The 111,386-nt window shown below is 70.8% G+C and carries 100 protein-coding genes, 5 pseudogenes and 1 riboswitch (1 of these 106 running past the window's edge); of the genes and pseudogenes, 52 read left to right on the forward strand and 53 right to left on the reverse strand.

Going from position 1 to position 111,386, the window contains the following annotated elements:
- Positions 1-62: 62 nt before the first annotated feature.
- The 7 genes from ACZ7M2_RS13280 (at position 63) to ACZ7M2_RS13310 (ending at position 10,995) form a co-directional block, all read left to right on the forward strand.
- On the forward strand, positions 63-1,100 hold the full coding sequence (locus tag ACZ7M2_RS13280) for a carbohydrate kinase family protein (RefSeq protein WP_471595322.1): 1,038 nt from the start codon (positions 63-65) through the stop codon (positions 1,098-1,100).
- A 148-nt stretch (positions 1,101-1,248) separates the two neighbouring features.
- Positions 1,249-2,535: an ABC transporter substrate-binding protein gene (locus ACZ7M2_RS13285; protein WP_471595323.1), complete on the forward strand. Its 1,287-nt coding sequence runs from the start codon at positions 1,249-1,251 to the stop codon at positions 2,533-2,535.
- Positions 2,535-3,497 carry a carbohydrate ABC transporter permease gene (locus ACZ7M2_RS13290; protein WP_471595324.1) on the forward strand — a complete coding sequence of 321 codons (963 nt, stop codon included), beginning with the start codon at positions 2,535-2,537 and terminating at the stop codon, positions 3,495-3,497. Before ACZ7M2_RS13285 ends, ACZ7M2_RS13290 begins: the two co-directional genes overlap by 1 nt.
- A 12-nt stretch (positions 3,498-3,509) precedes the next feature.
- On the forward strand, positions 3,510-4,394 hold the full coding sequence (locus ACZ7M2_RS13295; protein WP_471595325.1) for a carbohydrate ABC transporter permease: 885 nt from the start codon (positions 3,510-3,512) through the stop codon (positions 4,392-4,394).
- Positions 4,394-7,312, forward strand: a complete 2,919-nt coding sequence (locus ACZ7M2_RS13300) for a glycoside hydrolase family 2 TIM barrel-domain containing protein (RefSeq protein ID WP_471595326.1) — start codon at positions 4,394-4,396, stop codon at positions 7,310-7,312. The genes ACZ7M2_RS13295 and ACZ7M2_RS13300 overlap by 1 nt, the downstream gene beginning before the upstream one ends.
- A 109-nt stretch (positions 7,313-7,421) precedes the next feature.
- Positions 7,422-9,266: a LamG-like jellyroll fold domain-containing protein gene (locus ACZ7M2_RS13305; RefSeq protein WP_471595327.1), complete on the forward strand. Its 1,845-nt coding sequence runs from the start codon at positions 7,422-7,424 to the stop codon at positions 9,264-9,266.
- A gap of 58 nt (positions 9,267-9,324) precedes the next feature.
- A complete protein-coding gene (locus ACZ7M2_RS13310; protein ID WP_471595328.1) occupies positions 9,325-10,995 on the forward strand; it encodes a histidinol-phosphatase in 1,671 nt (556 codons plus the stop codon).
- 26 nt (positions 10,996-11,021) lie between these two features.
- Here the strand turns inward: ACZ7M2_RS13310 and ACZ7M2_RS13315 are convergent, their stop codons facing one another.
- The 4 genes from ACZ7M2_RS13315 to ACZ7M2_RS13330 are packed head-to-tail and all read right to left on the reverse strand — an operon-like array spanning position 11,022 to position 14,800.
- Positions 11,022-11,477 (reverse strand): MaoC family dehydratase, encoded by a 456-nt coding sequence (locus ACZ7M2_RS13315; RefSeq protein WP_471595329.1) that lies wholly within the window; start codon positions 11,475-11,477, stop codon positions 11,022-11,024.
- Positions 11,478-11,491: 14 nt separating this feature from the next.
- On the reverse strand, positions 11,492-13,000 hold the full coding sequence (gene menE / locus ACZ7M2_RS13320) for an o-succinylbenzoate--CoA ligase (protein ID WP_471595330.1): 1,509 nt from the start codon (positions 12,998-13,000) through the stop codon (positions 11,492-11,494).
- A 10-nt stretch (positions 13,001-13,010) separates the two neighbouring features.
- Positions 13,011-13,883: an amidohydrolase family protein gene (locus ACZ7M2_RS13325; protein WP_403691168.1), complete on the reverse strand. Its 873-nt coding sequence runs from the start codon at positions 13,881-13,883 to the stop codon at positions 13,011-13,013.
- Positions 13,883-14,800 (reverse strand): SDR family NAD(P)-dependent oxidoreductase, encoded by a 918-nt coding sequence (locus ACZ7M2_RS13330; protein WP_471595331.1) that lies wholly within the window; start codon positions 14,798-14,800, stop codon positions 13,883-13,885. Before ACZ7M2_RS13330 ends, ACZ7M2_RS13325 begins: the two co-directional genes overlap by 1 nt.
- A gap of 293 nt (positions 14,801-15,093) precedes the next feature.
- Between ACZ7M2_RS13330 and ACZ7M2_RS13335 the strand changes: the two genes are divergently transcribed.
- The 4 genes from ACZ7M2_RS13335 to ACZ7M2_RS13350 all read left to right on the forward strand — a co-directional run bounded on the left by ACZ7M2_RS13335 (position 15,094) and on the right by ACZ7M2_RS13350 (position 19,297).
- Positions 15,094-15,522, forward strand: a complete 429-nt coding sequence (locus ACZ7M2_RS13335) for a MarR family winged helix-turn-helix transcriptional regulator (protein WP_067361645.1) — start codon at positions 15,094-15,096, stop codon at positions 15,520-15,522.
- Positions 15,519-16,286: an IclR family transcriptional regulator gene (locus tag ACZ7M2_RS13340; protein WP_471595332.1), complete on the forward strand. Its 768-nt coding sequence runs from the start codon at positions 15,519-15,521 to the stop codon at positions 16,284-16,286. Before ACZ7M2_RS13335 ends, ACZ7M2_RS13340 begins: the two co-directional genes overlap by 4 nt.
- 193 nt (positions 16,287-16,479) lie before the next feature.
- A complete protein-coding gene (locus ACZ7M2_RS13345) occupies positions 16,480-17,739 on the forward strand; it encodes a L,D-transpeptidase (RefSeq protein WP_471596002.1) in 1,260 nt (419 codons plus the stop codon).
- Positions 17,740-17,911: 172 nt separating this feature from the next.
- Positions 17,912-19,297, forward strand: coding sequence for a glycoside hydrolase family 16 protein (locus ACZ7M2_RS13350; protein ID WP_471595333.1), 1,386 nt, complete (start codon positions 17,912-17,914; stop codon positions 19,295-19,297).
- A gap of 77 nt (positions 19,298-19,374) precedes the next feature.
- Here ACZ7M2_RS13350 and ACZ7M2_RS13355 read toward each other — a convergent pair whose 3' ends face one another.
- Positions 19,375-20,286, reverse strand: coding sequence for a helix-turn-helix domain-containing protein (locus ACZ7M2_RS13355; protein WP_471595334.1), 912 nt, complete (start codon positions 20,284-20,286; stop codon positions 19,375-19,377).
- Between the two features lie 146 nt (positions 20,287-20,432).
- On the opposite strand from ACZ7M2_RS13355, the gene tkt reads away from it, so the two are divergent.
- From tkt to ACZ7M2_RS13395, 8 genes are all read left to right on the forward strand, one after another.
- Positions 20,433-22,526 (forward strand): transketolase, encoded by a 2,094-nt coding sequence (tkt, locus tag ACZ7M2_RS13360; protein WP_471595335.1) that lies wholly within the window; start codon positions 20,433-20,435, stop codon positions 22,524-22,526.
- Between the two features lie 19 nt (positions 22,527-22,545).
- Entirely contained in the window at positions 22,546-23,691 is a 1,146-nt protein-coding gene (gene tal, locus ACZ7M2_RS13365) for a transaldolase (RefSeq protein WP_471595336.1), read from the forward strand.
- On the forward strand, positions 23,688-25,466 hold the full coding sequence (gene zwf / locus ACZ7M2_RS13370; protein ID WP_471595337.1) for a glucose-6-phosphate dehydrogenase: 1,779 nt from the start codon (positions 23,688-23,690) through the stop codon (positions 25,464-25,466). Before tal ends, zwf begins: the two co-directional genes overlap by 4 nt.
- On the forward strand, positions 25,463-26,401 hold the full coding sequence (gene opcA / locus ACZ7M2_RS13375) for a glucose-6-phosphate dehydrogenase assembly protein OpcA (protein ID WP_471595338.1): 939 nt from the start codon (positions 25,463-25,465) through the stop codon (positions 26,399-26,401). The genes zwf and opcA overlap by 4 nt, the downstream gene beginning before the upstream one ends.
- A complete protein-coding gene (gene pgi, locus ACZ7M2_RS13380; protein WP_471595339.1) occupies positions 26,394-28,043 on the forward strand; it encodes a glucose-6-phosphate isomerase in 1,650 nt (549 codons plus the stop codon). The genes opcA and pgi overlap by 8 nt, the downstream gene beginning before the upstream one ends.
- A gap of 5 nt (positions 28,044-28,048) precedes the next feature.
- On the forward strand, positions 28,049-28,927 hold the full coding sequence (gnd, locus tag ACZ7M2_RS13385; protein ID WP_248003255.1) for a phosphogluconate dehydrogenase (NAD(+)-dependent, decarboxylating): 879 nt from the start codon (positions 28,049-28,051) through the stop codon (positions 28,925-28,927).
- A gap of 5 nt (positions 28,928-28,932) precedes the next feature.
- Complete coding sequence (locus tag ACZ7M2_RS13390; RefSeq protein ID WP_471595340.1) at positions 28,933-29,538, forward strand: histidine phosphatase family protein; 606 nt, start codon at positions 28,933-28,935, stop codon at positions 29,536-29,538.
- Between the two features lie 82 nt (positions 29,539-29,620).
- Positions 29,621-30,076, forward strand: a complete 456-nt coding sequence (locus ACZ7M2_RS13395) for a tellurite resistance TerB family protein (protein WP_054234523.1) — start codon at positions 29,621-29,623, stop codon at positions 30,074-30,076.
- 53 nt (positions 30,077-30,129) lie between these two features.
- Here the strand turns inward: ACZ7M2_RS13395 and ACZ7M2_RS13400 are convergent, their stop codons facing one another.
- The 3 genes from ACZ7M2_RS13400 to ACZ7M2_RS13410 all read right to left on the reverse strand — a co-directional run bounded on the left by ACZ7M2_RS13400 (position 30,130) and on the right by ACZ7M2_RS13410 (position 34,175).
- The gene (locus ACZ7M2_RS13400; RefSeq protein ID WP_471595341.1) at positions 30,130-31,092 is read right to left on the reverse strand and encodes a hypothetical protein; all 963 of its coding nucleotides are present in this window, start codon (positions 31,090-31,092) and stop codon (positions 30,130-30,132) included.
- A 213-nt stretch (positions 31,093-31,305) separates the two neighbouring features.
- A complete protein-coding gene (locus ACZ7M2_RS13405) occupies positions 31,306-33,108 on the reverse strand; it encodes a bifunctional sugar phosphate isomerase/epimerase/4-hydroxyphenylpyruvate dioxygenase family protein (protein WP_471595342.1) in 1,803 nt (600 codons plus the stop codon).
- A 191-nt stretch (positions 33,109-33,299) separates the two neighbouring features.
- Positions 33,300-34,175 carry a shikimate dehydrogenase gene (locus tag ACZ7M2_RS13410; protein WP_471596003.1) on the reverse strand — a complete coding sequence of 292 codons (876 nt, stop codon included), beginning with the start codon at positions 34,173-34,175 and terminating at the stop codon, positions 33,300-33,302.
- Between the two features lie 162 nt (positions 34,176-34,337).
- Between ACZ7M2_RS13410 and ACZ7M2_RS13415 the strand changes: the two genes are divergently transcribed.
- Together ACZ7M2_RS13415 and ACZ7M2_RS13420 are read left to right on the forward strand one after the other, a co-directional pair.
- Positions 34,338-35,003: a TetR/AcrR family transcriptional regulator gene (locus tag ACZ7M2_RS13415; RefSeq protein ID WP_352047618.1), complete on the forward strand. Its 666-nt coding sequence runs from the start codon at positions 34,338-34,340 to the stop codon at positions 35,001-35,003.
- Between the two features lie 296 nt (positions 35,004-35,299).
- Positions 35,300-36,652, forward strand: coding sequence for an MFS transporter (locus tag ACZ7M2_RS13420; RefSeq protein ID WP_471595343.1), 1,353 nt, complete (start codon positions 35,300-35,302; stop codon positions 36,650-36,652).
- A gap of 159 nt (positions 36,653-36,811) precedes the next feature.
- Here ACZ7M2_RS13420 and ACZ7M2_RS13425 read toward each other — a convergent pair whose 3' ends face one another.
- Positions 36,812-37,252 carry a PPOX class F420-dependent oxidoreductase gene (locus ACZ7M2_RS13425; protein WP_351432063.1) on the reverse strand — a complete coding sequence of 147 codons (441 nt, stop codon included), beginning with the start codon at positions 37,250-37,252 and terminating at the stop codon, positions 36,812-36,814.
- A gap of 99 nt (positions 37,253-37,351) precedes the next feature.
- Here ACZ7M2_RS13425 and ACZ7M2_RS13430 point away from each other — a divergent pair, with 99 nt between their 5' ends.
- From ACZ7M2_RS13430 to ACZ7M2_RS13440, 3 genes are read left to right on the forward strand one after another with little or no spacing between them, the layout of a single operon-like run.
- Positions 37,352-37,930 (forward strand): TetR/AcrR family transcriptional regulator, encoded by a 579-nt coding sequence (locus ACZ7M2_RS13430; RefSeq protein ID WP_471595344.1) that lies wholly within the window; start codon positions 37,352-37,354, stop codon positions 37,928-37,930.
- A complete protein-coding gene (locus ACZ7M2_RS13435) occupies positions 37,927-39,339 on the forward strand; it encodes an MFS transporter (RefSeq protein WP_471595345.1) in 1,413 nt (470 codons plus the stop codon). Before ACZ7M2_RS13430 ends, ACZ7M2_RS13435 begins: the two co-directional genes overlap by 4 nt.
- Before the next feature lie 57 nt (positions 39,340-39,396).
- Entirely contained in the window at positions 39,397-40,623 is a 1,227-nt protein-coding gene (locus ACZ7M2_RS13440; protein ID WP_471595346.1) for a serine hydrolase domain-containing protein, read from the forward strand.
- A 6-nt stretch (positions 40,624-40,629) separates the two neighbouring features.
- Here the strand turns inward: ACZ7M2_RS13440 and ACZ7M2_RS13445 are convergent, their stop codons facing one another.
- The 5 genes from ACZ7M2_RS13445 to ribA form a co-directional block, all read right to left on the reverse strand.
- Positions 40,630-41,781 carry a saccharopine dehydrogenase family protein gene (locus ACZ7M2_RS13445; protein ID WP_471595347.1) on the reverse strand — a complete coding sequence of 384 codons (1,152 nt, stop codon included), beginning with the start codon at positions 41,779-41,781 and terminating at the stop codon, positions 40,630-40,632.
- Positions 41,774-42,856: a saccharopine dehydrogenase gene (locus tag ACZ7M2_RS13450; RefSeq protein ID WP_471595348.1), complete on the reverse strand. Its 1,083-nt coding sequence runs from the start codon at positions 42,854-42,856 to the stop codon at positions 41,774-41,776. The genes ACZ7M2_RS13445 and ACZ7M2_RS13450 overlap by 8 nt, the downstream gene beginning before the upstream one ends.
- On the reverse strand, positions 42,853-43,998 hold the full coding sequence (locus ACZ7M2_RS13455; RefSeq protein ID WP_471595349.1) for an NAD(P)/FAD-dependent oxidoreductase: 1,146 nt from the start codon (positions 43,996-43,998) through the stop codon (positions 42,853-42,855). Before ACZ7M2_RS13455 ends, ACZ7M2_RS13450 begins: the two co-directional genes overlap by 4 nt.
- Complete coding sequence (locus tag ACZ7M2_RS13460) at positions 43,995-44,972, reverse strand: ornithine cyclodeaminase family protein (RefSeq protein ID WP_471595350.1); 978 nt, start codon at positions 44,970-44,972, stop codon at positions 43,995-43,997. Before ACZ7M2_RS13460 ends, ACZ7M2_RS13455 begins: the two co-directional genes overlap by 4 nt.
- A gap of 75 nt (positions 44,973-45,047) precedes the next feature.
- Positions 45,048-45,737, reverse strand: coding sequence for a GTP cyclohydrolase II (ribA, locus tag ACZ7M2_RS13465; RefSeq protein WP_471595351.1), 690 nt, complete (start codon positions 45,735-45,737; stop codon positions 45,048-45,050).
- Between the two features lie 49 nt (positions 45,738-45,786).
- On the opposite strand from ribA, the gene ACZ7M2_RS13470 reads away from it, so the two are divergent.
- Positions 45,787-46,590, forward strand: a complete 804-nt coding sequence (locus ACZ7M2_RS13470) for a creatininase family protein (RefSeq protein WP_471595352.1) — start codon at positions 45,787-45,789, stop codon at positions 46,588-46,590.
- Between the two features lie 173 nt (positions 46,591-46,763).
- Here ACZ7M2_RS13470 and ACZ7M2_RS13475 read toward each other — a convergent pair.
- From ACZ7M2_RS13475 to ACZ7M2_RS13495, 5 genes and pseudogenes are all read right to left on the reverse strand, one after another.
- Positions 46,764-47,780: pseudogene (locus ACZ7M2_RS13475) on the reverse strand (lysylphosphatidylglycerol synthase transmembrane domain-containing protein); the annotation flags it as partial.
- Positions 47,777-48,721, reverse strand: a complete 945-nt coding sequence (locus ACZ7M2_RS13480) for a class I SAM-dependent methyltransferase (RefSeq protein WP_471595353.1) — start codon at positions 48,719-48,721, stop codon at positions 47,777-47,779. The gene ACZ7M2_RS13480 and the pseudogene ACZ7M2_RS13475, both read right to left, overlap by 4 nt.
- The gene (locus ACZ7M2_RS13485) at positions 48,718-49,983 is read right to left on the reverse strand and encodes a glycosyltransferase family 4 protein (protein ID WP_471595354.1); all 1,266 of its coding nucleotides are present in this window, start codon (positions 49,981-49,983) and stop codon (positions 48,718-48,720) included. The genes ACZ7M2_RS13480 and ACZ7M2_RS13485 overlap by 4 nt, the downstream gene beginning before the upstream one ends.
- The gene (locus ACZ7M2_RS13490) at positions 49,980-50,378 is read right to left on the reverse strand and encodes a 6-pyruvoyl trahydropterin synthase family protein (RefSeq protein WP_060900963.1); all 399 of its coding nucleotides are present in this window, start codon (positions 50,376-50,378) and stop codon (positions 49,980-49,982) included. The genes ACZ7M2_RS13485 and ACZ7M2_RS13490 overlap by 4 nt, the downstream gene beginning before the upstream one ends.
- A gap of 137 nt (positions 50,379-50,515) precedes the next feature.
- Complete coding sequence (locus ACZ7M2_RS13495) at positions 50,516-51,496, reverse strand: zinc-dependent alcohol dehydrogenase (protein ID WP_471595355.1); 981 nt, start codon at positions 51,494-51,496, stop codon at positions 50,516-50,518.
- Between the two features lie 106 nt (positions 51,497-51,602).
- Between ACZ7M2_RS13495 and ACZ7M2_RS13500 the strand changes: the two genes are divergently transcribed.
- From ACZ7M2_RS13500 to ACZ7M2_RS13510, 3 genes and pseudogenes are all read left to right on the forward strand, one after another.
- Positions 51,603-52,475, forward strand: coding sequence for a CDP-alcohol phosphatidyltransferase family protein (locus ACZ7M2_RS13500; protein ID WP_471595356.1), 873 nt, complete (start codon positions 51,603-51,605; stop codon positions 52,473-52,475).
- Positions 52,476-52,568: 93 nt separating this feature from the next.
- Entirely contained in the window at positions 52,569-55,406 is a 2,838-nt protein-coding gene (uvrA, locus tag ACZ7M2_RS13505; protein ID WP_471595357.1) for an excinuclease ABC subunit UvrA, read from the forward strand.
- Positions 55,391-56,428: pseudogene (locus ACZ7M2_RS13510) on the forward strand (RNA polymerase sigma factor); the annotation flags it as partial. The gene uvrA and the pseudogene ACZ7M2_RS13510, both read left to right, overlap by 16 nt.
- A gap of 156 nt (positions 56,429-56,584) precedes the next feature.
- On the opposite strand, the gene ACZ7M2_RS13515 reads toward ACZ7M2_RS13510, so the two are convergent.
- Complete coding sequence (locus tag ACZ7M2_RS13515; RefSeq protein ID WP_471595358.1) at positions 56,585-56,953, reverse strand: hypothetical protein; 369 nt, start codon at positions 56,951-56,953, stop codon at positions 56,585-56,587.
- A 298-nt stretch (positions 56,954-57,251) separates the two neighbouring features.
- Between ACZ7M2_RS13515 and ACZ7M2_RS13520 the strand changes: the two genes are divergently transcribed.
- On the forward strand, positions 57,252-58,079 hold the full coding sequence (locus ACZ7M2_RS13520; protein WP_471595359.1) for an alpha/beta fold hydrolase: 828 nt from the start codon (positions 57,252-57,254) through the stop codon (positions 58,077-58,079).
- A 147-nt stretch (positions 58,080-58,226) separates the two neighbouring features.
- Here the strand turns inward: ACZ7M2_RS13520 and ACZ7M2_RS13525 are convergent, their stop codons facing one another.
- Positions 58,227-58,526, reverse strand: coding sequence for a hypothetical protein (locus ACZ7M2_RS13525; RefSeq protein WP_352044848.1), 300 nt, complete (start codon positions 58,524-58,526; stop codon positions 58,227-58,229).
- A 504-nt stretch (positions 58,527-59,030) separates the two neighbouring features.
- On the opposite strand from ACZ7M2_RS13525, the gene ACZ7M2_RS13530 reads away from it, so the two are divergent.
- Complete coding sequence (locus tag ACZ7M2_RS13530; RefSeq protein WP_471595360.1) at positions 59,031-59,846, forward strand: DUF899 domain-containing protein; 816 nt, start codon at positions 59,031-59,033, stop codon at positions 59,844-59,846.
- 66 nt (positions 59,847-59,912) lie between these two features.
- Here the strand turns inward: ACZ7M2_RS13530 and ACZ7M2_RS13535 are convergent, their stop codons facing one another.
- The 8 genes from ACZ7M2_RS13535 to ACZ7M2_RS13570 all read right to left on the reverse strand — a co-directional run bounded on the left by ACZ7M2_RS13535 (position 59,913) and on the right by ACZ7M2_RS13570 (position 68,037).
- Positions 59,913-61,040 (reverse strand): LLM class flavin-dependent oxidoreductase, encoded by a 1,128-nt coding sequence (locus ACZ7M2_RS13535; RefSeq protein WP_471595361.1) that lies wholly within the window; start codon positions 61,038-61,040, stop codon positions 59,913-59,915.
- Between the two features lie 13 nt (positions 61,041-61,053).
- On the reverse strand, positions 61,054-62,181 hold the full coding sequence (locus ACZ7M2_RS13540; RefSeq protein ID WP_471595362.1) for an LLM class flavin-dependent oxidoreductase: 1,128 nt from the start codon (positions 62,179-62,181) through the stop codon (positions 61,054-61,056).
- Positions 62,178-63,566: an NtaA/DmoA family FMN-dependent monooxygenase gene (locus tag ACZ7M2_RS13545; protein WP_471595363.1), complete on the reverse strand. Its 1,389-nt coding sequence runs from the start codon at positions 63,564-63,566 to the stop codon at positions 62,178-62,180. The genes ACZ7M2_RS13540 and ACZ7M2_RS13545 overlap by 4 nt, the downstream gene beginning before the upstream one ends.
- 17 nt (positions 63,567-63,583) lie before the next feature.
- Positions 63,584-64,819: an LLM class flavin-dependent oxidoreductase gene (locus ACZ7M2_RS13550; RefSeq protein ID WP_471595364.1), complete on the reverse strand. Its 1,236-nt coding sequence runs from the start codon at positions 64,817-64,819 to the stop codon at positions 63,584-63,586.
- Between the two features lie 74 nt (positions 64,820-64,893).
- Positions 64,894-65,061, reverse strand: a complete 168-nt coding sequence (locus ACZ7M2_RS13555; protein WP_471595365.1) for a putative leader peptide — start codon at positions 65,059-65,061, stop codon at positions 64,894-64,896.
- Positions 65,062-65,144: 83 nt separating this feature from the next.
- Entirely contained in the window at positions 65,145-66,170 is a 1,026-nt protein-coding gene (locus ACZ7M2_RS13560; protein WP_471595366.1) for an ABC transporter substrate-binding protein, read from the reverse strand.
- A gap of 80 nt (positions 66,171-66,250) precedes the next feature.
- A complete protein-coding gene (locus tag ACZ7M2_RS13565) occupies positions 66,251-67,075 on the reverse strand; it encodes an amino acid ABC transporter ATP-binding protein (RefSeq protein ID WP_471595367.1) in 825 nt (274 codons plus the stop codon).
- Complete coding sequence (locus ACZ7M2_RS13570) at positions 67,072-68,037, reverse strand: amino acid ABC transporter permease (protein WP_471595368.1); 966 nt, start codon at positions 68,035-68,037, stop codon at positions 67,072-67,074. The genes ACZ7M2_RS13565 and ACZ7M2_RS13570 overlap by 4 nt, the downstream gene beginning before the upstream one ends.
- 468 nt (positions 68,038-68,505) lie before the next feature.
- Positions 68,506-68,652, forward strand: a riboswitch (SAM riboswitch).
- A gap of 36 nt (positions 68,653-68,688) precedes the next feature.
- Between ACZ7M2_RS13570 and ACZ7M2_RS13575 the strand changes: the two genes are divergently transcribed.
- Complete coding sequence (locus tag ACZ7M2_RS13575) at positions 68,689-68,763, forward strand: putative leader peptide (protein WP_351299548.1); 75 nt, start codon at positions 68,689-68,691, stop codon at positions 68,761-68,763.
- Positions 68,764-69,000: 237 nt separating this feature from the next.
- A complete protein-coding gene (locus ACZ7M2_RS13580; RefSeq protein WP_471595369.1) occupies positions 69,001-69,690 on the forward strand; it encodes a glutathione S-transferase C-terminal domain-containing protein in 690 nt (229 codons plus the stop codon).
- A 65-nt stretch (positions 69,691-69,755) separates the two neighbouring features.
- Here the strand turns inward: ACZ7M2_RS13580 and ACZ7M2_RS13585 are convergent, their stop codons facing one another.
- Positions 69,756-70,271, reverse strand: a complete 516-nt coding sequence (locus ACZ7M2_RS13585) for a YceI family protein (protein WP_471595370.1) — start codon at positions 70,269-70,271, stop codon at positions 69,756-69,758.
- Between the two features lie 156 nt (positions 70,272-70,427).
- Between ACZ7M2_RS13585 and ACZ7M2_RS13590 the strand changes: the two genes are divergently transcribed.
- Complete coding sequence (locus ACZ7M2_RS13590) at positions 70,428-70,973, forward strand: MarR family winged helix-turn-helix transcriptional regulator (protein ID WP_471595371.1); 546 nt, start codon at positions 70,428-70,430, stop codon at positions 70,971-70,973.
- A gap of 24 nt (positions 70,974-70,997) precedes the next feature.
- Here ACZ7M2_RS13590 and ACZ7M2_RS13595 read toward each other — a convergent pair whose 3' ends face one another.
- Both ACZ7M2_RS13595 and ACZ7M2_RS13600 read right to left on the reverse strand, forming a co-directional pair.
- Positions 70,998-71,792 (reverse strand): maleylpyruvate isomerase family mycothiol-dependent enzyme, encoded by a 795-nt coding sequence (locus tag ACZ7M2_RS13595; protein ID WP_471595372.1) that lies wholly within the window; start codon positions 71,790-71,792, stop codon positions 70,998-71,000.
- A 55-nt stretch (positions 71,793-71,847) separates the two neighbouring features.
- On the reverse strand, positions 71,848-72,732 hold the full coding sequence (locus ACZ7M2_RS13600; RefSeq protein ID WP_471595373.1) for a dioxygenase family protein: 885 nt from the start codon (positions 72,730-72,732) through the stop codon (positions 71,848-71,850).
- Between the two features lie 320 nt (positions 72,733-73,052).
- Between ACZ7M2_RS13600 and ACZ7M2_RS13605 the strand changes: the two genes are divergently transcribed.
- Positions 73,053-73,526, forward strand: a complete 474-nt coding sequence (locus ACZ7M2_RS13605; protein WP_143687743.1) for a hypothetical protein — start codon at positions 73,053-73,055, stop codon at positions 73,524-73,526.
- Between the two features lie 76 nt (positions 73,527-73,602).
- Here the strand turns inward: ACZ7M2_RS13605 and ACZ7M2_RS13610 are convergent, their stop codons facing one another.
- Positions 73,603-74,229 carry a MerR family transcriptional regulator gene (locus tag ACZ7M2_RS13610; protein WP_471596004.1) on the reverse strand — a complete coding sequence of 209 codons (627 nt, stop codon included), beginning with the start codon at positions 74,227-74,229 and terminating at the stop codon, positions 73,603-73,605.
- 148 nt (positions 74,230-74,377) lie between these two features.
- Here ACZ7M2_RS13610 and ACZ7M2_RS13615 point away from each other — a divergent pair, with 148 nt between their 5' ends.
- The 3 genes from ACZ7M2_RS13615 (at position 74,378) to ACZ7M2_RS13625 (ending at position 77,803) form a co-directional block, all read left to right on the forward strand.
- Positions 74,378-74,821: a DUF3291 domain-containing protein gene (locus tag ACZ7M2_RS13615; RefSeq protein WP_471595374.1), complete on the forward strand. Its 444-nt coding sequence runs from the start codon at positions 74,378-74,380 to the stop codon at positions 74,819-74,821.
- A gap of 86 nt (positions 74,822-74,907) precedes the next feature.
- Positions 74,908-76,350, forward strand: coding sequence for an MFS transporter (locus ACZ7M2_RS13620; RefSeq protein ID WP_471595375.1), 1,443 nt, complete (start codon positions 74,908-74,910; stop codon positions 76,348-76,350).
- 160 nt (positions 76,351-76,510) lie between these two features.
- A complete protein-coding gene (locus ACZ7M2_RS13625) occupies positions 76,511-77,803 on the forward strand; it encodes a YhgE/Pip domain-containing protein (protein WP_471595376.1) in 1,293 nt (430 codons plus the stop codon).
- Between the two features lie 140 nt (positions 77,804-77,943).
- Here ACZ7M2_RS13625 and ACZ7M2_RS13630 read toward each other — a convergent pair whose 3' ends face one another.
- Together ACZ7M2_RS13630 and ACZ7M2_RS13635 are read right to left on the reverse strand one after the other, a co-directional pair.
- On the reverse strand, positions 77,944-78,627 hold the full coding sequence (locus tag ACZ7M2_RS13630) for a TetR/AcrR family transcriptional regulator (protein WP_471595377.1): 684 nt from the start codon (positions 78,625-78,627) through the stop codon (positions 77,944-77,946).
- 6 nt (positions 78,628-78,633) lie between these two features.
- The gene (locus ACZ7M2_RS13635) at positions 78,634-79,854 is read right to left on the reverse strand and encodes a cytochrome P450 (RefSeq protein WP_471595378.1); all 1,221 of its coding nucleotides are present in this window, start codon (positions 79,852-79,854) and stop codon (positions 78,634-78,636) included.
- A gap of 141 nt (positions 79,855-79,995) precedes the next feature.
- Here ACZ7M2_RS13635 and ACZ7M2_RS13640 point away from each other — a divergent pair, with 141 nt between their 5' ends.
- Positions 79,996-81,513 carry an MFS transporter gene (locus tag ACZ7M2_RS13640; RefSeq protein WP_471595379.1) on the forward strand — a complete coding sequence of 506 codons (1,518 nt, stop codon included), beginning with the start codon at positions 79,996-79,998 and terminating at the stop codon, positions 81,511-81,513.
- Positions 81,514-81,528: 15 nt separating this feature from the next.
- On the opposite strand, the gene ACZ7M2_RS13645 is transcribed toward ACZ7M2_RS13640, so the two are convergent.
- The 3 genes from ACZ7M2_RS13645 to ACZ7M2_RS13655 all read right to left on the reverse strand — a co-directional run bounded on the left by ACZ7M2_RS13645 (position 81,529) and on the right by ACZ7M2_RS13655 (position 84,932).
- Positions 81,529-82,791 (reverse strand): NAD(P)/FAD-dependent oxidoreductase, encoded by a 1,263-nt coding sequence (locus tag ACZ7M2_RS13645; RefSeq protein WP_471595380.1) that lies wholly within the window; start codon positions 82,789-82,791, stop codon positions 81,529-81,531.
- Positions 82,792-82,969: 178 nt separating this feature from the next.
- Positions 82,970-83,686 (reverse strand): response regulator transcription factor, encoded by a 717-nt coding sequence (locus ACZ7M2_RS13650; protein WP_471595381.1) that lies wholly within the window; start codon positions 83,684-83,686, stop codon positions 82,970-82,972.
- Between the two features lie 721 nt (positions 83,687-84,407).
- Entirely contained in the window at positions 84,408-84,932 is a 525-nt protein-coding gene (locus ACZ7M2_RS13655; RefSeq protein WP_471595382.1) for a MarR family winged helix-turn-helix transcriptional regulator, read from the reverse strand.
- A 348-nt stretch (positions 84,933-85,280) separates the two neighbouring features.
- Between ACZ7M2_RS13655 and ACZ7M2_RS13660 the strand changes: the two are divergent.
- Together ACZ7M2_RS13660 and ACZ7M2_RS13665 are read left to right on the forward strand one after the other, a co-directional pair.
- Positions 85,281-85,418, forward strand: a pseudogene (locus ACZ7M2_RS13660) (SDR family NAD(P)-dependent oxidoreductase); the annotation flags it as partial.
- A gap of 141 nt (positions 85,419-85,559) precedes the next feature.
- Positions 85,560-86,603: a zinc-dependent alcohol dehydrogenase gene (locus ACZ7M2_RS13665; RefSeq protein ID WP_471595383.1), complete on the forward strand. Its 1,044-nt coding sequence runs from the start codon at positions 85,560-85,562 to the stop codon at positions 86,601-86,603.
- A 28-nt stretch (positions 86,604-86,631) separates the two neighbouring features.
- Here ACZ7M2_RS13665 and ACZ7M2_RS13670 read toward each other — a convergent pair whose 3' ends face one another.
- The 5 genes from ACZ7M2_RS13670 to ACZ7M2_RS13690 form a co-directional block, all read right to left on the reverse strand.
- On the reverse strand, positions 86,632-87,636 hold the full coding sequence (locus ACZ7M2_RS13670) for an SMP-30/gluconolactonase/LRE family protein (RefSeq protein ID WP_471595384.1): 1,005 nt from the start codon (positions 87,634-87,636) through the stop codon (positions 86,632-86,634).
- Positions 87,633-88,535, reverse strand: coding sequence for a helix-turn-helix domain-containing protein (locus tag ACZ7M2_RS13675; protein WP_471595385.1), 903 nt, complete (start codon positions 88,533-88,535; stop codon positions 87,633-87,635). Before ACZ7M2_RS13675 ends, ACZ7M2_RS13670 begins: the two co-directional genes overlap by 4 nt.
- A 61-nt stretch (positions 88,536-88,596) precedes the next feature.
- The gene (locus ACZ7M2_RS13680; RefSeq protein WP_471595386.1) at positions 88,597-89,475 is read right to left on the reverse strand and encodes an HTD2 family dehydratase; all 879 of its coding nucleotides are present in this window, start codon (positions 89,473-89,475) and stop codon (positions 88,597-88,599) included.
- 114 nt (positions 89,476-89,589) lie between these two features.
- A complete protein-coding gene (locus ACZ7M2_RS13685) occupies positions 89,590-89,898 on the reverse strand; it encodes a LysR substrate-binding domain-containing protein (protein ID WP_471595387.1) in 309 nt (102 codons plus the stop codon).
- Positions 89,790-90,170, reverse strand: a complete 381-nt coding sequence (locus ACZ7M2_RS13690) for a LysR family transcriptional regulator (protein ID WP_471595388.1) — start codon at positions 90,168-90,170, stop codon at positions 89,790-89,792. Before ACZ7M2_RS13690 ends, ACZ7M2_RS13685 begins: the two co-directional genes overlap by 109 nt.
- A gap of 96 nt (positions 90,171-90,266) precedes the next feature.
- Here ACZ7M2_RS13690 and ACZ7M2_RS13695 point away from each other — a divergent pair, with 96 nt between their 5' ends.
- Both ACZ7M2_RS13695 and ACZ7M2_RS13700 read left to right on the forward strand, forming a co-directional pair.
- Positions 90,267-91,469, forward strand: a complete 1,203-nt coding sequence (locus ACZ7M2_RS13695) for a CaiB/BaiF CoA transferase family protein (RefSeq protein ID WP_471595389.1) — start codon at positions 90,267-90,269, stop codon at positions 91,467-91,469.
- A gap of 63 nt (positions 91,470-91,532) precedes the next feature.
- Positions 91,533-92,699 carry an acyl-CoA dehydrogenase family protein gene (locus tag ACZ7M2_RS13700; RefSeq protein WP_471595390.1) on the forward strand — a complete coding sequence of 389 codons (1,167 nt, stop codon included), beginning with the start codon at positions 91,533-91,535 and terminating at the stop codon, positions 92,697-92,699.
- A 27-nt stretch (positions 92,700-92,726) separates the two neighbouring features.
- Here ACZ7M2_RS13700 and ACZ7M2_RS13705 read toward each other — a convergent pair whose 3' ends face one another.
- Together ACZ7M2_RS13705 and ACZ7M2_RS13710 are read right to left on the reverse strand one after the other, a co-directional pair.
- Positions 92,727-93,533 carry a DinB family protein gene (locus ACZ7M2_RS13705; protein WP_471595391.1) on the reverse strand — a complete coding sequence of 269 codons (807 nt, stop codon included), beginning with the start codon at positions 93,531-93,533 and terminating at the stop codon, positions 92,727-92,729.
- A 10-nt stretch (positions 93,534-93,543) separates the two neighbouring features.
- A complete protein-coding gene (locus ACZ7M2_RS13710) occupies positions 93,544-94,125 on the reverse strand; it encodes a dienelactone hydrolase family protein (RefSeq protein ID WP_471595392.1) in 582 nt (193 codons plus the stop codon).
- A 308-nt stretch (positions 94,126-94,433) separates the two neighbouring features.
- On the opposite strand from ACZ7M2_RS13710, the gene ACZ7M2_RS13715 reads away from it, so the two are divergent.
- Positions 94,434-95,516, forward strand: a complete 1,083-nt coding sequence (locus tag ACZ7M2_RS13715; protein ID WP_471595393.1) for a beta-ketoacyl-ACP synthase III — start codon at positions 94,434-94,436, stop codon at positions 95,514-95,516.
- A gap of 154 nt (positions 95,517-95,670) precedes the next feature.
- Positions 95,671-96,024, forward strand: a pseudogene (locus tag ACZ7M2_RS13720) (SCO4225 family membrane protein).
- A 9-nt stretch (positions 96,025-96,033) separates the two neighbouring features.
- On the opposite strand, the gene ACZ7M2_RS13725 reads toward ACZ7M2_RS13720, so the two are convergent.
- Entirely contained in the window at positions 96,034-96,603 is a 570-nt protein-coding gene (locus tag ACZ7M2_RS13725) for a TetR/AcrR family transcriptional regulator (protein WP_471595394.1), read from the reverse strand.
- A 158-nt stretch (positions 96,604-96,761) separates the two neighbouring features.
- Between ACZ7M2_RS13725 and ACZ7M2_RS13730 the strand changes: the two genes are divergently transcribed.
- Entirely contained in the window at positions 96,762-97,619 is an 858-nt protein-coding gene (locus ACZ7M2_RS13730; RefSeq protein WP_352044880.1) for an AAA family ATPase, read from the forward strand.
- Positions 97,616-98,998 carry a vWA domain-containing protein gene (locus ACZ7M2_RS13735; protein ID WP_471595395.1) on the forward strand — a complete coding sequence of 461 codons (1,383 nt, stop codon included), beginning with the start codon at positions 97,616-97,618 and terminating at the stop codon, positions 98,996-98,998. The genes ACZ7M2_RS13730 and ACZ7M2_RS13735 overlap by 4 nt, the downstream gene beginning before the upstream one ends.
- A gap of 46 nt (positions 98,999-99,044) precedes the next feature.
- On the opposite strand, the gene ACZ7M2_RS13740 is transcribed toward ACZ7M2_RS13735, so the two are convergent.
- A complete protein-coding gene (locus tag ACZ7M2_RS13740; RefSeq protein WP_471595396.1) occupies positions 99,045-99,746 on the reverse strand; it encodes an SDR family oxidoreductase in 702 nt (233 codons plus the stop codon).
- Positions 99,747-99,924: 178 nt separating this feature from the next.
- Complete coding sequence (locus ACZ7M2_RS13745; RefSeq protein WP_471595397.1) at positions 99,925-101,457, reverse strand: MFS transporter; 1,533 nt, start codon at positions 101,455-101,457, stop codon at positions 99,925-99,927.
- A gap of 164 nt (positions 101,458-101,621) precedes the next feature.
- On the opposite strand from ACZ7M2_RS13745, the gene ACZ7M2_RS13750 reads away from it, so the two are divergent.
- A complete protein-coding gene (locus ACZ7M2_RS13750; RefSeq protein ID WP_403691076.1) occupies positions 101,622-102,104 on the forward strand; it encodes a MarR family winged helix-turn-helix transcriptional regulator in 483 nt (160 codons plus the stop codon).
- Between the two features lie 209 nt (positions 102,105-102,313).
- The gene (locus ACZ7M2_RS13755; protein ID WP_471596005.1) at positions 102,314-102,754 is read left to right on the forward strand and encodes a Pvc16 family protein; all 441 of its coding nucleotides are present in this window, start codon (positions 102,314-102,316) and stop codon (positions 102,752-102,754) included.
- Here the strand turns inward: ACZ7M2_RS13755 and ACZ7M2_RS13760 are convergent.
- Positions 102,687-102,884, reverse strand: a pseudogene (locus ACZ7M2_RS13760) (AAA family ATPase); the annotation flags it as partial. The gene ACZ7M2_RS13755 and the pseudogene ACZ7M2_RS13760 sit on opposite strands and share 68 nt — an antisense overlap.
- A gap of 455 nt (positions 102,885-103,339) precedes the next feature.
- On the opposite strand from ACZ7M2_RS13760, the gene ACZ7M2_RS13765 reads away from it, so the two are divergent.
- Complete coding sequence (locus tag ACZ7M2_RS13765) at positions 103,340-104,521, forward strand: glycosyltransferase (RefSeq protein ID WP_471596006.1); 1,182 nt, start codon at positions 103,340-103,342, stop codon at positions 104,519-104,521.
- A gap of 62 nt (positions 104,522-104,583) precedes the next feature.
- Here the strand turns inward: ACZ7M2_RS13765 and ACZ7M2_RS13770 are convergent, their stop codons facing one another.
- On the reverse strand, positions 104,584-104,790 hold the full coding sequence (locus tag ACZ7M2_RS13770) for an antitoxin (RefSeq protein ID WP_471595398.1): 207 nt from the start codon (positions 104,788-104,790) through the stop codon (positions 104,584-104,586).
- A gap of 313 nt (positions 104,791-105,103) precedes the next feature.
- On the opposite strand from ACZ7M2_RS13770, the gene ACZ7M2_RS13775 reads away from it, so the two are divergent.
- On the forward strand, positions 105,104-107,749 hold the full coding sequence (locus ACZ7M2_RS13775) for a beta propeller repeat protein (protein ID WP_471595399.1): 2,646 nt from the start codon (positions 105,104-105,106) through the stop codon (positions 107,747-107,749).
- Between the two features lie 47 nt (positions 107,750-107,796).
- Here ACZ7M2_RS13775 and ACZ7M2_RS13780 read toward each other — a convergent pair whose 3' ends face one another.
- From ACZ7M2_RS13780 to ACZ7M2_RS13790, 3 genes are all read right to left on the reverse strand, one after another.
- On the reverse strand, positions 107,797-108,141 hold the full coding sequence (locus ACZ7M2_RS13780; protein ID WP_471595400.1) for an acetyl-CoA synthetase: 345 nt from the start codon (positions 108,139-108,141) through the stop codon (positions 107,797-107,799).
- A 363-nt stretch (positions 108,142-108,504) separates the two neighbouring features.
- On the reverse strand, positions 108,505-108,645 hold the full coding sequence (locus tag ACZ7M2_RS13785) for a hypothetical protein (protein WP_177324367.1): 141 nt from the start codon (positions 108,643-108,645) through the stop codon (positions 108,505-108,507).
- Positions 108,642-109,883, reverse strand: a complete 1,242-nt coding sequence (locus ACZ7M2_RS13790; protein ID WP_471595401.1) for a DUF418 domain-containing protein — start codon at positions 109,881-109,883, stop codon at positions 108,642-108,644. The genes ACZ7M2_RS13785 and ACZ7M2_RS13790 overlap by 4 nt, the downstream gene beginning before the upstream one ends.
- 202 nt (positions 109,884-110,085) lie before the next feature.
- Here ACZ7M2_RS13790 and ACZ7M2_RS13795 point away from each other — a divergent pair, with 202 nt between their 5' ends.
- Together ACZ7M2_RS13795 and ACZ7M2_RS13800 are read left to right on the forward strand one after the other, a co-directional pair.
- Entirely contained in the window at positions 110,086-110,757 is a 672-nt protein-coding gene (locus ACZ7M2_RS13795) for a response regulator (protein ID WP_403691068.1), read from the forward strand.
- A protein-coding gene (locus tag ACZ7M2_RS13800; RefSeq protein WP_471595402.1) for a sensor histidine kinase crosses the window boundary here: on the forward strand, positions 110,754-111,386 show its 5' portion. It continues 486 nt past the right edge of the window; only the first 633 of its 1,119 coding nucleotides appear in the window; its start codon is at positions 110,754-110,756; the stop codon falls past the right edge of the window. The genes ACZ7M2_RS13795 and ACZ7M2_RS13800 overlap by 4 nt, the downstream gene beginning before the upstream one ends.

The following is a 111,386-nucleotide window of genomic DNA, read 5'->3' on the forward strand; positions in this document are numbered from 1 at the left end:
TTGGCGAGAGACGCGCACGATCCTGTGCACCGCTTGCAGACTTTTGACGAGAGGATGTGCTCGTGGGTGACGAACGGCCCGATGTGATGCTGACCGGGCTGCTCTTCTACGACCTCGTTCTCACCGGACTGGGGAAGCCGCCGACGGCCGGCGAGGAGATCTGGACCGAGGGAATGGGCGTCAGCCCCGGCGGCATCGCCAACCTGGCGGTCGCGGCCTCCCGGTTCGGCCTGCGCACCTCCCTGGCCACGGTCTTCGGCGACGACTACTACGGCGCGTACTGCCGTGAGGTCCTCGCCGACCAGGAGGGCATCGACCTCTCCCTGTCCCGCACCGCGGACGGCTGGCACACTCCCGTCACCGTCTCGCTGGCCCACGGCAACGACCGGGCCCTGGTCACCCACGGCCAGGAACCGCCGTACTCGCAGGACGAGCTGATGGGCGACCCGCCCGAGGCGCGCACCGCCCTCGTGCACATCGAGGCCGAACCGCGCGCCTGGCTCGCCAAGGCCGCCGCGGCCGGCACGCAGATCTACGCGGATGTCGGCTGGGACCCCACACAACAGTGGTCCCGGGACCTCCTCGACCAGCTCTCCCTGTGCCACGCCTTCCTCCCGAACGAGACGGAGGCGATGGCGTACACGCGCACCGAGAGCGCGGTCGCGGCGCTCGGCACGCTGACCGAGCTGGTGCCGGTCGCCGTGGTCACCCGGGGCGGCGACGGCGCGGTCGCGGTGGACCAGACGACGGGCGAGTACGCGGAGGTGCCCGCCCTCCCCGTCGACGTCCTGGACGCGACGGGTGCCGGAGACGTCTTCGGCGCGAGCTTCGTCACCGCCTCGCTCGGCGGCTGGCCGCTGGAGGAACGGCTGCGCTTCGCGGTGCTGGCCGCGGGCCTGTCCGTACAGCGGCACGGCGGTGCGCTGGCCGCGCCCGGCTGGTACGGCGTCCACCGCTGGTGGCAGACGCTCGAAGACCGTGAACTGCGACGTGCGTACGGCTTCCTGGCCGACCGCGTCCCGGCGGACCCGGGCCCTCCCGTCCGTCCCGCCCCCGTGGCCCCGCCCGACGCCACGCGTCGGCCGGGCGCACCCCGATGACCCCACACGCAACACCCCGTAAGACCCCCCGCATGACACGCACGACGCGCATGACCCCACGCATCGCAAAGCGAAACACCCCACGCACGACCCCCTGCAAGACCCCACGTACGCGAAGACCGAAAAGATCCGAAAGGCGGTGGGAGCTGTGCGGCTCTCACGAAGGGGCCTGCTGCGCGCCGGCCTGGCCGGTACGGCCGCCACGGCGCTGGGCGGCCTGGCGACCGGCTGCGGCGTTCCGACCGGCTCGACCGGCCGCAACATGGTCCTGTGGTACTGGAGCGGCGGGCTGAGCCCGAAGGTCGTCCAGGACGCCAAGGCCCGCTACGACAGCGCGGTGAATCTGCAGGCCATCCAGATCGGCGGCTACTACCGCTCGAAGCTGATGACCACGATGACCGGACGCGCCCACATCCCGGACATCGCCGGGCTCAAGGGCGAGGACATGGCCTCGTATCTGCCCAACTCCGACCAGTTCGTGGACCTGCGCACGCTCGGTGCCGAGAAACTGAAGGACCAGTACCTGCCCTGGAAGTGGGATCAGGGCATCGCCCCGGACGGTTCGATGGTGGGCTTCCCGATCGACTGCGGTCCGGTCGCGCACTACTACCAGCCCGCCGTCTTCCAGAAGGCCGGGCTGGCCTACGAGCCCGAGGACGTCTCCAAGGAGCTGGCCACCTGGGACCAGTTCTTCGCGGCCGGCGAGCAGCTGAAGAAGCGCCTCCCGGGCACGTTCATCCTGACCGACGCGCTGAGCGTCTTCGGCATCTCGGTCAACCAGACGACGAAGCGGTTCGTCGACAAGGACCGGCACTTCATCGGCGACCAGGAGCATGTGCGCACCGCCTGGGACCGTTCCGTCGAGGCCACCCGTCGCGGACTGGTCTCGAAGATCATCAACGGTACGGCCGACAACACCTCGGCCACCGAGCGGGGTCTGCTGCCCAGCCAGCTGAACGCCTCCTGGGCGGCCGGCGACATCAAGCTCAACGTGCCGAAGACCAAGGGCAAGTGGCGGGTGGCCGCGTGTCCGGGCGGTCCCTCGAACATCGGCGGCTCGTTCCTCGCGATCACCAAGGCGTGCCGGGAGCCCGAGAAGGCCTTCGAGATGATCACCTGGATGCTCGACGCGAGCAACCAGGCCCAGGGCTTCGTCGACTCGGTGCTCTTCCCCTCGACCCCGGCGTCCTACGCGATGAAGAAACTGCGCGAACCCGACGCCTTCTTCGGCGACCAGATCACCATGGACGTCTTCGGTCCGGCGGCGCAGAACATCCCGGTCGCCTTCAACAGCCCGTACGACGTCGCGCTGAGCACCCCGATCAACGACGAGCTGCGGAACTTCTCCGTCCTCGGCAAGGACCCGGACAAGGCCTGGAGGGACGCCATGAGCAAGTGCCGGCGCATCGCGGACCACCTGGGGGTGAGTTACTGATGGCTACCGCACCCGTGGTCGACACGCCCCCCGCGGCCCTCGCCGAGACCCCCGTCACCCACCCCAGGAAGGGCATCCTCAGCTACTGGCGGCTGTACGCCGCGATCTCCCCCTTCTATCTGCTGTTCCTCGCCTTCGGTCTGATCCCGGTCGGCTTCTCGCTCTATCTGTCGTTCCACCGCTGGGACGGCCTCGGCTCGATGGAGTTCGCGGGGCTCTCGCAGTACCGCTATCTGCTGTCGGACACCCAGTTCTGGACCTCGATCGGGAACACGATCATCATCTGGGCGCTGGCCACCTTCCCGATGATCTTCCTGGCGATGGTCACGGCCGTGATGCTCAACTCGGCCGTCCGCTTCAAGAACCTCTACCGGTTCGCCTACTTCCTGCCGAACGTCACCTCGATCGTCGCGGTCGCGATCATCTTCGGATCGGTCTTCTCCACCAACTTCGGTCTGGCCAACGCCCTGCTCCAGGCGGTCGGCCTCGACCAGGTGGCATGGCTGAACACTCCGTGGGGCATCAAGGTCGCCATCGCCACGCTGATGACCTGGCAGTGGACCGGCTACAACGCGATCATCTTCCTCGCGGGGCTCCAGACGATCCCGGGCGAGCTGTACGAGGCGGCGCGGGTGGACGGCGCCGGACCCATCCAGACCTTCTTCCGGATCACGCTGCCGCTGATGCGTCCGGTGCTGCTGTTCGTGCTCATCATCTCGACGGTCACGGGCCTGCAGACCTTCTCCGAACCGCAGGTGCTGCTGCAGACCACGGACAACAACTCGTCGTTCGCGGGCGGCCCCGGCCACTCCGGCCAGACCATGGTCCTCTACTTCTTCCAGCAGACCTTCGACAACAACGACTTCGGTTACGGCGCCGCCGTGGCCTGGGGCATCTTCCTCGTCGTCATCATCTTCTCGATCATCAACTGGCGCCTGGTGCAGCGCCGGGGCGAAGACTAGGGAGGCCCCACCATGGCAATCCTCAAGGGTTCATCGGCCTCCGTGCAGGGGGCGGGGCGCACGTCGACCATCAAGGGGTCACGGCGCCGGGGCATCGGCCTCCACCTCTCCCTGATCATCGGTCTGCTGCTCTCGGTCTTCCCGTTCTACTGGGCCGTGATCATGTCGACGCACTCGTCGACGGAGATCTTCTCCTACCCGCCGAAGCTGCTGCCCGGCTCGCACTTCCTCGAGAACGTCCGCAACCTCTTCGACAACGTCGACTTCTTCGGGTCGATGTTCAACTCGCTGCTGGTCGCGTGCTCGGTGACCGTCCTGGTCCTGTTCTTCGACTCGCTGGCCGCGTTCGTGTTCGCCAAGTTCCAGTTCCCGGGCCGCCGGGTGCTGTTCGCGCTGATGATGGTCATCTTCATGGTCCCGGCGCAGCTCCAGGCGATCCCCCAGTTCGTGATCATGGCGAAGCTGGGCTGGATCGGCTCGATGACCGCCCTGATCGTCCCGGCGGCGGCCAACGCCTTCGGCATCTTCTGGATGCGCCAGTACATGAAGAGCGCGATCCACGACGAGCTGATCGACGCCTCCAAGCTGGACGGGGCGGGCTTCCTGCGCCAGTACTGGCACGTGGCGCTCCCGGTGGTCCGGCCGGGCCTCGCCTTCCTCGGCATCTTCACCTTCATGGGCCAGTGGAACGACTACGCCTGGCCGCTGATCGCCCTCACCAACCCGGACAACGTGACCCTTCAGGTCGCGCTCTCCCAGCTGAACGGTGTCCACGGCACCACCGACTACGGAATGGTCATGACCGGCGCGCTTCTCGCCCTCGTCCCCCTGCTGATCGTCTTCGCGATCGGCGCCAAGCAGATCATCGCGGACCTCGGCAAGGGGGCCATCCGCTGATGAAGGACCCGCTGCTCGCGCTCCGCCCCTGGGAGTCACCTGAGGTGACCTCCTGGGGGCGGTTGCCCATGAACGCCGTCGACCGCCGGGCCGGTGCCCTGTCACTGGACGGCGCCTGGCGCTTCCAACTGCTTCCCACGCCCACCTCGGACCCCGGTCTCGCCTGGTCCTCGCTCCAGGTGCCCGGCTCCTGGACCACCCAGGACACGGACGACCTGCCGCAGTACACCAACTTCCGGATGCCCTGGGGCGAGTTCCCGCCCACCTCGCCGGACGCGAATCCGACGGGCGTGTACGAGCGTGAGGTGGACGTCCCCGCCGCGTGGGCCGGCCGCCGGATCGTGCTCCAGGTCGGCGCCGCCGAGAGCGTGCTGCTGGTCCATGTGGACGGGCGGCCCGTCGGCGTGTCCAAGGACTCGCACCTCGCTGCCGAGTTCGACCTCTCCGACGTCGTACGACCCGGAGAGCGCGCCTCGCTGCGGCTCACCGTCGTCAAGTGGTCGGACGCCTCGCACCTCGAGGACCAGGACCAGTGGTGGCACGCCGGGATCACCCGCTCGGTGCTGCTGTACGCCACCGATCCGCTGCGACTGGCCGACGTGACCGTACGGACGCGGTGCGACGGCGGCCTGCGGGTCGACTGCCAGGTGCGGGACGCCGGGGGCGCGCTGCCGGAGGGCTGGTACGTCACCGGGGAGCTGGACGGCCAGGTGCTCACCCAGGACGCCGCGTACGAGCGGTTCAAGGAGGAGGACGGCCGGGTCTCCGACTTCCTCGGCGAGCCCCGTCTCACCACGGTCGTCCAGGGCGTCCGCGCCTGGACCGCCGAGACGCCCGAGCTGTACGACCTGACCGTACGGCTGCACCGCGCCGACGGCTCGGTCGCCGACACCTCGCACCACCGCGTGGGCTTCCGCGAGGTCGAGATCCGCGGCCGGGACCTGCTCATCAACGGCGAGCGGGTCTACATCCGGGGCGTCAACCGGCACGACTTCCACCCGCTGACGGGCCGGACGGTGTCGTACGACGACATGCGCGCCGATCTGGTGACGCTGAAGCGCTTCGGCTTCAACGCGATCCGCACCGCCCACTATCCGAACGACCCGGCCCTGCTCGACCTCGCGGACGAGCTCGGCTTCTACGTCGTGGACGAGGCGAACATCGAGGCTCACGACCACGCGCACGAGATCGCCGACGACCCCCGCTACCTCGGCGCCTTCGTGGACCGCGTCTCCCGTATGGTCCTGCGCGACAAGAACCACCCCTCGGTGATCATCTGGTCGCTCGGCAACGAGTCCGACTACGGCGCCAACCACGACGCCGCCGCGGGCTGGCTGCGCCGCCACGACCCGTCCCGGCCCCTCCAGTACGAGGGCGCGGCGAAGCTCGGCTGGGCCGACCCGAAGGTCGCCTCCGACATCGCCTGCCCCATGTACGCCTCGCTCGAGGACTGTGTCGCGCACGCCCTCTCCGGGGAGCAGACCAAGCCCCTCATCCAGTGCGAGTACTCGCACGCCATGGGCAACAGCAACGGCACGCTGGCCGACCACTGGGCCGCCATCGAGTCAACCCCAGGGCTTCAGGGCGGTTTCATCTGGGAGTTCTGGGACCACGGCATCCTTCAACGCGTGAACGACGGAAGACCGGCCGGACGCGGTGGCGCCGGGCTGTATGACAACGGTGTCGCCGCGCCGGGCCACCGCTGGGCCTACGGCGGCGACTTCGGCGAGACGATCCACGACGGCGCCTTCGTGGCCGACGGGGTCGTCTTCCCCGACCGCACGCCCAAGCCGGTGATGTACGAGCACCGGGAGATCGCGGCGCCGGTGCGCCTCGCGTACGTCGGGGGCGAGCTGCGGCTCACCAACCACCAGCACTTCCGGGGCCTCGAGTGGCTGACCGCCGAGTGGGAGCTGTCCCTCGCGGAGGGCGGCACGCTGACGGCCGCGGCCGAGCTGCCCGACGTACGGGCGGGCGAATCGGTGGCCGTGCCGATGCCGTTCACGCTGCCGGAGGACGGCGGCGAGGCCTGGCTGACGCTGCGGGTGACCACGGCGCACGAGGAGGCGTGGGCACCGCGCGGCACGGAGGTGTGTGTGCCTCAGGTGCGGCTCAGGGCGGCCACCCCCGTGGGCTCTGCCGCCACTCCGGACCCCGCTGTCGAGGTCGGCGAGGACGGGCTGCTCGTCCATCCGCTGCTCACCGCGGCCCCCGTGCTGTCGCTGTGGCGGACACCGACCGACAACGACGAGCTCGGCGGCATGGCGGTGCGCTGGCGGGCCTGGGGGCTCGACGCGCTGGAGCGCAAGCTCGTCGACGTGCGCCGCGAGGACGCGAGCGTCACCGTGGTCACGGAGTACGCGACCCTGGCGGGCGCCGTACGTCACGAGCAGGTGTTCACCCGTGTCGAGGGCGGGGTGCGGATCGAGGAGACCGCACAGTTGCCGGCCGCGCTCGACGACGTACCGCGGGTGGGCTCGGTCTTCGAGACGGTCGCCGGGCTCGATGTCCTGGAGTGGTTCGGGCAGGGCCCCTGGGAGTCCTACCCGGACCGGAGCACCGGCGCGCCGGTGGGCCACCACTCCCTCCCCGTGGACGAGTTGTTCACCCCCTATCTGCGTCCGCAGGAGAGCGGCGGACGGCACGGTGTACGCCGCTTCACGCTCTCGGCGCCGGACGCCACGGGCTTCGCGGTCGCGCTCGACGAGCCGCGCCAGGTGACCGTGACCCGCTACCGGGCCGCGGATCTGGCGGCCGCCGCCCATCACGACGAGCTGGTGCCGCGGCCCGGCTGCGTAGTGCACCTCGACGCCGTGCACCGGGGGGTGGGCACGGCCTCGTGCGGACCCGACACCTCGCCCGGCTACCTCGTCCCGGCCGGCACCCACCGCTGGTCCTGGACGCTGCGCGTGCTCTGACACGCGCGCGGCGCGCGGCCCCTCCCACCGGCTCGACCCGTTCGACGTGACTCGACGCCCGACCTGACTCGAACTCTCACTGACCTTTTCGCACCTTCATGGAGCAGACGTGTGTACTTCGCATGACCAGGCGACGGAGGCCGAGCAGGCCGGCGCCGGCAGACGCAACTTCCTGCGGGCCACGGCCCTGATCGGCGCGGCGGCCACCACCTCGGTCGCCCTGCCCGCGGTGACGGCACAGGCGGCGACGCGTGAGGCGGACTGGCGGCCCGACGCCGACAGCCGCCGCTTCACGCTCGCCGTCATGCCCGACACGCAGTACCTCTTCGACGGGCCGAGCATCAACCCCGCGCCGATCGAGGCCTCGCTGCGCTATCTCCTGGAGCACGGCAAGGACGAGAACATCGTCTTCCTCTCGCACCTGGGCGACCTCACCCAGAACGGGGCGCAGCCCGAATTCGCCGCCGCGGGCAAGGCGTTCGAGCTGCTGGACCGGCGCGGCGTCGGCTACAGCGTGCTCGCGGGCAACCACGACATCAGGTCGTCCACGGACGACCAGCGGGGCGCGACCCCCTATCTGGACGTCTTCGGCCCGCAGCGCTTCCGGAGCAAGCGCACCTTCGGCGGCGCCTCGCCGGACGGCTACAACACCTTCCACCTGTTCCGGGCGGCGGGCATGGAGTGGCTCGTCCTCGCCCTGGACTGGCGGCTGTCGGCGCAGGGCTACGCGTGGGCGAAGGACGTCATCGCCCGGCACCCCAGGACGCCGGTCATCCTCACCACGCACGAGCTGGTCGTGGACGACGACACCCTGTCCTCGTACGGGCAGCAGCTCTGGGACCAGCTGATCCACGACCACGACCAGATCTTCCTGACCCTGAACGGGCACTACTGGCCCGCCGCCCGTGCCACCCGCACCAACGCCGCCGGACACGACGTCCACCTGCACCTGACGAACTATCAGAACCGCTACTACGGCGGCGCGGCGATGATCCGCCTCTACCGCTTCGACCTCGACCGCAACACCATCGACGTCGAGACCATCTCGCCGTGGATCCTGGGCCGGGCGGCCAAGGGCCTCAACGAGCTGGAGCGGCAGGAGATCGAACTCAGCGGCGACGCGGACCGGTTCTCGGTCGCCGTCGACTTCGAGGACCGCTTCGCGGGATTCGCGCCGGTGCCCGCCCGCTCGGCGCGCCCGGTGTCCGAGATGCTGGTCCGGGGCACTCTCGCGTACTGGCGCTTCGACGGGCACGCGGACGGTACGGCGGCCGAGGGCACGGTGCGCGACCGGTCCGGGCACGGCAACGACCTGACCGTGGTCAAGGTCGGCGACAGTGCCCTCACCTGGTCCTCCGCCCACCACCCCGACCAGCCGGGTCACGGCAGCCTCTTCTTCCAGGGCGGCAAGCCCCCGCTGAAGGGCGCGTATCTGCGCACGGTCGACGGGGCGCCCCTCAACTCGGCCACCTTCAAGCGTGGTTACACCATCGAGGCCTTCTACCAGCTCCCCGCCGACTGGGACGCCTCGCACCACGCCTGGGCCTCGCTGGTCAGCCGTACCGGCACGGGCGGTGGCGCGGGCAAGACCGCCGACGATCCGGACGAGCCGCTCGCCACGCTCTCCCTCTCCGACGGGCCCGGCCCGCAGTGGGCCGTCCGGCCGCTCAACCAGCAGGGCATCGTCACCAACTGGGGCGACGAGACAGCCCGCGAGCAGTGGTGGCACGTCGCCGTCGTCAACGACGGCTCGCACACCACGATGTACGTCCAGGGCTGCCCGGTCGCCCGCAACCCGCACACCGTCGCGGTCGGTCTCACCTCGCTCGGGCTGCCCTGGCTGCTCGGCGGCTACGAGTACGCGGGCAAGATCGACCAGATCCTGCACGGACGGCTCGGCGACGTACGGGTCGTCGAACGGGCGCTGCCCGTCGCGCAGTTCATGAACCACTGAGCCGTCTCGGCCACCGGTGACCCGAAGATCTTCCGACTCCCCGAGGGAGAAGTTCCGCATGTCCGAGCAGCAACTGCCCGCCTGGGCCGATCCATCCGTCTCCCCCGCCGCGCTGGACCCGCAGGGCGTGTCACGGCGCGGGCTGCTGCGCAGCGCCGGCCTGTTCGGGGCTGCCTTCGCGGTGGGCGCGCTCGCCACCCCCGCGGCGGCCGACTCCCGGCGCCTCGGCGGCGACGACCCGCGCCTCGCCTATCTCGTCGGCGACCACCACATCCACTCCGTGTACAGCCACGACGCGAAGTACACGTTCTCCCAGCTCGCCCAGGCGAGCGCCACGTACGGCCTGGACTGGATGGTCTTCAACGAGCACGCCAACTTCGGGCACGCCGCCTTCGGCGCCCAGTTGGAGCACCAGGAGATCCTGAAGGCGCGCGCCGAGAACCCGCGTCAGCTGATCTTCCAGGGTCTGGAGTGGTACATACCGGGCGCCGAGCACGCCACGGTCTTCGCGGCGCCCGGCCGGCACGAGGTGGATCTCCTCACGAAGTTCGAACTCGCCTACGACGGCAAGCTGCTGGGCTACACGGCGGGCTCGCCGACCAGCCCCGACACGGCCCGCAACGAGGCCCACGCGGTCAAGGCCATCAAGTGGCTCGCGGAGCAGCGCCGCACCGGTTACGTCGACGACGTGCTCGTCCTCGCCAACCACCCCACGCGCCTGGGCATCGACTCCCCGCACGAGATGCGGAACTGGCGGGACGCGGCGCCCGAGATCATGATCGGCATGGAGGGAGCGCCCGGCGCCCAGGGCGGCGGCATCCCCGGCTGGGTCGGCTCGGGCCAGCAGCGCGGCGAGTACACCAACAAGCCGTCCGCGGACTCCTTCGCCGGGTACCCGGAGAACGCGTACGTGCTGTACGGCGGCTTCGACTGGATGACGGCGACCGTCGGCGGCATGTGGGACGCGATGCTCGCCGAGGGCAGGCTGTTCACCATCACCACCAACTCCGACGTACACCGCGTCGTCTTCGACACCTGGAAGAACGGCGACTGGGCACCCGGGCAGAACTTCGACAACACCGGGCACGTTCCCGACCCGGTGAGCACCGACTCGCAGCAGCCGGGCGGCGACTTCTGGCCCGGCCAGTTCAGCCGCACCCACGTGGGCGTGACCCGCTACGGCTACCGCGCCGTGATGGCGGGCCTGCGCGCGGGCCGCGTCTGGCTCGACCACGGGCACCTGCTCGACGGGCTCGACGTCCGGGTGAAGCGGGACTGCGACCACGGTCCGGGTGTGACCATGGGCGGCCGGATCCGCGTCCGCAAGGGCGAGAAGCTCACCCTGTCGGTCACCGTGACGACCGCCTCGCGCGCCAACCCCCACGGAATCCTGCCGGAGTTGGCGCACGTCGACGTGATCCGTGGCGCGGTGCGCGGCCCGGCCGCCGACCGCGACGACTGGCGCGCGCCCGACACCAAGGTCGTCCGCACGGTGGACGTGAGTGGCCGCAAGGGCACGTACACCCTGCGCATCCCGCTGGTCGCCGGCGACGAGTCCTTCTACGTCCGGCTGCGCGGCAGCGACGGCAACCGCAACGGTACGGGCTACCTGGGCGCCTCGATCGACCCGCACGGCCCGATTCCGCACGTGCCCGGAAACGGTGACCCGTGGGTCGACACGTGGTTCTACGCGAACCCCGTGTTCGTCGACGTGGTGAGCGGCCGGTAGGGAGAGCGGCCGTCCGGCGTGGACCGTCAGGCGTAGAAGCGCGACAGGCTCTGGAGGACGGCGGCGGGCTTCTGGCCGCCGTCGATCTCTATCGTCCCGTCGACGGCGATCTGCACCCCGCCCGGCACGTCCTCGACCGAGGCGAGCCTCGCGACCAGCCGGATGCGCGAGCCGGCCTTCACCGGGGCGGGGAAACGCACCTTGTTCAGACCGTAGTTGACCTTCGTCGACACGCCTTCGACCTCCAGCAGCCCGGTGAAGAGCGGGATGAAGAGGGAGAGGGTCAGATAGCCGTGCGCGATGGGAGCGCCGAAGGGGCCCCCGGCCGCCTTCTCCGGGTCGACGTGGATCCACTGGTGGTCGCCGGTGGCGTCGGCGAAGGTGTTGATCCGCTCCTGGGTGACCTCGATCCACTCGCTGGTGCCGAGGTCCCTGCCGGCGAGCTTCTTGAGCTCGTCGAGACCGTTCACGGTGATGCTCATGTGTACTTTCCTGCCTATGAGTTGGTGGTGCCGTACCGCGTACGGACACGGGCCTTGAGGAGCTTTCCGGAGGCGGTGCGCGGGAGTTCGTCCACGACGACCACCGACTTCGGGATCTTGTACTTGGCGAGGTGTCCGGCGAGCGAGGCGAGGACCTCGTCCGGGTCGAGTTCGACGCCCTCGCGGGGGACGACGACCGCGCGCGGCACCTCGCCCCACTTGTCGTCAGCCACACCGATGACGGCGCACTCGACGATGCCGGGGTGGCCGAGGAGCAGGTCCTCGATCTCGGCGGGGTAGATGTTCTCGCCACCCGAGATGATCATGTCCTTGATGCGGTCGACGATGAAGACATAGCCGTCCTCGTCGACCCGGGCGGCGTCCCCGCTGCGGAACCAGCCGTCGGCGAACACCGCGGCCGTCTCGTCGGGCAGCCCCCAGTAGCCGGGCATGACGTGCGGCCCGCGGACGACCACCTCACCCGTCTCCCCGATGTCGACCGGCGTGAAGTCGGGCCGTACGACCCGCACATCGCTGAAGAAGTGCGGCACGCCCGCCGAGCCCGCCTTGCCGACCGCGTGTTCCGCGTCCAGGAAGAGGGTGCCGGGCGACGCCTCGGTCATGCCGTAGCCCTGGAGGAAAGTGAGCCCGTGCTCCTGGTAGGCGGCGATGAGCGGGGTCGGTACGGGTGAGCCGCCGCAGGTGAGGATGCGCAACGAGGACAGGTCGGCGTCGGCCCACCGGGGATGCCGGGCCACCTGGTCGAACATCGTCGGCACCCCGAACATGAAGGTGATCCGGTGCCGTTCGATCAGGTCGAGGGTGGCCGCCGGGTCGAAGGACTCGACCAGGACACAGGTGCCGCCCTTGAGCAGCACCGGCAGGGTCAGCATGTTCAGCCCGGCCGTGTGGAACAACGGGGCCGAGACCAGGGCGCGTTCGTCGGCGATCAGGTCGTGGTCGACGAGGACGTTGACCGCGTTCCAGGTCAGATTGCCGTGGGTGAGCATCGCGCCCTTGGGGCGGCCCGTCGTGCCCGAGGTGTACATGATGATGCACATGTCCTCGGCGGTGACGGGCTGGTCGATCGGTTCCTCGGCGGCCTGGTCGATCAGCTCCTCGTACCCGGAGCCGACTTCGACGAACGTCCGGACGTGCGCGTTGCCCGGCAGCCCCGCGACGAGTCCGGCCAGCGAGGGCGCGTACACCAGGGCCTTGGCGCCCGAGTCGCTGAGCTGGTAGGCGATCTCGGGGCCGGCGAGTCGGGGGTTGAGCGGCACGAAGACCACGCCGAGCGTGCCCGCCGCGAAGAGGGTTTCGAGGTAGGAGGGGTGGTTGGGGCCGAGATAGGCGATGCGGTCGCCGCGGCGCAGGCCGAGCGCGCGCAGTGCGTGGGCCAGGCGGGTGGTGCGGGCGTACAGCTCGGCATAGCTGACGGTGGTGTCGCCGTGGATCAGGGCGGTGCGGTGCGGGGTCTTGCGGGCCCGGCGTGCGGGCCACGACCCCAGTCCCTCATTGCGCATCTGTGGCCCCTTACGGTGTCAGCCCGAGCAGCCGGGCGGCGTTCTCCTTGAGGATCTTCGGCTTGACCTCGTCCTTGATCGTCAGCTTGTCGAAGTCGGCGAGCCAGCGGTCGGGGGTGAGGACGGGGTAGTCGGAGCCGAAGAGCACCTTGTCCTTGAGCAGTGTGTTGGCGTACTGCACGAGCTGCGGCGGGAAGTACTTGGGCGACCAGCCGGACAGGTCGATGTGCACACCCGGCTTGTGGGTGGCGACAGCCAGCGCCTCGTCCTGCCAGGGGAAGGAGGGGTGCGCCAGGATGATCTTGAGGTGCGGGAAGTCAGCGGCCACGTCGTCCACGTGCAGGGGGTTGGAGTACTTCAGCCGGATGCCGCCGCCTCCCGGTACCCCGGCCCCGATCCCCGTCTGCCCGGTGTGGAAGAGGGCGATGGTGCCGGTCTCCTCGATCACCTCGTACAGGTCGTACGCCACCGACCTGTCGTTGGGGAAGAAGCCCTGGATGCTGGGGTGGAACTTGAAGCCCTTGACCCCGTACTCCTCGACGAGCCGGCGGGCCTGCTTGACGCCTGCCCTGCCGCGGAAGGGGTCGATGGAGGCGAAGGGGATCAGCACGTCAGGATGCGCGGCGGCGGCCTCGGCGACCTCCTCGTTCGGGACGGGCGCGGTGCCGGTGGCGGACTCGGCGTCCACCGTGAAGATCACGGCGGCCATCTTCCGCTCGCGGTAGTAGGCGGCCGTCTCCTCCAGGGTGGGCTTCCGCTTGCCCTCGACCTTGAAGTACGCGCTGGAGGCTTCGTGCAGATCGTCGTCGAGCGAGGCGTGGCCCTTCGAGGACACCTCCGCGTGGGTGTGGACGTCGATCGCGACGAGTTCGTTCAGGTCCATCACGCCTCCGGAAGCTTCGGCGCGGGGATCCCGACGGTCTGCGGCTCGGCGCCGACCGACGTGGCCCAGGCGTCGGCCAGGGTGTCGGGGGTCCAGCCGCCGTCCGCGTACGCCGCCCTGACCTCCTGCGGGTGCGACCAGAGTGCCACCTTGTCACCGCCGATGCCGATGGCCTGGCCGGTGACACCGCGGGCGGCGTCGGAGGCGAGGAACGGGACGAGGGCGGCGCAGTCCTCGGGGGTGCCGAAGCCCTCGCCCTTGCGGAGGAAGTCGGGCAGCGGCTCGCCGTTCCTCATGGCCTCGACGTACGGGGCGAACGCGGGGATGGTCTCGGTCATGGCGGTGGCGGCGACCGGCACGATCGCGTTGACGGTGATGCCCGCGCGGCCCAGCTCCATCGACCAGGTACGGGCCATGGCGGCGATGCCCGCCTTCGCGGCGGCGTAGTTCGTCTGACCGAAGTTCCCGCGCTGCCCGGCCGGCGAGCCGACCAGGATCAGCGAGCCGCCCTCGCCCTGCTCGCGCATGCGCACGGCGGCGGCGCGGGCGCAGGTGAAGGTGCCCTTCAGATGCGTGGTGATCACCGCGTCGAAGTCGTCGTCGGTCATCTTCCACAGCACCTTGTCGCGCAGGATGCCCGCGTTGGTGACCAGGATGTCGAGCCGTCCGAACTCCTGCACCGCACGGGCGACGAGCCGGTCGGCCGCCTCGGTGGTGCCGACCGGGACCACCTCGGCCACGGCCTTGCCGCCCGCGGCGGTGATGGACTTCACGGCCTGCTCGGCCACGGCCTCGTCGACGTCGTTGACGACGACGCAGGCGCCGACGGCCGCCAGGGCGTGTGCGTAGGCCAGGCCCAGGCCACGGCCGCTGCCGGTGACGACGGCCACCTTGCCGGTGAGATCGATGCTGGGCACGAGGGAGTCCCTTCGACGCTGAGGGTCCAGAGCGCGGCGTTGCGATGCCGAGCTGCGGCTACGAGATCGAAGCTAAGGACAATAATTGTTGACGTCAATAGTTGTTGCCGACTCATCCGTGCGGCATGCTGTGCGGAGTAGGGCGCGATGCTGTACGCAGTACGGCATGCCGTACCCGGCACGAATGAACCGCCCCGCCCGGGGCCCGGCCCAGGGAGCCCGTCATCGCAGGCCAGCAGCACGCCACCAGCCCGGCCACCGGCCCCGTCCCCATCGACGCCCAGGAGCCGTGGATGCGCGGACTGCACGCCGACACCGGCTATCTGCTGTACCGGCTGGGCCTTCGCTCGGGGCAGCTGTTCAACACCTTCCTCCAGGAGTCGGGGCTGCGGCTGCGCCACTACGCGCTGCTGCGCTTCCTGGCCACCTCCGAAGGTGCGCTCCAGCGGGAGCTGAGCTCGCGGCTCGGCTACGACCCGAGCGCGATCGTCGGACTCGTCGACGACCTCGAGAAGCTCGGTTTCGCCGAGCGCCGCCCTTCACCGGACGACCGCCGCAGCCGGATCGTCGTGCTCACGGACGACGGCCGGGCGTTCCTGCGCGACACGGACGAGGCGGGCCTGCGCGTCACGAACGACCTGCTCCAGCCGCTCGCCCCCGCCGAGCGGGACGCCCTGCACACGCTCCTGCAACGGGTCGCGGAAGCCGAACTGAACTCATGACCACGCTGTCCGCGCCCGACCGTCTGCTCGCCGTGCTCGCCGCCTTCGACCACCAGCACCCGGCGCTCTCCCTGACGGGAATCAGCCGCCGGGCCGGACTGACCCTCACCACCGCGCACCGGCTGGTCGGCGCCCTCACCGACTGGGGCGCGCTGGAGCGGGACGCGGACGGCGTCTACCACGTGGGCCTGCGCCTCTGGGAGATCGCGGCCCTCGCTCCCCGTGGCCTCGCCCTCCGCCAGATCGCGCTGCCGTACCTGGAGGACCTGTACGAGGCCACGCACGAGAACGTGCAGATGGCGGTCCGCGACGGCGCCGAGGTCGTCTACATCGAGTGGATCTCCGGACGCTCCGCGGTCGGTGTACGCATCCAGGTCGGCGCCCGCTGGCCACTGCACGCGACGGGCGTGGGCCTCGCGCTGCTGGCCCACGGCGACTCGACGTCCCAAGAGGCCTACTGCTCAGGGCCGTTGGCCGCGTTCACCCCGCACACCCTCACCGACGGGGCCCGCCTGCGCCGCACGCTCGCCGAAGTCCGTCGCACCGGCGTCGCGGTGAGCAGCCGTCAGGTCACCGACGACGCCCTGTCGGTCGCCGCTCCGGTGCGCGGCGCGGGCGGCGCGGTGGTCGCGGCGGTCTCCGTCGTGGTCCCCGAACACGGCGCCCAGGTACCGGGGTTGATTCCTGCGGTACGGCTGGCGGCGCGGGGGATCTCGCGCGCCCTGGGGTGGCAGCCGCAGACACGACCTGAGCCGGGCACCTGAGGCTCCCGGGAGTACTGCAAGGGCGAGCATTTCCCTCCTGGCCGGCCGCGCGTACGCCGTTCCTTCAGGACGATTCTCAGGTCCTCTTCACGTAAATCTCAGGCGGCGGCCCCGGGTTTCAAAGAATCGCCCCAGGAACGCGGCGCAGGATGCACCAGCAGTCGTGGTGGTGGTCATCCAGGAAAGGCGTGCCGTGGGCTTCGCGAAGAATTCGAACCGGTCCGAGCGGTGGACGGCGAACCGGTCCGAGCGGCAGGCCTGGTCGCGGCGTGGGGTGCTGGCCGCCCTCGGCGCCGTGCCGGCCCTGGGCGTCCTCACGGGCTGCAGCGGCTCGGCGGACGCCACGGAGGGAACGGACGCGAAGGCGGGCGCGAGCACGAAGTCCGAGGTCAAGACCCCGAGCGTGACCGTCACCCCGGCCGACGGCACGAAGAAGGCCGGTTTCACGACCCCGGTCGAGGTCACCGTCAGCGACGGCACGCTCGCGAGCGTCGAGGTCAGCGGAAACGACGGCTCCACCCTGGCCGGATCCTTCAATGACGCCCGTACGAAATGGACGTCCACGAAAAACCCCTACTCGGGCACCAAATACACGGTCACGGTCACACCGAAGGGCGCCGCCGCGCGGAGCGCGAGCTTCGTCACGAAGCAGCCCTCGGAAACGTTCGTGGGTTATTTCACGCCCGAGGCGAATTCGACCTCCGGTGTCGGCATGCCCGTGTCGATCAACTTCACCGAGGCCGTGAAGGACCGGGCCGCCGTGGAAAAGGCGATCACGGTGACGGCGGAGCCCGCGGTCGAGGTGGTCGGCCACTGGTTCAGCGACACTCGCCTCGACTTCCGGCCCGAGGAGTACTGGGCCGCGGGCACGAAGATCACGCTGAGCCTGCGTCTGAAGGACGTCGAGGGCACGACCGGCGTCTACGGCACCCAGTCCAAGGACGTCACCTTCCACATCGGCCGCCGTCAGATCAGCACGGTCGACCTGGCGAAGAAGACCATGACCGTCGAGCGCGACGGCTCCACCCTCGCCACCTACCCGGTGAGCGGCGGCGACGCCGACCACACCACCTGGTCCGGGATCATGGTGATCAGCGAGCGGTTCAAGCAGACCCGGATGGAGTCCTCGACCGTCGGGCTCGGCGACGAGTACGACATCTCGGACGTCCCGCACGCCCAGCGCCTGACCACCTCCGGCACCTTCATCCACGGCAACTACTGGGCCTCGACCTCGGTCTTCGGCTCCACCAACACCAGCCACGGTTGTGTCGGCCTGCACGACGCCAAGGGCGCGAACGACAGCTCCGTGCCGGGCTACAAGTTCTACGCCGGTTCGATGCTCGGGGATGTCGTCGTCGTCAGGAACTCGGGCGAGAAGACCGTCGAGGCGTCCAACGGCCTCAACGGCTGGAACCTGTCCTGGTCGGACTGGAAGGCGGGGAGCGCCCGCTAGGCACGGCCCCGCACATCCCACTCTTCAATGCCTGAACTCCCGCACAGGGAAAGGAGTTTCTCGGCTTTACCTCTTGACGGTCGGAGTGACAGAGAGCACATTAGCCGCGCACCTTGCTGAGAGCGCTCTCAGCAGCACCCGCGCACCCCCACTCCGTACCGAAGAGGCATTCATGAGTGAACCCTCCGGCACACCTGTCAGACGCGGCCCCCTGCGGCGCGTCGTGCTGGCCGCGGTCGGCACCCTGACCCTGGCCGTGGCCGCGGTCCTCCCCGCGAACGCGTCCGCGCCCACTCCCCCGGCCGGCTGGTCCCAGGTCTTCGTCGACGACTTCAACGGGGCGGCCGGCTCCGGCGTCAACACCTCCAACTGGCAGTACGACACCGGCACCAGTTACCCGGGCGGCGCCGCCAACTGGGGCACCGGCGAGGTCGAGACGATGACCTCCAGCACCAACAACGTGGCGCTCGACGGCAACGGCAACCTGCTGATCACCCCGCGCCGGGACGCCTCCGGCAACTGGACCTCGGGCCGTATCGAGACCACCCGCACCGACTTCCAGCCACCCGCGGGCGGCAAACTCCGCGTCGAGGCACGCCTCCAGATGCCGAACGTGACCGGCGCCGCCGCCAAGGGCTACTGGCCGGCCTTCTGGACACTGGGCGCACCCTACCGCGGCAACTACCAGAACTGGCCGAGCGTCGGCGAGCTGGACATCATGGAGAACGTCCAGGGCCTCAACACCGAGTGGGCCACCATGCACTGCGGCACCAACCCGGGCGGCCCGTGCAACGAGACCAGCGGCATCGGCGGCAACACCCCGTGCGCCGGCACCACGTGTCAGGCCGGCTTCCACACGTACGCCATGGAGTGGGACCGCTCGACGAGCCCCGAGGAGATCCGCTTCTACCTCGACGGCGTCAACTTCCACACGGTCAAGGCGAACCAGGTCGACGCCACCACCTGGGCGAACGCCACCAACCACGGCTACTTCGTCATCCTGAACGTGGCGATGGGCGGCGGCTTCCCCGACGCGTTCGGCGGCGGTCCGGACAGCGGCACCGAGCCCGGCCACCCGCTGGTCGTGGACTACGTCCAGGTACTGCAGGCCAGTGGGAGCGATACCACACCGCCTCCGACCGGCAACCGTGACGCCTACAGCGCCATCCAGGCCGAGTCGTACGACAGCCAGTCGGGCACCAGCACCGAGACCACCACGGACACCGGCGGCGGCCAGGACATCGGCTCGCTCGCGAACGGCGACTACGCGCTCTACAAGGGCGTCGACTTCGGCTCCACGGCGGCCACGCAGTTCTACGGGCGGGTCGCGAGCGGTGCGGCGAGCGGGGTCAGCGGTCTGGTCGAGGTGCGCCTCGACAGCCGTACGAGCACCCCCATCGGCAGTTTCGCGGTGGGCAACACCGGCGGCTGGCAGAGCTGGCGGACCGTCCCGGCCAACATCACCGGCGTCACCGGCACCCATGACGTCTATCTGACCTTCACCAGCGGCCAGTCGGCCGACTTCGTGAACGTCAACTGGTTCGACTTCGGCCACTGACGAGGAGGTCCCTCGACGAGCGGCACGAGGAGTGAGGGGGCGGGCCCACGGGCCCGCCCCTTTTCCTGGGCGCGGTCTCAGCGCAGCTCCGCCCGGAACACCACGGGACTCGTGCCCGTGTGCTGGTGGAAGAACTTGGAGAAGTTCGCCGAGTCGGGGAAGCCCACGGCGACACCGATGCGGCCGATGGGCATCTCCGTGTGGGCCAGCAGCCGCTTGGCCTCCAGGACCACCCGCTTGTCGATGAATCCCTTCGGGGTCTCACCGGTGGCCGCGCGCACCGCGCGGACCAGGGTGCGGCGGGAGTAGCCGAGAGCGTCGGCGTACGCGCTGACGCTGTGGTTGGTGGCGAAGTCCTTCTCGACCGCGTCCCGGAAGCGCGTGAAGGTGGTGTCGCTCTGTTCGCGGGCCGCTTCGGCGGAGCTGGCCGCGAGATGGGCGAGGCGCAGCAGGAACGCGGTGAGGGAGTGCCGCAGCACCGAGGTGTGCAGGCTGAGCGGCAGCGTGGTGGTGTCGACGTACTCGCGTTCCAGCTGGGTGAGCGATTGCTCCAGGGCGGCCAGTTGGTCGGCGCCGGGGCGCAGCAGCGGCGGCTGGTCATAGCGGTAGAGACCGGTCGCCTCGACGGTCGCACGCGGCAGGAAACCGGGCTGCATGATCAGGACGGTGCCGCGGTAGCGGTCGGTGCGGGAGAAGCGGTGCACCTGACCGGGGCGGATCCACAGGATGTCGCCCGGGGACGCCTCGTACTCGGCGAAGTCGATCATGTGTCTGACCGGGCCCTCGCGAAAGAGCATCACGACGTGGAAGTCGATGCGGTGCACGCGCTCCAGCGGGGCGTCCGCGTGCCAGACGCGCCCGCTCCCCATCGCGCCGACCTGCATACCGACGCCGGACAGGCTCAGATCGACCGGGAAGGGGAAGGTCCTGATCCCGTCCCGGGTCTCCCCTTCGCCCCCTGCACCGCCTTGGGTGGTTCTGTCTGCCATGTCCCTCTCGCGTCGGCTCGCTCCGGCACTCCGTGTCCCACTTTCACCGAAGGCTGACACACGGGCACCTTCCCCGGCAAAAGTCAGACTTTTAGTTTTGAAGGCGTTCCACCAGTGGTTCCCGATCCAGTGAGGACTTCTTGAAGATGAGTACGCAGAGCCCCGACGGCTTCGAATGGACCGAGCTGGATCGTCGGGCGGTCGACACCGCGCGCATCCTGGCCGCTGACGCCGTTCAGAAGGTCGGAAACGGCCACCCGGGTACAGCGATGAGCCTGGCCCCGGCCGCGTACACGATCTTTCAGAAGGTGATGCGACACGACCCCGCCGACCCGGAGTGGACCGGCCGCGACCGGTTCGTCCTGTCCCCCGGTCACACCTCGCTGACCCTTTACACGCAGCTCTTCCTCTCCGGGTACGAACTCGGCCTTGATGACCTGAAGGCGTTCCGCACGCACGGTTCGAAGACGCCGGGTCATCCCGAGTACGGGCACACCGCGGGCGTGGAGACCACCACAGGGCCGCTGGGGCAGGGTGTCGCGAACGCGGTGGGCATGGCGATGGCCGCCCGCTACGAGCGCGGTCTGTTCGACCCCGAGACGCCGGAGGGCGAGTCGCCCTTCGACCACACCATCTGGGGCATCGTCTCGGACGGCGACCTGGAGGAGGGCATCTCCGCCGAGGCCTCCTCCCTCGCGGGCCACCAGAAGCTGGGCAACCTGGTCTTCGTCTACGACGACAACCACATCTCCATCGAGGGCGACACCGCCACCGCCTTCTCCGAGGACGTGCTGAAGCGCTACGAGGCCTACGGCTGGCATGTGCAGCGCATCGAGCCCTCGGCCGACGGCGACATCGACGTCCGCGCGCTGTACACGGCGCTGAAGGCGGCGCAGGACGAGACCGGACGGCCCTCGATCATCGCGATGCGCACGATCATCGCCTGGCCCGCGCCGAACGCCCGGAACACCGAGGCCTCGCACGGCTCCGCGCTGGGCGCGGACGAGGTCGCCGCCACCAAGCGTCTCCTGGGCTTCGACCCGGAGAAGTCCTTCGAGGTCGCCGACGAGGTCCTCGCCCACGCCCGCCAGGCCCTGGACCGGGGTGCCGAGGCACACGCCGCCTGGGACAAGCGGATCGCCGAGTGGCGCACCGCGCAGCCCGAGCGGGCCAGGCTGTTCGACCGGATCGTCGCCGGCCAGCTTCCCGAGGGCTGGCAGGACAAGCTCCCCGCGTTCGAGGCGGGTACGTCCGTCGCCACCCGCGCCGCCTCCGGCAAGGTCCTGCAAGCGCTCGGCTCGGTGATCCCCGAACTGTGGGGCGGCTCCGCCGACCTGGCCGGCTCGAACAACACCACCATCGACAAGACGTCCTCCTTCCTGCCGAAGGGCAACCCGCTGCCGGAGGCCGACCCGTACGGCCGTACCGTCCACTTCGGCATCCGCGAGCACTCCATGGCCGCGGAGATGAACGGCATCGCGCTGCACGGCAACACCCGCATCTACGGCGGCACCTTCCTGGTCTTCTCCGACTACATGCGCAACGCCGTACGTCTGTCCGCGCTGATGCAGCTCCCCGTCACCTACGTGTGGACGCACGACTCGATCGGCCTGGGCGAGGACGGCCCCACCCACCAGCCGGTCGAACACCTGGCCTCGCTGCGCGCCATCCCGGGCCTGAACATCGTCCGCCCCGCCGACGCCAACGAGACCGCGATCGCCTGGGCCGAGATCCTCAAGCGGCACGCCACCCGCCGCGCCCCGCACGGCCTGGCCCTGACCCGCCAGGGCGTGCCCACCTACGAGGCCAACTCCGAGGCCGCCAAGGGTGGTTACGTGCTGCGTGACTCCTCCACCGGGACGCCCGAGCTGGTTCTGATCGCCACCGGCTCCGAGGTGCACCTCGCTGTCGAGGCGCGTGAGCTGCTGGAGGCCGAGGGAATCGGCACCCGGGTCGTGTCGATGCCGTCCGTGGAGTGGTTCGAGGAGCAGTCCCCGGAGTACCGCGCGAGCGTCCTGCCGCCGTCCGTGAAGGCCCGCGTGGCGGTCGAGGCGGGCATCGGGCTGACCTGGTACCGGTACGTCGGTGACCACGGACGCATTGTCTCGCTCGAGCACTTCGGAGCCTCCGCCGACGCCAAGACCCTGTTCGCCGAGTTCGGTTTCACCGCCGAGAACGTCGCCGCCGCCGCCCGGGCCGTGCTCAATTCAACGACTGGCCTCGCCGCCACCCGCGGTTGATCCGACCGCACGAAGGAAGATGATCACTGTGACCGAAGCAACCGCGACCGCGGTAACCCTGAAGCGCCTCTCCGACGAAGGCGTCTCCATCTGGCTGGACGACCTCTCCCGGAGGCGCATCTCCTCTGGCAACCTCGCCGAACTCGTAGCGACCAGGCACGTGGTGGGCGTCACCACCAACCCCTCCATCTTCCAGGCCGCCATCGGCTCCGGTGAGGGGTACGAGGAGCAGCTCGGCGACCTGGCCGAGCGCGGCGTGACGGTCGACGAGGCCGTCCGGATGATGACGACGGCCGACGTCCGCGCCGCCGCCGACATCCTGCGCCCGGTGTACGAGGCGACCGCCGGACGTGACGGCCGGGTCTCCATCGAGGTCGACCCGCGCCTCGCCCACAACACCGGGGCGACCGTCGCCGAGGCCAAGCAGCTCTCCTGGCTCGTCGACCGCCCGAACGTGATGATCAAGATCCCGGCGACGAAGGCCGGCCTCCCGGCGATCACCGAGGTCATCGGCCTCGGCATCAGCGTCAACGTCACGCTGATCTTCTCCCTGGAGCGCTACCGCGAGGTGATGGACGCCTACCTGGCGGGCCTGGAGAAGGCCAAGGCGGCGGGCATCGACCTCGCCACCATCCACTCCGTCGCCTCCTTCTTCGTCTCCCGCGTCGACAGCGAGATCGACAAGCGGCTGACGAAGGTCGGGACCGACGAGGCCCTCGCCCTCAAGGGCAGGGCGGCGCTCGCCAACGCGCGGCTCGCCTACGAGGCGTACGAAGAGGTGTTCGCGTCCGCCCGCTGGACCGCGCTCGCCCCGGCCGGCGCCAACAAGCAGCGCCCGCTGTGGGCCTCGACGGGTGTCAAGGACCCCTCGTACAAGGACACGCTGTACGTCGACGAGCTGGTCGCGCCGGGTACGGTCAACACCATGCCGGAGGCGACGCTCAACGCCACGGCCGACCACGGTGACATCCACGGCGACGCGGTGACCGGCGGCTACGCCCAGGCGCGCGCCGACCTGGCCGCCGTGGAAGGGCTCGGGATCTCCTACGACGAGGTGGTCGACCAGCTGGAGGACGAGGGCGTCTCGAAGTTCGAGGCGGCCTGGGAGGATCTGCTCGACGCGGTCGCGACCTCGCTGAGCAGCAAGGGAGTTGAGGGGGAATGACGAAGCGTACTGTGCCTACCCGGGGGGCAACCCCCGCACCCCCGGCCGGAAAAGCAGGTCCGGCGAGTCAGCCGGAGCGTGCTCGTGAGGTGGACTCCAGTGAAGCGCTTCCCGACGGTACCCCGCAGGATGCGGCCACCACGCCGGAGGGATCTGGTGACACGACCGTGGAACCGGACGGTGTGAAGGCGGTCGACGTGACGGCGGTCGAGGTGAAGGCGGAGGCCAAGAGCTCGGGCCCCGTTCCGGTGGCGGAATGGGAGAACCCGCTCCGCGACCCCCGTGACCGCCGCCTCCCCCGTATCGCGGGCCCCTCGGGCCTCGTCATCTTCGGTGTCACCGGCGACCTGTCCCGCAAGAAGCTGATGCCGGCCGTCTACGACCTCGCCAACCGCGGTCTGCTGCCGCCGGGCTTCTCGCTCGTCGGGTTCGCCCGCCGCGACTGGGAGGACGAGGACTTCGCGCAGATCGTGCACGACTCGGTGAAGGAACACGCGCGCACCCCGTTCCGGGAGGAGGTCTGGCAGCAGCTCGCCGAAGGCATGCGGTTCATCCCGGGCACCTTCGACGACGACACCGCGTTCAAGCAACTGCGCTCCGCCATCGAGGAGCTGGACGCGGCCCGGGGCACCAGCGGCAACTACGCGTTCTACCTCTCCGTGCCCCCGAAGTTCTTCCCGAAGGTCGTCAAGCAGCTCAAGAAGCACGGGCTCGCGACCCCGCCGGAGGGTTCCTGGCGGCGCGCGGTCATCGAGAAGCCGTTCGGCCACGACCTCGAGAGCGCGCGCGAGCTGAACGCGCTCGTGCACGACGTGTTCGACCCGGAGCAGGTCTTCCGCATCGACCACTACCTCGGCAAGGAGACCGTCCAGAACATCCTGGCGCTCCGCTTCGCCAACCAGATGTACGAGCCGATCTGGAACCGGTCGTACGTCGACCACGTGCAGATCACCATGGCGGAGGACATCGGCATCGGCGGCCGGGCGGGCTACTACGACGGCATCGGTTCGGCCCGTGACGTGATCCAGAACCACCTGCTCCAGCTGATGGCGCTGACCGCCATGGAGGAGCCGATCGCCTTCGACGCCGAGTCGCTGCTGACCGAGAAGCTCAAGGTCCTCAAGTCGGTGAAGCTGCCGGAGACCCTGGGCGAACACACCGTGCGCGGCCAGTACGCGGCGGCCTGGCAGGGCGGCGAGAAGGTGCGCGGCTATCTGCAGGAGGACGGCATCGACCCCGAGTCGACGACCGACACCTACGCGGCCGTCAAGCTGGAGGTCGACAACCGCCGCTGGGCGGGCGTCCCCTTCTACCTGCGCACCGGCAAGCGCCTCGGCCGGCGGGTGACGGAGATCGCGGTGGTCTTCCAGCGCGCCCCGCACTCACCGTTCGACTCGACCGCCACCGAGGAGCTCGGCCAGAACGCGATCGTCATCCGCGTCCAGCCCGACGAGGGCATGACGGTGCGCTTCGGATCGAAGGTCCCGGGTACGTCGATGGAGATCCGGGACGTCACGATGGACTTCGCCTACGGCGAGTCGTTCACCGAGTCCAGCCCGGAGGCGTACGAACGGCTGATTCTGGATGTCCTGCTCGGCGACGCCAATCTCTTCCCCCGTCATCAGGAGGTGGAAGAGTCCTGGAAGGTCCTCGACCCGATCGAGGAGTACTGGGAGACCCATGGCAGGCCCGCGCAGTACCCCTCGGGCAGCTGGGGTCCGAAGGAAGCCGACGAGATGCTCGCACGAGACGGACGGAGCTGGCGCAGGCCATGAAGATCGACCTGACCGACACCACGGCAAGCAAGATCAACAAGGCGCTCGTGCAGGGGCGCCGCGCCATCGGCACCCCCGCCGTGGGCATGGTCCTGACGATGGTCATCGTCACCGACGAGGAGAACGCGTACGACTCGATCAAGGCGGCCGAGGAGGCCTCGCGCGAGCACCCCTCGCGCACCCTGGTCGTCATCAAGCGACACGCCCGCACCCCGCGCGACCGCACCAACTCGCGTCTCGACGCCGAGGTCCGGGTGGGCGCCGACTCCGGTGCCGGTGAGACCGTCGTGCTGCGGACCTACGGCGAGGTGTCCGACCACGCCGACTCCGTGGTCCTGCCGCTGCTGCTGCCGGACGCGCCCGTCGTCGTCTGGTGGCCGGTGGACGCCCCCGAGGTGCCCGCCAAGGACCCGCTGGGCGCCCTCGCGCAGCGCAGGATCACCGACATGTACGCCGTCGAGGCGCCGCTCACGGCCCTGGAGGCCCGCGTCAACTCGTACGCACCGGGCGACACCGACCTGGCGTGGACCCGGCTGACGCCCTGGCGCTCGATGCTGGCCGCCGCGCTCGACCAGGCCCGTACGAAGGTGATCTCGGCCGCCGTCGAGAGCGAGGCCGACAACCCGAGCGCCGAGCTGCTCGCCCGCTGGCTGGGCGCCCGGCTCGACGTGCCGGTCGAGCGGGTCGTCACCGCCGGTCCGGTGGTGACCGCGGTGCGGCTCGGCACGGAGAACGGCGAGATCGTGATCGACCGGCCCGAGGGACCGCTGGCCACGCTGTCGCTGCCCGGGCAGCCCTCCCGCACCCTCGCGCTGAAGGTGCGCAGCACTTCCGAGCTGATCGCCGAGGAGCTGCGCCGGCTCGACGCGGACGAGATGTACGCCGTCGCCCTGCGGGGCGAGAACGGCACCAAGGAGACCCCCCGTCATGTCTGACTCCCCCAAGCTCACGCGGCGTCCGCAGTGGGTGGCCCTGGAGGACCACCGCGCGGACGGTCTGCTCCACCCGCGGCTGCGTGAGCTGTTCGCCGCCGATCCCGCCCGCGCCGAGCGCTATGTCGTGCGGGTCGGCGATCTGCGGATCGACTACTCCAAGCACCTGATCACGGACGAGACCCTCGCCCTCCTCCAGGAACTGGCCACCGCCACGGACGTGTTCGGGCTGCGGGACGCGATGTTCCGCGGCGAGAGGATCAACGTCACCGAGGACAGGGCGGTGCTGCACACCGCCCTGCGGGCCCCCCGGAACGCGGTGATCGAGGTCGACGGGGAGAACGTCGTGCCTGGCGTGCACGCCGTGCTCGACAAGATGGCCGGCTTCGCCGAGCGGGTCCGCGCCGGCGAGTGGACCGGTCACACGGGCAAGCGCATCAAGAACATCGTCAACATCGGTATCGGCGGCTCCGACCTCGGTCCGGCGATGGCGTACGAGGCGCTGCGGGCCTTCACCGACCGCTCGCTGACCGTGCGGTTCGTGTCGAACGTGGACGGCGCCGACCTGCACGAGGCCGTGCGCGATCTCGACCCGGCCGAGACGCTGTTCATCATCGCGTCGAAGACGTTCACCACGATCGAGACCATCACCAACGCCACCTCGGCACGGACCTGGCTGCTCGCCGCGCTGAACAGTGACGAGAAGGCGGTCGCCAAGCACTTCGTGGCGCTGTCGACGAACGCCGGGAAGGTGTCGGACTTCGGTATCGACACGGCCAACATGTTCGGGTTCTGGGACTGGGTCGGCGGACGCTACTCCTTCGACTCGGCGATCGGCCTGTCGTTGATGATCGCGATCGGCCCGGACCGGTTCCGGGAGCTGCTCGACGGGTTCAGGCTCGTCGACGAGCACTTCCGTACGGCTCCCGCCGAGGCCAACGCGCCTTTGCTGCTCGGCCTGTTGGGTGTCTGGTACGGCAACTTCTTCGACGCCCAGTCGCACGCCGTGCTGCCGTACTCGCACTACCTGTCCAAGTTCACGGCGTATCTGCAGCAGTTGGACATGGAGTCCAACGGCAAGTCGGTGGACCGCGACGGTGACCCGGTGGAGTGGCAGACCGGTCCGGTGGTGTGGGGCACGCCCGGCACCAACGGGCAGCACGCCTACTACCAGCTCATCCATCAGGGCACGAAGCTGATCCCGGCCGACTTCATCGGCTTCGCCAACCCGGTGGACGAGCTGGAGCCCGAAATCGCCGCCCAGCACGACCTGTTGATGGCGAACTTCTTCGCGCAGACCCAGGCCCTCGCCTTCGGCAAGACGCCCGACGAGGTGCGCGCCGAGGGCGTGCCCGAGGAACTGGTCCCGCACAAGACGTTCAAGGGCAACCACCCGACGACGACGATCCTCGCGAGCGAGCTGACGCCGTCGGTCCTCGGCCAGCTCATCGCCCTCTACGAGCACAAGGTGTTCGTCCAGGGCGCGATCTGGAACATCGACTCCTTCGACCAGTGGGGCGTCGAGCTCGGCAAGGTCCTCGCCAAGCGCGTCGAACCCGCGCTCACCGAAGGCGCCGACGTGCCCGGCCTCGACCCCTCCACCGCCGCCCTCGTGGCCGCGTACCGCACCCTCCGAAAGAAGTGACTGTCATGCAGCTCGGACTCATCGGCCTCGGCAAGATGGGCGGCAACATGCGCGAGCGGATCCGCCGCGCGGGCCACACGGTCGTCGGCTACGACCGCAACCCCGAGGTCTCGGACGTGAGCAGCCTCACCGAACTCGTGAGCGCGCTCGAAGGACCGCGCGTGGTCTGGGTGATGGTCCCCGCCGGCGCCGCGACGCAGTCCACCATCGACCAGCTCGGCGAGCTCCTGGAGCCCGGTGACACGGTCGTCGACGGCGGCAACTCCCGCTGGACGGACGACGAGAAGCACGCGGAGGAGCTGGCCGCCAAGGGCATCGGGTTCGTCGACGCGGGCGTCTCCGGCGGCGTCTGGGGTCTCAAGAACGGCTACGCGCTGATGGTCGGCGGCGACGCCGAGCACATCGCCAAGGTGCAGCCGGTCTTCGACGCCCTCAAGCCCGAGGGCGACGCCGGCTTCGTGCACGCCGGCAAGGTCGGCGCGGGCCACTTCTCCAAGATGGTCCACAACGGCATCGAGTACGCCATGATGCAGGCCTACGCCGAGGGCTGGGAGCTCCTGGAGAAGGTCCACTCCGTCACCGACGTGCGCGAGGTCTTCCGCTCCTGGCAGGAAGGCACCGTGATCCGCTCCTGGCTGCTCGACCTCGCCGTCAACGCGCTGGACGACGACGAGCACCTGGAGAAGCTGCGCGGCTACGCGGACGACTCCGGCGAGGGCCGCTGGACCGTCGAGGCGGCCATCGACAACGCCGTCCCGCTGCCCGCCATCACCGCCTCCCTCTTCGCCCGGTTCGCCTCCCGCCAGGACGACTCCCCGCAGATGAAGATGATCGCGGCACTGCGCAACCAGTTCGGCGGCCACGCCGTCGAGTCGGCGAAGTAACGGTCATGGGCGACCTCCTGCTGGTCCGCCACGGTGAGACCGAGTGGAGCGTGTCGGGCCAGCACACCAGCTGGACCGACCTGCCCCTCACCCAGCACGGCGAGGAACAGGCCAAGTCCCTCGCCCCGCTGCTCGCCGGCCGGACCTTCGCCCTGGCCCTGACCAGCCCGCTCCGCCGCGCGGTGCGCACGGCGGAACTCGCGGGCCTGTACGGGGCCGAGGCCGATCCTGATCTGCACGAGTGGGACTACGGCGCGTACGAAGGCATCAGGACCGTCGAGATACATCGCACCCGGCCCGACTGGTTCCTGTGGAACGACGGCGTGCCGCCCGGCCCCGACGGCCATCCCGGCGAGTCACCGGCGGAGGTGGGAGAGCGCGCCGACCGCGTGCTGTCCCGCGTCGGGCCGGCGCTCGCCGACGACGACGTGCTCCTCGTGGCACACGGCCACTTCCTGCGCGTGCTGACGGCCCGTCGTCTCGGGCTGTCCCCCGCGGACGGGCGGCTGTTCCAGCTCGCGACGGGCACCGTCAGCCGGCTGTCCACCGAGCACGGGCATCCTGTGATCGCCGAGTGGAACGCCACCGGAACTTCTGCGGCGGTTCGCTAGTTTCTACATTGCTGTAGAAATCGATGAGGTCACGGTCCGCCCTCCGGAGCGGGCCGGGCCTCTCCCAACGTATGGAGCTCTCATGGCCCTGTGGGACCGCATCAAGGAGTCCGCGTCGACGATGCAGACCCAGCTCGTGGCGAAGAAGAACGATCTGAAGAGCGGTGCCTTCCGCGACGCGAGCATGGCGATGTGCGCACTCGTCGCCGCGGCGGACGGGACGGTCGATCCCTCCGAGCGCCAGCGCGTCGCCCAACTCATCGCCACGAACGAGGTGTTGCAGAACTTCGACGCCGACGACCTGCGCCGCCGCTTCGACGACAACCTGAACAAGCTGACCGCCGACTTCGCCTTCGGCAAGGTCAGCGTCCTCCAGGAGATCGCCAAGGCGAAGAAGAAGCCGGCCGAGGCGCGCGCCGTCATCCAGATCGGCATCGTCATCGGCGGCGCCGACGGCGACTTCGACAAGACCGAGCAGGCCGTCGTGCGCGAGGCGTGCTTCACGCTCGACCTGCCGCCGCACGAGTTCGACCTCTAGTACCCCACCGGTCCCGGCCGTGTCACCTCGACGGCCGGGACACGTGAGGTGGCTCAGGCGCCGCGCGAGGCGCGCCTGCGCCACTTCACGAACTCCGCCTCCGGGTCGCCGGTGCGGGACCAGGGCATCCGGCTGGCGCGCACTCCCAGGGTCCGGAAGAGCGGGGCCGCGAGGTCCGGCAGGCCCGCGTAGCTGGCGGCGTGCGCCAGGTAGTTGAGGTCGCGCACCTCCTCCGGAGCGGGCTGGCCGTCCGGGCGCGCGGTGATCCAGCGCTGCCAGGTTCGCCGTACGTCGTCGACGGCTCCCTCGTTGTTCCAGTGCCCGTCGAGGTCGACGGGCACGTCCGGCCGCCCGTTCGCCTCCTCCCGGAGAAAGCGGTACTCCTCCACGCGGGCGAACTGCACCAGGACCGGCAGCGCGCAGCCCGGCGGGGCGACGGCCGCCGCGTCGCGGGCGAAGTCGTACATCAGGCCGTGGGTGCCGTGCCAGCGCGCCGAGTAGTAGCGCAGCACATGGAGGTGCCCCTCGATCGTGTAGGGGTCGCGGGCGTGCAACTCGTCCCACCAGCGGCCGAGTTCCTGGCGGCGTACCCCGGCGGCGTAGAGCCGGGCGACGGAGATGAGGCAGATCCAGGGTGTGGGGTCATCGGGGCAGGCCTCGGCGCCCTGCAGACAGGCCATCACCGCCCGGTCGACGCGCCGCTGCTCGACGGGTACCTGCCCGCCCGGGGCGGTGGCGAGAGTGAAGGCCCTGGCCACCTCGGTCGCGGCCCGCAGTACCAGGGCGTCGGCGCTGCGCGGCTCCGCGGCGAGCCAGGACTCGACCGCCGAGTTGCCCGCGCACGCAGGCGCGAGCAGCCGGATCCGGTGGGCGCGCACGGACCACGCGGGGCCGGTCACCCGCAGCAGATCCCGCAGACCCTGCCAGCGCCCGTTGGCGATGTCCTTGCGTGCGGTGGTGAGGGGCGCGTCCCCGTAGTCGGGGTCGAAGTCGGGGGTGAAGCGGTCTCCCGGCATGGGCTCCCTCTCAAAACGTGAAGCACTGAAACCGGCCTCGGAGCCGGAGGCCGATTGCTCCACGTCCTGGGCAGCAGACTGGGGGCGATACCGTGCTGCCGCTGTCATCGGCCGACGGTCGCTCCGCAGAGGTGTTCCGCGGGTGGTGTGATGATAGCGGTGGTCATTGGTGTTTCAATGTCAACTGGCGGGTAATATGCGCCGCCTGAGGCGTCAGCGCCCCGGTCGGTGCGGCAGGTGCTGTGCGGCCAGCCGTACAGGGGCGTTCTGCGCTCCGTAGCCCCGGTAGCCGCCGTCACGCTGGACGAGTTCGAAGAAGACACGGCCGACCGTCTCCGTGTAGCAGTGCCGGAACTCACCCTCCGCGTCACGGTCGTAGAGGATGCCGAGTTCGCGGTACGTCTCCGGCTCGCCGTCGGCGAACTCATACCGTGCGGCGAGGTCGTCGTAGTAGTTCGCGGGCATCGCCAGCAGTCGGCCGCCGGCCTCGCGGAAGCGGCGGGCCGCGGTGACCACGTCGTCCGTGGCGAGGGCGATGTGCTGGGCGCGGGCGCCCTCGTCAGTGGGGGCGGGCCCGACGCCGAGGGCGATACGGACGCTGCCGTCGGCGTTGGTGACCGCGCGGCTGCGGTGCAGTCCGTACGGGTCGGCGACATCGACGCTGTCCTGTGCGCTCAGCCCGAGCACACTGCGGTGGAAGAGGGCCGCCTCGTCGAACTGGTGCCAGGGCTGGGTGAGGGCCAGGTGGTCGATGCGGGCCACGTGCTGCGGGAGTCCTTCGTGCGGGACCGGCACGAAGTCGCCCGTCCACCCGGCGGGTTCGGGATGCCCGCAGCGATCCGTGACACAGAAGAAGAGTTCGGTGCCGTCGGGGGCGGCCACCGCGTCCAGCGGCGCGTCCTCGGGGGCGCGGCGGCGGGGCAGGACCGGGGCGAGGAGGGATTCGGCGCGCCGGGCCGCGGCTGCCGGGTCCGGGGACTCCAGGCCCACGGCGGCGAGGGAGGTGCCGTCGCGCCGGGCGGCCGGTCCGGTGTTCACGAGGACACGGGCCTCGCCCTGCTGCCAGAGATCGACGGGCTTGCTACGGTGCCTGGCCCTGCGGGTGAAGCCGAGGGCGCCGAGGAGCGCCGTGACGGGTTCGGCGTCGGGGGTGACGAGCTCGGCGAACGCGACACCGGTCGGCACCACGGGCGCGGGCGGGGCCGCGAGTCCCGTGGCCTCCTGGAGGACGAGGAGGGAGCGACGCGCGTCCACGGCGGTCGGCCCGGCCTCGGCCTGCCGGAAGACGTCGTTGAAGACCTCGAGGGAGAGCGGTCCCCGGTATCCGGCCCGCAGGACGTGCCCGAGGAACCCCGCGATGTCGAAGCCGCCCTGGCCCGGGAAGCAGCGGTAGTGGCGGCTCCACTGCAGGACGTCCATCGCCATGAGGGGGGCGTCGGCCAGTTGCAGGAAGAAGATCTTCTCGCCGGGGATGTCCTCGATGCCCTTGGGGTCGCCGCCGCGGGCGAGGATGTGGAAGCTGTCCAGGCAGGTGCCGAGGGCGGGGTGGTCCGCGGCTTCGACGATGCTCCACGCGTGGTCGTACGTACTCACATGGCGGCCCCACGCGAGCGCCTCGTAGGCGACGCGCATGCCGAAGTCCTGTGCGAGGTCCGCGAGCCGGCGCAGCTGGTCGGCCGCGAGCGCGTCGTCGTCCACGGCGAGCGGGGAGACGCTGGAGCAGACCAGGACCGTGTCGGTGCCGAGGCGGCGCATGAGTTCGAACTTGTGCCGGGCGCGGCGCAGATTGCGGGCGAACTCCTCCTCGGGCACCGCTTCGATGTCCCGCATCGGCTGGTACAGGTCGATGCTCAGACCGAGGTCCGCGGTGCGGGCCCGGATCTCCTCGGGTGTGAGGGGACTCGCGAGCAGATCGTTCTCGAAGATCTCCACCCCGTCGAACCCCGCCCGCCCCGCGGCCGTGAGCTTCTCGGTCAGGGACCCACTGAGCGAGACAGTGGCAATGGATGTACGCACGTCGATACTCCTTGGCTGTCGCTCCACATCAGCTGTCGCTCCACATCGGGGCACGGCGAGAGCCGCCGGCTCGGGCGGGCCCCGCATGGGGCGCGGGCTGTGACATGGGCGGCTCCGCCGCCTGGGCGCGACCGGCACCCACCACCCCGCACCCGCCGCACAGCCGGAACCACCCCACCCACAAGGCGCCCTCAGCCACCGACACCCGCACCTGGCACACCCGCCAGCTCAGAAATGTCCGCCAGCATTCGAACGGCATCCGGCTCCCGCCCCGTGAACAGCCGAAACGCGTCCGCCGCCTGGAACACAGCCATGCCCCCGCCGTCCAGCGTCGCGCACCCCACCGCCCGGGCCGTGCGCAGCAACTCGGTCTCCAGCGGCCGGTACACCACCTCGGCGACCCACAGACCGGGATGCAGCAGCTCGGCCGGGAACGGCAGCCCGGGATGGGCCGCCATCCCGGTGGGCGTCGCGTGCACCACCCCGTCGGCACGGCCGAGCAGCCCGCCGAGCGCGTCCGGCGTCGCGGCCGCCGCCCGCCCCGCACCGAAGTGCCGGTTCAGCCCGGCGGCGAGATCCGCCGCCCGGTCCGGCATCGCGTCCACGACGGTGACGTGCCCCGCGCCCAGCGTCAGCACGGCGTGGGAGACGGCCGCCCCCGCCCCGCCCGCCCCCAGCTGCACGACCCGCTCCAGCGGGACATCGGGCAGCCCGCGTGCGAAGGACGCCGCGAACCCGGTGACATCGGTGTTGTGCCCGACCGCGCGGCCCCCCTCGAAGACGACGGTGTTGACCGCGCCGAGGGCCGCCGCCTGCGGAGCGAGCTCGTCGAGGTGGTCGAGGACCAGCTGCTTGCAGGGGTGCGTGATGTTCAGCCCGTCGAAGCCGAGGTCCCGCGCGGCCCGTACGAGATCGCCCACCACCTCCGGCCCGACGCCGAGCACGTCGATGTCGATCAGCCGGTACAGATAGCGCAGTCCCTGCCGGTCGGCCTCCCGCTCGTGCAGCGCGGGGCTGAGCGAGGGACCGATGCCGGAACCGATGAGGCCGACGAGATACGTGTCCATGGTCACGGCGGACCTCCTGAGCGTTCACTAATGTACGAACTAGTACGTTAGCTATATCAGCATCCCGAGCTCACGGAAAGGCCCGCCCCGGAACTCGGGACCACGGCGGCAGACCCTGCTTCTACAATCGCGGACACTGACCCCCTCGCCCGAAGGAAGCCGATGACCAGCGTCGAAGAACCTGCACGGCCCGTCGGGCGCATCCGCGACGCCGCCCGGACCAAGGCCGAGATTCTCGACGTGGCGACCCAGGAGTTCTCGCGCGCCGGCTTCGCCGGTGCCCGCGTCGACGAGATCGCCGCCCGCACCCGCACCACCAAGCGGATGATCTATTACTACTTCGGCGGCAAGGAGCAGCTGTTCACAGCCGTGCTGGAGCGCGCGTACTCCGTGATCCGGATGGCCGAACAGGAGCTGGACGTCGAGCACTTGGACCCCGTCGCGGCCATCCGCAGGCTCGCCGAGCTGACCTTCGACCACCATGAGGCGCATCCGGACTTCATCCGGCTGGTCAGCATCGAGAACATCCACGAGGCGGAGCACATAGCCGCGTCCGAGGAACTCGGGAAGATCGGTTCGCCCGCGCTGGAGGTGATCCGCCGGATCCTGGAGACCGGCCGGGAGTCGGGGCTGTTCACAGCCGACGTCGACGCCGTGGACCTGCACGCGATGATCAGCTCGTTCTGCTTCTTCCGGGTCTCCAACCGGCATACCTTCGGCGCTCTCTTCGGCCGTGACCTGGTCGCCCCCGACCAGCGGGAGCACTACCGGACCATGCTCGGCGACATGGTCATCGCCTATCTGACGGCGGACCGCACGGAGGACTGAGAACGGCAGGAGCGTCACCCCTTCCCGTGCCCCGCTCCGGGGCCGGGGCGGGGCACGGCCGGGAGAGATCCTTCAGTACGACCTCTTGACACCCGGGAAACGTGGGCGCAACATCCGTAGCCATCCGCTACTAACTATCCAGTGGGTTAATTAGCCGGACGCGCAACGTTGAGCAGACCTCCCACCGTCAAGCAGACTCGTCGCATCCGGCACGGCCGACCCGTACACCCCCAGGGCCCCGGCACCTCACCCCCTCCGCCACTCCTGTCCCCGGAGTTCCCTCGAAGGAGCACGCCGTGTCTGTCCCCGCCGTCCCGCTCGACGCACCACCCGGCCAGCCCCGGAAGGCCGCCATGGCCGCCTGGATCGGCAGCGCCCTGGAGTACTACGACTTCTTCATCTACGGCAGCGCCGCGGCCCTGATCTTCCCGAAGGTCTTCTTCGACGAGTCGGACCCGGCCACCGCGACCCTCCTCTCGCTGGCCACGTTCGGCGTCGCGTACGCGGCCCGCCCGGTCGGCGCGCTCTTCCTCGGCCACTTCGGCGACCGGGTCGGCCGCAAGAAGATCATGGTCTTCACACTGATCCTGATGGGCCTGTCGACGTTCCTCATCGGCTGTCTGCCCACCCGCGCCCAGGTCGGCGGCCTCGCCCCGGTCCTGCTGGTGCTCTGCCGCGTCCTCCAGGGCATCTCCGCGGCCGGTGAACAGGCGAGCGCCAACTCCATGACGCTGGAACACGCGCCGCCCCACCGCCGGGGCTTCTTCACCAGTTTCACCCTCAGCGGCACCCAGGGCGGCCAGCTCCTGGCGACCCTGGTGTTCCTGCCGGTCGCCGCGCTGCCCGAGGACCAACTGCTCTCCTGGGGCTGGCGCGTACCGTTCTGGGCGAGCGTCGCGGTCGCCGTGGTCGGCTATGTCATCCGTCGCACCCTCCAGGAGACGCCGGCCTTCACCCAGCAGGCCGCGAGCGAGGGCGTTCCCGCACTGCCGCTCCTCGTACTCCTCCGCGAGCACTGGGCGGACGTCCTGCGGGTCGTCGCGGGCGCCCTGATCGCCTCGGTCAGCACGATCTTCACGGTCTGGGCGCTGGCGTACGGCACGAGCGACTCCGTCGGGCTGTCGCGCACGCAGATGCTGTGGGTGGGTGCGCTCGCCAACATCGTCGCCCTCGGCGCGATCCCCGCCTGGGCCACGCTCTCCGACCGCATCGGCCGCCGTCCGGTCTTTCTGATCGGCGCCGCGGGCAGCGCCGTGCTGATGTTCGGCTACCTGTGGGCCATATCCACCGGCTCGTACCCCCTCGTCCTGCTCTTCGGCATCCTCACCTTCGGTGTCGTGTACAGCGCGGCCAACGGTGTCTGGCCGTCCTTCTACGGCGAGATGTTCTCCACCCGCGTCCGGCTCTCCGGTATGGCGATCGGCACGCAGATCGGCTTCGCCGTCGCCGGATTCGCGGTCACCTTCGCCGCGCAGATCGCGGGCCCGGGCGGCGACGACTGGTCGTCCGTGGCACTGTTCACCGCGGCCCTGTGCGTCCCGCCGGTGCTCGCCGCACTCACCGCCCGCGAGACGCACACGGTGCCGACGGAGGAGCTGGGCGAGCGGGCGCCCCAGGACGCCGCGAAGCGCGAGGCCGTGACCGCCTGACCGCCCGGCGGGGAGGCACGGTTGACAGCCGGCGTTTTCGGCAAGAACATCGCCCGGAACGAGCGGACAGAAACAGCGCGGTCACACAGTGCCACTCCGCGCACCCCGGCCGGGTTCAGGGGCGGCCGGTGTGCGCGGAGATCCCATCGCCCCCTCGGCTCAGCGTCCGCGGGGGATGCCGTACGCGCGCTCCACGTGGAGCCGTAGGACGAGCCGGCCGTCGCTGACCATGGCGGCCCGGTAGTCGTCCCAGTCGGGGTGCTCGCCCCGGACGGCCCGGTAGAGCCGCACCAGCTCCTCGACGGTCTCGTCGTGGGGGTCCCGGGCGACGGGAGTGAGCTCGGCGGTGCCCTCGGCGACCGTGTACGCCCAACGATCCTCGGCCGTCACGTGATAGGAGGCCCGCGGGTCCCGGCGCAGATTGCGGGTCTTGGCGCGGTCGTCCGTGACCGAGACCCGGACGATCCGCTCGTCGGGATCGTAGGTGTGGTTCACGTTGGACAGCTGGGGCCGGCCGTCCTTCTTGAGGGTGACCAGCACTCCCCCGTCGTACTCGGAGAGCAGCTTGAGCAGTGTGTCCTGCGTCGCGTCCTGAGTCATGTATCGCTCAACCCCGGGGAACGCATGGCCATTCCCGTCACGTAGACACCGTCTACCAGCCTAGTAGACAGCGTCTACGAGGGCTGGTAGACAGTGTCTATGAATGAAGCGGACACGGGCCTGCGGGCCCGGTTGATCGAGGTGGGCGTGGACCTGGTGACCACGCAGGGCGCGCAGGTTCTGACCCTGCGGGAGATCGCCCGTCGCGCAGGCGTCTCCCACGGCGCCCCGCGCCGCTACTTCCCGACCCATCTGGAACTGCTCTCCGCCATCGCACGCCGGGGCTTCGCCGACCTGGGTGCCCGGGCGACGGAGGCGCTGGGCGACGGAGGGACGAGTCCCCGTGCCCAGCTCACGACGCTGGGGAGGGTCTATCTCGACTTCGCCTTCGCTCAGCCCGGAATGTACGAGCTGATGTTCCGTCATGATCTCTTGGAGAGTGGGAAGTTGGGGCTCCGGGAGACCAGCCTGCCGCTGTTCGGCGTCCTGGTGGACCTGGTCGGCCGGGCACGCCCCGAGGCCGACGCCGCGCTCGTCGCGGGCGCCCTCTGGGCGAACCTGCACGGGATCGCCCAGCTGTGGGGCTGGGGCAGCCTCCAGCTCGCCACGGGAGTCACCGACTTCGTACCCCTGCTGGATGCCGCGCTGGACGCTCACCTCGGGCCGGAGGAGCGGTGAGCCCCTCGGCGCGGCGCCGTCTCACGCTCGCCAACAGCGTCGTCGGGGCCGTCATCGTCGCGCTGGACGGAACCGTCCTCACCGTCGCTCAGCCCACGCTGCGGCACGACCTGGACGCGTCGTTCGCGCAGGTGCAGTGGACCAGTACCGGTTATCTCATCGCGGTGGCCAGTCTGTTGGTGTTCGCGGGGCGGCTCGGGGACCGGTACGGCCACCAACTGGTGTTCGCCGTGGGGACGGTGGGGTTCGGGGCGGCGTCGGCGGGGATCGGTCTGGCGCCCGGCATCGGCTGGGTGATCGGACTACGGGTCGCCCAGGGGGTCTTCGGCGCGCTGTCGCAACCCGCCACGCTCGGGATGCTGCGCGCGGCCTACCCGCCCGACCGGCTCGGCATGCCCATCGCGCTGCGCACCAGCGCCATCGGTCTCGCCGCGGCCGCGGGTCCCCTCATCGGCGGGGCACTGGTCACCCAGCTGGGCTGGCGGGCCGTCTTCTTCCTGAACGTCATCCCCGCGCTCGTCATGGCCACCCTGGCCCTGACCGTCCGAGACGCCCCCCGGGCCGCCGGCCCGGCGGCCGGACTCGACCTGCCCGGCGCGGCGCTGCTCGCGGTGGCCCTGGTCGCCCTGGTGCGCACGCTCGTCGTGCTGCCGGAGACCGGCCGGCTCACGGAGACCGTGCTCGGGCCGGTCGTAGCGACGGTCGCGGCAGCCGCGTTCGTACGGCACGAACGGCGCGCGGCGAGCCCGCTGGTGCCGCCCGGCCTGCTCGGCTCCCCCGCGGTCGGCGCGGCGCTCGGCACTCTCGTGTGCGCCTCCGCGGCGCTGTTCGGCACGCTCTTCGTCAGCACCTACTACCTTCAGGACGTGCTCGGCCTCGACCCGTTCCAGAGCAGTCTGCGCGCGCTCCCGCTGGCCGTGATGATGGTGCTGGGCGCGCCGGTCTCCGCCGTACTGCTGCGCCGCCACGGCCCGCGCCGCACGACCGGGACCGCGATGCTGCTGCTCCTGCTCGGCGTCCTGCTGCTGTCCAGGCTCGACCGCGCCTCGACGGACCTGGCGATCGGCGCCGGATTCCTGCTCATGGGCGCGGGGTTCGTCGCGGTGATGGTGAGCGCGACGGCTGTCGTCGTGCGCGGCGCGTCCACCGGGTCGGCCGGGGTGGCGGGCGGGCTCCAGCAGACCGCGATGAACATCGGACCGGCGGTGGGGGTGGCCGTCGCGACCACGCTGGTCGGCCTGACCGGCGTCGATCTGGGCCCCGCGCTGACCGTCCTCGCGGCCCTCACGGCCGTCGGCGCGCTGTCGGCGCTGCGGCTCCCGGGCCGCGCCGACGCACCGGTCGCCGAGCGGCGACCCGCCGGTCACCCACCCAGCGACGCCGCTCGCGAAGTCCGTACGAGACGATGAGGACGAGCGGGACGATGAGGACGAGCGAGTCCGAGAGCCGCAGTCCGGAGGAGAACCATGGGACATCTGCGACAAGAGGTCGAGCCGAGCGAGGCCGGCCTCGACCCGAAGGCACTGGCCCGCCTGGACCAGCACTTCTCCCACCTGGTCGACGACCTCCGGCTGCCCGGCTACCTCGTGTCCGTGTCCCGGCACGGCCGGGTCGCGCACCTCACCACGTACGGCCACCGCGACCGCGAGGCCCGACTCCCCGTCGAGACCGACACCTTGTGGCGGATCTACTCGATGACGAAGCCCGTCACGTCGGTCGCCGCGCTGATGCTCCTGGAGGAGGGACGCTTCCGGCTCGACGACCCCGTCGCCCGTTTCCTCCCCGCCTTCGCCGACCCCCGGGTGTACGTCAGCGGGTCGGGCGCCGACATGAAGACCCGCCCGGCCGAGCAACCCCTCCTGATCCGGCACCTGTTGACCCACACCTCGGGTCTGACCTTCGGCTTCTACCACTCCCACCCCGTCGACGCGCTCTACCGCGACGCAGGTCTGGAGTCGTCGGTGGCGCCGGGCGCGGACCTGGCCGGGACCTGCGACGTGTACGCGGGCCTGCCCCTGCAGTTCGAGCCGGGCACCGAGTGGAACTACTCGGTCTCCACCAATGTGCTGGGCCGCCTGATCGAGGTGGTCTCGGGGCAGGACCTCGACGCGTTCCTCGCCGAGCGGATCTTCGGGCCGCTGGGGATGACGGACGCCGGGTTCTGCGTCACCGACCAGCAGGCCGGACGGCTCGCCGAGCTCTACGGGGAGGACGCCGAGGGCCGCATCACCCCGATCGCCGGGCTCCCTCTGCACGGCCGCCCGCGCTTCCTCTCCGGCAGCGGCGGCATGGTGGCCTCCGCGTACGACTACCACCGCTTCATGGAGATGCTCCGCCGTCGCGGCGAACTCGACGGGGCCCGGCTGCTGAAGCCGGAGACCGTGGACACGATGGCCGCCAACCACCTCCCGGGCGGCGCCGACCGCCGCGCCTTCGGCAGCGCGCTGCACCGCGAACCCGGCAACGCGGGGCTCGGCTTCGGGCTCGGGGTCTCCGTCGTGGTGGACCCCGAGATCACCCGGTCGCCGTCCAGCGAGGGCGCGTTCGGCTGGAGCGGGGTCGCCAGTACGACCTTCTGGGTCGACCCACGCCACGACCTGACCGTGCAGTTCTACACCCAGGTCCGCCCGACCTCGTCCCACTCGGTCTATCCCGAGCTCAAGCGGCTCGTGCACGAGGCGGTGCTCGGCTGAGCCCGGCTACCCCGCGCGCAGAGTGAACGGCACTCCCTCCCGGGCGAGTTCGGCCAGCCACTGCTCGGAGCGCTGCGCCGTCTCCGCGGCGCGGCCGAGGCCCGGCGGGAGCGAACCGTCCAGGATGTGGCGGACCCCGAGGGCGAGCGTGCGGGAGACACAGCGGGCCATGGCGCTCTCCTCGGCGGTGCCCACGAGGTCGAGGAGGTAGCGCCCCGACCAGGTAGCGCCGGAGCCTCCGCGCACGTCGAGGGAGACGGCGAGGACGACCCGGTCACGGTCCGCGTCCGTGGTCGGATAGGTCTTCGCCAGCTCCTGGGCCAGGGCGGTGATCCGCCGGTCGTCGCCCGCCTTCAACTCCTCGAAGACCGCGTCCCAGGCCCGCAGCCAGCCGTCGAGGCGGAGGGTGCCGCGCACGAAGGTCTCCGGCTTCCAGGTGCCGGGAAGCCCGTACTGCTCGACGAAGGGCACGCTGTCGCGGTTGGGGTAGACCTCGAAGGCCTCGCCGTCGATCAGGTGCGGGCGGGTGGCCTCCCAGGGGCGGTCGGCGGTGGTCTCGGTGCCGTCCTCGACATATCGGGCGGGCGAGCGCAGCGCGTTGAGCACGCCCGCGGGTGCCCAGCTGAAGCGGTACTTGAAGTCGTTGGGCACGGCGGGGATGCCGCCGCAGTACGAGGTGAGGCGGTACGCGGCGGCCGACCCGGCGCCGATCTCGGCCTCGGCGCGGGCGATCAGACTGTGCGCGAAGAGGTGGTCGATGCCCGGGTCGAGCCCGCACTCGGTCAGCACCACCACTCCCGCCGCCTCGGCCGCGGGCACCTGGTCGAGGACCCCGTCCGACACATAGCTGGAGCAGGCGAAGTGGGCGCCACGCTCGACGCAGACGGCGAGCAGCGGGGCGTGTTCGGGTGCGGGCAGCATGGAGACGACGACGTCTCCGGGGGCGAGCTCGGCGGCGAGCGCCTCCTGTGTGTACGCACGGGGCTCGGCCCGCCCGGTCAGGCCCAGCGCCTCCAGGCTGCGCGCGGCACGCTCCTCGGTGCGGTGCCACAGGCGTACGCGGTCGGCGGCGTCGCAGGTCGCGGCGAGACCGCTGCCGGTGGACAGGCCCGCGCCGATCCAGTGGACGGTGCCGCTCACGGCCGTCACCTCAGACATCACGCGACTCCCCTTCCTCGGCTTCCTCGGCTTCCTCGGCTTCCTCGGCTTCGAGGGTGCGGCACGCCTCGTGGAAGCGGTCCAGGCAACGCCCCCACGGGCCGCCGACCCCGAAATCCAGCAGCTGGGGCAGCAGCGCCGCCGAGAAGTCGACGCTCGCCTCCAGCGGCAGCAGCGACGGCAGATTGTCGATGGCGATCAGGTCGAGAGCGGGCCGCTCACGGATGCGGCGGGCGGGGTGCGTCCAGTCCGTCGTGGTGTCGTAGACCGGCAGCACGTTCAGGGGGGAGCCGACGTCGCAGGTGACGTCGCACAGGGTGCGCAGCCGGCGGCCGGGCTCGTCGAGGTCCTTGTCCGTGAGGAAGGGCGGGATCGGCCGGGTGGTGAGCACGGTGTTGACCATCAACTCGTGTGCCAGCAACGCCGATCGGTCCAGCTCACGGGTCTCGGCGAGGTCCCAGCAGGTGGGCTCGACCCCGGCCACGCCCAGCGCCACGCGGGCACCCCGGCCGCTGCGACCGAGCGCGCCGACGACGAGGGCGCTCAACTCCCCTTGTTCTGAGGCCAGTTCGGCGTCGAGCTCCTCCTTGGAGGTGGGCCGCAACGGGGCCTTGAGGCTGCCCCGGTGGTGCAGCACCGCCAGGGCGGCGCCCAGGTACCCGGCCCAGTAGCCGAACGCGGCGAGTCTGCGCCCGTCGTCGTGCACCAGGTACTCGATGTCCAGCAGGGCCCCGCCCCCGGCGAGGAACCTGCGCAGCAGCGCCGCCGCCCCCGGCTGCCGCTTGTAGGCATGCCCGAAGAAGACATGGCGGTGTGTCAGTTCGGGAGGTCCGTCCGGGAGTTCTTTCAGTCCCACGACGACCGTGTCCGGCGGCGCCGACACCCAGGAGCCTGCTTTCGCGACCCGGCAGCCGGCGTCCTCGTACGCCTCGACGGGAAAGACCCGCTGCGGCGACTCCTCGACCGTGAGCGTCACGCCGCTCTCGATGAGCCGTCGGGCGTCCGAGGGCACGATCGGGGTACGCCGTTCGGTCGTACGGGTCTCGTGGCGCAGCCACAAGTGGAGTTCGGTCATACGAGGTTGACCTCCGGGCGCGGGGCGTCGGCGGTGAAGCGTTCGACGCTCAGGGGGCTGATGTCGACGAAGGGTACGCGGCCCAGGTACAGATCACGGATCACCTCGCCGACCGCCGGTCCCTGGAGGAAGCCGTGGCCCGAGAACCCCGTCGCGTACAGGAAGCGAGCGCACGAACGCGCCTCGCCGATCAGGGCGTTGTGGTCCGGAGTGATCTCGTACAGGCCCGCCCAGCCGCCCGTCCGGCGCAGGTCGAGCAGGGCCGGGGCGCGGCGCTCCATCGCCTCGGACAGGCGGGGGATCCAGCGGTCGTGGGTGCTGGTGGCGAAGCCGGGGATCTCGTCGGGGTCGGACATGCCGAGGAGGAGGCCGGGGCCCTCGGTGTGGAAGTAGAGGCTGGTAGTGAAGTCGATGGTCATGGGGAGGTCGGGCGGCAGGCCCGGGACGGCTTCGGTGACGGCGATCTGGCGGCGCAGCGGTTCCACCGGCAGGTCCACGCCCACCATCGCGCCGACCGCCCGCGACCAGGCACCGGCCGCGCAGACGACCGATTCGGTGGCGATCCGCCCCTGGCTGGTGACGACCGCGGTGATCTCGTCGCCGCGGGTCTCGATGCCGGTGACCTCGCGGTGTCGCAGCACGGTCGCGCCATACCGGCGGGCCCCGGCCGCGTAGCCCTGCACGACGGATTCGGGCGTGCAGTGCCCGTCGTCCGGGGAGAACGCCGCCGCCAGCAACCCGTCGGTGGTGATCAGCGGGGACAGCCGCCGCGCCTCGGCCGGGTCGATCAGCCGGCTGGGCACTCCGAGCGCGTTCTGCCGCCGTACGCCGTCCTCGAAGGCGGCGACCTCCTCGGGTGTGGACAGCAGGAACAGATAGCCGACCCGGCGCAGCCCGATGTCCTGGCCCGGTTCCTCACCGAAACGGGCGAACGCCTCCAGGCTCCGGGCACCCAGCTGGATGTTCAGCTCGTCGGAGAACTGCGCCCGGACCCCGCCCGCGGCCCGCGAGGTGGACCCGGAGGCGAGTTCGTCGCGCTCGACGAGCACCACGTCCGGTACACCGGCACGGGCCAGGTGGTAGGCGATGCTCGTGCCCATCACCCCGCCGCCGATGACGACGACCCGCGCGCTCCCGGTCATCGGCGCGCCTCCCGGGCACGAGCGGCCGCGATCACGGCCCAGGCAGCGGCGGCGTCCTGGATGCCGAGCCCGACGCTGTTGTAGAAGACGATGTCGTCGGGGTGGGTGCGGGCCGGGTGGCTACCGGTGAGGACACCGCCGAGCGGGATCAGGTCGGCGCGGGTGAGTACTCCCTCCCGCAGCGCGTCCACGATCGGTCCCGCGTGCTCCGCCGCCGTCTCCGGGTCGTCGACCACGACCGCCGCGGCCCGTCGTACGACCTCCGTGTCGACCTCGCTGCGGGTGGGCTCGAAGGAGCCGACACTGACGACCGCGCACCCGGGCGTCAGCCACGCGCCCCGGACGACGGGTGTGCTGCTGAGCGTGCAGGCGGCGATCATGGGCAGGCCCGCGACGGCTTCCTCCGCCGTGTCGACGGCCTTGGTCGCGACGCCGAGTTCCGTCGCGAGGCGCCGCGCCGCCCGCGCCCGTCGGGCCGGGTCCGGGCTCCACACCCGTACGGACCTGAGGTCGCGCACCCGGGCGACGGCCCGCGCGTGGGCGAGGGCCTGGGTGCCGGAGCCGAGAAGGCCCAGCTCCGCACTGTCGGCGGTGGCCAGCACGTCGAGGGCGACGGCGCTCGCCGCGGCGGTGCGCAGGGTCGTGACCGCCGTGCCGTCCATGACGGCGGCGAGTTGCCCGGTCACCGGATCGAGCGCGTTGATCACGGCGTGCACCGTCGGCAGCCCGGCCGCCGTGTTGGCCGGGTTGACACTGCCGAACTTGGCGACGGCCCCGGTGTCGGCGGACAGCCGGGCGAGGTAGGCGAAGACGACGCTGTCGTCGAATCGGCTGGGGTGCATGATCTTGCCGGGGAGCTCGGCGGTGCCGTCACCGAGCGCGGTGAACGCCGCGCGCTGCGAGGCGATCGCCGCATCGGTGTCCAACAGCTCCGTCACCCGGTCCCGGGAGAGGTACAGGACGTCGTCGGTCATTCCTTGTACCTTTCCCCGCGCGCGCCTCTCTCACCACAGCCGACGCCTCCGGGTGACGCCCTCGGGCGCCCGCGCTCAGGAGGAGTGGGAGACCACCACGTCCAGGTGCGGCAAGAAGTGGTCGAGGCGCTCCCGCTTGGTGCGCAGATAGGTGATGTTCTGCGGGCACGGCGGTATGAGCAGCGGGACCTGCTCGACGACCTTGATGCCGTTGCGCTGGAGCGACTCCCGCTTGCGCGGATTGTTCGAGAGCAGGCGTACGGAGCGGACGCCGAGGTCGTGCAGGATGTCCGCCGCGACGCGGTAGTCACGGGCGTCGACCGGGAGGCCGAGGGCGACGTTCGCCTCGACGGTGTCGAGGCCCTCCGACTGGAGCTTCATCGCCTGGAGCTTCGCGAGCAGGCCGATGCCGCGGCCCTCGTGGCCGCGGAGGTAGACGAGGACGCCACGACCCTCCGCGACGATGGCGCGCAGCGCGGCGGCCAGCTGGTCACCGCACTCGCAGTGGGTGGAGCCGAAGGCGTCCCCGGTGAGGCACTCCGAATGAAGCCGGGTGAGGACGCCTTCCTTCGTGGCGCCTTCCCCGCTCTTGCTGAGGTCGCCGACCTCGCCGTAAACCAGGGCCACTTGCTCCTCTCCGCGATCGTGATCCAGGAAGCCGACCGCCTGGAAGTCGCCGTACACGGTGGGCAAAGGGGCATTCACGACTCGTTCGACACCTGTGAGGCGTGCGGTCCCGGCGAGTACTCCAAAGTTATCTGTCATGATCTGGTTCCTAAGCAGAGTCGAAAGCAGCGTCGAAAGGCCGTGAAACATGAGTGGTTCGGGAACGCGCTCGGCGGTATCCGGTCTGTTGCCGGCGGACACCACGGAGGATGTACGGGAGCGGGGGGCCGGTGTCGCCCGTGAGGTCGCCGTGCTTCCCGTCGGGAGTTTCGAACAGCACGGTGCCTACCTTCCGTTGGCGACGGACACCCTGGTCGCGTGCGCCGTCGCGGAACGGATCGCCGCCGCTCATCCGGTCCATCTCCTTCCTCCGGTGACGATCTCCTGCTCGCACGAGCACGCGGCCTGGCTGGGTACCGTCAGCATTTCCGCCGTCACGCTGCACGCGGTGGTGCGGGACATAGCCGCATCGCTGCGCCACTCCGGCGTCGACACCCTGGTGCTGGTGAACGGGCACGGCGGGAATTACGTGCTCGGCAATGTGGTTCAGGAATCCGTCGGCACCGGTACGCGTATGGCGCTTTTCCCGGCCATGGAGGACTGGGAAGCCGCGCTGGAACGAGCAGGTGTGGAGACCTCGTTGCTCACCGATATGCACGCCGGTGAAATCGAGACCTCCATTCTTCTGCACACGCATCCTGAATTGGTGCGGCCCGGTTACGAGACCTCCGACTTCATCGCGGACGACCGGCGTCATCTGCTCACCCTCGGAATGGCCGGCTATACCGAGTCCGGCGTCATCGGCCGTCCATCGAAGGCGTCCGCCGAGAAGGGGAAGGAGCTCCTGGCGGGACTGACGGAGGCCTTCGGGGCGTACTTCTCCTTGGTGACGGCGAAGACGCTGCCCTCCGCCTCCGACGCGGCCCCGGCCAAGGGGACTTCCGGGGCGTGAACTTCGGCCGTCTCTGACGCTCGGCATTGATCGTGCCCTCCTGCGTTCTCCTGCCGGGGGCGCCGCAGCGCCGCGAACCACCGGACGACCAGGACCGCGACGCCGGGCAGGGCGGCGGCGAAGCTGAGCACTCCGTAGATCACCGCGACGCTCAGGCCCATGCCGGCACCCAGCCCGGCGGCGCCGAAGGCCCAGGCCATGACGCCTTCCCTGGGGCCCCAGCCGCCGATGTTCAGCGGCAGGCCCATGGCGAGCAGGGCCAGCAGGGCGAGCGGCAGCAGTACGGCGGCGGAGGCGTGGGATCCGGCGACGCGGGCGGCGAGCAGGAACATCGCGAGATGTCCCGCCAGCACCACGACCGACGAGATGAGCACGCCCGGCCAGTTGCCGCGGGCGAGCAGCGCGCCGCGCGCCTCGGTGACCGCGGCGCGGACGGCTCCGTAGCGCCGGGACGGACCGGACTGGGCTCTGCGCCTGCGGACCGCGCCCGCCGCGACGACTCCGCACACCGAGACGATCGCCAGGATCAGGGCGAGTTGGCGGGCGTCCGCGAGGACCGGTGACGGGAAGGTGAGCAGGACCACCGCGCCGACGGCCACCAGGACCGCCTGGCCCGCGGTCCGTTCGAGGACCACGGCGCGTACGCCGCGGCCGACGTCCCCGGTGCTCTGGCCGTGTCGTACGGCGCGGTGCACATCGCCGAGGACACCGCCGGGCAGCGCCGCGTTCAGGAACAGCGCGCGGTAGTAGTCCGCGACGGCGCCGCCCAGCGGCAGCCGGATCCGCAGTCCACGTGCCACCAGGCACCAGCGCCAGGCGCTGAACACGGTGGTCAGCAGACCGAGTCCGAGGCCCGCCAGCAGGGTCGGGCCGTCGACCCGCCGCAGCCCGTCCAGGAAGACACCGGTACCGAGCCGCCAGAGCAGCACACCGAGGATGAGGACGCCGACGACAGAACCGATGTGCGTGCGCAGGGAGCCCCCCTTGCGGCGGGCGGGGGCCGGGTCGGCTTCCTGCCGGGCCGGGGTCGGGGCGCCGGCGGTCGGTGCCGTGTCCGCCGGGCTCACCTCGCCGCGCACCGAAACCAGGTCCGCGTCGGCGTGGCCCCGGACAGCGGTCGCCGCACCGCGCGGGCGGGACGTGTCCGCGCCCACGCCGACCGCCTCCGCCGTCCCCGCCCCGGCGCTCACGCCGCACCCCCGGTGGGCCGCGGCAGCGCCAGTACGTCGCTGTGGTGGACCCGTACGCGCAGTTCACCCGCGGCGCAGGCGGCGAGGCGGGACTGCAGATACGACTCTGCACGGGCGGCCAGCGCGGGCCGCTCCTCGACGGCCGCGCCGACCCAGCCGCGCAGCCACTCCGCCGTGAGGTCGGCCTCGTCGGCGCCGAGCCGCCAGGGGCTCGGATGCACGCGTACCGTCGCGCCGTGCCGGTCGAAGGCCTCGCAGGCCGCCGTGATCGCGTCGGGGCCGAGCAGTTCCCCGCGCCGCTGGTGGGCGTTGAACGCCTCGGCGAGCTCGGCGTCCAGCGGATCGGCCGGTGTGAACTCGACGCGCCCCACGACGGAGAGCGTGAGCAGGGCCGGCACCCCGGCGCCCGCGCAGGCCGCCGCGAGCCGGTCGATCTCCTCGCTGGTCAGCACGTCGAGCAGGGCGGACGCCGTCACCAGTGACGCCCCGGTCAGCGCGTCCGCGGTCAGCCGGCCGATGTCACCACGCTGGGTGGTGACCGTGACCCGGCTGCCGTCGGCGGCCGCCTGCGGTGCGCCCACGGTCGCGAAATGCAGCAGATAGGGGTCCCGGTCGTGCAGGATCCAGTGCTGGGCGCCGTCGAGCCGGGGGGCGAGCCAGCGGCCCATGGAGCCGGTGCCGCAGCCGAGGTCGTGGATGATCAGGTCGCCGCCGCGGCCCGGCCGGTTCGCCAACCGGATGCGCAGCGGGTCGAGCAGTTCGGGCGCCCGTGCGGCGGCGTCCGCCGGCTCCCGCAGCTGGAGCCACTGGGGCGCGTAGCGGGGCACGTCGTCGTCGGGCGCGCTCGCGCGCTGCCCCGGAACCCCGGACACACCACCCTGCACGCCCACCTCCGACACGCCCTGTTCCGGAACTCCCGACGGAGTCGCAGTCATACTCATGCCGCCCTCCGAGGCTGCTGCGGAAGACGTCCCAGCACACCGGCCAGGCTGCGGGCGGTGGTCGCCCAGCCGTCCAGTGCGGCCCGGCGGCTGCGCGCGGCGGCCTTCAGCCGGCGGCGCACATCGGCCTCGCCGAACCAGCCGCGCAGTTCCGCGGCGAGCGCCGCCGGGTTCTCGGGGGGTACGAGGATGCCGGGGACCCCGCCGTCGGGCGCGCGCCCGACCGCCTCGGGGAGACCGCCCACGTCGGTCGCCAGCACCGGGATCCCGCGCGCGAGCGCCTCGGTCACGGCCATGCCGTACGTCTCGGCGTAGGAGGTGAGGACCATGAGGTCGGCCGCCGCGTAGCTCGCGTCGAGTTCCGCGCCCGCCCGTGGTCCCGCGAGGTGCAGGCGGTCACCGAGCCCGTACTTCTCGATCAGGCCGCGCAGCTGGGCGACGTACGTCGGGTCCTGGGTGAGTCCGCCGACACAGACACAGCTCCAGGGCAGGTCGGTGACGGTGGCGAGGGCCTCGATCAGCCGGTGCTGGCCCTTGCGCGGGGTGACCGCGGCGACGCACAGCAGTCGGGAGACGCCGTCGGTGCCGGAGGCGAGGGGCGCGATGTCGGCGCCCGGGGCGGCGACATGGACCCGTTCCGGGGCGAGCCCGTGGTGGGCGACCAGCCGGCGGACGGCCCAGTCGCTGGTGGCGACGACGGCGGACACGGCTCGCAGCGTCGCCCGTTCCTTCGCGTCCAGCTCGGCCGCCACGGCGGGCGCGAGCCCGGTCTCGTCGCCGAGCGGCAGGTGCACCAGGACGGCGAGACGCAGCCGTTCGGCCTCGGGGACGACGATCTCGGGGACGCCGCAGGCGACGAGCCCGTCGAGGAGGACGACCGAGTCGTCCGGGAACTCACTGAGCGTGCGGGCCAGCTCCGTGCGGGCGGAGGCCGACGGCCGGGGCCAGCTGCCCGCGACGGCGTGCTTGTGGACCTGCCAGCCGAAGCCGGGCAGGTCGAGGCAGAGCCGCCGGTCGTAGGCGTTGCCGCCGCTGGGCGCGGACGCGTCGTCGACACCGCCCGGCATCACGAAGTGCACGGAGCGCAGGGACATGGGGATGATCTCGGCGTTCTTGAGAGCCGTGTGCTGCACGGGCACGTAGTTCAGGGAGGCCTGGTCGCCGCTCACGGCCGCCGGGCCGGTCTTCGCGGACACCTGACCGGTTTTCGGGGGCACCTGACCGGTCTTGGGGGACGCCTGGTCCATGGTCGTGTCGGTCACAGGGCACGCTCGTAACTCGCCCAGGCGATGTGCGACTCGTGCAGGGTGACCGTGATGCCCGCGAGGCCTTGGGCGCCCTCGCCGAGGGCCCCGGCGTGCACGCGCTCGGCGAGGCGGTCGGCGATGACCTTGGCCAGGAACTCCGTCGAGGTGTTGGTGTTCTTGAAGTCCGGTTCGTTGTCGAGGTTGCGGTAGTTCAGCGCGCTCACGACGGCGCCGAGCTCCTGCGTGGCCAGACCGATGTCGACGACGATGTTGTCGTCGTCCAGCTCGGCCCGGCGAAACGTGGCGTCCACCAGGAACGTCGCCCCGTGCAGGCGCTGCGCGGGCCCGAAGACCTCGCCACGGAAGCTGTGGGCGATCATCAGGTGATCGCGGACGGTGATGCTGAACAACGGACGACCCTCCAGGTGCGGCACGTCTGATCCCCTGCCGGGACCATGCCGTGTAGTACGGCTGCCCCGTTCTCCTTGTTCAGCTTCCTGTTCCCCTTTCTTTGCAGTTTTTGGAGGTCAGGCAGGTTGTTCAGTGCTCAAACGCCTTCGTAGACGACGCGATGGCACAGGCCGGGTATCGATCCGGAGGCCAACTTCGGCATCACGTCGGGCAGTTCGTCGAAGCCGCACTCACCGGTGACGAGCGCGTCGAAGGCGGGCTCGGCGAGCAGTTCCAGGGCGAGTGCCAGCCGATCGGCGTACGTCCGACTGGCGCGCCGCGCCGGGGAAACGGAACCCACCTGGCTGCTGCGCACGACCAGGCGCCGTGAGTGGAAGGCCTCGCCGAGCGGCAGGCTGATCCGCCGGTCGCCGTACCAGCTCATCTCCAGGACGGTGCCCTCCTGGGCGAGCAGCTCCAGCGACCGGGTGAGCCCAGCCTCGGTGGCGCTGGCGTGCACGACGAGGTCGCACTCGCCCGCGGCGTCCGCGGGGAGCGCGAAATCGACGCCCAGGGCGCGGGCGATGTCGGCGCGCGCGGGGTCGGCGTCGACGAGCTGGACGCGTACGCCCGGGAAGCGGGCGAGGAGCGCGGCGATGGAGCAGCCGACCATGCCGCCGCCCACCACGGCGATCCGGTCGCCGACCAGCGGTGCCGCGTCCCACAGGGCGTTCACCGCGGTCTCCACGGTCCCGGCGAGCACGGCGCGCGGGGCGGGGACGGAATCCGGTACGACGGTCACCGCGCTCAGCGGCACGACGTAACGCGTCTGGTGCGGATACAGGCAGAAGACGGTCCGGCCGCGCAGACCCGCCGGGCCTTCTTCCACCTGGCCGACGCTCAAATAGCCGTACTTCACCGGTGCGGGGAAATCCCCGTCCTGGAACGGTGCACGCATCGAAGCATGCTGACTTTCCGGAACGCCGCCGCGGAAGACGAGGGTCTCGGTTCCCCGGCTCACTCCCGAGTAGAGCGTGCGCACCAGTACCTCCCCCTCGGCGGGGGCCGGCAGGGCGATCTCGCGTATCTCGGCGTGGCCGGGCGAGCTCAGCCAGAAGGCACGAGCTGTGAGTTCCATGAGCGTCCCCCTGAACGATTCAGCAGATCTTCACGTACGGAGCGGTGACAAGCCGCGCACTGTACGCGGCGTTGATCGACTCTGTCATACGGCCGGAGGATGTGCGGTGGCCCTGAACAACACGTACGACGCGAGGCTCTTGGCGCAGGAGACCACGGTGGGAGCGGGTCTGCAGCTCCTGGTGCTGGCTCTGCTGGGCACGGCGATCGGGATGGGGCCCGCGGGCTGGCTGACCGGTCTGGCCTTCGCGCTCGCCACCTGGGCGGTTCTGACCCGTGCCCTGCGTCGCTCACGGCCCCGTTCCTTCGGACCGGCCAATCGGGTGACGCTCGGCCGGGCCATCCTGGTCGGCGGGGTCACCGCCCTGGTCGCGGACTCCTTCGAGAGCTCGCCCCCGGTCAGCCTGCTCGTCGGTCTCACGGCGGTCGCCCTGATCCTCGACGGGGTGGACGGCAAGGTCGCCCGGCACACCGGTACCTCGACCGCGCTGGGCGCCCGCTTCGACATGGAGGTGGACGCGTTCCTCATCCTGGTGCTGAGCGTGTACGTCTCGATGTCGCTCGGCCCGTGGGTGCTGCTGATCGGCACCATGCGGTACGCGTTCGTGGCGGCGGCCCGGGTGCTGCCCTGGCTGAACGCGGCCCTGCCGCACAGCATGGCGCGCAAGACCGTGGCGGCCCTTCAGGGGATCGTGCTGCTCGTCGCGGGCGCAGGGATCATGCCCGTGGAGGGCAACGCCGCCGCGGTGCTCCTCGCGCTCGCCTCGCTCATCTGGTCGTTCGGCCGTGACATCACCTGGCTGTACCGCCACCGCCACCCGGTCGAGGAGCGGGAGCAGGCACAGGAGCGGGCGCGGGAGACGGAGCGAGTGCAGGAGCAGGAACGGGTGCAGGAGCAGGAACGGGTCCTGGAGCAGGAACGGGTCCTGGAGCAGGAGCAGCTGGTGCGGGACGGCGTCCGCGAGCTCGTCGAAGCGTGAGGGCGCGGCGGCCGGCGGAGCGTCACCGAGAGCCGAACCAGTCGATAACGATTCGGCAACCGCACGCTCTACCGCGTCGTAGGGTTCGGACATGTGAAAGACCGACTCGTCATCAAGGGCGCCCGCCAGCACAACCTGCGTGACATCTCCGTGGAGTTGCCCAGGAATGCGCTCATCGTTTTCACCGGAGTATCGGGCTCGGGTAAATCCAGCCTGGCTTTCGACACGATTTTCGCCGAGGGCCGGCGGCGTTACGTCGAATCGCTTTCCGTCTACGCCCGGCAGTTTCTCGGCCAGTTGGACAAGCCCGATGCCGATGTGATCGAGGGCCTGTCGCCGGCCATCGCGATCGACCAGAAGACGACCGGTCGCAACCCGCGCTCCACGGTCGGCACCCTCACCGAGGTCTACGACCACCTGCGTCTGCTGTACGCCCGCGTCGGACGCCCGCACTGCCCCGAGTGCGGGGAGCCGGTCGAGCGGCAGACGCCCCAGCAGATCGTGGACCGGCTGCTCGCGAAGGGCGACGGGGTACGCGTCCAGGTGCTGGCTCCGGTGGTCCGGGACCGCAAGGGCGAGCATGCGGACGTGTTCAGGCAGTTGCGGGCCGACGGGTTCAGCCGGGTGCGGGTCGACGGGGAGGTCCATCCGCTCACCGGGCCGCCGCCGCTGGACAGGCGCAGGAAGCACTCGATCGACGTGGTCGTGGACCGGCTCGCGGTGAAGGCGAGTGCGCGACAGCGACTGACCGAGTCCGTCGAGACCGCGCTCGGGCTCGCCGGAGGCGTCGTCTGCGTCGACCTCGTGGATCTGGACGCCTCCGACCCGGAACGTGAGGTGCGGTTCTCGGAGCGGATGGCCTGCCCGCGGGCGCACGACATCGGCCTGGAGGCGCTGGAACCGCGGCTGTTCTCCTTCAACGCGCCGTGGGGTGCCTGCCCCGAGTGCACCGGCCTGGGCTCACGGATGGAGGTCGACCCCGAACTCGTCGTACCGGACGAGGAGAAGTCGCTGTCCGAGGGCGCCGTCGCGCCGTGGACGAACACCAGCGGCGCCGAGTACTTCACCCGGCTGCTCGAAGCGGTGGCGGCGGCCGGGTTCAGCACCGCCGCCCCCTGGCGTCAACTGCCCGCCGCCGCGCAGAAGGTGGTGCTCCACGGGTTCCGGGAGCAGGTCCACATCACCTATCGGAACCGGCTCGGGGGCGAGCGTTCCCACCTGACCCGGTTCGAGGGCGTCCTCCCCCATGTCACCCGTCGCTACGCGCAGGAGGACGCCTCCCGGGAGCGGTTCGCGGGCTACATGCGTGAGGTGCCCTGCCCGGCCTGCGGCGGCGCCCGGCTGAAACCGGCCGTGCTCGCCGTCACCGTGGCCGGACGCACCATCGCCGAGCTGACGGCACTTCCCATCGACCAACTCGCCTCATTTGTAAAGAGCCTGGAGCTGGAGGGCTGGGAGCGGCGAGTCGCCGACGCCGTCGTCGCGGAGACCGGTGAGCGACTGCGGTTCCTTCTCGACGTCGGCCTGGACTATCTGTCGCTGGACCGGCCCGCCGCCGCTCTGTCCGGCGGCGAGGCGCAGCGGATCCGGCTGGCCACCCAGATCGGCGCCGGTCTGGTCGGTGTGCTGTACGTGCTGGACGAACCGAGCATCGGGCTGCACCAGCGCGACAACCGACGGCTCATCGAGACACTGCTGCGGCTGCGGGACCGTGGCAACACCGTGATCGTCGTCGAGCACGACGAGGAGACCGTGAAGGCCGCCGACTGGGTGGTGGACATCGGGCCGGGCGCGGGCACGCACGGCGGACACGTGGTGCACTCGGGTACCACGCGCGAACTCCTCGACCATCCGACCTCCCTGACCGGCGCCTATCTGTCAGGCCGACGGCGGATACCGCTGCCCGCGGCACGCAGGCCCCGCACGCAGGGGCGCGCGATCACGGTGCACGACGCCGGCGCGCACAACCTGCGCGAGGTGTCGGTCTCCTTCCCGCTCGGGCAGTTCGTCGCCGTCACGGGTGTGTCCGGCTCGGGCAAGTCGACTCTGGTCAACGACATCCTCTACACGGCACTGGCCAAACGTCTGTACCGCGCCCACAAGGTGCCCGGCCGCCATCGCGCGATCACCGGCGTGGAGGGGATCGACAAGGTGGTCCAGGTCGACCAGTCCCCGATCGGCCGCAGCCCCCGGTCGAACCCGGCGACGTACACAGGAGTCTTCGACCGGTTGCGGCAGTTGTTCGCGCAGACCCCGGAGGCGAAGGTACGCGGCTACCAGCCGGGCCGGTTCTCCTTCAACCTCAAGGGCGGCCGCTGCGAGCACTGCTACGGCGACGGCACCCTCAAGGTCGAGATGAACTTCCTTCCCGACGTCTACGTGCCGTGTGAGGTGTGTCACGGAGCGCAGTACAACCGGGAGACCCTGGACGTACACTTCAAAGGCAGGTCCATAGCCGACGTACTGGGCATGACCATCGAGGACGGCCTGGATTTCTTCGCGGAACACGCGATCATCTCCCGGCACCTCAGGACGCTCCATGACGTGGGTCTGGGCCATGTGAAACTCGGCCAGCCCGCCACGACGCTCTCCGGCGGCGAGGCACAGCGCGTCAAGCTCGCCGCCGAACTGCAGAAACGCACCAAGGGAAGAACGCTCTACGTCCTCGACGAGCCGACCACCGGCCTGCATGTCGATGACGTCCGCCAACTGCTGGCCGTGCTCCACCGACTCGTCGACCAAGGCAACACGGTCGTCGTCATCGAGCACGACCTTGACGTGATCAAGACCGCCGACTGGATCATCGACATGGGTCCCGAAGGCGGCCACCGCGGCGGCACAGTGATCGCCGAGGGCACACCCGAACAGGTGGCGGCCCAGCCTCGGTCCTACACCGGGCAGTTCCTCCGACCGCTTCTGGAGAGGAGTTGAGCGCCATGGAAACGGACACTCAGGCATGGGAACCGGAGTCGCCCCATCCCGCCGCGTACGCGGACGAGGAAGACGACGCGCCCAGCCCCCGGCTCACCTCCGGCGGCGCCACGATCGATCAGGTGCGCGACTACCTCAAGCAGATCGCCCGGGTCTCCCTCCTCGACGCCGAGAAGGAGGTGGAGCTGGCGAAGCGGATCGAGGCGGGTCTGTTCGCCGAGCGAAGGCTGACGGAGGAGCCGCGTCTCAGCCCGGAATTCCAGCGCGAACTGGAGATTCTCGCCGCGGACGGACATGTGGCTAAGTCCCATCTCGTCGAGGCGAACCTGCGCCTGGTCGTCTCCATCGCCAAGCGGTACAGCAGACGGGGAATGCTGTTCCTGGATCTGATCCAGGAGGGAAACACGGGACTGATCCGCGCGGTGGAGAAATTCGACTACACCAAAGGGTTCAAGTTCTCGACCTATGCGACCTGGTGGATCCGGCAGGCGATTTCACGCGCCCTGGCCGACCAGAGCCGGACGATCCGTATTCCCGTCCACATGGTCGAGGTCATCAACCGCATGGCCAAGGTCCGCCGGGAAATACTCCAGGACACCGGGGCCGAACCCACACCGGAACAACTCGCGGACAAGCTGGACGTCCCTGTCGAGAAGATCACCGAGATAGAGGGCTACAGCAAGCAGCCCGTCTCACTCCACACCCCGCTCGGCGAGGACGGCGGCACGGAACTCGGTGACATCCTGGAGGACAGCGAGACCATCTCCCCCGCGGACATGGTCACCTTCCTCCTCCTCAAGGACGCCATCCAGGCCGTCCTCGCGAACATGACCGCACGCGAGGCCGGGATCATCTCCCTGCGCTACGGCCTCATCGACGGGCAGGCCCGGACCCTGGAGGAGATCGGGCAGGTGTACGGGGTGACACGTGAGCGCATCCGTCAGATCGAGTCCAAGACGATGTCCAAACTGCGCCACCCCTCCCGCTCCCAGGCCCTGAGGGACTACCTCGACGTCAGCTGATCCCCCCACTCCCGCAGCGGGTGCGCTGGTTCGAATCCCTGCCGGAGGCAGAGCCATTCGAACCTGCCGGGAGCAGAGAGAAGAGCCGGCCGCGGGGACGGAGAGACGGTCGGCTCAGGAGGGGTTTCCTCCCGGGCCGACCCTTCGGCGGGTGTGTCAGGAGGGCGGGCATCCGAACCAGTTCACCTTGCCGTCGCCCGAGGTGTAGCCCATGCAGCTGATGGTTCTGTTGTGCAGGGTCTCGGTCCGGTCGACCCCTCCGTCCAGAGTGTCCCTCTTGTAGTGGGTCCGTACGAGGGTGTCGATCTCGATGGTGTACCAGCGCCTCTTGTTGTTCGGGATGCTGCAGTGGTGGCCGGTCAGGTTGCGGCTGGGCCCGGCGCTGCTCCACATGTCCTGTTCGGCGCGGTCGCAGTGCGCGCGGCCGTAAGCGTCGGCGGTGCCGGCGCCGGTGCCGAGCAGGCCCGCCGCGCCCGTGATCACCGCCGCCGTAACGCCGAGCAGGCGCTTCAGAGTGAGGTTCATCGATTGGTCCTCCTGCCAGATGTGGTGACGGCTCGGAGTCGCCATGTCACCGCGCTGCGATAATCGCATTTATCCGGCATGTCCGGCTTGCCAGCCGGAGGTGCAATCCCTCGACCCGGTGACGCGAGTGACGCCAATGCAGCAGGCGACGAGCCCTCACGGCGTGGGAGCGATGGCGGCCAGGGTCGGGGCTTCCGCACTCATGGAGTCTCGTCATGAGAGTTCACTTGCATGAAGAGAGCGAACCCTCTAATTTCATGAGAGTCAACTCTCACCACGCGATGACAAGGACCTCCCCATGACCACCCCTGCCTCCGTCCCCACCTCCCGCACCATCGAGCTGACCGGCGGACTGTCCGTCAATGTCGAGGAGTACGGCGAGAACACCGAGGGCACCGGCGTGCTGATGCTGCACGGCGGTGCCGGCCCACGCACGGTGGCCGGCATCTCGTCCGCACTGTCCGAGCACGTGTACGTCGTCACGCCGACCCACCCCGGCTTCGACGGCACTCCCCGCCCGGAGCGGTTCGACACCGTCGCCGACCTGGCCGTCGCGTACCTGGATCTGCTCGACGCCCTGGACCTGAAGGGCGTCATGGTGGTCGGCAACTCCATCGGCGGCTGGATCGCCGCCGAGATGGCCCTGCGCGACAACCACGGCCGGATCGGCGCGCTGACCCTGCTGAACGCGGTGGGCATCCACGCCCACATGAAGGAGAACCGGGTCGTCGACCCGCGCACCCTGGCCCCGGCCGAGGTGAGCCAGTTGTCCTTCGCCAACGCGCGGTTCCGCCCCGACTTCACCTCGTTCAGCGAGGCGCAGCGGGCCGCGGCGGTCGCCAACCAGAAGACCCTCGCCGTGTACGGGGGCGAGGGGTTCACGTACGACCCGAAGCTGCGTGGCCGACTGCACCGGGTGACCGTGCCGGTGCTGGTGGTCTGGGGCGAGGAGGACGGCATAGCGCCCCTGAAGTACGGGCGTGGCTACGCCGACTCCTTCCCCAACGGGCACTTCGCCCCGATCTCCGACGCCGGGCACTTCCCGCAGATCGAGCAGATGGGACGCACCCTCGGAGCCATCGGCGACTTCGTCAGCACGATCGTCAAGCCCGACGCTTCGGCTTGACCGTCTCGTACTCCGACGCTTCGGCTTGACCGTCTCGTACTCCGGCCCGCCCCGCCCCCTCTGCTTGCCTGCCTGCCGCACGCCGGAGCTCCAAGCCCGGCGTGCGGCAGGCACGGCTTCGCAGCCGAATCGGTGTTCGTCCTGTCCCTATGCCGCACCACTGACGTCAGCGGCGATGAAACGCCGGTGGAGCGGACTGAAGCCTGTCTCGGGTGTACCGGCGATGCCGGCCTTCTGGATCGCGGGTGCGAGCCGTTCGGCGAAGAAGATCTCGAATGCCTGCTGGGATTCCCACACATCGGTCACATGGAACCCCTGGGCATCGAACCAGGCCACGTGCACCTGGCCACCAGCCGCCGGGATCTCCTCCCAACCGACCACATCCCGCACCATGTCGTACTGCTCCGGCGTGACCCCTGCCCAATGCATCGACATCACCACAGCCATGCCCAGCCCCCTTGCTGCTCGTAGTGCCACACGCGGTTCGCGGCCCGGCCTCCACTCGCTGCCGGTACCAGCACTGAAATCGTTCCACCCCGCGGGCCTCGCCGGACAGAGCGCGCAGAGGCGTACCGGCGCCTGCGGAAAGCCTCGTACGCTATCTGACGGCTGCGCGCCGGATGCTCCAGGCACTCCGTCGCACCGACCATGGCGCTGGGCCCGCCGGCCCCGAGGGCCGCCGCGGACCTGCTGTGCACCCTTGCTCCCGGGCCGGGAAAGTCACCCGGTCCGGAGCAGCGCCGCCATGCCGAAGCCCTGGCCGAGGAACTGGGCTGTCTGCCGCCGGCCTTGCTGGGCGACACCCACCCCGACACCTTGATCAGTCGCGACACTTGTCAGCACCGAGGGCGCTCCGCCGCGATGAGTTCTGGCCGGTGCCCGAGTCTCTTCTGGTGAGCGTTGTGGGACGTCTTACAACGCTGCCCGGCACGAGACACCACGGAGGACACCATGACGACCACGCCGAGTGACCCGACCACCGCGCTGCCCGGCCGCCCGCCCGTCGTCGACCTGGCCACCTGGCAGACCGCCCGTGACGAGCTGCTGGTCCGCGAGAAGGCCCATACCCGCGAGGGCGACGCCATCGCCGCGGCCCGCCGCCGGCTGCCGATGGTGGAGCTCGACGGAACGGTCGAGGTCGTCGGACCCGACGGCCCGGTCCCGTTCCTGGACCTGTTCCAGGGCCGCGACGAGCTCGTCGTCTACAAGCACATGTGGCACGACGGCGCACCGCACCAGGGACAGTGCGAGGGCTGCACCACCACGGCCTGGCACCTGAAGGACGCCGTCTACCTCAACGCCCGCGGTGTCTCGTTCGCCGTCCTGACCACGGGCCGGTGGGACGAGGTGGCCTCCTACGTCGAGTTCATGGGCTACACCCAGCCCTGGTACTCGGTGCGTGACGTGGACGGGCCGGTCGGCGCCCCCATGGGCTACCTCACCTGCTTCCTGCGCGCCGGCGACCGCGTGTTCCTCACCTACTCCACGACGGGCCGTGGCAACGAACCGGTCAACGGATCCCTCGCCCTGCTCGACATGACGCCCTACGGCCGCGGCGAGACGTGGGAGGACCACCCCGAGGGCAGGCCTGTGATCGGCGATGTCCGCGAGGGGCACCCGTCCGGGGCCCGCCAGGCCTGCTGGTACTGGCGCTCGGACGCGGACGGGAACGCCACCTGGGGCCCGACCAGCCGACCCGTGCCGCAGTGGACCCGCCCCGGCGCGACCCCTGTGGAGACCCTCGGCCGACACGGCCACCACCACTGACGCGACGTCCTCGACAGCGTCGGCGAAAGGAGTCCGGGTCCACGTGCCGTCCGAGGGCCAGTACCGTTATCTGCGTCGCCACTCCTCGGCCAGCAGTTCGTACGAGCGCACCCGGTCCGCATGGCCGTGGGTGATGGTCGTGATCAGCAACTCGTCGGCCCCGGTGGCCTCCTGGAGCTGTTCCAACTGGTCGGCGACGTGTCCCGGGGAGCCCACGAACCGGGTCTCGACGCGATCCGCGACCAGCGCCCGGTCCGTGTCGCTCCACACGTGGGCGCGGGCCTCCTCGGGCGTGGGGAACTCGACGGCGCCCTCGGCGGTACGGATGCTGCGGACCCAGAGGCCGTATCCGGTGGCGAGTTCGCGCGCGGTCCCGTCGTCCTCGGCGACGACCACGTCCGCGGACACGCTGACGTACGGCTTGTCGAGGACGTCGGACGGCTGGAAGGCGGCGCGGTAGCCCTCCGCCGCCTCCAGCACCGTGCCCGGACTGACGTGGTAGTTCGCCGCGAACCGCAGCCCGTTGCGGCCGGCGACCGTGGCGCTCTGCCCGCCGCTGCTGCCCAGGATCCACACCTGCACGTCCGCGCCCTCGCCCGGGACGACATGCGCCTCGACGCCGTCCGCCGACCGGTACGTCCCCGCGAGCAGGGCGAGGATGTCGTCGATCTGCTCACCGTAGTCCTGCGACCGTGCGTGCGGCTGTTGGAGCAGCGTGCGCTGAAGGGCGACGCGGGGTGAGCCGAGCAGGTACTCGAAGGAGAACCGGGGCGGGATGCGGAGACCGTTCGGGGCGCGGCCGTCGACCACGGGGGTCGCGGTCGGCAGCGGGGCGGTGGGCGCTCCCGGCGGGCGCCCGCCGGAGCGGCCGAGGCCCAGGTCGAGACGGCCGGGATGCAGGGCGTCGATCAGGCCGAACTCCTCGACCGTGGAGAGCGCGGTGCGGTGCCCGAGCTGTACGGCGCCCGAGCCGAGCCGGATCGTGGAGGTGGCGGAGGCGGTCAGGGCGAGGACCACCGCAGGTGAGGTACCGGCGACTCCCGGGTTGAGGTGGTGTTCGGCGAACCAGTAGCGGGCGTACCCGAACCGCTCCGCCCGCCGGGCCAGGTCGATGGAGTTGTGCAGGGCCTCGGTCGCGGTGGAGCCGGAGGAGATCGGGACGAGGTCGAGGACGCCGAGGGGGATGTCGGGCATGGGAGGGGGCTCCTCAGCGGTCGGCGGGCACGGACGCGGGCGCGGAGGCAGGGGCGGGCACCGGCTCCGGCCCCGCCTCGGGCGTCGCGCGCACCGGCCCCCACGCGAACGGCGGGTCGGGGATCTCGCGGCGCAGTACCGGAGCGACCTCCGACTGGAAGCGCTCGAGGGAGTCGCGGTGCTGGGTGTCGCCGAGACCGCTCGCGTCGGCGTGCAGATGCAGCACCGTGTGTCCGAACCGCTCGTGGTAGCGGTGCACCTTGTCGATGATCTGCTGGGGGCTGCCGATGAGGGCCGAGCTGCGCTCGACGAAGTCCTCCAGCGTCGGGAAGACCGGTTCCAGGCCCAGGCTCTTCTGGAAGGCCAGGTTCCCCTCGAACACCGGGCGGTACGCGGCCAGCGCCTCCTGCGACGTACGGGCCGTGCAGAGGCCCGCCGTGCCCGCGCCCACCGCGATGCCGGCCGGGTCGTGGCCGTAGTGCTCCCAGCGCTCGCGGTAGTAGCGGATCAACTCGGCGTAGGGCTCTATGGGGTTGGTGACGTTGGCGGAGAAGAGCGGGTCGCCGTAGCGGGCGGCCAGGTCGACCGACTCCTTGCTGGTCGCGCTGCCGTGCCAGACCCGGATCGGCTGCTGGTACGGCCGGGGCCACACCTCCGCGTCCTTGAGGTCCGGGCGGAAGCGGTTCTCGGCGGTCACCTTCTCCTGGCGCCAGATCTTGCGGAACACCTCGTAGCTCTCGGCGTTGCGGTCCCACTGGTCCTCGGGGGTGACCTGGAACAGGTCCCGCTGGGCGGTGCCGTTGCCCTTGCCGATGATCAGCTCCAGGCGACCGTCGGAGAGGTGGTCGAGGGTCGCGTAGTCCTCGTACGCGCGTACCGGGTCGAGCAGGCTGAGCGTCGTCACGGCCGTGAACAGCCGGATGCGCTGGGTGAGCGCGGCGACATGGCTGAGCACGACGGGCGGCGAGGACGAGATGAACGGCCGCTCGTGCCGCTCCCCCACGCCGAAGCCGTCGAAGCCCAACTCCTCGGCGAGCAGGGCGTTGTCGAGGACCTCGCGGAATCGGTCGTGCGTGGGCTTGCGCACGCCGGTGATCGGGTCCGGCCGGTGCACGATCAGGGTGATGGCGAGGAATTTCATGACGCCGCACGCTCGTCGCGCACGGTGTCCGGGTGGGCGAGGCCGAGGTGGTCGCGCAGGGTCGTGCCCTCGTACTCGGTGCGGTACACGCCGCGCTCCTGGAGCAGCGGGACCACGGTGTCGGCGAAGGTGTCGAGGCCGCCGGGCGTGATGTGCGGGACGAGGATGAAGCCGTCACTGGCGTCGGCCTGCACGAAGGAGTCGATGGTCTCGGCGACGGTGGCCGGGGAGCCGACGAAGGCCTGCCGGTTGCCGGTCTCGATGACCAGATCGCGGATGGACCACTTGTTGGCGGCCGCGAGCTCCCGCCACTCGCGGGCGGTGGCGAGCGGGTCGCGGTACATCCGGACCTGGGCGCGGCCCCGGGCGATGGTGTGTTCGCCGAGGTCCGGGTCGATGTCGGGCAGGGGTCCTTCCGGGTCGTACGCGGACAGGTCGCGGTTCCAGACGAACTCCAGGTGCTTGATCGCGGTGGCGCCGCTGACCTGCTGGCGGCGCACCTCGCGGGAGATCTCCTCCGCCTCGGCGTCCGTGTCGCCGAGGACGAAGGTCGCGGCGGGCAGGATGAGCAGTTGGTCGCGCTCACGGCCGTAGCGGGCGAGGCGTCCCTTGACGTCCGTGTAGAACGCCTGGCCCTCCTTGAGGGTGGCGTACCGGCTGAAGATCGCGTCGGCGCTGGAGGCGGCGAACTCGCGCCCCTCGTCGGAGTCTCCCGCCTGGAAGATCACCGGGCGTCCCTGCGGGCTGCGCGGTACGTTGAACTGTCCCTGGATGTCGAAGTGCTGGCCCTGGTGAACAAAGGCTCCGGCCTTCGCGTCGCGCAGGAAGGTGCCGGTCTGCCGGTCGGCGACGATCTCGTCCCCGTGCCAGGAGTCGAAGAGCTCGTTCGCCGTGGTCAGGAACTCCTCGGCCCGTGAGTAGCGCTCCTCCTGCGGGAGGAAGCCGCCGCGGCGGAAGTTCTCGCCGGTGAAGGCGTCCCAGGAGGTGACCACGTTCCAGGCGGCGCGGCCGTCGGAGAGGTGGTCGAGGCTGGCGAACTGGCGGGCCACCTCGTAGGGCTCGTTGAAGGTGGAGTTGATGGTGCCGGTCAGGCCGAGGTGTTCGGTGACGGCGGCGAGCGCGGTGAGGATCGTGAAGGTGTCGGGGCGGCCGACGACGTCCAAGTCGTAGACCTTGCCGCCCTGTTCGCGCAGTCGCAGCCCCTCGGCGAGGAACAGGAAGTCGAACTTGGCGCGCTCGGCGGTGCGCGCGAAGTGGGCGAAGGAGCTGAACTCGATGTGGCTGCCGGCCCCGGGGGCGCTCCACACGGTGGTGTTGTTGACGCCGGGGAAGTGCGCCGCGAGGTGGATCTGCTTGCGGGGCTTGTCCTGTGACGTGCTGCTCATGAGTGGGTCCCTCCGGCTCAGGCGGTGGCGGCGTAGCGGTTGACGGGGCGGGAGAGGCCGAGCAGCCCACGCAGGGTGTCGGACTCGTACGACTGCCGGAAGACGCCCCGGCGCTGGAGTTCGGGCACGAGGCCCCGGGTGACGGCGGGCAGGTCGTGGCCGAGTACGGCGGGACGCAGCCGGAAGCCGGACAGCCCCGACTCCGCCAACTCCTGCAGCAGATCGGCCAGTTGAGTGGGCGTGCCGGTGAAGACCCGGGCATCGCTGGTGTACGGGTATCCGGCCAGGGCGTCGAGACGCTCGCGGCGGGCCGCCGCGGCGGCCGGGTCGTCGTCCAGGAACACCACGAGGTCGCCGAAGAGGTGCAGGGGTTCGTCGGCGCGGCCGGTCGCCGTCCGCTCGGCGCGGATCTCGTCGACGATGGCACGGGCCTGGCCTGCGTCGTGCGGGGTGACGTATCCGATGTCGGCGGCCCGGGCCACCAGCCGGTAGGGGACGGTCGCGTGGGCCAGGGCGCTGACGATCGGCTGGCCCTGCGGCGGGCGGGGGGTGATCGAGGGGCCCTTCACGCTGAAGTGCTCGCCCTCGAAGTCGATGTAGTGCAGTTTGTCGCGGTCGACGAAGCGTCCGGTGGCGACGTCCCGGATCTCCGCGTCGTCCTCCCAGCTGTCCCAGAGCCGGCGCACCGCTTCCACGTAGTCCGCGGCCTCGTCGAAGAGGCCGGTGGTCAGCTCTCGCAGGGCCGGGCTGTCCAGGTCCTCGATGCGCAGCGGCGGGAGCGTGCGGCGGCCGAAGTGCGCGGCTTCGTGCGCGCGGGCCGACACCTGCACCCGTACGCCCGCGCGGCCCGTGCTGACGTAGTCGAGGGTGGCGATCGCCTTGGAGATGTGGAAGGGCTCGGTGTGGGTGACGACGGCGGTCGGGACCAGTCCTATGTGGCTGGTCAGCGGGGCGACGCGGGCGGCGATCAGGACGGCGTCCAGGCGTCCGCGGACCTGGTCGGTGCGGCGGTCGGGCTCGGTGAGATGTGAGGACTGGAGTCCGAGGGCGTCCTCGATGGTCACGAAGTCGAGGAGACCGCGCTCGGCCTCGGTGACCAGGTCCGTCCAGTACCCGGCGGTAAGCAGCTCACGGGGGCGGGCCACCGGCTCGCGCCAGGCGGCCGGGTGCCAGCCGGCGCCGTCGAGTGCGACGGCGAGGTGCAGAGGGGGGGACGAGGGGGAGGAAACGGGCAGCGAAGATGATGCGGACACGGAGGGGTGCCTTCCTGGTCGACCGTACGAGAGCGCGGCCCTCTACGCGGAGGGCGCGGCGGCGGGGTGACAGGTCAGGGACGACAGAGCGCGCCGGCCACGCGCTGGAGATCGATGTGCGGCCGGGAGTGCAGGTGCACACGGCGGCGCGGGACGAGCGCCATGACGCGGTGAGCGGACCCGACTCGCACGTCCCTCACCTCCGCTTTCGTGTTCCGGCGGACCCATGGCCGCGCCGACATCGTGAATCCCTTCAATACAACGGTCCGCCCACGCCGTCTGTTCCTGCTGGGCACCCGGAGGGCGTCGGACCTCCGGGAAGCGGTCAGGAGTTGTCGAGCGGCAGGCCGGGCGGATTGATCCGCGAGGTGCTGACGGCCTCGTTGGAGAGGTTCCAGGCGGCGAGCCACTTGGCGTACTGACCGTCCTTGATGAGGTGGTTGATCGCGTCGGCGACCGGCTTGGCCAGCCCGCTGTCCTTCTTCGCGGTGGCCGCGATCAGGCCCTGGAGGGTCGCGCCCGCGCCGGAGAACGTGCCCGCGTTGCGGGTCGGGGCGGGCGTCCTCGCCGTCTGGGTGACGTGGTACGAGATACCGGGGTTGGGCCCGAAGTAGGCGTCGATCTTCCCGCTGGACAGCGCCAGATAGACGCTGTTGTTGTCCTGGAAGTACTTGACGGTGAGCTTCTTGCCCTCCTTCGCGAGCTTCGCCTTCCACTCCAGCAGGAGCTTCTCCTGGTTGGTTCCGGCGCCCACGGAGACGGTCTTGCCGGCCAGGTTCTCGTAGTCGCCGGCGAAGTTCCAGGTGCTCTTCTTCAGCACCTCGAAGGCGAGGTTGTCCTGCCGGTAGGAGGCGAACTCGTACTTCTTCTTGCGTTCCTCGGTGTCCGTGACGTTCGTGAAGGCGACGTCGACCTTGCCGCTGTCGATGCCGACGAACAGGTTCTCCCAGGTCGAGTTCTTCACCTCCGCCTTCAGCCCGAGGACCGCGGCGACCAGTCGACCGAGGTCGGGTTCGGCACCGGTGAGGGTCTTCTGGTCCTGACCGACGTACGCCAGCGGCGGGAACCCGGCGGGCAGCGCTCCGACGCCGACGACCAGCTTGCCGCTCTTGGCCACGGACTTGGGCAGCTCGGCGCTGATGGACTTGACCTCGGACACCTTGAGGTCGGTCTGCCGCGCGGCGCCGTTGGAGAGCGCGCCCACGATGACGGTGCCGGCGGCCGCCCTGTCGGAGGTGGTGGCCGCGTCGCTCTCGCCTCCGCAGGCGGCGAGAGCGGCGGCGAGGGCGGCGACGGCGGTGGAGGCGGTGAGGCCGCGGAGGAGTCTGCCGCGGAGGGTGAGGGTGCGCATGGCTGTCCTTGTCCGGTGCTCGTGAGTGAACCGTGAGGTGGTGAAGGCGTGCTGGGTGAAGGGGCGGGAGGGCGGGAAGTTCAGAGGACCTTGCTCAGGAAGTCCCTGGTCCGCGCGTGCGTCGGGTGGTCCAACACCTCGGTGGGCGAGCCCTGTTCGACGACGCGGCCCTCGTCGAGGAAGACGATCCGGTCGGCCACCTCGCGGGCGAAGCCGATCTCGTGGGTCACGATGACGAGCGTGGTGCCGCTGGTGGCCAGGGCCTTGATGACGGCGAGCACCTCGCCGACCAGCTCGGGGTCGAGGGCGGAGGTCGGCTCGTCGAAGAGGATGACTCCGGGGCGCAGCGCGAGGGCACGGGCGATGGCGACCCGCTGCTGCTGCCCGCCCGACAACTGGCGTGGATAGGCGTCGGCCTTGTCGCCCAGACCGACACGGTCGAGGAGGGTGCGCGCGAGCTCCCTGGCCTCGGGCCGCTTCAGCCGCCGGGTCGCCACCGGCGCGGCCGCCACGTTGTCCAGCACCGTCAGATGCGGGAACAGGTTGAAGTTCTGGAAGACGAACCCGATCCGGCCACGCTGGGCCAGGATCGCCCGCTCGCTCAGCTCCTTGAGCTTCCCCCAGCCTTCGGCCGGGGGGACCCCCATCTCCCTTCGGTCGCCGTGCCGGCGTACGCCGATGAGCTCGCCGTTCAGGCTGACATGGCCGATCTCGGGCTTCTCCAGGTGGTTGATCACCCTGAGGAGGGTGGACTTGCCGGAGCCGGACGGGCCGAGGATCACGGTGACCTCTCCGGGCCTCACGGTCAACTCCACTCCGTTCAGCACGCGTTGGGCGCCGTACCACTTGTGGACATCGCGCACCTCGACGGCGGCCGGTCGGATCTCGAGCGTCTCGCCGGTCATGTCGCCGCCTCCTTGCGGACCCGGGCCCGCAGATCACGCAGACCGGTGCGGACCTTCTGCAACGGGGTCGGCGGGAGGGAGCGCAGCGCGCCCCGCGAGTAGTACCGCTCGACGTAGAACTGGACGACGGACACGACGCTCGTGAGGATCAGGTACCAGGCGGTGGCGACCAGCAGCAGCGGCACGATGTCGCCGGGGTAGGTGGAGCCCATGCTCTGCACCGAGCCGAAGAGGTCGAGCAGCGAGACGTAGAAGACCAGCGACGTGCCCTTGATCAGGCCGATCAGCTGGTTGACGTAGTTCGGGGTGATGGAGCGCAGCGCCTGTGGGAACACGATCCTCGTGAACTGGTAGCCCTTGGGCAGACCGAGTGCGGAGGCCGCCTCGTGCTGGCCCTGGTCGACGGAGAGGATGCCGCCGCGGACCACTTCCGCCGCGTACGCCGCCTCGTTGAGGCTCAGTCCGACGACCGCGACGACCATGTCGGTGGCGAGCCGGGACTCGTCGAAGGTGAGGAAGGCGGGGCCGAAGGGCACGCCGAGGCTCAGCGTCTTGTAGAGCGCGCTGAAGTTGTAGAGGAAGAGCAGGACGACGATGAGCGGCACCGAGCGGAACAGCCAGATGTAGACCCAGCTCACCGCGCGCAGCACGGGGCTCCTGGAGAGTCGGGCCAGGGCGAGCAGGATGCCGCCGAGCAGGCCCAACACGGCGCTGTAGAGCGTCACTTCGAGGGTGATGAGCAGGCCGTCGAGGATCGTGGGACGCAGGAACCAGTACGCGAACCGGTCCCACTGGAAGAAGGGGTTGGTCGCCAGCCCGTGGACGATCTGGGCGACCACGACGAGCGCGACGGCCGAGGCGATCCAGCGGCCGGGGTGGCGCAGGGGCAGCACGCGTCGTGCCGCGGCCGGGCGGGGCTCCGTCGTGCTCAACGGCACGGCGGAGCCCAGGGATTCACTCATGGAGGGCTCCAACGAATGCGGACACACCGCCGTCGGCCCGTACGGCGGCGGTGCGCGCGGGGACAGACGGATGTCAGGGGTACGGAGGGAGGAGAGGCTCATCGACAGCACGCCGGCGGGGCGGCGGGCGAGGGAGGTCGAGCCGTGCGGACGTTCAACGCCGCGGAAGGCGGAAGCGGTCAGCCCTGACAGCGACAGCGGGCACCGCGGGAGCTACGACACAGTGCGGCGGCTGGGCAGCCGTGGCGCCGCGAAGCGGTCGTCCCGTCAGCTGCGTACATCGCGTTCACCGTCACCATTCCGCCCCGCTGGGCCTCGAACGCACCGGAATCGATCCGGTCCGATGCGGCGTAAGTTAGGCACGGCCCCAAACGAATGTCAACGCGCTCCGGCCGGAACGACCACGTGGTGAGACCGCGCATATGCCTTCTTGACGGCTCAGCGGACCGCACCGAGACTGACGGGGACGGTCACGATTGTCAGCGCCCGTCGTGCGGGTTCCTCCCGTTCGACGCGGTTATCGGCCCCGGCCCGCTGACAGGCAACCCTTCCACCGCGACGGGGTGCCCCGGGTGACGACCGGGTCCCGCCGGCGCGGCGGGGCAAGCGTGGTCTCGCCTCTCGCGAGCCCCGGACACGGGAGCGATGAGAATGGCCAGGAGGAGCACGAACGGTCTGACCAGGCGCCTGCACATCGATCTGCAGCGGGTCTCCAGCGCGTACTGAGCGCTCCGCTGGAAGTGCCGGGATGTGCCGTGGATCGTCTGCGGCGCCCTCGTGGCTGGTCGCGCGGTTCCCCGCGCCCCTTCAGGGCGCTGCCGCACCGCAGCGGACTTCACCCGACCCGCTTCGTCCGGTCAGGCACGTCCCGCGATCCGGACCGGCTCGTACGTCAGCGCAGTCACTCCGTTCCGCCACCGCCGCCCAACGGGTCGCGGGGGCTTCGACGTTGCCTGGAGAGTCATGCCCAAGACAGTCTCGCTCGCCGCCCCTCGCCCCCACCGCATCCGCAGCCGCATCGGCGTCGGCCTGGCCGGCGGTTTCTACCCGGCGCCGCACCGCTATCAGCTGTACCTCGCCGAGGGCTGTCCGCGCTCGCTGCGCATCTCGATCACCCTGGAGCTGCTCGGTCTCCACGACTCGGTCGCCGCCACGCTGCTGACGCTTTCCGCCGAGACACCCGAGGCGTTCGCCGCACTGCGCGGCGCGTACGAGGCCACCTGGCACCACTACGACGGTCCGCTCACCGCGCCCGCGCTGTGCGACCGTTGGAGCGGACGGATCGTGAGCAACCACACGCCGGACATCCTGCGTGACCTCGCCGGACTGCCGGTCTGTCAGGGCGAGGCCCGCCTCCCCCGGCTGAACCCACCGGCCCTCATCGCGGACATCGACGCCTTGCGCGAACTCCTCGACCGGGACGTCACCCTCGCCGCGCGGGCGCTTGCGCGCACCACGGCACTCCAGTCGCTGGACGGGCAACTCGCCTCGCACGTCTACGCGTTGGGCGACGAGCTGACGGCCGCGGACGTCGATCTCTGGGTGGCCCTGACCCAACTCGGCCCGACGGAGTCCCTCTCCCCCTATGGGCGGCTCCGGGACTACGTACGTCGGCTCGACGCCCACCCGGCCTTCCACGGCACGGTGCGCTGAGCGCGTACGCCAAGGTCGCCGGGGCCGGTAGGGCCGTAGGGCCCGGGCCCCGGCGCCACGTCGGCTCAGCCCTTGGCGCGGGTGAAGACGAGCGTGCCGGTGACGGTCGTCAGGCCGCGGATCATGCCCATCTGGTTCCAGCCCATGTCGAACTGGTCGCGGTCCACGGTGAACTCCGCGGTGAGCGTGACGGTGTCGGCGCTCGCCCCGGTCACCCGGCCGGTGACGGGCTGCGGCCGGCTGATGCCGCGCACGGTCAGCTGCCCGTTGATCTCCACGGTGTCGTCCTGACCGAGGACGGCGTCGCGGACGGCGAAGGTGATCGTGGGATGGCGGTCGGCGTCGAAGAGGTCGGCGGAGCGCAGGTGCGTGTCCCGCTTGGCGTTCTTCGTGTCCAGGGACGCGACATCCAGGGTGATGGTGCCGCGGGCGGTCCCGTCGGGCTGGACCTCGCCCTCTCCGACGACTCCGGTGAAGGTGCCCTTCACGGTGACCATGCCCCACATCGTCTTGTGCTTGATGGCGACGGTGGTACGGGCGGGGTCGAGCTGCCACAGGCCGGTTTCGACGGCGACGGTCATGAGAGTTCTCCAGACGGTTACGGGCAGTGCACAGGGGTGCGCGACGCACGGGGCACGCGGCACACGGGGACTGTGGGGACAATGCAGTCATCCAAATTTGGATGACTCCACGCTAGCCGGTTCTTCAAATTTGGACAACCGGTAGACTGTGACACTATGGCCGACCCTTCCGCCCCCGCTGACCTGCCCGAACGCGAGCCGTCGGGCGACGGTGAGCTGTTGCCCGCTCCGCTGCGGGCCTGGATGCGTCTCCTGGCGGCGGCCGGGGCGATCGAGCAGCAACTGCGCACCCGCGTCAAAGACGCCCTCGACGTCTCGCACGACGAGTTCCTGGTGCTGTGCCTGCTGGCCGACCAGCCCGGATCCAGCCTGCGGATGACTCAGATCGCGGAACTGCTGGGCCGCCCCAAGACGCGGCTGACCTATCAGGTGGCGTGTCTGCAGCACGCGGGACTGATCACACGGCGCTCGGCGTGCGGCGACCGGCGCGGTATCGAGGTGGCCCTCACGGACAAGGCGCGTCGGCTGCTGCGCGAGTCCACGGGCCCGCTGGCCGACGCCGTCTCACAGGCCATCGCACAGACGGCCTGCGCGCAGCGCTACGAGGCCCTGCATGACTTGCTGCCACCCTCGCCGTGTCCCGGTGCGGACTCCGGGCGGGTCGAGGGTGGCGATGCGGCCCCCGAGGGGCCGGGGAAGTAGCCCCTCAGGGGATGGACCGGCGGATCAGAACCCGGGGAAGACGCGTCGCAGGTCGTCCAGGGTGAGGGTGTCGCCCTTGAGGGTCACCTCGGCCGGGGTGTGGGTGGCGGCGTGGCGGCCGGTGACGAGCCGCAGCCACCACTCGGCCGGTGCGCTCAGGACGGCGTCGGGCTCGGCCGGCTCGTCGGTGAGCGCGATCGCGTCGACCAGGTCGAGCCCGAACGCGCGCCGGGGAGCGGTGGTGTGGACCGCGAGCCGAACCTGCCGCCCGTCGAGAGCCTCGACCTTGCCGAGGAAGCCTATGAGCAGTCCGGCCTGGTCGAGGAGCGGCTCGACCGCGGCGGGCGCCAGGACCGCCGTACGGTCGAAGGCCACCTCGACGTCCCAGGTGTGGTGGGTGAACTCGCCGAGCCGCAGACCCGCCACCGTCGCGACGTCCACGGGCGCGGGCAGGAAGCCGAGGTCGACCCGGAGTTCGGCACGGGCCCGCGGGTCGAGCGCCTCGTACCCGCGCACCAGCGCCTCGTTGGCGGTCACGAAGCTCTCGGCGCGCTCGACCGGGGACATCGCGTCCCAGCGCGCCCACACCGACTTGTTGAAGTCGCCGTCCTTGGGCCCGGTGCCGTGCAGCGCGCCCTCCAGGGAGGCGAGGCCGATCTCCGCGCCGCTGCCCAGGTGGCTGAGGACCTGGGACACGTCCCACTCCGAAGCCCCGGACGGCCGGGTGAGGTCGGCGGTGGCGAGCCCGTGCACCACGGCGGTCAGGTAGTCGTGTCCGCCGCGCAGGGCGTCGATGGTCCGGTCGGCACGGTCGTTCATGTCTCAACTCCGTCGAAGTGGCAGCGGTTTGTGTCGGTACGGAGGGTTCAAGGGTTCACACCGCGGTCTGGAAGGACCGCTTGGAGAAGCCCATCATGAAACCCTCGACGGTGGTGCGCACCGCCCGGTCGGCACTCGGGGCGGCGCCCAGCGTGACGAACAGCGGGATGTAGTGGTCAACCGTCGGATGGGCGTACGGCATTCCGGGCGCCCTGGTCCGGAAGGCCGCGAGTTCGTCCACGTCGCCGCGGGCGAGCGCGTCGGCGACCCAGGCGTCGAAGTCCGAGGACCAGCCCGGCACTTCGCCCTTCGTCAGCATCTCGCGGGTGAGGAAGGGCAGCCCGTGCGTCATGAAGCCCGAGCCGATCACGAGGACGCCCTCTTCCCGCAACGGGCCGAGCCGGGCGCCGAGTTCGAGAAGCCGGCCGGGGTCGCGGGTGGGCAGGCTGAGCTGGAGCACCGGGATGTCACCCAAGGGGTACATGGCCATCAGCGGCACCCAGGCTCCGTGGTCGAGGCCGCGGGAGGGGTGCTGGTACAGCGACTCGCCGTCCGGCATGGTCCCGGCCACGCGGTGCGCGAGGGCGGTCGCGTCGGGGGTGTCGTACGTCATCGTGTAGTAACGCGGATGGAAGCCGCCGAAGTCGTGGACGAGCGGGGTGTGCGCCGCCGGGGCGGACAGGCTCAGCGGTGCCGCCTCCCAGTGTGCGGAGACGATCAGGACGCTCTTCGGCTTCGGCAGGGACTGGGCCCACTCGAACAGTTCCCGCAGCCAGGGTCCGTCGTCGAACAGCGGGGGCGCGCCGTGGCTCAGGTACAGAGCGGGAAGCGGTCCGTCGGCGGGCGTCCACGCGCGCTGGGACCGGGCTCGCGGCAGCGCGTCGATCAGGAACCGGTCGTACGCTCCGGCGGGCACCTCGGGATCAAGGAGGGAGTTCATGCCGGTCCTTACGTGAGTGAGGGCGCCCCGGCCTGCGGGTTCAGGGTATTAACTTGAACATTCAACTTTGACTCTAGGTCACTCCATGGGAGACGTCAACCAAACGGCCGCGGACGGAGGCGTCGGAGGTCCGAAGGAGGACGCCGTACGCGATCGGAAGTAGTCCGAGCTCCGTATACGGGATCGGACGCCGGTTGGACGCGGTGGCCGACGGGCTTCACTAGATTCGGCCGGAGTCCACGGTCACGTGCAGCACGGTCAGGTGCAGCTCAGCGGTGGACCGTCCGGAGTTCGGGCTGCCCACCGAAGGAGTCCACCGCGTGTCGCACCATCCCTCCGTTCCCTCGCCCCACGACCGGATCACCGGCCCCCACCCCGCCCGGCACACCGCTTTGCTCCTGCTGCGCGGGTACACCGACGGCGACGCGCGGACCGTCGCCTCGGCCCTGGACACCCTGGACGATTCCGCCCTCGACGACACGTACACCTATCTGTGTGCCGTCATGGACGTCACCCTGCGCCTCACCCTGACCGCCCAGCCCGCGGCCCGTGACGTGGGTCGGGCCGCCGAACAGGCGGCCACGGCGGCTCCCCCGCACTACGAGTTCGCCTTCGGGCAGGCGGTCCGGGCCTGGGCGGCGGGCGACACGGAGGCCCTGACCCGCGCCGCCGACGCGGATCTCCCGGGGGCCGTGCATCTGCTGGCCGTGATGACCGTGGCCCTGGGCGTCTCCGTCCTCGACCATGACGGCCTGAACGCACTTCTCAACTGCCTCCCGGAAGACCCGCGCTGATCGCGACCACCACCTGATCGGCGCCCCCGGTCAGCGCCACCCGAACCTTACGGTCCGCCCCCTGGCGACCGTCCGCTCATCGGTGACCGCCCCCGTGGCGCCGCGCCGACTCGTTCTCCTGGGCCATGCGGCGCAGCGCCATCAGCGCGGGTTCGAGCAGGACCGTGAGCAGCAGCGCGCGCTCGGCCAGTTCCAGCGGGTCGTCGATTCCGTCCAGTTGGTCGAGGTCGAGCGCCGCGGTGCGTTCGGCCAGCCGGGCGTACGGCACGAGCGCGCCCCGGTCGAGCGGGACGCCCAGGCCGCGCAGCGAGCCCAGGGTCTCGGCCAGAGTCGCCCGCGCGGGCGCCGACTCGTGGATGTCCCAGCCCAACTCCTCTACGAGCGCGTCGACTTCGGCCCGCTCAGTGGAGTCCTGCGCGGATTCCTCGGCGGGCCCGATCGAACCGACGGTGAGACCGAGTAGGCGATGAGTGTCGCCGGTGTGCCCGACCAGAGCTCCCAGGACCTCCCGGACGGTGCCGACGGACAGCCCCCGGACGCCGGTCAGCGCGCGGATCAGGCGCAGCCTGCGCAGATGGTTCCCGTCGTACTCGGCCTGGGTCGCCGACAGTTGCCGGCCGGCCGGGAGCAGCCCCTCGCGGAGGTAGTACTTGATCGTCGTGACGGAGACGCCACTGAGGCGGCTCAGCTCGGACATGCGCATCGGGTCGGCTCCGCTCTGGTCATTGGATACCTTCACTGTCTAACATGGATAGCGGAGGTATCCAAAGGGCGCTCCCCGGGTCTCCGTCCGTTGAGCGCGCCCCTGGGCCTCCGTCCTCCGCCCTGCCTCTGTGGAAGAAGGCGCCACCGTGCCCACGCTCCCCTGGACCACCGTCGACGTGCCCGCACCGGACTCCCGGGCGTTCGTCATGGCCTCGCGCTTCGAGGTCCGTTCCTTCCGTGACGTACCGCGTTTCTTCCTGCGGTCCCTGGCGGCGTGGAAGCAGGTGAAGGGCGCGCCCGGCGCGTACGGCGCCACGCTCGTCGCCCAGCCGCTCAAGCGCACCTTCTGGACGCTGTCGGCCTGGGAGGACAAGCGGGCCCTTTACACCTACGCGAAGTCCGAACCGCACCGCTCGATCATGACCGGCCTGCGGTCCACGACGAGCGCCTCGGTCTTCACGTTCTGGGAGCCCCCGGCCTCGGAACTCCCCCTCGACTGGGCGGACGCCCGGCGACGGCTCGCCGAGCAGGAGCGCGCCGATGCCACCGGCGCGCGCGGACCTTCCGGCACCGGACCCGACACCGCCTGACACTCCCCGCACCTCCCGCACCTCCCTTCCTCGCCCCCACCCCCTCCCCCGGACCAACTCTTCGTCGCCCAAGGAGACATACCGTCATGACACTGTCCGAGCAGAGCCCTGCCCTGGACGACCCTTCGGTCGACCCGGCGCGCGAGCGACGAAAGGTGCCGCTGTGGCTCGCGATCGTCGCGTGCAGCGTGCCCATGTTCATGGTCGCGCTGGACAACCTCGTCGTCTCCACGGCGCTGCGCACCCTGGCCGTGGACCTGGAGGCGTCCACCCAGCAGCTCCAGTGGTTCGTCAACGCGTACGTGCTCAGCTTCGCCTGTCTGCTGATGACGGGTGCCGCCCTGGGCGACCGGTTCGGGCGCCGGCGGGTCTTCGTGATCGGCATCGTCGTCTTCACCCTGGCCTCCGCCGGCTGCGGACTGGCCGACAGCAGCGCGCAGTTGATCGGCTGTCGCGCCGTCCAGGGCTTCGGCGCCGCGGCCGTGATGCCGCTGTCGCTGACCCTGCTCTCCCAGGCCGTGCCGGAGCGGCTGCGCGGCCTCGCTCTCGGTCTGTGGTCGGGCATCAGCGGGCTGGCGGTGGCGATGGGCCCGGTGGTCGGCGGCGCGGTGGTCGACGGGCTGGACTGGCGATGGATCTTCTGGATCAACGTGCCGGTGGGTGTCGTGGCCGTACCCCTCATCCTGCTCACGCTGCGCGAGAGCTCGCTTCCGGGCGTCCGCCTCGACCTGGTCGGGATGGTGCTGGCCGCCGCCGGACTGTGCGCCGTGGTGTGGGGCATCGTGCACGGCGACACGGACGGCTGGACGTCGGCGAAGGTGCTGGGGGCGTTCCTGGGGGGCGCGGTGCTGCTCGCCGTCTTCGTGGCCTGGGAGGCGCGGGTTCCCGAGCCGATGCTCCCGCTCTCGTTCTACCGGGTACGCGCCTTCACCCTGACCAACGTCGTCTCCGCGGCGATGTACTTCGGCGTCTTCGGTTCGCTGTTCCTGCTCGCCCAGTACCTCCAGATCGTGCCGCAGCGCACGCCGTTCGAGGCCGGAGTGCGCACCCTGGCCTGGACCCTGATGCCCATGTTCGTCGCTCCCGTCGCCGGACTGCTCTCCGACCGGGTGGGCGGCGGCAGGCTGATGGCCCTCGGGCTCTTCCTCCAGGGCGTGGGTCTCGGCTGGATCAACGTGGTCGCGGAGATCGACACCCCGTACTCCTCCCTCGTCGCCCCGATGATCGTCGCCGGTGTAGGTATGGGCCTCGTGTTCGCCCCGACGGCCGCGGTCGTCCTCGGCTCGGTCAGCAAGGAGCACGCCGGCAAGGCCTCCGGCGCCAACACCACCGTCCGCGAGATCGGCGGCGCCCTCGGTATCGCGGTCCTCAGCTCGGTGTTCGTCGCCCACGGCGGCATGGGCACGCCCCAGCGGTTCATCGACGGTCTGCACCCGGCGGTGTGGGTCGGCGTCGCGGTCGTCCTCGTGGGCGCGGTGTGCGCGCTGGGCATCCCGCGCGGGCCGCGCTCGGAAGGGGCAGGCGCGTGAACGCCGGTCCGCGGCGCCGAGCAAGAGGCGCGGTGTCCCTGCGGCGTTCCGTGCGCGGCGCGTCGCTGACCGCCGCGCCGCCGCAGCCTCCATCCTGGCCTGGTGCGGGCGCCCGTAACCGCCCACGCAGGTCCCGCGCCGCACCCACCCACGGAGAGCCATGGCCGCCGACAGCACGCCCCCCGCCGACGACACCCGCGTCCGGGCAAGCGCCGCCGTGCTTCTGCGCCGGCCGAAGCTGTGGCTGGTGCCGACCGTACTGTGCGGGCTGCTGGCGTTCCTGCTGTCCCTGCTCTACATGGGCGGCATCCTGAACCCGAACGGGGAACTGCACCACCTGCCCATCGGCATCGTCAACGCCGACCAGGGCAGACCGCTGCCCGGGCAGACCACGAACCTCGGCACACAGGTCACCCGCTCCATCACCGCCGACACCTCCGGCAAGGCCGACTGGCAACCCCTCACCGGCGCCGAGGCCCAGGACGGACTGGCCTCCGGCAGGCTCTACGGCGCCCTGGTCGTCCCCGCCGACTTCACGACCACCACCGTCGCCCTCACCACCGCGAACGCCACCACCCGGCCCACCCTGACGGTGCTCACCAACCCCGGCATGGGCAGTCTCGGCTCCTCCCTCGCAAGCCGGATCACCCAACAGGCAGCGCAGCAGGCCTCCCTGGCCGTCGGCATGCAGCTGATGGACTCCCCCGCCACCGCGAGGGCCGACGCCACCACCCGCCTCGTGCTCGCCGACCCCGTCGCCGTCGCCACCCAGGTCGGCCACCCGATCGGCGACCACAGCGGTCTGGGACTGAGCGCGTTCTACTACACCCTGCTCCTCGTCCTCGCCGGGTTCCTCGGCGGCAACGTCATCAGCAACGGCGTCGACACCGCCCTCGGTTACGCCGACAACGAGATCGGCCCCTGGCACGCCCGCCGTCCCACCGTGCCCATCAGCCGCACCCAGACGCTGCTGCTGAAGATGGTCATGACCGCGGGGATCACCGTTCTGACCACCACACTGGTCCTGATCGCCACCGTCGGGATCCTCGGCATGGACGCCTCGCACCTGCCGCTGCTGTGGATCTACTCCTTCTGCGCGTCACTGGCCGTCGGCCTGGGCGTGCAGGCCATCAACGCCGCCTTCGGGGGCATCGGCCAGCTCGTCTCCATGTTCGTGTTCATCGTTCTGGGCCTGCCCTCCTCCGGTTCCACCGTCCCCCTCGAAGCCGTCCCGGGCTTCTACCGTTTCCTGAGCCTCTTCGAACCCATGCGGCAACTCGGCGTCGGCGTCCGCGCCATCCTCTTCTTCGACGCCCGCGCCGACGCCGGTCTCACCCGCTCCTGGATCATGATCGCCGTCGGCGCCGCCGTCGCCCTCCTCTTCGGCCTCACCATGACCCGCTACTACGACCGCAAGGGCCTGCACCGCCGCACGCCCCAGCCCTCCGGCTGAGGGTCGTGGCACTGGAGTCCCGCGGCCGCCGGACGGTTCCGCCGACCGATACGAAGAGGCGCCTGGCCCTGTTCACGACGGGTCGCCAGAACGTGTGCGCCGGGGGCGACTCCTTCGCCGAGCCTCGCGCTGCTTCGGGATCAGTCGCGGCAGATCTCACCCCGCTGCCGGCGCGGGCAGGGCGTGATCGGTGCCCGCCACAGCGCGACGACGGCATCGGTCAGGCCGAGTCCGGTGTCGTGCCAACTGGACCGTGGTGTGGGGGTGTTGTCGGCGAGGGCACGCTCGCGCTCGGCGCACATGTGCACCATCAGCTCCCGCGCCATGTCACTGCGCTCGGCGTGCACCTCGACCGGCAGGCCGGAAAGGCACCGGTGCAGCCGTTCGAGGACCATCCGCATCGACGGGGAGCTGAGGGTCTCGTCGATCACGATCCGGCGCAGCGCCGGATCGGTCATCACCTGCGCGGTGAATCGGGCGTACCAGGAGGGCCGGCCGAGCTCGGCCAGATGTTCGGTGAGGGGGCGCACCAGGCAGGCCACCCAGTCGCGGATGTCGGCGCTCTCCTCGTCGATCTCGGCGAGCAGCCGCAGGCGCACCTGCTCGATCCGTACGAAGTGCTTGCGCACGATCGCCCGCACCAGATCGGCCTTGGTACCGAAGTGATAGCCGACCGCGGCGTTGTTGCCCTGCCCCGCGGCCTCGCTGACCTGGCGGTTGGAGACCGCGTACACCCCTTGCTCGGCGTACAGCCGCTCCGCCGCGGTCAGGATCGACTCCCGCGTCGCACTGACCTGTTCGGCCCGTACGGTTCTGGCCGCCATGGCCGGTCACCACCTCACCGGGACTTCGCGCAGCCCTCCGACGACCAGTCCCTCGAGCCGTCGCAGTTCCTCGACCGGAACGGCCAGGTCGAGCGAGGGAAGCCTACGCAGCAGTACGTCGAGGACGGTCCCCAGCTCGGTTCGGGCGAGCGTCTGTCCCAGGCAGGAGTGTGGGCCGACGCCGAACGCCAGATGGGTGTTCGGGGTACGGTCGATGATCATCTCCCCGGCGTCCTCGAAGGCGGTCTCGTCCCGGTTCGCGGCGGCCATGCTGCACAGCACGGTGGTGCCCTTGGGCAGGACCGTGTCGCCGACCTCGGTTTCCTCGCCGATGTAACGCGGCATGCCGAGTCCCGGGTTGGCGTCCATGCGCAGCGCCTCCTCGACCGTGGGCCGCACCAACGAGGGGTCCGCGAGCAGCCGCTCCCAGTGCCGCCGGTCGGCCAGCAGCATGGCGACCATCTTCCCGATCATGTGAGCCGTGGTCTCGTGCCCGGCGACCAGCAGGCCCTGCCCCGTGTACACCACCTCCTGCTCGGTGAGCCGGTATCCGTTCGGGTCGGTGGCGGTGAGGAGGTCGCTGAGCAGGTCGTCGCCCGGGTGCGCCCGCTTGGCGGCGACATGGGCGGTCATGCGGGCGACGAACTCGGCCTGTGCCGCGTCGACTTCCGCCTGCCCGTACCTGGTGAGGTTGAGCAGGGTGTCCGACCAGTAGGAGAACCGGTCCCGGTCCTCGTCGGAGACGCCGAGCAGATCGCAGATCACCCATACCGGCAGCGGAAAGGCCAAGTGGGCCTTCAGGTCGGCGGGTTGGCCGTGCTGCACCATGGTGTCGAGGAGCCGGTCGGCCATCGCCTCCATCCCCGGGCGCAGCGCGGTCATGCGCTTGGCGGTGAACCACTTGCTCACCATCCGCCGCCAGCGCCGGTGGGCCTCGCCGGTCTGCGGCATGGCGTTGGACATCTCGTCGTTGAAGGCCCCGCCCGATGCGGTGGCGGAGATCCGGGCGGCGTCCTGGGCGTTCAGCAGGCGGCTGAAGCGGGGATCGGACAGCACCTGTCTGACGTCCGCGTAGCGGGTCAGCAGGGATGCCTCGTCGCCGCTGGGCAGGGTCACGCGCGCCACCGGGCACCGCTGTCTCAGTCCCGCCCACTCCTCGGGGGGTCCCAGCGGTGTCGCGCCGGGGATCGGGTAGGTCAACGCCGGCTCGTCGTCATGTACGTCCATCGCGGTCTCCTCCGTCTCCTCCGATTCAGCGGTCCCCTCCGATTCAGCCGTCTCCACACGATCAGGCAACCCCCTCCAGTAATCTAAGTCAAGCAGCTGCTTTAAAGTCTGGCCATCGCAGCACCCGACGGAGGCTCCGCCATGCCCGAGGCCCTTGCTCACCCCTCCGACTCCGGGACGAGCGGTCCGCCACGGCCGGACACCGTCGTGGCGGTGCTGGCCTTCGCCGGCATCGTCGTCTCGCTGATGCAGACCCTGGTGATCCCCCTGGTCCCGGAACTTCCCGGGTACCTGGGCGCCTCGGCCTCGGACACCACGTGGGCGATCACGGCCACCCTGCTCGCGGGCGCCGTCGCGACCCCGGTGGTGGGGCGTCTCGGTGACATGTACGGCAAGCGGCGGATGCTCCTGGCGAGCCTCGCCATGCTGGTGGCCGGATCCGCCGTGTGCGCGCTCAGCGACAGCCTGGCCCCGATGGTCGTCGGACGGACCCTGCAGGGCCTGTCGGCCGGTGTGATCGCGCTCGGGATCAGCATCATGCGCGACGAACTGCCGCCCGAGCGGCTCGGCGGGGCGACCGCGATGATGAGCGCCTCGCTGGGCATCGGCGCCGCGCTCGGTCTGCCCGCGGCCGCGTTCCTCGCCGACCACACGGACTGGCATCTGCTGTTCTGGACCGCGGCGGGCTTCGGCGTGGTGGCGGCCGTACTCGTCGTGACACTCGTACCGGAGTCCCCCGTGCGCACCGGCGGACGCTTCGACCTGGTGGGCGCGGCCGGGCTGTCGGCCGTGCTGCTGTGCCTGCTGCTGGCGATCTCCAAGGGGGCCGACTGGGGCTGGGCGAGCGCCACGACCCTCGCCCTGTTCACGGTGGCCGTCGCCGTGCTGCTGGTGTGGGGCCGCTGGGAACTGCGTGCGGGACAGCCGCTGGTGGACCTGCGGACCACCGCGCGGCGTCAGGTGCTGTTCACCAATCTCGCCTCCGCCGTGTTCGGCTTCTCGATGTTCGCGATGGCCCTGGTGCTGCCGCAACTCCTGCAACTGCCGAAGGCCACCGGCTACGGCCTCGGGCAGTCGATGATGGTCGTCGGCCTGGTCATGGCGCCCAACGGCCTGGTGATGATGGCCACGGCACCGCTGTCCGCGCGGATCTCCAGGACCAAGGGGCCCAAGGTCACGCTGATGCTCGGCGCCCTCGTGGTAGCCGCCGGCTACGGCATCGGCGTCACGATGATGTCCGCCCTCTGGCAGCTCGTCCTCGTCTCCAGCATCATCGGGGCCGGCGTCGGGCTCGCCTACGGCGCGATGCCCTCGCTCGTCATGGGGGCCGTGCCCGTCTCCGAGACCGCCGCGGCCAACAGCCTCAACACACTCATGCGGTCCATCGGCACGTCGGTCTCCAGCGCGGTCGCGGGTGTCACCCTGGCCCGGATGACCACCACGTTCAGCTCCGTGGCCCTGCCCTCCGAGAACGCCTTCCGGGTGGTCATGGCCATCGGTTCCGGCGCCGCTCTGGTCGCCTGCGGCTTCGCCGCCTGCCTGCCCCGCCGGAGCCCGCTCGCCGGCACCCCCTCGACGGCGGTGACCGGGGAGCCCTCCACGCCCGCGGACACTGCCACGGACGCCTCGGCGGGTACGGCGGCGGAGACGAGGCCGTAGGCCACCGGGCGATGCTCAGAACGACGGTTCGCCGTGGACGATCTCCTTGGCATCGGCGTCCGTCGCCCATGCCCACGCCCGTATCGCCTCGTGCCAGCTGGTGCCGGTGGCAATGGCCTGCCGCCAGGGACGCATGGCCTTCGGCGGCATCCCGACCGCGAGGGCTCCCGCCAGCCGGTCACCGGTGCGGTAGATGGCCAAGAACCGGCGCTCACTCATCTCGCCCTCCACCACGACGATCTCGTCGTGCCCGCGCAGATGGCCGAACGCCTGCACCTTCATGTCGTACTGGTCCGACCAGAAGTACGGCATCGGGGCGAAGGGCCTGCGGGCCTCGGGGTGGAGCAGGTTGTACGCGGCGGTCACGCCCTGCTCGGCGGCATTGGTCCGGTGCTCGATCCGCATCGACGTACCGAACAGCGGGTTGTACCAACGGGCGACGTCCCCCGCCCCGTACACCCCCGGCCCGGCCGCGCAGAACTGGTCGCACACCAGGCCGTCGGCCACCTTGAGGCCGCTGCCCTCGAGCCACCCGGTGTTCGGCACACACCCGATCGTGACCAACACCTCGTCGGCGTCCAGGAGTTCGCCGCTCGCGAGCCGCACCCCGTCCTCCGTCACCTCGGTGACGGTCACACCGGTCCGCAGATCGACGCCGTGCTCCAGGTGGACCGCCGAGAACACCCGCCCGACCTCCCCGCCCACCGCGTGCGCCAGCGGAACCGGGGCCGGTTCGAGGAGCGTGACCTCCGTACCCATGCCGCGTGCCACGGCGGCTGCCTCCGCACCGAGGAACCCGGCACCGACGATCACGAGTCGGCGCCCGTGCCCCAGCCGTTCCCGCAGGGTGAGCGCGTCGTCCACCGTGCGCAGTACGTGCGCGCCCTCGCCGGGGAGCCTGCGCGGGCGCACCCCGGTGGCCACGATCAGACCGTCGTACGACAGTCGCGTGCCGTCGGCCAGCAGGACCGTACGAGCGGCCGCGTCGAGAGCCGTCGCGGCGACGCCCAGCCGCAGATCAAGACCGAGCCCGTCCAGCTCCGCCTGCCCGCGCAGCGCCAGCCGCTCGGGCTCCCACCGCGCGCCGAGGACCTGCTTCGACAGGGGCGGCCGGTCGTACGGCGCGTGCGCCTCCTCACCAACCAGGGTGAGCGTGCCGTCGTACCCCTCCCCGCGCAGGGTCTCCACCGCCGCGAGCCCGGCGGCCGAGGCGCCGACGACCAGAATCCGCCTCGCCCGTCCCTCAGCCGGATCACCACGCCCTTGTGTGTCGGCCATGTCACTCCTCGGTCGTGCGGTCCGAACTCAACCGCAGGTCGGAACAACGTGATTGAAGACCCGGTTGGGGACCTGGTGGTGGACCTGGTTGAGCCCAGGCAACCGAACCGGGCTGACGCCCTCCGGCCTTTTCCCTGACTTCAAGCTGACGTGATCGAGGTCACACGGTTGCGGTTCCTCACAGGGTGGCGCGGCCCAACCAGTAGCCGAAGCCCCGGCGGGTATGGATGAGGGCCGGTTCCTCCTGGTTCACCTTGCGTCGAAGGCGGGACACGAGCTTCTCGATCGCGTTCTCGGCTCGGACCTCACCCCAGACGTGCCGGCTGATCTGGTTCTTCGAGAACACTTGTTCCGCGTTGACCAGCAGATGCCGCAACAGCCGGTACTCGGCGGGGGTCAGATCGAGCGCCCGCTGTCCGCGCCGCGCCTGACAGGCCGCGTCATCGAGAACCAGGTCGCCGTAGCGCGGCGAGCCGTCCCCGCGCCCCGCGCCCCTGCCGCGCAGCAGCACCTGCGCCCGGGCCAGCACCTCGGCGATCCGGAAGGGCTTGGTGACGTAGTCCACCTCACCCAGGCCCAGATCGGGGATGAGACTGCCCAGGGAGTCGCACTCGGTCAGGAACAGCACGGGCGGTCGCCCGGTGGGCGCGAGCCGGTGTCTGCGCCGGACGCCGCCCAGGTCCGTCATCATCGCGTCGAGGACCACCAGGTCGAAGCGGTGCTCGGCGAGCCGGGCCGTCAACTCGGCCCCGTCGGCCGCGATGGTGACGTGATAGTCCGCCAATTCCAGTGTGGTCGAGAGCAGTTCGGTGATCTCGGAGCTGTCGGCGACTACGAGGACATGCTGACCCTGCCCACGCACCGGCGACCGCCGCTCACTCACGTATCCGTACATGGAAAGACCATTCGTGTAGGGCCGGACTTCACGCGGGAGCGGCACCGAGCAACGAGAGGGGTGCGGTCGGAGGTCTCCACCGGGTCCGCCGTGCGGCACAGGGGGCGCTTCGGACGCGTGCGGGTGAGGGGAACGGTGCACTCACGGGACTCCTCCGCGGGTCTCCGAAGGGACGTCCGCCTCCGTGGAGTGCGCTGCGGCGCTTCCGAGCGGGCTCCAGGGGCGGCACTTCTGCGTGGTCGGGCCGGGGGTGGTGCGGGTTGCCGCGGGCGGTTCGGCGGGGTGCGTGGGTCGCTGCTGAACGGTGCGGCGGGCTGTGCGGGTCGTCGCCGAGCGGCTTGGCTGTGCGTGATGCCGCGCGGTCGAACCGGGCGGGGTGTGCGGGGGCGGGGGGGCTGCCAGGCGGTCGTGGCGGGCGGGGTGTCGTGCGGCTGGGCTGTTGGTCACGTCGGGGGCAGTGCGGTCGAGCCGTCGAACTGGGATCACGTCGGGAGCAGTGCGGTCGAACGGTCGAGCTGAGATCACGTCGGGAGCAGTGCGGTCGAACGGTCGAGCTGGGATCACGTCGGGAGCCACGCGGTCGAACGGTCGAGCTGGAGAACGGTCGGCCCGGGGGTGTCCCTCGGCGCTGCCCTTCCGTTCGTTCGGCCGGGCCCGTCGCGCCCCTCCCCACCTCCGGCCCGGCGGCCGTCGGCCCGGCCGAACCGAGCGGGCCGTTGGATCAGGCCGGGCGGGCGGCCCCGGCCGGCTCCCGGGAGGTCTCCTCGTCCTCGATGGCGTAGGAGAGGAAGTCGTCCACCATCCGGTGGAACAGGGTGGCGAGCTGCTGCAACTCCTGCGGCGACCAGTCCGCCAGAGCCATCCCCATACCCCGCGCGCTCGCCTCGCGGATGCGGTGGACCGCCTCCTCGCCTGCCGGGGTGATCTGAATGCGCTGCGCACGGCGGTCGTCGGGGTCCGGAACCCGGGTCACGAGACCGGCCTTCTCCAGCTGCTGCACCTGCCGGGTGATGTGGGACGCCTCCACGGCCAGCCGGGCCGCCAGCTCGCCGGGGCGCATGGGCTCGGAGTCGGCGATCTGCCGCAGCAGCGCCGTCGCGGCACGGTCCAGCGCCACTCCGGCCAGCGCCATCAGCCGATCATGCTGGCGGATCCCTCTGGCCAGGTAGGTGATGCGACTCAGGGCGCGCTCGATCTCCTGCATGGCGGTCGAGACGGGAACCTCTGCGGGCGGCGGTGTGGACATGGGTCCAGTCTAGCGCCTAATTGCCTGAGTCAAGTAATTTAGGAAACCATTTGCTTGACTCAAGTACTTCACATATGCTTGCCTGACTCAAGTAAGCCGGTGGCCGACACACAGGCCGAGGCCCCCTCCGGCGGAGGCGGCCTCGCCGCGCCGAACCCGTGGGGACGGGGAACGGCGCAGTCCCGGGCCCGGCGGCCGGTTCACTCCACCCGTCCGCCGCCGGGCCCGAGGGTACCGACCCGCGTCACCTCTCCCCTGCCCACCGAGGTCGACGTCCACCGCGCACACCGACCGAAGGAGCACGGCATGAGCGGCACCGGCCTCGAAGGGCGCGGCGTCATCGTCACGGTGTCGACGGCCGTGGAGACGTTCGGCGGCGTGGACGTCCTGGTGGACGACGCCGGTGTCCTGGACCGGTTGTCGGCCGTCGCCGACACCGATGACGAGGAGTGGGAACGGGTCGTCCGGACCGATCTCACGTCGCCGTCCTGCCCGTCGACCACGGCTGGTGTGCCGTTTGACGACGGCCCCTGATCCGATCGGGTCGCGAACCGTGCGCACCGATCACGGCTCGTCCGAGCCAGAAACAAGCGACTGCCACAGCGTCTCCAGAAAGCGAACCCCTCCATGGCCACCATGAAGTCCGTACAGACCGGCCCCGTCGACGCCATCGACATCGTCGAGGTCGAGCGCCCGGTGCCCGGTCCCAAGGACGTCCTCATGCGCATCCGCGCCTGTGGCATCTGTGGAACCGACACCTTCTTCCTGCACATCGGCGGCGCGCCCTTCGGCCCCGACGGCTCCATGGTCTCCATCCCCCTCGGTCACGAGCCCGCGGGTGAGATCGTCGAGGTCGGCGCCGAGGTCGAGGGCCTGAAGGTGGGCGACCGTGTGGTGGTCAACCCCCAGGCCGCCCCCTCCGGCATCATCGGCTGCGGCGGCAGGTTCGGCGCCCTCGCCGAGTACCTCCTCATCGAGAACGCCGAGGTCGGCAAGAGTGTCGCCGTCTTCCCCGGGACCGTTCCCTTCGACGTCGCGGCCCTCAATGAGCCCATGGCCGTCGCGCGCCACTGCGTCAACCGGTCCGGGGCCGAGCCGGCCGACAAGGTCGTGATCTTCGGTGCCGGGCCGATCGGTCTCGGTGCGGCGATCTGGCTGAAGCTTCGGGGCGTCCGGCACGTCACGGTCGCGGACGTCATCCCCGAGCGCCTGGAGACCGCGCTCGCCGTGGGTGCCGACGCCGTCATCAACTCCGCCGAGGAGAACGTGACCGAGCGGCTGACCGAACTGCACGGCCAAGCCGCGAACGCGCTCGGGCAGCCCCGTCCCGACACCGACATCTACATCGACGCGGCCGGTGTCGCCGCCGTCATCAACACCACGGTCGAGTCGGCGAAGTGGGGAGCCAAACTGGTCATGGTGGCCGTGCAGAAGAAGTCCGACGCGGTCGATCTCGGCGGGATGCTCCGCAGTGAGCTGACGCTCATCGCCTCGCAGGGCTACCCCACCGAGATCTTCGAGGTCACTCCCGAACTCGTCGAGCACCACGAGCGCTTCGCCGAACTCATCAGCCACCGCGTTCCCTTCAGCGACGCCAAGCACGCGTTCGAACTCGCGCTGACGCCGGGTGCGGCGGAGAAGGTCGTCGTGACCTTCGACGACGAGCGGTAGTCCCGGGGAGCTTGTCGGGCGGGACGAACTACTTCCGGCTCCTTCCGATCGACGCGGGGCCCAGCAGGAGGTTGGGGTCGGTGGCCGTGGTGTAGGCGGCGCTGAGCACGTAGAGCGTGCCGTGGCGCAGCGCGACGGAGGTCGGGTTCTGCAGGCCGTCGGCGGCGGTGAGTACGGTCGACGAGGTGCCGTCGCGGCGTATGCGTACGACCGTGTTGGGGCCGTTGAGCGCGGCCAGGATCTCGTCGCCGCGGCCGGTGAAGGCGAAGTCGTCGATGCCGGTGAGATGCGTCGCCCGGATCCGGACGGGTCCGGGGCCGCCGCCCGGGCCGAACGGGATGCGCAGCACGGTGCCCCGGTCGAGGTTGGTCGCCCACAGCGCGTTGTCGTGGATCTTCAGACCGTTGACGCCGAGGAAGCCGGCCGCGGCGAGTTCCGGGGCGGCGGACCAGGTGGCCGGTTCGCTGCCGGTCGAGCCCTTCGTGGGGACGGTGTAGATCTTCCCCAGCACGGAGTCGGCGACGTAGAGCCTGCCGCGGTGTTCGTCCAGCACCAGTCCGTTGGGCAGGCCGTCCGCGGGGAGGGCGGCGATGCGCTGCGGGGCGCCGCCCGGGCGCAGTCGCCACAGTCCGGTCAGGTCCGAAGTGCCGGTGGCGTAGAGGAAGTACAGCGTGCCGTCGTGGGCCCGGGCGATACCGGTGGTGAGGGCGAAGCCGAGGACCGGGGTGTGCACTCCGCCGTCGGCCGGGGCCGGCAGGGTGGCCAGGACGCGGGTCGCGCCCGCCGTGCTGACGGCGGCCACCTGCCGGGCGGCAGCGAAGGTGACGTCGGCCGTACCGTCGGGCTCCAGCGCGATGTTCTCGGGCATCTGCCCCCGTGCCAGGTCGAAGTGCGCGGCGATACGGGGCTTGGCGAGTGGCCCGGTGGAGGCCGCCGCGGGGGATGCGGTGAGGGCGGTCACGGCGGCCATTCCGGCGGCCGTGACCGTGTAGGCGAGTGCGGTCAGTTTCCGTGCGGTCAGTTTGTTTCTCATGCTTCTTTCGCTGTTTCCTTCGCGATGGTTTTCGGGCGCACGGCGGACGGGCCAGCCGCCGCCGTGCTGTGGATGAGGAGGGTCATGGCGGCCCGGGACGGCGAGTCGGCCTGGGTGGTCGCGACGACGACGTACTGTCCCTGTTCGGTGTGCAGCGTCTGCTGGGTGACGTCCATGGCGCCGACCAGCGGATGCCGCATCGCGTAGACCGCGACGTCGCTCGTCTTGACTCGGTGGTCGGCCCACATCGCTGCGAACTCGGCGCTGTTGAGGGTCAGTTCACCGACGAGGGAGGCGAGTGCCGGGTCGTCGGGGTACTGCCCCGACGCCAGGCGCAACGTGCCCACGACGGCTCTGGCCTTGGCCGGCCAGTCCGCGTACAGATCGCGGGTGTGGGCGTCGAGGAACACCAGCCGGGCCATGTTGGGACGGACGGCCGGCCGGTCCGGGCCGTCCGGGTCCAGGTGTCCGGCGTACAGCGCGTGCCCGGCGCGGTTCCACGCCAGTACGTCGCTGTACCGGCCCGTCACCACCACGGGCACCTCCGAGAGCACGCCCAGGAGTTGGGCGACCGCGGGTGAGACCCGTTCCGGCGCCGGGCGGCGCGTCCGGGGCCGGCGCCGGGCGGCGGCCGACAGCTCCCGCAGGTGCCGTCGTTCGGCCTCGCTCAGCCGCAGTGCCTGGGCGATCGCGTCCAGGACGTCCGGGGAGGCCTGGGACTGCCCCTGCTCCAGCCGCGCGTAGTACGACTCACTCACCCCGGCGAGCCGGGCCAGTTCCTCGCGCCGCAGTCCCGGCACGCGACGGCGTTCGCCGTACGTCACCACACCGAGGTCCTCGGGCCGCAGCTGCGAGCGGCGCGCCCGCAGGAACTCACCCAGCTGTCGTTTTCCGTCCATGCGCCGAGTATTGGGCTCGCCCACGAGGGCCAACCACACCCTGATCGGGATACCCGAGGGCTCAGCGCTCCGTGAAGGTCACCTCGGCCGTGGCGTGCGCGGGATCCCGGTGGGTGGCGACGGACAGGTCGGCGCGGTCGTCGTGGGGTGTCCCGCGGGCCAGCAGGTGTTCGCCGGCGAAGACGGGGCTGCGCAGCCGGTAGGACAGGGAGCGGACCTGCCGGGAGGGGGCGTCGCGGCGGACCAGTTCCAGCATCAGGAGGGCCAGGAGCGGGCCGTGCACGACGAGCCCGGGATAGCCCTCGACGTCCCGGGCGTACGGCGTGTCGTAGTGGATGCGGTGGGCGTTCGCGGTGAGTGCGCTGAACCGGAACAGCAGGGGCGGGTCGGGGTGCAGGGGAAGGCGCCAGTGGCCGTCCGCCTGGGGAGTCGCGGAGGGGTCGAGCGCCGCCCGGGTGTGGGGGGTCGAGGTGCGGCCGGAACGGTAGACGATGTCCTGTTCCTCGACGAGACAGGTACGGCCGCGCTGGCGGAGTTCGTGGCGCTGGGTCACGAAGAGGAGTTCGCCGCTCCTGCCCCGCTTGGTGGTCACGGCCCCCAGGCTGCTGACGCGCTCGGCGCGCTCACCGAGGCGCAGCGGCTCGTCGATCGTGCACCGCCCTCCGGCGACCATCCGCTGCCGGTCGGGGACCGGCGGGAGGAAGTGCCCGTGCCGGGGGTGGCCGTCGGCTCCGAGGTCCCGCTGGGCCGGCCAGCGCAGGAAGTAGAGCCAGTGCCACAGGGGCGGCAGGAGGTCGCCGTTGGTGGCGACGGGTGCGGGCTCGTCCAGGAGGGCCGACAGGGCGGCGACGGGGGCGGCGTGCAGGTCGTCCACGTCGGTCACCGCTTCGGGGGCCCACGACTCCACGGAGGATTGGAGGGGGCCCGGGGTGCGCTGCATTCCTCCATCATGTGCGCTGATGGGCGATGTTGGGCGAGAGAAGGTTCTGATGCCTCCCCAGCCCGGCGGTATGAGAGCCCGCTCGGCGCTGCTGGCTCCCCCAGCTCACTCGCCTCACTCGCCTCGCTCCCCCTCGGTCGCCGCGCCCTGCGCGTGCAGCTGCGCGGCGGGCCGGCTGCCCTCGTGGACGGCCGTGCGGACCTGGCGGGTCAGCTCGCGGGCGACGACCTCGACGGCCGGTGGAGTACGCCCCGTCCTCGGCATCCCGAGGACGATCGAGCGCCACATGTCCGGCTCGCTCAGCGGCGCGGCGCTCAGGGTGCCCCCGGCGACCTCCTCGGCGATGCCCACACCCGGCAGGATCGTCCAGCCGTGGCCGGCCAGGACCAGCCGCTTCCGTACGCGCAGGGAGTGGGTCTGCACGACCACGTTTCGATGCCGTTGACCGCCCCCGGGGTCGGCCGGGTCTCGGCGCGGGCCCGCTCCGGTTCGTTCAGGGCGCGGCGGGCGCGCTCGACCATGGGGGTGCCGGCCTCGGTGGGGCGCATGCCCTGGCGGGTGCGCTCGAACAGGGCGACGCCGAGTTCCTCCTCCAGCGTGCGGATCTGCCGGGTGACCGCGGGCAGGACCAAGTGCAGCAGTTCCGCCGCCCGCGGGACGCTGCGTGTCCGCGTTCGTATCCGGTATGAGGCCATCAAGGCTTGCTAATTCACCGAGGCCTCCATGAGCGACCATGATGGCATCACGGCCGCGTCGCCGCGGTCTCCCGGCCAGCCTCTGGAGGTCGCCCCATGACCGAGCTCTCCGAAGCGCTTCCGCTCTCCGGCATCACCGTCGTCAGCGTCGAACAGGCCGTGGCGGCGCCCTACGCCACCCGTCAACTGGCCGATCTCGGCGCCCGGGTGATCAAGGTGGAACGCCCGGGAGGCGGCGACTTCGCCCGTCGCTACGACACCACCGTGCACGGCGAGTCCAGCTACTTCGTGTGGCTCAACCGCTCCAAGGAGTCCCTGACCCTGGACCTGAAGTCGGCCCGGGGCCGGGACGTCCTGGAGCGACTGCTCGCCGGTGCCGACGTCTTCGTACAGAACCTGGCGCCGGGCGCGGCCACCCGGCTCGGGCTGGACGGCCCGGCGTTGCGGGAGCGGTACCCGTCCTTGATCCCGTGCACCATCTCCGGATACGGGACCAGCGGGCCCTGGGCCGATCGCAAGGCGTACGACCTGCTCGTGCAGTGCCAGACCGGGCTGGTCTCCCTGACCGGGAACGAGCACGGGTCCGCAAGGACCGGGGTGTCGATCGCCGACATCGCTGCCGGGATGTACGCCTACTCGGGCGTCCTCACCGCCCTGTTCACGCGCGCCACCACGGGAGTCGCCCGCGCGGTGGAGGTCTCTCTGTTCGAGGCGCTGGCGGAGTGGATGGGGCAGCCGGCGTACTACACGCGCCACGGCGGCACCCAGCCGCCACGGCTCGGCACCCAGCACGCCACCATCGCCCCGTACGGCGCCTACCCCGCGGCCGACGGCAAGGACGTGCTCTTCTCGATCCAGAACGAGCGCGAATGGGCCGCGCTGTGCGAGCGGTTCCTCAGGCGCCCGGACCTCGTCGACGACCCGCGTTTCGCCACCGGCTCGGACCGCGTGTCCCACCGGGAGGAGCTGAACGCGATCGTGGCCGCGCGGTTCCGCGCGCTGGACAGTCAGGAGGCGATGAAGCTGCTGGACGCGGCGGGGATCGCCAACTCCGGTGTGAACACGGTCGAGGAGTTCCTCACCCACCCCGTACTCGAGGAGCGCCACCGCTGGCAGGACGTCCGACTGCCCGGGGGCGCGGGGGCCGTGCCCGCGTTGCTGCCGCCCGTCGACCTGGCCGGGGTCACTCCCCGTATGGACGCCGTTCCTGCCGTCGGCGAGCACACCGACACGATCCTGGCCGCGCTGGGACACGGCGCGGCCGACATCGCCGCCCTCCGGGCCGACGGCATCGTCTGAATGCCCGGCCCTGCGCTTCTCCCCTCTCCCTTTCCGCGCCCGTCCCCCAAGGAGCCGCACAGCATGAGCCCTCTCGACGTCCTGTCCGAGGACGAGCGGCTCGTCGTCGCCACCGTGCGCGAGTTCGTCGACAAGGACGTCAAGCCGGTCGTCCGGGAACTCGAACACGCCAACACCTATCCCGAAGCCCTGATCGAGCGGATGAAGAAGCTCGGGATCTTCGGGCTCGCCGTCCCCGAGGAGTACGGCGGCACACCCGTCTCCACCTCCTGTTATGTGCTCGTCACGGAGGAGCTCGCCCGCGGCTGGATGAGCCTGGCGGGCGCGATGGGCGGCCACACCGTGGTGGCCAAGCTGCTGCTGTGCTTCGGCACCGCGGAGCAGAAGCGCCGCTGGCTGCCGCGGCTGGCAACCGGCGAGGTCCGGGCGACGATGGCACTGACCGAACCCGGCGGCGGGTCCGACCTCCAGGCGATGCGCACGCTCGCCCGCAGGACCCCGGACGGCTATGTGGTCAACGGCTCGAAGACGTGGATCACCAACTCGCGGCGGTCCGGGCTGATCGCCCTGCTGTGCAAGACCGATCCGGACGCCACCCCCGCCCACCGGGGCATCTCCGTCCTCCTGGTCGAGCACGGCCCCGGGCTCACCGTCTCCCGCGATCTTCCGAAGCTCGGCTACAAGGGCGTGGAGAGCTGCGAGGTGACTTTCGAGGACCACCACGCGCCGGCCGACGCCGTCCTGGGCGGAGTCGAGGGCCAGGGGTTCGCCCAGATGATGAAGGGGCTGGAGACCGGGCGGCTCCAGGTCGCCGCCCGCGCCCTCGGCGTCGGCCGGGCGGCCCTGGAGGACTCGCTCGCGTACGCACAGCAACGGGAGTCCTTCGGCAAGCCCATCTGGCAGCACCAGTCGATCGGCAACTACCTCGCGGACATGGCCACGTCCCTCTCCGCCGCGCGCCACCTCACCCTGCATGCCGCACGCGAGGCCGACGCCGGCCGGCGCGTGGACATGGAGGCGGGCATGGCCAAGCTGTTCGCCTCCGAGACCGCCATGCAGATCGCCCTCAACGCCGTGCGCATACACGGGGGTTACGGCTACTCGACCGAGTTCGACGTGGAGCGCTACTTCCGGGACGCCCCGCTGATGATCGTCGGCGAGGGCACCAACGAGATCCAGCGGAACGTGATCGTGCGCCAGCTCGTCGAGCGGGGTGGGCTGGACGCGTGAGCCGGTCCCACCCCGCTCGCGAGCCGGTCAGGGCAGGTCCCGACCCCCGGCCTCCAGCGCCGCCAGGTCACGCACCGCGAAGCGGAGGTGCTCGCACTCCTCGTCCATCACCACCTCCAGGCAGCTGCCGACCGTGCGTGTCTCCTCGGGGTAGCCGGGCGCGGGCGTCCGCGCACACGGCCGTTCGAGCTCGGCGTCGGTGAGAGCGTCGACCAGGCCGCGTATCAGCGCCATGCGGTCGGCGCGCGCCGACATCACCTCAGCGAACGACGGACGCGCAGCCAGGTCCATGCCGAGGGCGGCCGTGTCCGCGCGCGGATACGCGGTCTGGGGGACGCCGAGCGGGTGGTACGGCAGCGGTTCGTCGAGGACCGTACGAAGCGCCCAGGCGTCGGTGACGAAGACGAGGTGGCGCAGGGTCTCGACGAACGACCACTCGTCGTGGACCCGTTGGTGGCGGGCCTCCTCGGGCAGCCGCTCGGCGCGGGCGACCGCGTCCGACCAGAGCCGTTCGATCGTGTCCCACATCGCGCGGTGGTCGTCGGCCGTCCGCATGCCCCGCAGCTGCACGCGCTCGGGGTGTCGTCGGTCCAGCTCGGCGGCCACGAACGCGGTGACGTCGACGCCGTTGACGACGAAGTCGCTGACGTGACCGGACACGTCGACGTCGACGAGCCACGAGTCGACGATCCTGACCCGGCTCAGGTCGCAGTCGACGAACGTCGTCGCGGTGAGGTCGGCGACCGCGAAGCGCGCACCTCGGAACGCGTCCGTGTGGTCGCTGTCGTACTCCCCCGCCGACCATCGGTGCGGACCGTACTGTGCCGCTGCCATGGGCGGGTCCCTACTCGATGCCGTCGAGGAGGGCGAGCACGCGCCGGGTGAGCAGGGTGGCGGCGTGTTCGTCGTACGAGGGCAGGCTGTTGTCGGCGAACAGGTGCTGCTTGCCGGGGTAGAGGAACAGCTCGGCGGCGTCGGGGGCCGACTCGACGAGGGCGCGGGCCGCGTCGAGGTCGCCCTCGTCGACGAAGTACTCGTCCGCCTCCATGCCGTGGATCTGGACCGGGACCTGCCGCGGCCAGTCGCCGCCGAACTCCGAGGTCGGGACGCAGGAGTGGAACAGCAGCGCGCCCTTCGCGCCGGTCCGGGTCTGGGCGAGGTACTGCGCCGGCAGGACGCCCAGCGAGAAACCGGCGTACACCAGCTCGGCGGGCAGCTCGGCCGCGGCGGCCCTGCCGCGCTCGACAAGGGTGCCGAACCCGATGCCCTGGGCGTGCGCGACGCCCTCTTCCAGGTTCTCGAAGACCAGTCCCTCGTACAGGTCCGGCACGTGGACGGCGTGTCCGGCTCCCCTGAGCGACTCGGCGAACGCGTGCACACCGGACGTCAGTCCGTGCGAGTGGTGGAACAGCAGTACCTCAGCCATGTCGGCCCCCTCCTTCGCCGCGCAGCCCGGGTGACTCCGCGGGACCGAGTATGGACCGGGGCACTGACATCGCCCGGCGGTCGCCGCGCACCCACGCCAAACACCTCCTCCGGTGGGCGGGTGTGGTGTCCGGCGGGCGCCCGGAGTCAGGTGTTCCGCATTCCGTCCATCGGATGCGCGGCACGACGGCGGAGTGCTTCTTTGCCGAAGTGCGCGCCCCCTGAGCGCACTTGTCCCTGTTGATCCACAACGGGTTAGGTGAACACCATGCTGCTGACCGGCAGCTGACGCGGGGAAAGGTGGTTGTGATGTCAGCTGCTGTGATCGGTGGAATCGGCACGTGCCTGCCGGAGCGTGTCGTCAGCAATGACGACCTGGCGGCCCGGCTGGACACCTCGGACGCCTGGATCCGTTCCCGTACCGGCATCGCACGGCGCCGGATCGTGGAGCCGGGCACCAGTACCAGTGATCTCGCGGTGGCCGCGGGACAGGCCGCGCTGGACTCCGCGGGGCACGGCGCCGACTTCGTCCTGCTGGCGACGACGACCCCGGACCGTCCCTGCCCGGCGACGGCGCCCGAGGTGGCGCATCGCCTGGGGCTCGGTGACGTACCGGCGATGGACGTCTCGGCGGTCTGCTCGGGATTCGTCTACGCGCTCACGGTGGCGAGATCCCTGGTGGCGTCCGGGACCTGCGCCCGCCCGCTCGTGATCGGCGCGGAGGTGTACACGTCGATCATCGACCCGCTCGACCGGGACACCGCGGTGATCTTCGGCGACGGGGCCGGGGCGGTCGTGCTGCGCGAGGGTGGGGTCACCGAGTCGGGTGCGCTGCGCGCCGTCGACCTCGGCAGTGACGGCTCGGGCTGCGAACTGATCACGGTGGCCGCGGGTGGCTCCCGCCGTCCCCGTGCCGACGGCGAACTCCCGCGCTCGCAACGGTACTTCCGGATGCAGGGCCGTACGGTGTACCGGCACGCGGTGCACCGGATGACCGCCTCCTCGCGGCTCGTGCTGGAGCGGGCCGGCTGGACGCCGACGTCGGTGCGTGCCTTCGTCGGCCATCAGGCCAACCAGCGGATCCTCGACGCCGTGGGCGACCGGCTCGGCATCGGCGCCCCGCACCGCTTCGGGAACATCGCGGAGGTCGGCAACACCGCCGCCGCCTCCATCCCCCTCGCCCTCGCCGACACCGCCGCACGTGACCTCGTACGGCCCGGCGAGCGCAGCCTGCTCACCGCCTTCGGCGGGGGCCTGACCTGGGGTTCCATCGCCCTGTCATGGCCGGCCGCGGTGCCGGTCCACCGGCACCTGCCGGTCCCCGCCGCGCGCCGGCCGTCCATGGTCCCGGCCCCGGCGCCGGTACCCTGCCAGAACGGACCGCAGCCGTGACACCCGTATGCCACGTGAGTGGATCGGTCGGATCGGATGAGTGGTCGTACTCATGCCCGCTCGCGGACGCAGCCGCCATCGTGATGTCCACGCCCCTCCGGCACCCCCGCGGAGAGGCGGACCACGCCACCGGCTTCGTCCGACGGAGGACATCATGAGCATCTCGCGCCGCGCCCGTACCGCGCTCACCCGGGCCACGGACAACTGGCTCTCGCGTGTCTATCTGACCGCCGTCACCGCCACGACCGGCTACTTCCTCTTCGATGCCCTCTTCGTCGACCACCCCGACGCCTCCATGGCCTCCGTGGTGCCCTGACTGCTGACCGCCCCACTGAGCCTGCTGTACACCCTCCTGCCCGACGGCACCCTCTCCGGCACGAGCACCGGCCTGTTCACCGCTCTCCACCTCGCGGGGATCGCCTTCGCCGCCCTCGCGAACGCCGCCTTCATGGGCCACGTCGTCCACAGGCTCCGCCAGCCGTTCCCCGGCACCGCACCCAGCGCCTGAAGGTCCCGCCTACTTCACCCCGCCCGCATCCAGCAGCGCCGTCACCGTCGTCGTGGTCAGCCCGTCCAGCGTCTCGATCCCGGCACCGGCCCGGGCGCTCGCGCCGTCGAACACCAGCATCAACTGCCGGGCGAGAAGTTCGGGATCACGCGCACCGCCCTGCTCGGCCTGCGCACGGAACACCTCTTTCATATGCCCCTTCGCGCCGCCCGCGACCACCGACGCCGGGTGCCCGGGGTCCTTGAGTTCGACAAGCGCGGCGAGGAACGGGCAGCCGCGGTACTCGGGCCGCACCGAGGCCGCCTCCAGCCGCTCGAAGATGCCCAGGATGCGCTCGCGAGGTGTCCCGGCGTCCTCCGGATCCGGCGCGAGCTGCTTCTCGTACAGCGGAATCCGCCGTTCCAGGCTCGCCGCGAGGACGTCGTCCTTGCTCTCGAAGAGCTGGTACATCGACCGCTTCGAGACACCGGCCGACCGGCACAGCGCCTCGATGCCGACGGATACGCCCTCGCGGTAGACGAGGTCGGCCGCCGCGTCCAGCAACCGGTCCCTCGTGGACGCCTTGTCTGTTGTGGCCATAAAGGCAGGTTACCGCGCGGGAGGAGACAGGGAAACCGATCGGTCTCCCCAGGTCGCGTGGGCGCAATCACACGTGACACAGCGACTGAACAAGCGCTTGGATAGTGACGTTCCGACCGTGTGTCCCACCCCGCCGTGCCGCGCTGGAGGCCCCGTTGCTGTTCACATCCGTCGACGATGTCTCCGCGCGTCTCGCCGAGACCGGCTATCTGGCCTCGCCCGCGGTCGCGACCACGGTCTTCCTGGCCGACCGCCTGGGCAAGCCGCTCCTGGTGGAGGGCCCCGCCGGGGTCGGCAAGACCGAACTCGCCAAGGCCGTCGCCCAGGTGGCCGGGGCGCGACTGGTCCGGCTTCAGTGCTACGAGGGCGTCGATGAGTCCCGGGCGCTGTACGAGTGGAACCACGCCAAGCAGCTGCTGCGCATCAGCGCGGGCCGCGACGAGACGTGGGACGAGGCGCGCACGGACATCTTCAGCGAGGAGTTCCTGCTGGCGCGCCCCCTGTTGACCGCCATCCGCGGCGACGATCCCAAGGTGCTGCTGATCGACGAGACCGACAAGGCCGACGTCGAGGTGGAGGGACTGTTGCTGGAAGTGCTCAGCGACTTCCAGGTCACCGTCCCGGAGCTCGGCACGATCAGCGCGACCAGCCGGCCCTTCGTGGTCCTCACCTCGAACGCGAGCCGTGAGCTGTCGGAGGCGCTGCGCCGCCGTTGCCTCTTCCTCCACATCGGCTTCCCGGAGGAGGAGCTGGAGCGTCGCATCGTACGGCTGAAGGTGCCGGGTCTGGACGCGGCGCTGACGGAGTCGGTGGTGCGGGTGGTCGGCGCACTGCGCGAGATGGACCTGCGGAAGGTCCCCTCGGTCGCCGAGACGATCGACTGGGCGCGCACCCTGCTCGCGCTGGGCGCCGAGACCCTCGACGGGACCGTCGTACGTGACAGTCTCGGCGTGCTCCTCAAGCACCAGGACGACATCCTCAAGGCGGCCGCCAAGCTCGACCTGGACGCCATGTGAACGCGCCGACGGGCGTCGCCGAGCGGCTGACGGGACTGGTCGGCGCGTTGCGCGCGCATGGCGTGCGGATCGGTACCGGCGAGACGGTGGACGCCGCGCAGGCGGTGGCGGCGCTCGGCCTGGCCGACCGGGAACTGCTGCGTGAGGGCCTCGCCGCCACCCTGTTGCACAGCACGGGGCAGCGCCGGGTGTTCGACCCCGTCTTCGACCTGTACTTCCCGCGTCTCGTCGGGGCGCCGATGTCCGAGGGGCAGGAGAGCGACGCTCCCGCCGCCGACCGGGAGGAGCTGCGCGAGCGGCTCGCGGCCGCGCTCGCCGCCGGCGACCGCGAGACGCTGGAGCGGCTGGCGATCGAGGCGGTGGACGGCCTCGGGGGCTACGGTTCCTCGCCGGGGTCGGACGGCTGGTCGTCGTACCAGACGCTCGACCGGCTCCGCCCGCAGACGCTGATGGCGCGCGTCCGTGACAGCGTCCGGGCACGGCAGGAGGGAGCGGCGGGGTTCGCCGACCGGCTGCTGGAGGACGAGATCCGGCGGCGTATCGAGGTGTTCCGCGCGCTGGTCGCCACGGAGGCGCGGCGCCGGGTCGCCGAGCGGCGCGGCCGGGACGAGTTGGCGCGGCGGGCGGTGGCCCCGACCGCCGACCGGGTCGACTTCCTGTTCGCGGGGCGGGACCGGCTCGCCGAGCTGCGCAGGACGGTGCAGCCGCTGGCGCGCAAGCTGGCCACCCGGCTCGCCGCACGCCGCCGCCGGGCCGCGCGCGGCACCATCGACCTGCGCCGGACCCTGCGCGGTTCCCTGTCCACCGGCGGGGTCCCCATGAAGCCGGTGCTGCGCAGACGCCGCCCCGTCCGGCCCGAACTGGTGCTGCTGTGCGATGTGTCGGGCTCGGTGGCGGGCTTCTCGGACTTCACGATGCTGTTGGTGCAGGCGCTGCACGACCAGTTCAGCAAGGTGCGGGTGTTCGCCTTCGTCAACCGGATCGACGAGGTGACCGGCCTGCTCGTGCACGGCAGGGCCGATCCGGAGGGGCTGGGTGCCCGCATCCGCTCCGAGGCGACGCTGACGGGCTGGCACGGCAGCAGCGACTACGGCGTCGCGTTCGGCGAGTTCGCCGAGCGGTACGTCGACGCGGTGGGACCGCGCACGACCGTGTTCGTCCTCGGCGACGCCCGGACGAACATGGGCGACCCGAATCTGCCGGCCGTCCGGCGGTTCTCCGAACGGGCCCGCCGCGTCTACTGGTTGAACCCCGAGCCGCTCTCCCAGTGGGGTACGGGCGACTCGGCGGCGCCCGAGTACGCCGAGCTCGTCGAGATGCACGAGTGCCGCAACGTACGGCAGCTCAGCGGGCTGATCGGCCGACTGCTGCCGGTCTGACCGCCGCGGGCGGAACGGGACCGGCCTCGCCGTCCCCCTGCCTCCGTTACGCGACCAGCTGCGGGTACATCACGCCCAGATCCTCGGCCAGCTGGGCCTTGACCTGCCGGGTGAGGTCGTCCGCCAGCACCTCGAAGGCACCGGACTCGATGCCGTCGAGGGCCTGTGCCGCGACGCTCTCGGGCGAGGACTTCGGCGCGTCCACCTTCGCGGCCATGTCGGTGTCGACGTAACCGACGTGGAGTCCCGTGACGTCGATGCCGCGCGGCTTCAGGTCGAGGCGCAGGGAGTTGGTCTGCGACCAGAAGGCCGCCTTGGAGGCGCTGTAGGAGCCCAGGAGCCCTACCCACGACAGCACCGAGTGGACGTTGAGGATGTGGCCGCCGCCGTTGCGCTCGATGATCGGCACGAAGGCGCGCGTGACGAGGAGGGGGCCGAAGAAGTTCGTCTCGAACTCGCGGCGGACGTCCTCGACGGGAGAGTCCAGGAAGTTCGCGTTCACGGACGCGCCCGCGTTGTTGATCAGGACGGTGACGTCCTGCGCGCGCTCGGCGGCCGCGGCGACGGACGCGGGGTCGCTCACTTCCAGCGCCAGCGGCACCGCGTCGGGGTGTGTGACGGTCCGCGGGTCGCGTGCGGTGGCGTACACCTTCGACGCGCCGCGCTCATAGAGGGCCTGCACGAGCGCGCGGCCGATGCCGCGGCTGCCGCCGGTGACCAGGACGACCGAACCATTGATGGATGTCATGAGAACTCCCGAAGCCATGAGGAAACCGATCGGTTTCCCTTCATCGGAAGAGTAAACCGATCGGTTCCCAAGGGCAAGGCGGGAGGCGATCGGAGACGGCGGGAAAAGGAGGGGCCAAGGAGCGGACACGAAAACGGCTCGCCCCGATGGACGGGGCGAGCCGTTGACCGTGTACGGATCAGGACGTGACGCCCGCCGTCTCCACGACAGCCTCGTCCGCCGCGGCGTCGTCGGTGGCGGCGTCGTCGGTGGCGGCAGCCTTCTTCTCGACCGTGTACTGCTGGGCCGCACCCCTGGTCAGACCGACCAGCGCCACGGCCACGATCAGCACGAACGCGACCCCGGCGATCGCGAAGCTCAGCGTGAACTGGCTCTCGGCGGGCAGCGCGGGCGCACCGGCCGGCAGATGCTGGATGGTCTTGGACGCCAGCAGCGAGGTGATCACGGCGCTGGCGATCGCGCTGCCGACGGAACGGGAGATGGAGTTGAGGCCGTTGGCGATGCCCGTCTGATGGTGCGGCACGCTCGCCACGATGAGCGCGGGCATGGCCGCGTAGCCGAAGCTGATCGCGACACCGATCAGCAGGCCCGCCAGGATGACCGACGCGGAGGTGTCGTGCGCCAGGGTGAGCCACGCGAATCCGGCGACTCCGAACACCGCGCCCACGGCGAGGGTGAACCGCGCCCCGATCCGCCCGACGAGGATCCCGCCGAACTGTGCGGCGAGCAGCGAGATCAGCGTGGTCGGCAGCAGGTACTCGACCGAGGCGCGCAGCACCGAGGCGCCGAATCCGTACCCGGTGAGTTCCTTCGGCATCTGCGCCAGGTACGCGACGCCGATGAACTGGGAGAACATCGCGAAGCCGAGGAAGAGGCCGGCGAGGTTGGTGAAGAGCACCGGGCGGTGGGCGAACATCCTCATGTCCACCATCGGCTGGCGGACCTTGCGCTCGACCAGGACCCAGACGCCCGCCATGACGACCGCGGCGACGAACAGGCCGATGGTGCGGGCGGAGGACCAGCCCCACTCGTGTCCCTGCGAGATCGGCAGCAGGAGCAGGACGAGCAGCGCGGCGAGCGTTCCCGCGCCGAGCCAGTCGGTACGGCCGCCGGTCGTCGAGCGTGCGGACGGGACACGCAGGACGACGCCGACCAGGGCGAGGGCCGCGAGCCCCACGGCGAGCCAGAACACCCGGTGGTAGTCGGGGTCCGAGCCCCTCGTGAGCAGTCCGGCCGCGACCAGGGCGAGTCCGCTGCCGACCGCGAGCGTGCCGCTCACCAGCGCCATCGCGCCGTGCAGCTTCGCCGGGGGTATCTCCTCGCGCAGGACCGAGAGGGCGAGCGGGAAGATCGCGGTGGCCGCGCCCTGGAGCACCCGGCCGACGATCAGCCACAGCAGCGAGGTGGTGGTCGCCGCCAGCACCGAACCGGCGATCATCAGCAGCAGAACCCCGATCAGCGTGGGCTTCTTGCCGTGCATGTCGCCGAACCGGCCGAGCAGCGGGGTGAAGACCGCGGCGGACAGCAGGGTCGCGGTGGTGACCCAGCTGACGTTGGCGGTGGTGGTGCCGAGGTCGCTCTGGATGATGCTCAGGATCGGTACGACGAGGGTCTGCATCATCGAGACGATCATGGCCGCGAGGCCGAGGACCAGGACGAGTGAGAGGTCGCCGGTGGGGCGCCCGGGCGCCACGCGATCTGTGGGTGTCACGGTGTTCTTCCGTTTGGTCAGGACGTCGAGCAATCACGGAGAGTGATGCCGCGAAACTTGAAGACCGCAAAGCTGTAGAACATAAAAGTTTGAGGTCCTCAAGTAACTTGATAGAGGTAAGCATCGAAGGTTGAGGTAGTCAAGTTTCGGGTTACGCTGAATCCATGTCCGCGACATCTGGAACGAACCGCTCCACCGAGGCGTCCGACACCGGACCCCTCACCGTCTCCAACGTCATGCTTCTCGACACCCTGTGGGCGTCGATGGTCAGCCTCTACGCGGATCTCACCAGCGCCGCCGCCGCGCACGGCCTCACCTACAGCCAGGCCAAGGCGCTCAACGTACTGCGCCAGGGCCCGGCTCCGATGCGGGCCCTGGCGGGCACACTGCGCTGCGACGCCTCGAACATGACCGGGATCATCGACCGGCTGGAGGCCCGCGGCCTCGTCTACCGCGAGCCCAGCCCCACCGACCGGCGGGTCAAGAACGTCGTCCTGTCGGAGGACGGGGCGGCCGCCGTGTCAAGCATCCGCGACGGTATGCACGGCACCCACCAAGCCCTCGACTCACTCAGCGACGCCGAGCGGTCCACCCTCGAAGGCCTGCTCTCGCGCCTGTTCGTCGCCGAGGACGACCGGGCCTCCTGACCCCCGAACGGGACGCCCTGGCCGAGCAGTTCCTCCGCCCGCCCCGCTCCTCCTAGGGAGGGACCCAGGGATTTCCCGGAAGAGCCGGGGGGGCCTCCGTCCTCACCTCGCTGGTGATCGGCCGGGGCGGTGTACGAACCCCCGGGCAGACACAGGGGGTGGTCGCGGTGGGCAGTGCCGATGTGATCGCCGATGTGTCCGACATCCTGGTGCACGTTCTGACCGCGGCGGTACGCGAATCCGACGCCCACGCCCGGGTGCGGCTCGTCGAACTCGTCGGGCAGCAGCGCGGCGGCGGCCATGGAGCGCTCGGCCTCGAACTCTTCCTGTACGAGGTGGCCGAGGACCCGAGCGCACGCAACCGCCCGTCCCGCCACACCGTGGTCCAGGATCCGGGCACCGGTGCCGTCCGCCAGGAACGGCGCAGGGCGGACATGGCCCTGCTGCTGCGCTATCTACTCATCCCGACCGGCGGTACGCCCGACGCCCAGCAGCGAATCCTCGGCCGAGCAGGTCGCGCTGGGGTGCGGGCAGTCGTGGCAGATCGCAGCGGTAGGCCTGGACGACCTGGTGCAGACCCGCGTAGCGCAGCCCCGACTCGGCCGCGGCGCCCGCGAGACACACCGCCCGGACGGTGTCGTCGAGGGTGAGGGTCCTGCGGAGCAGGGTGGTCCGTCCCAGGCCCGGTTCTCCTACGACGAACAGCGCGCCACCGCGCCCGGATGCCGTGTCACGGAGCAACCGGGCCACCGCGGATGCTTCAGCGATCCTCCCGAGCACATTCTGCGCGGCGGTACGGGAATCAGACGCGTGGCCCCGCGTCGCCGGTGCCGCTTCCCCCCTGCGTCAAGCTTGGCACGCGCCACTCCGCCGGAACCCGGAAATACCCAGACAATCACCCTTCCGCTGCGGCCGAGTGGTGGCGGCGCCCCGTCTCGGCCGCGGCGCGGATTCTACGTGTCACGCGTCCCTGGACCAGGAAATTTCTGGCCTGTTTTTTACCAGCCGATTGGTGTGAGAAGGGCCGCCCGGCCCGCGACCTCAGCGTCTTCATTCGGCTGATCAACCGAACAGTACGCCGTAACCAATCGTGTCCGAATTTGAAACGACGAGTTCACGGGCTCGCAAGTTTCCCCTGTGTCCATAGCGGAGAACCCGCAGATCACAGGGGTTGAAAAGGTTTCCTCCCTTTCTGCGAGACGGGCCAAGAGGTGCGCGTGATGGACGAACTGCGTGTGCTGTCGATCTATGAAGGATTCTTCTCGGGCGGGGCCCGGATCGTGCACAGTGATGTGGTGCTGGGGCTCCATGAGGGTGGCCAGCGGCACGCGGTGCTGAGCGTGAATGGCGAAATGTATCGGGAGGAGACCCGGCAGCGGATGGAGGACGACGTCTGCTACCGGTCACTGACCGCGGCGGGCGTGCCGGTCACCTCGCTGGGCCGCACCCCCGCGGCACCCGGCGGCCCCGAGACCTTCACCGGGCCGGAGCTGGCCGCCACCACGCGGGCGGTGGCCGCCGCCGACGTCATCCTGTCCCTCAAGGAGCAGCCGCTCGGCCTGCTCAACCAGGCAGGCCTGCCCCGGCGGCCCGTCGTGGTCTGTCTGCACCGCTCCGACCCCGAGAACCAGGGGGCGGCCCTGGACGAACTGCGGACGGCGGTCGCCGACGGCCGGATCGCCGCCGGGATCTGTTGTGCCGAGTCGACGCGCGCCGCGTACGCCGCGGCCGGGATCCCGGCCGGACTGCTGCGCGTCATCCCGAACGGCGTGGATCTGCTGCGATTCCGCCCCGACCCGTTCAGACGCGCTCTGCTGCGGACGTCGCTGGGCATCCCGGAGCGTGCGCCCGTGATCGTCTTCGCGGCGCGCTACGCCACGATGAAGAACGTTCCGCTGTTCCTCCGGGCGGCCCGCGCCTGGTTGCGCCGGCAGCCCGACGGCCACGTCCTGATGTGCGGCGCGGGCATGACGCGGGACAACGGCTGGCTGCGTGAGGACATCGCCACGGCGTTCGGCGAGGACGCCCCGCTCGCCGAACGCCTCTCCCTGCTCGGCGTACGGCACGACATGGAGACCGTCTACGCGGCCGCCGACGTGGTGTCGCTGACCTCCTCCAGCGGCGAGGCGGCACCGCTGTGCCTGATCGAGGGCATGATGTGCGGGGCCGTGCCGGTCGCCACCGATGTCGGCGACAGCGCCTCGATCGTGGCCGGGCACGGCTTCCTCACCCCGCCCGTCCCCGAGGCGATCGCCCTGGCCTGGACCGAGGCGGTGGCGCGGGGCGCCGAGTTCGCACCGGCCCTGGCCCTCAGCCGCGAACGGTTCAGCCGCACCCGGATGATCGCGGCGTACGCCGCGCTCATCGAGCAGGTGCGCAGCAGGTCGGGCCGGGTGCCTCTCCCGGAACCCTTCTGAGAGAGCCCGCCGGGAAGGGGCGCCCCCGGGGGCGCCCTGGGGCCTGCGTACGCCGCACGGGGTCAGGCCTCCTTCTCGCCCTTCTCGCCCAGTTTCTCGACGTACTCCTGCGCCTTGTCCACACCGGTCTCGATCTTGTCGGTGTACTTGCCGTCCGTCTTGTCGTCGACGACGTCGCCGGCCTTCTCCAGTCCGTCGGAGATCGTGTCGCCGTGCGCCTCGGCGAGTTCCTCGGCCTTGTCCTTGAGGTTCTTCAGGTTGTCGAACACGCGTGACTCCTTCGCCGGCCGCACTGCCTGATCAGGGTCACGGTCCCACCCGGCCCTCGACGGCCGACAGGCCCACGGTGCGGCGCCCTTGAGCAAAGGGAGCGAACGGCGCGGACCGACCCGGCCCGCCGGAACCCGGCGCGCCCCCGCGCGGGTGCGCCGGTGCCCGGGTGCGCGCCGCACGACACCTCGTTGCACAGCACCTCGTTCATGGCAGGTTCTGGACAAGAATTGGGCAAGCCCCGGGACGCCCACCCGTCCCTCGTGGTCCTGTCTGCCCCAAGGCTGTGTCTACGCCATTCGGGAGGACCACGTGTCAGGAACCACCCGCAAAAGACGATGGCTCACGATCTGCGCCGTCACCACGTCGGCCGCGCTCGTCGCCCTGCCCGCCGGCGCCGCGCCCGGCCCGGACGGGGGCCGCACCTTCGGGGCCCGCACGCTCGCCCGACTCGCCGCAGGCCGAATGCAGTCGACGGGCGGCATCACCCCGAAGGTGACGGCGCAGGACTCCGACGGCGGCAACGAGTCCGGCGAGATAGCCGAGGGGGCCGACCAGTACGCCGAGGCCCGCACCTCACCGGGCGTCGTCGCGCCGGGAGCCTACGGCGCCGCCTGGAGCGGTCTGAACAACTTGCCTTCCACTGGCGGCAGTTGGCGGAACGTCACCGATCTGCCGTACAACTCCGACGACCCGCGCTACCGCGACTTCGACTCCAACTCCAGCGGCGGTTCGGGCAACGTCACCGGCCGCCTCGCGGCGATGGCCGCCGACGACGACGGGTACGTCTACGCGGGCAGCGCGGGCGGCGGCGCCTGGCGCTCCCGGTCCGGCGGCGGACACTGGGAGCCCATCAGCGACCGGCTGTCCTCGCAGTCCACCGGCGCACTGGCCCTGGACGGGTCCGGGCGGCTGTGGCTGGGCACCGGTGAGGCGAACACCAACGCGGACGCCTACCTCGGCAGCGGGGTGTACGTGCTGACCGACGCACACCACGGCACGTTCTCCGCGCGCAGCCGGGTCGGCGGCGACGAGCTGGAGAGCACCACCATCCACCAGCTGCGCTTCGGCGGCGGGAAGGTGTGGGCGGCGACCAGCGAGGGCGTGTGGAGCCACTCCACGAAGACGCTCGGCGGCGCCTGGAAGCTGGAGTTCGCCCCCAACCCCGACTACCTGCCCGGTGGTTCGCTGGCGAGCGACCCCTCCGCCCCGTACAAGAACCTCGCGGGCGACATCGCGATCGACCCGAAGGACCCCTCCAAGGTGGTCCTCGCGGTCGGCTGGCGCAGCGGTGACGACTACAACGGCTTCTACACCAAGGTGCGGGGCACCTGGACGCGGATCACCAGTGGTCTGGGCGATCTGCCGTCCGACGCGGACAACGTCGGCAACGTCACCTTCGCCCGGTCCGCCGACGGCTCGCGGTACTACGCCATCGACCAGTCGCCGGAACAGCTGAACACCAACCCGGACAGCGGCCTCGAAGGCATCTACGTCGCCAAGTCCGGCTCTCCCTTCGGCCCTTGGACGAAGATCGCCGACTACAAGCAGCTCGCCGCCGACGGCTCGGCCCTCACCTCCAGCGGCTACATGCCAGGCGTGCAGGCCTGGTACAACCAGTTCCTGACCGTCGACCCGGCCGACGCGCAGCACGTGTACGCGGGTCTGGAGGAGGTCTACGAGACCAAGGACGGCGGCGGCACCTGGTCCACCGTCGGCCCGTACTGGAACTTCGGCTTCCCCTGCTGGAGCATCGACCCCGCCCAGCAGACCGGCGACTGCAACCCGACGACCCACTCCGACCAGCACGGGGTCGCCATCGGCCGCTACCACGGCAGGAGTTACGTGTACGTCGGCAACGACGGCGGAGCCTACCGGCGGCCGCTCGACGGCGCCCAGGACTCCTCCGGCCACGCCACCGACTGGACGTCCCTGAACGACGGCACGATCGACACGCTCCAGTACTACTCGGTGGGCATCGGCAAGGACCTGGCCCACGGCGGCGTCTCGGTCACCGGCGGCCTCCAGGACAACGGCCAGTCCATCCTGCGCAGCGACGACAAGGTGATGGGCTCCGACTTCGGCGGTGACGGCGGGGACACGCTCACCGACCCGGCCAACGGCTGCGACATCGCGGAGGAGTACGTCTACCTCGCCGTCCAGATCACGCAGAACTGCGCCGTCAACGACGGTTCCTGGGTCGACGACGCGAGCAAGGTCACCTCGTACAACGTCGCCCCGGCCGACAACGCCACCAGCGAAGCCCGCTTCATCGCCCCGCTCGCCGCCGACATGAAGAACAGCGCGACCTGGATCGCGGGCGGCCGGCACGTGTGGGTGCAGACCCACGGCTACGCCATCCGCAGCGGCTCCGAGTGGACCAGCCTGTACGACCTCGGCGCGGGCCGCACCGCGACCGCCGTCGCCGCGTCGGGCGGCAAGGTGTACGCGGCCTGGTGCGGCCCCTGCAACAACCAAGGCTTCGCGCGCGGCATCTCCGTCGGCAACGAGGACGGCACGGGCTGGCACGACGTGACCCTGCCGGTGGACGCGACCGTGCCCAACCGCTACCTCAGCGGCTTCGCCGTCGACCCGAAGAACGCCGACCACGTGTATCTGGAGGTCAACGGTTTCTCCCGGCACTGGACCGAGGGCCCCGGCGCGGGCGTGGGCCATGTCTTCGAGTCGAAGGACGGCGGCACCACCTGGACCGACATCTCCGCGGATCTCCCCGACGTGCCGGCCAACTCCGCGGTCGTCACGGCCGACGGAGGCCTCGCCGTCGCCACCGACCTCGGAGTGGTCTACCGCGCCCCGGGCCGTACGGCGTGGCAGCGCGTCGGCCGGCTCCCGGCGGTCGCCGTGCTCCAGCTGAAGCTGAGCCCGGACGGCGGCACGCTGTACGCGGCCACCCACGGCCGCGGCATCTACACGATCAAGGTGCGCGACTGCGGCTGACCCGCACGCACGAAGGAGGGGTTGACCCGCCGCCACAAACGGCGGGTTCACCCTTCCTTCGCGTACGGGACCACACTCACCCGGAGCGTGAACGCGGTGCGCGCCGCGCCCGCCACGTCCGGAGCCTTCGCCGTCACCGTGATCCCGGCCGCCCCGCCCCGTACGCTCGCGCACCGCAAGGTGGCACGGCCGGTCCCGTCGGCGTCGACACGCCATCCGGAGACCAGCACCACCGCGGGCGCCGCACTCCGGACGGCCGTCCACCGCCGGTCGTCGACACGCGGCCGCAGGGTGAGCGCGACCTCCGCCCCGGCCCGCACGCACAACCGCCGTTCGACCGCGTCCCCCGGCGAGACGGTGACCTCCACCCGCCCGGCGAAGCAACCGGCCACCGGGGCGGCGGATCCGGGACCCGACGCGAACGGTGCCCCTCGCCCCGGCTCCGCCGTCCCACTCGGAGACGCACTCGTAGACGCACTCGCGGAGGCGGTCGTGGAGGCGCTCGTAGAGGCACGCGTGGGTCCGGACGACGGTCCCCGTCCCGCGCCTCCCGGTCCACCGCACGCCGCGAGCAGCACCACTCCGGCGACCACCGACCGACCGGCCCACCACCGCATCGCGCACCTCCGCCCGTCCGGCCCGTTCCCCGACGAGCACCAGCATGCCCGCCTCCCGGGAACCGTGCGGCCTGAGCGTCGACGTCGACGGGCTGAATGTCTCGCCCGGGGCGGCGGCCCCGAGTAGTCGGCCTCCCGTCAGGGGTGTCCGACCAGCGTGGTGACGACGTGGTCGACGGCGTCGGCGTACAGGTCCGGGCGCAGGACGCCCAGGACGGCCGCCGCCGCGGCCGCCGTCAGGAGCCAGGGCTCCCAGCGGCCGCTCGACGGGCCCCTCATCGGACGCGCTCCGCGATCCTGGTGGCCCGGCCGAGCAGCCACTCCAGCGGGCCGCGCGCGAAGTGGCGGGACCAGAGGGTCGCGAACACGGTCACGGCCACGAGGAAGCCGAGCAGCACGTGCAGCGGGAAACCTGGCAGTTCCTCCATGCCCAGGGCGCGGATGGCGACGATGTGGAAGACGTACGCGGTCAGGGACATCGTGCCCACCGCGATGACCGGAGCGGCCAGGCGGCGAAAGCGCGGGAGGGTGTCGGTGGCGGCGAGGCAGGCGGCCAGGACCGCGATGGCCACGCCGGTGTTGGCCACGACCGAGAGGGTCGTCTCGCTGTGCGGCGAGGCCGCCAGCAGCCAGGCCGGGGTGGTGCCGGTCGGGTAGCCCGCGGTGTCGGACCACCAGGCCGCCATGACCGAGCCTCCCTCGCCCCAGCCGGAGGCCCGGAGTGCGGAGGCGGCGCCGGGGACGAGACGCAGGGCCAGGAAGGAGCCGCCGTAGCCGACGACGGCCAGCGAGACACCGGTGATCGCGAGGCGTGTGCGGACGACGGTGGAAGCCAGGTCCAGCCGGGCCACGGCCATGCCGGCGACGACGAACGGGATCCAGGCCAGGGCCGGGTAACCGCCGGTGAAGAACAACGAGACGACGCCGTCCGCGTGGGCGGGCCAGGCCCAGATCCCGCCCGGGCCACCGCCGTCGCCGCCACCGGGGTTGAGGGCCTGCTGCACCGCGTACAGGACCTGAGGCAGGATCAGCGCACCGCTCACGGCGATGACCGCCAGCGGTCGGGCGCCGAGCCGGTACAACGGCAGGACCAGCAGGAAGTACACGCCGTAGAAGGCGAGGATCACCTCGACCGGGGTGCCGGTCAGGGTGAGCGCGGTGCCCAGGACCAACAGGATGAGGGCTCGGATCACCACCTTGGCGACCGCCTGGCGGCCCGCGCGGCCGGTCTTGGGGGTACGGCGGCCGGTGATCAGCACGATCGAGAAGCCGGCCAGGAAGGCGAAGAGCGCGGAGGCCCGGCCGTGAGCCAGTTCCATGAAGAAGCCGGTCGCCCCGCCCTCGGAGGGATCGGGGCCGACGTGGGCCGCGTACATACCGAAGACCGCGAGCCCCCGGGCGAGGTCCACGCCGATCAGGCGCCCCACCGGGAGCCGGATGTCGGGGAGTTGCGTGGTTTCGGACGCCTCCGGTCGGGGCGGTGCCAGGAGCGCCGTGTCGTGCGCGTTGTACGTCATGGCTCACAGGCTCGAGAGAATCGCCGGTCGCGCAGTATCCGGCAGGCGTCCGGTCCACACCCCCCGGACGACTGGAACCGACCCGCCGGGTGGCCGGGCCGTTCCGCCGGAGCGCCGCACCGGGCGTTTCCCGTTCTACGGTCACAGTGACGACAATCGACATCGAGGACATCGATGGCATCAAGGACGAGGCGGAACGTACGTGATCCGGGTAGTGGTGGTGGACGACGAGGCCCTGGTGCGGTCCGGCTTCGAGCTCATCCTCGGCGCGGCCGACGACATCGAGGTCGTCGCGACCACGACGGGCGCGGAGGCCGTGGACGCGGTACGGCGGGAGGGACCGGACGTCGTACTGCTGGACATCCGGATGCCGGACGTCGACGGTCTGACCGTGCTGCGGCACCTGCGGGCGCTGCCGGACGCGCCCGTGGTGGCGATGCTGACGACGTTCGACGCCGACGAGTACATCCTCACCGCGCTGCGCTCGGGGGCGGCCGGCTTTCTGCTCAAGGACACCGAGCCGGACCAACTCGCGCAACTGGTGAGGACCTTGTGCGCGGGCGGTGTCGTGATGTCACCGAAGGCGTCCCGTGCCGTGTGGCAGAGCCACCCGGGCGCGACCGCCGCGGACGACGAGGAGGCCGCCCGCGTCGGACGGCTCACCGAGCGGGAGCGCGAAGTGCTGGTGCTCATCGCGGAGGGGCTGTCCAACGCCGACATCGGCAGTCGTGTCCACCTCAGCGCCGGCACCGTCAAGGACCATGTCAGCGCGATCCTGACCAAGCTGCGCGTGAACAGCCGGGTGCGGGCCGCGCTGCTCGCCCAGCGGGCGGGCCTGCTGGACGGGCGGAACCGGTCGGAGGACCCGCGATGAACGGGGGCAGGCCGTGGTGGGCGCGGATCCCGGATCCGGCCGTCGACGCCCTGGTCGTCGCCGTGGCCGCCGTGGACGTCCTGATCAACCTGGAGGACTCGAGCCGCCTCGCGACGGCGGCGACAGCCGTCGCCTGTGCCGCGCTCGCCCTGCGTCGCCGTTTTCCGCTCACGGTGTTCCTGCTGACGCTGCCGGCCAGTCTGATGGTGGACATCGTCTTCGCCCCGTTCGCCGCACTGTTCACCCTCGCCGAGCACTCCCGCGACCGTCGGCTCCTGGTCACGGCCGCCTTCCTGTTCGCCGTCGCCTCCGCCGTGCCCTGGCCCCTGGGCAACGTCGGCTCACACGAACGCGCCTGGACGCTGATCTACTTCTTCTACACCCTGGCCACGGCCGCCGCCCCCGTGCTGCTCGGCCAACTCGTCCAGGCCCGGCGGGACTTGGCCGACCGGCTCACGGAGATCGAGAAGGCCCGCGAACACGAGCGGCTGCTGCACTCGCAGGCCGTCCTGGCCCGGGAACGTGCCCAACTGGCCCGCGAGATGCACGACGTCGTCTCCCACCAGGTGAGCCTGATCGCCGTACAGGCTGGTGCCCTTCAGGTCGCCACCAAGGATCCGCACTTCAAG

It is taken from the genome of Streptomyces sp. NPDC111507, from assembly GCF_055638955.1.

Excerpts from the sequence above, each read along its gene's own strand:
- ACZ7M2_RS13610 (WP_471596004.1), bottom strand. The coding sequence starts at position 74,229 with ATGCGCATGTCCGAGCTGAGCCGCCTCAGTGGCGTCTCCGTCACGACG.
- ACZ7M2_RS13525 (WP_352044848.1), bottom strand. The coding sequence starts at position 58,526 with ATGGCTGTGGTGATGTCGATGCATTGGGCAGGGGTCACGCCGGAGCAG.
- ACZ7M2_RS13570 (WP_471595368.1), bottom strand. The coding sequence starts at position 68,037 with ATGAGTGAATCCCTGGGCTCCGCCGTGCCGTTGAGCACGACGGAGCCC.
- menE (WP_471595330.1), bottom strand. The coding sequence starts at position 13,000 with ATGCGCAATGAGGGACTGGGGTCGTGGCCCGCACGCCGGGCCCGCAAG.
- ACZ7M2_RS13540 (WP_471595362.1), bottom strand. The coding sequence starts at position 62,181 with ATGAAATTCCTCGCCATCACCCTGATCGTGCACCGGCCGGACCCGATC.
- ACZ7M2_RS13560 (WP_471595366.1), bottom strand. The coding sequence starts at position 66,170 with ATGCGCACCCTCACCCTCCGCGGCAGACTCCTCCGCGGCCTCACCGCC.
- ACZ7M2_RS13295 (WP_471595325.1), top strand. The coding sequence starts at position 3,510 with ATGGCAATCCTCAAGGGTTCATCGGCCTCCGTGCAGGGGGCGGGGCGC.
- ACZ7M2_RS13430 (WP_471595344.1), top strand. The coding sequence starts at position 37,352 with ATGAATGAAGCGGACACGGGCCTGCGGGCCCGGTTGATCGAGGTGGGC.
- ACZ7M2_RS13600 (WP_471595373.1), bottom strand. The coding sequence starts at position 72,732 with ATGAACTCCCTCCTTGATCCCGAGGTGCCCGCCGGAGCGTACGACCGG.
- ACZ7M2_RS13595 (WP_471595372.1), bottom strand. The coding sequence starts at position 71,792 with ATGAACGACCGTGCCGACCGGACCATCGACGCCCTGCGCGGCGGACAC.
- ACZ7M2_RS13520 (WP_471595359.1), top strand. The coding sequence starts at position 57,252 with ATGACCACCCCTGCCTCCGTCCCCACCTCCCGCACCATCGAGCTGACC.
- ACZ7M2_RS13715 (WP_471595393.1), top strand. The coding sequence starts at position 94,434 with ATGTCAGCTGCTGTGATCGGTGGAATCGGCACGTGCCTGCCGGAGCGT.
- ACZ7M2_RS13395 (WP_054234523.1), top strand. The coding sequence starts at position 29,621 with ATGGCCCTGTGGGACCGCATCAAGGAGTCCGCGTCGACGATGCAGACC.
- ACZ7M2_RS13785 (WP_177324367.1), bottom strand. The coding sequence starts at position 108,645 with ATGAGGGGCCCGTCGAGCGGCCGCTGGGAGCCCTGGCTCCTGACGGCG.
- ACZ7M2_RS13315 (WP_471595329.1), bottom strand. The coding sequence starts at position 11,477 with ATGAGCATCACCGTGAACGGTCTCGACGAGCTCAAGAAGCTCGCCGGC.
- ACZ7M2_RS13300 (WP_471595326.1), top strand. The coding sequence starts at position 4,394 with ATGAAGGACCCGCTGCTCGCGCTCCGCCCCTGGGAGTCACCTGAGGTG.
- ACZ7M2_RS13680 (WP_471595386.1), bottom strand. The coding sequence starts at position 89,475 with ATGCAGCGCACCCCGGGCCCCCTCCAATCCTCCGTGGAGTCGTGGGCC.
- ACZ7M2_RS13400 (WP_471595341.1), bottom strand. The coding sequence starts at position 31,092 with ATGCCGGGAGACCGCTTCACCCCCGACTTCGACCCCGACTACGGGGAC.
- ACZ7M2_RS13790 (WP_471595401.1), bottom strand. The coding sequence starts at position 109,883 with ATGACGTACAACGCGCACGACACGGCGCTCCTGGCACCGCCCCGACCG.
- ACZ7M2_RS13695 (WP_471595389.1), top strand. The coding sequence starts at position 90,267 with ATGACCGAGCTCTCCGAAGCGCTTCCGCTCTCCGGCATCACCGTCGTC.
- opcA (WP_471595338.1), top strand. The coding sequence starts at position 25,463 with ATGAAGATCGACCTGACCGACACCACGGCAAGCAAGATCAACAAGGCG.
- ACZ7M2_RS13725 (WP_471595394.1), bottom strand. The coding sequence starts at position 96,603 with ATGGCCACAACAGACAAGGCGTCCACGAGGGACCGGTTGCTGGACGCG.
- ACZ7M2_RS13495 (WP_471595355.1), bottom strand. The coding sequence starts at position 51,496 with ATGGAACTCACAGCTCGTGCCTTCTGGCTGAGCTCGCCCGGCCACGCC.
- ACZ7M2_RS13675 (WP_471595385.1), bottom strand. The coding sequence starts at position 88,535 with ATGGACGGAAAACGACAGCTGGGTGAGTTCCTGCGGGCGCGCCGCTCG.
- ACZ7M2_RS13690 (WP_471595388.1), bottom strand. The coding sequence starts at position 90,170 with ATGGCCTCATACCGGATACGAACGCGGACACGCAGCGTCCCGCGGGCG.
- ACZ7M2_RS13630 (WP_471595377.1), bottom strand. The coding sequence starts at position 78,627 with ATGGCGGCCAGAACCGTACGGGCCGAACAGGTCAGTGCGACGCGGGAG.
- ACZ7M2_RS13620 (WP_471595375.1), top strand. The coding sequence starts at position 74,908 with ATGACACTGTCCGAGCAGAGCCCTGCCCTGGACGACCCTTCGGTCGAC.
- tkt (WP_471595335.1), top strand. The coding sequence starts at position 20,433 with ATGAGTACGCAGAGCCCCGACGGCTTCGAATGGACCGAGCTGGATCGT.
- pgi (WP_471595339.1), top strand. The coding sequence starts at position 26,394 with ATGTCTGACTCCCCCAAGCTCACGCGGCGTCCGCAGTGGGTGGCCCTG.
- ACZ7M2_RS13455 (WP_471595349.1), bottom strand. The coding sequence starts at position 43,998 with ATGACCGGGAGCGCGCGGGTCGTCGTCATCGGCGGCGGGGTGATGGGC.
- zwf (WP_471595337.1), top strand. The coding sequence starts at position 23,688 with ATGACGAAGCGTACTGTGCCTACCCGGGGGGCAACCCCCGCACCCCCG.
- ACZ7M2_RS13740 (WP_471595396.1), bottom strand. The coding sequence starts at position 99,746 with ATGACATCCATCAATGGTTCGGTCGTCCTGGTCACCGGCGGCAGCCGC.
- ACZ7M2_RS13645 (WP_471595380.1), bottom strand. The coding sequence starts at position 82,791 with ATGGCCGACACACAAGGGCGTGGTGATCCGGCTGAGGGACGGGCGAGG.
- ACZ7M2_RS13580 (WP_471595369.1), top strand. The coding sequence starts at position 69,001 with ATGCCCAAGACAGTCTCGCTCGCCGCCCCTCGCCCCCACCGCATCCGC.
- ACZ7M2_RS13415 (WP_352047618.1), top strand. The coding sequence starts at position 34,338 with ATGACCAGCGTCGAAGAACCTGCACGGCCCGTCGGGCGCATCCGCGAC.
- ACZ7M2_RS13750 (WP_403691076.1), top strand. The coding sequence starts at position 101,622 with ATGTCCGCGACATCTGGAACGAACCGCTCCACCGAGGCGTCCGACACC.
- ribA (WP_471595351.1), bottom strand. The coding sequence starts at position 45,737 with ATGACAGATAACTTTGGAGTACTCGCCGGGACCGCACGCCTCACAGGT.
- gnd (WP_248003255.1), top strand. The coding sequence starts at position 28,049 with ATGCAGCTCGGACTCATCGGCCTCGGCAAGATGGGCGGCAACATGCGC.
- ACZ7M2_RS13530 (WP_471595360.1), top strand. The coding sequence starts at position 59,031 with ATGACGACCACGCCGAGTGACCCGACCACCGCGCTGCCCGGCCGCCCG.
- ACZ7M2_RS13555 (WP_471595365.1), bottom strand. The coding sequence starts at position 65,061 with ATGTCGGCGCGGCCATGGGTCCGCCGGAACACGAAAGCGGAGGTGAGG.
- ACZ7M2_RS13665 (WP_471595383.1), top strand. The coding sequence starts at position 85,560 with ATGGCCACCATGAAGTCCGTACAGACCGGCCCCGTCGACGCCATCGAC.
- ACZ7M2_RS13700 (WP_471595390.1), top strand. The coding sequence starts at position 91,533 with ATGAGCCCTCTCGACGTCCTGTCCGAGGACGAGCGGCTCGTCGTCGCC.
- ACZ7M2_RS13515 (WP_471595358.1), bottom strand. The coding sequence starts at position 56,953 with ATGAACCTCACTCTGAAGCGCCTGCTCGGCGTTACGGCGGCGGTGATC.
- ACZ7M2_RS13470 (WP_471595352.1), top strand. The coding sequence starts at position 45,787 with ATGAGTGGTTCGGGAACGCGCTCGGCGGTATCCGGTCTGTTGCCGGCG.
- ACZ7M2_RS13635 (WP_471595378.1), bottom strand. The coding sequence starts at position 79,854 with ATGGACGTACATGACGACGAGCCGGCGTTGACCTACCCGATCCCCGGC.
- ACZ7M2_RS13460 (WP_471595350.1), bottom strand. The coding sequence starts at position 44,972 with ATGACCGACGACGTCCTGTACCTCTCCCGGGACCGGGTGACGGAGCTG.
- ACZ7M2_RS13350 (WP_471595333.1), top strand. The coding sequence starts at position 17,912 with ATGAGTGAACCCTCCGGCACACCTGTCAGACGCGGCCCCCTGCGGCGC.
- ACZ7M2_RS13410 (WP_471596003.1), bottom strand. The coding sequence starts at position 34,175 with ATGGACACGTATCTCGTCGGCCTCATCGGTTCCGGCATCGGTCCCTCG.
- ACZ7M2_RS13565 (WP_471595367.1), bottom strand. The coding sequence starts at position 67,075 with ATGACCGGCGAGACGCTCGAGATCCGACCGGCCGCCGTCGAGGTGCGC.
- ACZ7M2_RS13290 (WP_471595324.1), top strand. The coding sequence starts at position 2,535 with ATGGCTACCGCACCCGTGGTCGACACGCCCCCCGCGGCCCTCGCCGAG.
- ACZ7M2_RS13450 (WP_471595348.1), bottom strand. The coding sequence starts at position 42,856 with ATGACCGAACTCCACTTGTGGCTGCGCCACGAGACCCGTACGACCGAA.
- ACZ7M2_RS13650 (WP_471595381.1), bottom strand. The coding sequence starts at position 83,686 with ATGTACGGATACGTGAGTGAGCGGCGGTCGCCGGTGCGTGGGCAGGGT.
- ACZ7M2_RS13355 (WP_471595334.1), bottom strand. The coding sequence starts at position 20,286 with ATGGCAGACAGAACCACCCAAGGCGGTGCAGGGGGCGAAGGGGAGACC.
- ACZ7M2_RS13625 (WP_471595376.1), top strand. The coding sequence starts at position 76,511 with ATGGCCGCCGACAGCACGCCCCCCGCCGACGACACCCGCGTCCGGGCA.
- ACZ7M2_RS13710 (WP_471595392.1), bottom strand. The coding sequence starts at position 94,125 with ATGGCTGAGGTACTGCTGTTCCACCACTCGCACGGACTGACGTCCGGT.
- ACZ7M2_RS13440 (WP_471595346.1), top strand. The coding sequence starts at position 39,397 with ATGGGACATCTGCGACAAGAGGTCGAGCCGAGCGAGGCCGGCCTCGAC.
- ACZ7M2_RS13640 (WP_471595379.1), top strand. The coding sequence starts at position 79,996 with ATGCCCGAGGCCCTTGCTCACCCCTCCGACTCCGGGACGAGCGGTCCG.
- ACZ7M2_RS13590 (WP_471595371.1), top strand. The coding sequence starts at position 70,428 with ATGGCCGACCCTTCCGCCCCCGCTGACCTGCCCGAACGCGAGCCGTCG.
- ACZ7M2_RS13325 (WP_403691168.1), bottom strand. The coding sequence starts at position 13,883 with ATGGACCTGAACGAACTCGTCGCGATCGACGTCCACACCCACGCGGAG.
- tal (WP_471595336.1), top strand. The coding sequence starts at position 22,546 with ATGATCACTGTGACCGAAGCAACCGCGACCGCGGTAACCCTGAAGCGC.
- ACZ7M2_RS13545 (WP_471595363.1), bottom strand. The coding sequence starts at position 63,566 with ATGAGCAGCACGTCACAGGACAAGCCCCGCAAGCAGATCCACCTCGCG.
- ACZ7M2_RS13310 (WP_471595328.1), top strand. The coding sequence starts at position 9,325 with ATGTCCGAGCAGCAACTGCCCGCCTGGGCCGATCCATCCGTCTCCCCC.
- ACZ7M2_RS13705 (WP_471595391.1), bottom strand. The coding sequence starts at position 93,533 with ATGGCAGCGGCACAGTACGGTCCGCACCGATGGTCGGCGGGGGAGTAC.
- ACZ7M2_RS13340 (WP_471595332.1), top strand. The coding sequence starts at position 15,519 with ATGACCACGCTGTCCGCGCCCGACCGTCTGCTCGCCGTGCTCGCCGCC.
- ACZ7M2_RS13585 (WP_471595370.1), bottom strand. The coding sequence starts at position 70,271 with ATGACCGTCGCCGTCGAAACCGGCCTGTGGCAGCTCGACCCCGCCCGT.
- ACZ7M2_RS13480 (WP_471595353.1), bottom strand. The coding sequence starts at position 48,721 with ATGAGTATGACTGCGACTCCGTCGGGAGTTCCGGAACAGGGCGTGTCG.
- ACZ7M2_RS13535 (WP_471595361.1), bottom strand. The coding sequence starts at position 61,040 with ATGCCCGACATCCCCCTCGGCGTCCTCGACCTCGTCCCGATCTCCTCC.
- ACZ7M2_RS13335 (WP_067361645.1), top strand. The coding sequence starts at position 15,094 with ATGCGCGGACTGCACGCCGACACCGGCTATCTGCTGTACCGGCTGGGC.
- ACZ7M2_RS13425 (WP_351432063.1), bottom strand. The coding sequence starts at position 37,252 with ATGACTCAGGACGCGACGCAGGACACACTGCTCAAGCTGCTCTCCGAG.
- ACZ7M2_RS13655 (WP_471595382.1), bottom strand. The coding sequence starts at position 84,932 with ATGTCCACACCGCCGCCCGCAGAGGTTCCCGTCTCGACCGCCATGCAG.
- ACZ7M2_RS13390 (WP_471595340.1), top strand. The coding sequence starts at position 28,933 with ATGGGCGACCTCCTGCTGGTCCGCCACGGTGAGACCGAGTGGAGCGTG.
- ACZ7M2_RS13670 (WP_471595384.1), bottom strand. The coding sequence starts at position 87,636 with ATGAGAAACAAACTGACCGCACGGAAACTGACCGCACTCGCCTACACG.
- ACZ7M2_RS13445 (WP_471595347.1), bottom strand. The coding sequence starts at position 41,781 with ATGTCTGAGGTGACGGCCGTGAGCGGCACCGTCCACTGGATCGGCGCG.